Source organism: Stenotrophomonas sp. 169, from assembly GCF_014621775.1.
Classification (GTDB): Bacteria; Pseudomonadota; Gammaproteobacteria; order Xanthomonadales; family Xanthomonadaceae; genus Stenotrophomonas.
Genome location: NZ_CP061204.1, coordinates 392,501 through 507,843 on the forward strand (window position 1 = coordinate 392,501; position 115,343 = coordinate 507,843).

The 115,343-nt window shown below is 64.7% G+C and carries 94 protein-coding genes, 3 rRNA genes and 2 pseudogenes (1 of these 99 cut by a window edge); 54 read left to right on the plus strand and 45 right to left on the minus strand.

Annotated features, from left to right (window positions below; genetic code table 11):
* The 3 genes from ICJ04_RS01640 to rrf (ICJ04_RS01650) all read left to right on the plus strand — a co-directional run.
* Nucleotides 1-2,391 (plus strand): 23S ribosomal RNA (locus ICJ04_RS01640); it begins 493 nt to the left of the window's first position.
* 174 nt (nt 2,392-2,565) lie between these two features.
* Nucleotides 2,566-2,680 (plus strand): 5S ribosomal RNA (rrf, locus tag ICJ04_RS01645).
* 155 nt (nt 2,681-2,835) lie between these two features.
* A 5S ribosomal RNA gene (gene rrf, locus ICJ04_RS01650) occupies nt 2,836-2,950 on the plus strand.
* 232 nt (nt 2,951-3,182) lie between these two features.
* Here the strand turns inward: rrf (ICJ04_RS01650) and ICJ04_RS01655 are convergent.
* Together ICJ04_RS01655 and ICJ04_RS01660 are read right to left on the minus strand one after the other, a co-directional pair.
* Nucleotides 3,183-4,910, minus strand: a complete 1,728-nt coding sequence (locus ICJ04_RS01655; RefSeq protein ID WP_188327168.1) for a M28 family metallopeptidase — start codon at nt 4,908-4,910, stop codon at nt 3,183-3,185.
* 56 nt (nt 4,911-4,966) lie between these two features.
* Nucleotides 4,967-5,629, minus strand: a complete 663-nt coding sequence (locus tag ICJ04_RS01660; protein WP_188325833.1) for a hypothetical protein — start codon at nt 5,627-5,629, stop codon at nt 4,967-4,969.
* Nucleotides 5,630-5,819: 190 nt separating this feature from the next.
* Between ICJ04_RS01660 and ICJ04_RS01665 the strand changes: the two genes are divergently transcribed.
* Both ICJ04_RS01665 and ICJ04_RS01670 read left to right on the plus strand, forming a co-directional pair.
* Nucleotides 5,820-7,037 carry a peptidoglycan DD-metalloendopeptidase family protein gene (locus ICJ04_RS01665; RefSeq protein WP_275138278.1) on the plus strand — a complete coding sequence of 406 codons (1,218 nt, stop codon included), beginning with the start codon at nt 5,820-5,822 and terminating at the stop codon, nt 7,035-7,037.
* A 128-nt stretch (nt 7,038-7,165) separates the two neighbouring features.
* The gene (locus ICJ04_RS01670) at nt 7,166-8,587 is read left to right on the plus strand and encodes a S41 family peptidase (RefSeq protein ID WP_188325835.1); all 1,422 of its coding nucleotides are present in this window, start codon (nt 7,166-7,168) and stop codon (nt 8,585-8,587) included.
* Nucleotides 8,588-8,763: 176 nt separating this feature from the next.
* Here ICJ04_RS01670 and ICJ04_RS01675 read toward each other — a convergent pair whose 3' ends face one another.
* Nucleotides 8,764-9,456: a rhomboid family intramembrane serine protease gene (locus ICJ04_RS01675; RefSeq protein ID WP_188325836.1), complete on the minus strand. Its 693-nt coding sequence runs from the start codon at nt 9,454-9,456 to the stop codon at nt 8,764-8,766.
* 223 nt (nt 9,457-9,679) lie between these two features.
* On the opposite strand from ICJ04_RS01675, the gene ICJ04_RS01680 reads away from it, so the two are divergent.
* Together ICJ04_RS01680 and pnuC are read left to right on the plus strand one after the other, a co-directional pair.
* Nucleotides 9,680-11,023, plus strand: coding sequence for an outer membrane protein transport protein (locus tag ICJ04_RS01680; RefSeq protein WP_188325837.1), 1,344 nt, complete (start codon nt 9,680-9,682; stop codon nt 11,021-11,023).
* Between the two features lie 86 nt (nt 11,024-11,109).
* A complete protein-coding gene (gene pnuC / locus ICJ04_RS01685; RefSeq protein ID WP_188325838.1) occupies nt 11,110-11,688 on the plus strand; it encodes a nicotinamide riboside transporter PnuC in 579 nt (192 codons plus the stop codon).
* Between the two features lie 431 nt (nt 11,689-12,119).
* On the opposite strand, the gene putA is transcribed toward pnuC, so the two are convergent.
* Nucleotides 12,120-15,341, minus strand: a complete 3,222-nt coding sequence (putA, locus tag ICJ04_RS01690; protein ID WP_188325839.1) for a bifunctional proline dehydrogenase/L-glutamate gamma-semialdehyde dehydrogenase PutA — start codon at nt 15,339-15,341, stop codon at nt 12,120-12,122.
* Nucleotides 15,342-15,763: 422 nt separating this feature from the next.
* Between putA and coxB the strand changes: the two genes are divergently transcribed.
* The 5 genes from coxB (at nt 15,764) to ICJ04_RS01710 (ending at nt 20,039) form a co-directional block, all read left to right on the plus strand.
* Nucleotides 15,764-16,735: a cytochrome c oxidase subunit II gene (coxB, locus tag ICJ04_RS01695; protein WP_188325840.1), complete on the plus strand. Its 972-nt coding sequence runs from the start codon at nt 15,764-15,766 to the stop codon at nt 16,733-16,735.
* A gap of 61 nt (nt 16,736-16,796) precedes the next feature.
* Nucleotides 16,797-18,407 carry a cytochrome c oxidase subunit I gene (gene ctaD / locus ICJ04_RS01700; protein WP_188325841.1) on the plus strand — a complete coding sequence of 537 codons (1,611 nt, stop codon included), beginning with the start codon at nt 16,797-16,799 and terminating at the stop codon, nt 18,405-18,407.
* 8 nt (nt 18,408-18,415) lie between these two features.
* Nucleotides 18,416-18,547 (plus strand): hypothetical protein, encoded by a 132-nt coding sequence (locus tag ICJ04_RS18470; protein WP_274603073.1) that lies wholly within the window; start codon nt 18,416-18,418, stop codon nt 18,545-18,547.
* The gene (locus ICJ04_RS01705; RefSeq protein ID WP_188325842.1) at nt 18,544-19,140 is read left to right on the plus strand and encodes a cytochrome c oxidase assembly protein; all 597 of its coding nucleotides are present in this window, start codon (nt 18,544-18,546) and stop codon (nt 19,138-19,140) included. Before ICJ04_RS18470 ends, ICJ04_RS01705 begins: the two co-directional genes overlap by 4 nt.
* Before the next feature lie 23 nt (nt 19,141-19,163).
* The gene (locus tag ICJ04_RS01710; RefSeq protein ID WP_188325843.1) at nt 19,164-20,039 is read left to right on the plus strand and encodes a cytochrome c oxidase subunit 3; all 876 of its coding nucleotides are present in this window, start codon (nt 19,164-19,166) and stop codon (nt 20,037-20,039) included.
* 17 nt (nt 20,040-20,056) lie between these two features.
* Here the strand turns inward: ICJ04_RS01710 and ICJ04_RS01715 are convergent, their stop codons facing one another.
* Nucleotides 20,057-20,275, minus strand: coding sequence for a twin transmembrane helix small protein (locus ICJ04_RS01715; protein WP_188325844.1), 219 nt, complete (start codon nt 20,273-20,275; stop codon nt 20,057-20,059).
* 57 nt (nt 20,276-20,332) lie between these two features.
* Here ICJ04_RS01715 and ICJ04_RS01720 point away from each other — a divergent pair, with 57 nt between their 5' ends.
* The 6 genes from ICJ04_RS01720 to ICJ04_RS01745 all read left to right on the plus strand — a co-directional run bounded on the left by ICJ04_RS01720 (nt 20,333) and on the right by ICJ04_RS01745 (nt 25,937).
* Complete coding sequence (locus tag ICJ04_RS01720; RefSeq protein WP_188325845.1) at nt 20,333-21,046, plus strand: SURF1 family protein; 714 nt, start codon at nt 20,333-20,335, stop codon at nt 21,044-21,046.
* Between the two features lie 80 nt (nt 21,047-21,126).
* On the plus strand, nt 21,127-21,702 hold the full coding sequence (locus ICJ04_RS01725; RefSeq protein WP_188325846.1) for a hypothetical protein: 576 nt from the start codon (nt 21,127-21,129) through the stop codon (nt 21,700-21,702).
* A gap of 10 nt (nt 21,703-21,712) precedes the next feature.
* The gene (locus ICJ04_RS01730; protein ID WP_188325847.1) at nt 21,713-22,876 is read left to right on the plus strand and encodes a COX15/CtaA family protein; all 1,164 of its coding nucleotides are present in this window, start codon (nt 21,713-21,715) and stop codon (nt 22,874-22,876) included.
* A gap of 4 nt (nt 22,877-22,880) precedes the next feature.
* Nucleotides 22,881-23,771 (plus strand): heme o synthase, encoded by an 891-nt coding sequence (gene cyoE / locus ICJ04_RS01735; RefSeq protein WP_188325848.1) that lies wholly within the window; start codon nt 22,881-22,883, stop codon nt 23,769-23,771.
* Nucleotides 23,772-24,076: 305 nt separating this feature from the next.
* Complete coding sequence (locus ICJ04_RS01740) at nt 24,077-24,889, plus strand: calcium-binding protein (RefSeq protein WP_188325849.1); 813 nt, start codon at nt 24,077-24,079, stop codon at nt 24,887-24,889.
* A gap of 289 nt (nt 24,890-25,178) precedes the next feature.
* The gene (locus ICJ04_RS01745; RefSeq protein WP_188325850.1) at nt 25,179-25,937 is read left to right on the plus strand and encodes a hypothetical protein; all 759 of its coding nucleotides are present in this window, start codon (nt 25,179-25,181) and stop codon (nt 25,935-25,937) included.
* 394 nt (nt 25,938-26,331) lie between these two features.
* On the opposite strand, the gene ICJ04_RS01750 is transcribed toward ICJ04_RS01745, so the two are convergent.
* From ICJ04_RS01750 to rpsU, 5 genes are all read right to left on the minus strand, one after another.
* A complete protein-coding gene (locus ICJ04_RS01750) occupies nt 26,332-27,303 on the minus strand; it encodes a bile acid:sodium symporter family protein (protein WP_188325851.1) in 972 nt (323 codons plus the stop codon).
* Nucleotides 27,304-27,336: 33 nt separating this feature from the next.
* Entirely contained in the window at nt 27,337-29,073 is a 1,737-nt protein-coding gene (dnaG, locus tag ICJ04_RS01755) for a DNA primase (protein WP_188325852.1), read from the minus strand.
* A 60-nt stretch (nt 29,074-29,133) separates the two neighbouring features.
* Nucleotides 29,134-29,982 carry a YihY/virulence factor BrkB family protein gene (locus ICJ04_RS01760; protein ID WP_223203027.1) on the minus strand — a complete coding sequence of 283 codons (849 nt, stop codon included), beginning with the start codon at nt 29,980-29,982 and terminating at the stop codon, nt 29,134-29,136.
* 260 nt (nt 29,983-30,242) lie between these two features.
* Entirely contained in the window at nt 30,243-30,689 is a 447-nt protein-coding gene (locus ICJ04_RS01765) for a GatB/YqeY domain-containing protein (RefSeq protein WP_188325854.1), read from the minus strand.
* Nucleotides 30,690-30,830: 141 nt separating this feature from the next.
* Nucleotides 30,831-31,046 carry a 30S ribosomal protein S21 gene (rpsU, locus tag ICJ04_RS01770; protein WP_002808376.1) on the minus strand — a complete coding sequence of 72 codons (216 nt, stop codon included), beginning with the start codon at nt 31,044-31,046 and terminating at the stop codon, nt 30,831-30,833.
* 168 nt (nt 31,047-31,214) lie between these two features.
* On the opposite strand from rpsU, the pseudogene tsaD reads away from it, so the two are divergent.
* The 5 genes and pseudogenes from tsaD to ICJ04_RS01795 form a co-directional block, all read left to right on the plus strand.
* A pseudogene (gene tsaD / locus ICJ04_RS01775) lies at nt 31,215-32,237 on the plus strand (tRNA (adenosine(37)-N6)-threonylcarbamoyltransferase complex transferase subunit TsaD); the annotation flags it as partial.
* A gap of 223 nt (nt 32,238-32,460) precedes the next feature.
* On the plus strand, nt 32,461-32,817 hold the full coding sequence (gene folB, locus ICJ04_RS01780) for a dihydroneopterin aldolase (RefSeq protein ID WP_188325856.1): 357 nt from the start codon (nt 32,461-32,463) through the stop codon (nt 32,815-32,817).
* 105 nt (nt 32,818-32,922) lie between these two features.
* Nucleotides 32,923-34,185, plus strand: a complete 1,263-nt coding sequence (locus ICJ04_RS01785) for a mechanosensitive ion channel domain-containing protein (protein ID WP_188325857.1) — start codon at nt 32,923-32,925, stop codon at nt 34,183-34,185.
* 141 nt (nt 34,186-34,326) lie between these two features.
* Complete coding sequence (locus tag ICJ04_RS01790) at nt 34,327-36,501, plus strand: glycoside hydrolase family 3 N-terminal domain-containing protein (RefSeq protein WP_188325858.1); 2,175 nt, start codon at nt 34,327-34,329, stop codon at nt 36,499-36,501.
* A 133-nt stretch (nt 36,502-36,634) separates the two neighbouring features.
* Nucleotides 36,635-37,249, plus strand: coding sequence for a hypothetical protein (locus ICJ04_RS01795; RefSeq protein ID WP_188325859.1), 615 nt, complete (start codon nt 36,635-36,637; stop codon nt 37,247-37,249).
* A gap of 66 nt (nt 37,250-37,315) precedes the next feature.
* On the opposite strand, the gene ICJ04_RS01800 is transcribed toward ICJ04_RS01795, so the two are convergent.
* From ICJ04_RS01800 to ICJ04_RS01830, 7 genes are all read right to left on the minus strand, one after another.
* Nucleotides 37,316-38,470, minus strand: coding sequence for a PQQ-dependent sugar dehydrogenase (locus ICJ04_RS01800; RefSeq protein WP_188325860.1), 1,155 nt, complete (start codon nt 38,468-38,470; stop codon nt 37,316-37,318).
* Between the two features lie 134 nt (nt 38,471-38,604).
* The gene (locus ICJ04_RS01805) at nt 38,605-38,949 is read right to left on the minus strand and encodes a hypothetical protein (protein ID WP_188325861.1); all 345 of its coding nucleotides are present in this window, start codon (nt 38,947-38,949) and stop codon (nt 38,605-38,607) included.
* A 326-nt stretch (nt 38,950-39,275) separates the two neighbouring features.
* On the minus strand, nt 39,276-40,580 hold the full coding sequence (locus ICJ04_RS01810; protein WP_188325862.1) for an APC family permease: 1,305 nt from the start codon (nt 40,578-40,580) through the stop codon (nt 39,276-39,278).
* A complete protein-coding gene (locus ICJ04_RS01815) occupies nt 40,577-41,350 on the minus strand; it encodes a L,D-transpeptidase family protein (RefSeq protein WP_188325863.1) in 774 nt (257 codons plus the stop codon). The genes ICJ04_RS01810 and ICJ04_RS01815 overlap by 4 nt, the downstream gene beginning before the upstream one ends.
* Before the next feature lie 12 nt (nt 41,351-41,362).
* Nucleotides 41,363-42,211, minus strand: coding sequence for a MurR/RpiR family transcriptional regulator (locus ICJ04_RS01820; protein WP_188325864.1), 849 nt, complete (start codon nt 42,209-42,211; stop codon nt 41,363-41,365).
* A 106-nt stretch (nt 42,212-42,317) separates the two neighbouring features.
* A complete protein-coding gene (locus ICJ04_RS01825) occupies nt 42,318-43,412 on the minus strand; it encodes a dipeptide epimerase (RefSeq protein ID WP_188325865.1) in 1,095 nt (364 codons plus the stop codon).
* Nucleotides 43,412-44,869: an SH3 domain-containing protein gene (locus ICJ04_RS01830; RefSeq protein ID WP_188325866.1), complete on the minus strand. Its 1,458-nt coding sequence runs from the start codon at nt 44,867-44,869 to the stop codon at nt 43,412-43,414. The genes ICJ04_RS01825 and ICJ04_RS01830 overlap by 1 nt, the downstream gene beginning before the upstream one ends.
* Before the next feature lie 260 nt (nt 44,870-45,129).
* On the opposite strand from ICJ04_RS01830, the gene ICJ04_RS01835 reads away from it, so the two are divergent.
* The 9 genes from ICJ04_RS01835 to ICJ04_RS01875 all read left to right on the plus strand — a co-directional run bounded on the left by ICJ04_RS01835 (nt 45,130) and on the right by ICJ04_RS01875 (nt 56,024).
* Nucleotides 45,130-46,506, plus strand: coding sequence for a transglutaminase-like domain-containing protein (locus ICJ04_RS01835; RefSeq protein ID WP_223203028.1), 1,377 nt, complete (start codon nt 45,130-45,132; stop codon nt 46,504-46,506).
* 39 nt (nt 46,507-46,545) lie between these two features.
* Complete coding sequence (locus ICJ04_RS01840) at nt 46,546-49,572, plus strand: TonB-dependent receptor (RefSeq protein ID WP_188325867.1); 3,027 nt, start codon at nt 46,546-46,548, stop codon at nt 49,570-49,572.
* A 183-nt stretch (nt 49,573-49,755) separates the two neighbouring features.
* Nucleotides 49,756-51,237 carry a serine hydrolase gene (locus tag ICJ04_RS01845; protein WP_223203029.1) on the plus strand — a complete coding sequence of 494 codons (1,482 nt, stop codon included), beginning with the start codon at nt 49,756-49,758 and terminating at the stop codon, nt 51,235-51,237.
* Nucleotides 51,170-51,883 (plus strand): M15 family metallopeptidase, encoded by a 714-nt coding sequence (locus ICJ04_RS01850; RefSeq protein ID WP_188325869.1) that lies wholly within the window; start codon nt 51,170-51,172, stop codon nt 51,881-51,883. The genes ICJ04_RS01845 and ICJ04_RS01850 overlap by 68 nt, the downstream gene beginning before the upstream one ends.
* Before the next feature lie 58 nt (nt 51,884-51,941).
* On the plus strand, nt 51,942-52,319 hold the full coding sequence (locus ICJ04_RS01855; RefSeq protein ID WP_188325870.1) for a hypothetical protein: 378 nt from the start codon (nt 51,942-51,944) through the stop codon (nt 52,317-52,319).
* A gap of 217 nt (nt 52,320-52,536) precedes the next feature.
* On the plus strand, nt 52,537-52,962 hold the full coding sequence (locus ICJ04_RS01860; protein ID WP_188325871.1) for an EF-hand domain-containing protein: 426 nt from the start codon (nt 52,537-52,539) through the stop codon (nt 52,960-52,962).
* 346 nt (nt 52,963-53,308) lie between these two features.
* Complete coding sequence (locus ICJ04_RS01865) at nt 53,309-54,061, plus strand: HAD family hydrolase (RefSeq protein WP_223202961.1); 753 nt, start codon at nt 53,309-53,311, stop codon at nt 54,059-54,061.
* A gap of 31 nt (nt 54,062-54,092) precedes the next feature.
* Nucleotides 54,093-54,584: a hypothetical protein gene (locus ICJ04_RS01870; protein ID WP_188325873.1), complete on the plus strand. Its 492-nt coding sequence runs from the start codon at nt 54,093-54,095 to the stop codon at nt 54,582-54,584.
* Between the two features lie 75 nt (nt 54,585-54,659).
* Nucleotides 54,660-56,024: a VOC family protein gene (locus tag ICJ04_RS01875; protein ID WP_188325874.1), complete on the plus strand. Its 1,365-nt coding sequence runs from the start codon at nt 54,660-54,662 to the stop codon at nt 56,022-56,024.
* A 114-nt stretch (nt 56,025-56,138) separates the two neighbouring features.
* On the opposite strand, the gene ICJ04_RS01880 is transcribed toward ICJ04_RS01875, so the two are convergent.
* Together ICJ04_RS01880 and ICJ04_RS01885 are read right to left on the minus strand one after the other, a co-directional pair.
* A complete protein-coding gene (locus ICJ04_RS01880; protein WP_188325875.1) occupies nt 56,139-56,864 on the minus strand; it encodes a hypothetical protein in 726 nt (241 codons plus the stop codon).
* Between the two features lie 120 nt (nt 56,865-56,984).
* Nucleotides 56,985-58,499: an acetyl-CoA hydrolase/transferase family protein gene (locus tag ICJ04_RS01885; RefSeq protein WP_188325876.1), complete on the minus strand. Its 1,515-nt coding sequence runs from the start codon at nt 58,497-58,499 to the stop codon at nt 56,985-56,987.
* Nucleotides 58,500-58,880: 381 nt separating this feature from the next.
* Between ICJ04_RS01885 and glnE the strand changes: the two genes are divergently transcribed.
* On the plus strand, nt 58,881-61,691 hold the full coding sequence (gene glnE, locus ICJ04_RS01890; RefSeq protein WP_188325877.1) for a bifunctional [glutamate--ammonia ligase]-adenylyl-L-tyrosine phosphorylase/[glutamate--ammonia-ligase] adenylyltransferase: 2,811 nt from the start codon (nt 58,881-58,883) through the stop codon (nt 61,689-61,691).
* Nucleotides 61,692-61,851: 160 nt separating this feature from the next.
* Here the strand turns inward: glnE and ICJ04_RS01895 are convergent, their stop codons facing one another.
* Entirely contained in the window at nt 61,852-62,403 is a 552-nt protein-coding gene (locus tag ICJ04_RS01895; protein WP_188325878.1) for a queuosine precursor transporter, read from the minus strand.
* A 412-nt stretch (nt 62,404-62,815) separates the two neighbouring features.
* Here ICJ04_RS01895 and ICJ04_RS01900 point away from each other — a divergent pair, with 412 nt between their 5' ends.
* Entirely contained in the window at nt 62,816-63,730 is a 915-nt protein-coding gene (locus tag ICJ04_RS01900) for a transposase (protein ID WP_188325879.1), read from the plus strand.
* Nucleotides 63,731-63,791: 61 nt separating this feature from the next.
* Here the strand turns inward: ICJ04_RS01900 and ICJ04_RS01905 are convergent, their stop codons facing one another.
* The 3 genes from ICJ04_RS01905 to ICJ04_RS01915 are packed head-to-tail and all read right to left on the minus strand — an operon-like array spanning nt 63,792 to nt 66,166.
* Nucleotides 63,792-64,301: a hypothetical protein gene (locus ICJ04_RS01905; RefSeq protein ID WP_188325880.1), complete on the minus strand. Its 510-nt coding sequence runs from the start codon at nt 64,299-64,301 to the stop codon at nt 63,792-63,794.
* Nucleotides 64,302-64,325: 24 nt separating this feature from the next.
* Nucleotides 64,326-65,165, minus strand: coding sequence for a DUF2145 domain-containing protein (locus ICJ04_RS01910; protein WP_188325881.1), 840 nt, complete (start codon nt 65,163-65,165; stop codon nt 64,326-64,328).
* Between the two features lie 20 nt (nt 65,166-65,185).
* Nucleotides 65,186-66,166 carry a mitochondrial fission ELM1 family protein gene (locus ICJ04_RS01915; protein ID WP_188325882.1) on the minus strand — a complete coding sequence of 327 codons (981 nt, stop codon included), beginning with the start codon at nt 66,164-66,166 and terminating at the stop codon, nt 65,186-65,188.
* A 142-nt stretch (nt 66,167-66,308) separates the two neighbouring features.
* Here ICJ04_RS01915 and ICJ04_RS01920 point away from each other — a divergent pair, with 142 nt between their 5' ends.
* Nucleotides 66,309-66,899: a malonic semialdehyde reductase gene (locus ICJ04_RS01920; protein ID WP_188325883.1), complete on the plus strand. Its 591-nt coding sequence runs from the start codon at nt 66,309-66,311 to the stop codon at nt 66,897-66,899.
* Nucleotides 66,900-66,989: 90 nt separating this feature from the next.
* Nucleotides 66,990-67,706, plus strand: coding sequence for a YceI family protein (locus ICJ04_RS01925; RefSeq protein WP_188325884.1), 717 nt, complete (start codon nt 66,990-66,992; stop codon nt 67,704-67,706).
* Nucleotides 67,707-68,010: 304 nt separating this feature from the next.
* Here the strand turns inward: ICJ04_RS01925 and ICJ04_RS01930 are convergent, their stop codons facing one another.
* The 5 genes from ICJ04_RS01930 to ICJ04_RS01950 form a co-directional block, all read right to left on the minus strand.
* Nucleotides 68,011-68,418, minus strand: coding sequence for a hypothetical protein (locus ICJ04_RS01930; RefSeq protein WP_188325885.1), 408 nt, complete (start codon nt 68,416-68,418; stop codon nt 68,011-68,013).
* A 209-nt stretch (nt 68,419-68,627) separates the two neighbouring features.
* Nucleotides 68,628-69,428: a siderophore-interacting protein gene (locus ICJ04_RS01935; protein WP_188325886.1), complete on the minus strand. Its 801-nt coding sequence runs from the start codon at nt 69,426-69,428 to the stop codon at nt 68,628-68,630.
* A 52-nt stretch (nt 69,429-69,480) separates the two neighbouring features.
* Nucleotides 69,481-69,999: a PadR family transcriptional regulator gene (locus ICJ04_RS01940; RefSeq protein WP_188325887.1), complete on the minus strand. Its 519-nt coding sequence runs from the start codon at nt 69,997-69,999 to the stop codon at nt 69,481-69,483.
* Between the two features lie 162 nt (nt 70,000-70,161).
* Entirely contained in the window at nt 70,162-70,542 is a 381-nt protein-coding gene (locus ICJ04_RS01945; RefSeq protein WP_188325888.1) for an STAS domain-containing protein, read from the minus strand.
* A 3-nt stretch (nt 70,543-70,545) separates the two neighbouring features.
* Nucleotides 70,546-72,915 (minus strand): SpoIIE family protein phosphatase, encoded by a 2,370-nt coding sequence (locus ICJ04_RS01950; protein ID WP_188325889.1) that lies wholly within the window; start codon nt 72,913-72,915, stop codon nt 70,546-70,548.
* A 249-nt stretch (nt 72,916-73,164) separates the two neighbouring features.
* Here ICJ04_RS01950 and aceE point away from each other — a divergent pair, with 249 nt between their 5' ends.
* Nucleotides 73,165-75,852, plus strand: coding sequence for a pyruvate dehydrogenase (acetyl-transferring), homodimeric type (gene aceE / locus ICJ04_RS01955; protein WP_188325890.1), 2,688 nt, complete (start codon nt 73,165-73,167; stop codon nt 75,850-75,852).
* Between the two features lie 352 nt (nt 75,853-76,204).
* Here aceE and ICJ04_RS01960 read toward each other — a convergent pair whose 3' ends face one another.
* The 3 genes from ICJ04_RS01960 to ICJ04_RS01970 form a co-directional block, all read right to left on the minus strand.
* Nucleotides 76,205-77,881, minus strand: a complete 1,677-nt coding sequence (locus ICJ04_RS01960) for a hypothetical protein (protein ID WP_188325891.1) — start codon at nt 77,879-77,881, stop codon at nt 76,205-76,207.
* Nucleotides 77,878-79,188 carry a DNA (cytosine-5-)-methyltransferase gene (gene dcm / locus ICJ04_RS01965; RefSeq protein ID WP_188325892.1) on the minus strand — a complete coding sequence of 437 codons (1,311 nt, stop codon included), beginning with the start codon at nt 79,186-79,188 and terminating at the stop codon, nt 77,878-77,880. The genes ICJ04_RS01960 and dcm overlap by 4 nt, the downstream gene beginning before the upstream one ends.
* Before the next feature lie 354 nt (nt 79,189-79,542).
* Nucleotides 79,543-80,705 (minus strand): IS3 family transposase gene (locus ICJ04_RS01970; RefSeq protein ID WP_188325893.1). Its coding sequence is split into 2 segments (ribosomal slippage): nt 79,543-80,435 and nt 80,435-80,705, totalling 1,164 coding nucleotides; the frame shifts between segments, so codons are not numbered across the junction.
* 247 nt (nt 80,706-80,952) lie between these two features.
* On the opposite strand from ICJ04_RS01970, the gene ICJ04_RS01975 reads away from it, so the two are divergent.
* The 3 genes from ICJ04_RS01975 (at nt 80,953) to ICJ04_RS01985 (ending at nt 85,788) form a co-directional block, all read left to right on the plus strand.
* The gene (locus tag ICJ04_RS01975; RefSeq protein WP_188325894.1) at nt 80,953-81,408 is read left to right on the plus strand and encodes a hypothetical protein; all 456 of its coding nucleotides are present in this window, start codon (nt 80,953-80,955) and stop codon (nt 81,406-81,408) included.
* Nucleotides 81,409-81,913: 505 nt separating this feature from the next.
* The gene (locus ICJ04_RS01980; RefSeq protein ID WP_188325895.1) at nt 81,914-82,261 is read left to right on the plus strand and encodes a hypothetical protein; all 348 of its coding nucleotides are present in this window, start codon (nt 81,914-81,916) and stop codon (nt 82,259-82,261) included.
* Nucleotides 82,258-85,788, plus strand: coding sequence for a zeta toxin family protein (locus tag ICJ04_RS01985; RefSeq protein ID WP_188325896.1), 3,531 nt, complete (start codon nt 82,258-82,260; stop codon nt 85,786-85,788). The genes ICJ04_RS01980 and ICJ04_RS01985 overlap by 4 nt, the downstream gene beginning before the upstream one ends.
* 103 nt (nt 85,789-85,891) lie before the next feature.
* On the opposite strand, the gene ICJ04_RS01990 is transcribed toward ICJ04_RS01985, so the two are convergent.
* Together ICJ04_RS01990 and ICJ04_RS01995 are read right to left on the minus strand one after the other, a co-directional pair.
* Nucleotides 85,892-86,680 carry a hypothetical protein gene (locus tag ICJ04_RS01990; RefSeq protein ID WP_223202962.1) on the minus strand — a complete coding sequence of 263 codons (789 nt, stop codon included), beginning with the start codon at nt 86,678-86,680 and terminating at the stop codon, nt 85,892-85,894.
* Between the two features lie 186 nt (nt 86,681-86,866).
* Nucleotides 86,867-87,151: a hypothetical protein gene (locus ICJ04_RS01995; RefSeq protein WP_188325898.1), complete on the minus strand. Its 285-nt coding sequence runs from the start codon at nt 87,149-87,151 to the stop codon at nt 86,867-86,869.
* A 253-nt stretch (nt 87,152-87,404) separates the two neighbouring features.
* Between ICJ04_RS01995 and ICJ04_RS02000 the strand changes: the two genes are divergently transcribed.
* The 4 genes from ICJ04_RS02000 to ICJ04_RS02015 all read left to right on the plus strand — a co-directional run bounded on the left by ICJ04_RS02000 (nt 87,405) and on the right by ICJ04_RS02015 (nt 92,635).
* Nucleotides 87,405-88,268, plus strand: coding sequence for a hypothetical protein (locus ICJ04_RS02000; protein ID WP_188325899.1), 864 nt, complete (start codon nt 87,405-87,407; stop codon nt 88,266-88,268).
* 24 nt (nt 88,269-88,292) lie between these two features.
* The gene (locus tag ICJ04_RS02005) at nt 88,293-89,624 is read left to right on the plus strand and encodes an XVIPCD domain-containing protein (RefSeq protein WP_188325900.1); all 1,332 of its coding nucleotides are present in this window, start codon (nt 88,293-88,295) and stop codon (nt 89,622-89,624) included.
* Nucleotides 89,625-90,225: 601 nt separating this feature from the next.
* The gene (locus ICJ04_RS02010) at nt 90,226-90,612 is read left to right on the plus strand and encodes a hypothetical protein (protein ID WP_188325901.1); all 387 of its coding nucleotides are present in this window, start codon (nt 90,226-90,228) and stop codon (nt 90,610-90,612) included.
* A gap of 1,075 nt (nt 90,613-91,687) precedes the next feature.
* Nucleotides 91,688-92,635 (plus strand): XVIPCD domain-containing protein, encoded by a 948-nt coding sequence (locus ICJ04_RS02015; protein WP_188325902.1) that lies wholly within the window; start codon nt 91,688-91,690, stop codon nt 92,633-92,635.
* Nucleotides 92,636-92,951: 316 nt separating this feature from the next.
* On the opposite strand, the gene ICJ04_RS02020 is transcribed toward ICJ04_RS02015, so the two are convergent.
* The 4 genes from ICJ04_RS02020 to ICJ04_RS02035 all read right to left on the minus strand — a co-directional run bounded on the left by ICJ04_RS02020 (nt 92,952) and on the right by ICJ04_RS02035 (nt 94,374).
* Nucleotides 92,952-93,227, minus strand: coding sequence for a hypothetical protein (locus ICJ04_RS02020; RefSeq protein ID WP_188325903.1), 276 nt, complete (start codon nt 93,225-93,227; stop codon nt 92,952-92,954).
* A gap of 76 nt (nt 93,228-93,303) precedes the next feature.
* On the minus strand, nt 93,304-93,534 hold the full coding sequence (locus ICJ04_RS02025; protein WP_188325904.1) for a hypothetical protein: 231 nt from the start codon (nt 93,532-93,534) through the stop codon (nt 93,304-93,306).
* 157 nt (nt 93,535-93,691) lie between these two features.
* On the minus strand, nt 93,692-93,901 hold the full coding sequence (locus tag ICJ04_RS02030) for a hypothetical protein (protein WP_188325905.1): 210 nt from the start codon (nt 93,899-93,901) through the stop codon (nt 93,692-93,694).
* A gap of 134 nt (nt 93,902-94,035) precedes the next feature.
* On the minus strand, nt 94,036-94,374 hold the full coding sequence (locus ICJ04_RS02035; RefSeq protein ID WP_188325906.1) for a hypothetical protein: 339 nt from the start codon (nt 94,372-94,374) through the stop codon (nt 94,036-94,038).
* 676 nt (nt 94,375-95,050) lie between these two features.
* On the opposite strand from ICJ04_RS02035, the gene ICJ04_RS02040 reads away from it, so the two are divergent.
* The 5 genes from ICJ04_RS02040 to ICJ04_RS02060 all read left to right on the plus strand — a co-directional run bounded on the left by ICJ04_RS02040 (nt 95,051) and on the right by ICJ04_RS02060 (nt 99,848).
* Nucleotides 95,051-95,680 carry a hypothetical protein gene (locus ICJ04_RS02040; protein WP_188325907.1) on the plus strand — a complete coding sequence of 210 codons (630 nt, stop codon included), beginning with the start codon at nt 95,051-95,053 and terminating at the stop codon, nt 95,678-95,680.
* Between the two features lie 112 nt (nt 95,681-95,792).
* Entirely contained in the window at nt 95,793-96,632 is an 840-nt protein-coding gene (locus ICJ04_RS02045) for an XVIPCD domain-containing protein (protein WP_188325908.1), read from the plus strand.
* Between the two features lie 206 nt (nt 96,633-96,838).
* Entirely contained in the window at nt 96,839-97,486 is a 648-nt protein-coding gene (locus ICJ04_RS02050) for a hypothetical protein (protein WP_188325909.1), read from the plus strand.
* Nucleotides 97,487-97,488: 2 nt separating this feature from the next.
* On the plus strand, nt 97,489-98,442 hold the full coding sequence (locus ICJ04_RS02055; protein WP_188325910.1) for an XVIPCD domain-containing protein: 954 nt from the start codon (nt 97,489-97,491) through the stop codon (nt 98,440-98,442).
* 257 nt (nt 98,443-98,699) lie between these two features.
* The gene (locus ICJ04_RS02060; protein WP_188327170.1) at nt 98,700-99,848 is read left to right on the plus strand and encodes a YncE family protein; all 1,149 of its coding nucleotides are present in this window, start codon (nt 98,700-98,702) and stop codon (nt 99,846-99,848) included.
* 190 nt (nt 99,849-100,038) lie between these two features.
* Here the strand turns inward: ICJ04_RS02060 and ICJ04_RS02065 are convergent, their stop codons facing one another.
* Nucleotides 100,039-102,747: a UvrD-helicase domain-containing protein gene (locus ICJ04_RS02065; RefSeq protein WP_188325911.1), complete on the minus strand. Its 2,709-nt coding sequence runs from the start codon at nt 102,745-102,747 to the stop codon at nt 100,039-100,041.
* A gap of 458 nt (nt 102,748-103,205) precedes the next feature.
* On the opposite strand from ICJ04_RS02065, the gene ICJ04_RS02070 reads away from it, so the two are divergent.
* The 3 genes from ICJ04_RS02070 (at nt 103,206) to ICJ04_RS02080 (ending at nt 105,275) form a co-directional block, all read left to right on the plus strand.
* Nucleotides 103,206-104,018: an alpha/beta hydrolase gene (locus ICJ04_RS02070; RefSeq protein ID WP_188325912.1), complete on the plus strand. Its 813-nt coding sequence runs from the start codon at nt 103,206-103,208 to the stop codon at nt 104,016-104,018.
* An 80-nt stretch (nt 104,019-104,098) separates the two neighbouring features.
* Nucleotides 104,099-104,263, plus strand: coding sequence for a hypothetical protein (locus tag ICJ04_RS02075; protein WP_188325913.1), 165 nt, complete (start codon nt 104,099-104,101; stop codon nt 104,261-104,263).
* A 43-nt stretch (nt 104,264-104,306) separates the two neighbouring features.
* Nucleotides 104,307-105,275: a polysaccharide deacetylase family protein gene (locus ICJ04_RS02080; protein WP_188325914.1), complete on the plus strand. Its 969-nt coding sequence runs from the start codon at nt 104,307-104,309 to the stop codon at nt 105,273-105,275.
* A 101-nt stretch (nt 105,276-105,376) separates the two neighbouring features.
* Here ICJ04_RS02080 and ICJ04_RS02085 read toward each other — a convergent pair whose 3' ends face one another.
* From ICJ04_RS02085 to ICJ04_RS02110, 6 genes and pseudogenes are all read right to left on the minus strand, one after another.
* Nucleotides 105,377-106,318: a GAF domain-containing protein gene (locus ICJ04_RS02085; RefSeq protein WP_188325915.1), complete on the minus strand. Its 942-nt coding sequence runs from the start codon at nt 106,316-106,318 to the stop codon at nt 105,377-105,379.
* A gap of 163 nt (nt 106,319-106,481) precedes the next feature.
* Nucleotides 106,482-107,327, minus strand: coding sequence for an MnmC family methyltransferase (locus tag ICJ04_RS02090; protein ID WP_188325916.1), 846 nt, complete (start codon nt 107,325-107,327; stop codon nt 106,482-106,484).
* A 77-nt stretch (nt 107,328-107,404) separates the two neighbouring features.
* On the minus strand, nt 107,405-107,692 hold the full coding sequence (locus ICJ04_RS02095) for a hypothetical protein (RefSeq protein WP_188327396.1): 288 nt from the start codon (nt 107,690-107,692) through the stop codon (nt 107,405-107,407).
* 93 nt (nt 107,693-107,785) lie between these two features.
* Nucleotides 107,786-108,160, minus strand: coding sequence for a MerC domain-containing protein (locus ICJ04_RS02100; protein ID WP_188325917.1), 375 nt, complete (start codon nt 108,158-108,160; stop codon nt 107,786-107,788).
* 28 nt (nt 108,161-108,188) lie between these two features.
* Nucleotides 108,189-109,832: pseudogene (locus tag ICJ04_RS02105) on the minus strand (ATP-binding cassette domain-containing protein).
* A gap of 191 nt (nt 109,833-110,023) precedes the next feature.
* Nucleotides 110,024-111,613, minus strand: coding sequence for an EAL domain-containing protein (locus ICJ04_RS02110; RefSeq protein WP_188325918.1), 1,590 nt, complete (start codon nt 111,611-111,613; stop codon nt 110,024-110,026).
* A gap of 239 nt (nt 111,614-111,852) precedes the next feature.
* Between ICJ04_RS02110 and ICJ04_RS02115 the strand changes: the two genes are divergently transcribed.
* Together ICJ04_RS02115 and ICJ04_RS02120 are read left to right on the plus strand one after the other, a co-directional pair.
* Nucleotides 111,853-112,623 (plus strand): lytic transglycosylase domain-containing protein, encoded by a 771-nt coding sequence (locus ICJ04_RS02115; RefSeq protein ID WP_188325919.1) that lies wholly within the window; start codon nt 111,853-111,855, stop codon nt 112,621-112,623.
* Nucleotides 112,624-112,695: 72 nt separating this feature from the next.
* On the plus strand, nt 112,696-114,768 hold the full coding sequence (locus ICJ04_RS02120; RefSeq protein ID WP_188325920.1) for a gluconolaconase: 2,073 nt from the start codon (nt 112,696-112,698) through the stop codon (nt 114,766-114,768).
* A gap of 105 nt (nt 114,769-114,873) precedes the next feature.
* Here ICJ04_RS02120 and ICJ04_RS02125 read toward each other — a convergent pair whose 3' ends face one another.
* Complete coding sequence (locus tag ICJ04_RS02125) at nt 114,874-115,254, minus strand: YciI family protein (protein ID WP_188325921.1); 381 nt, start codon at nt 115,252-115,254, stop codon at nt 114,874-114,876.
* Between the last annotated feature and the right edge of the window lie 89 nt (nt 115,255-115,343).

A 115,343-nucleotide genomic window follows, 5' to 3' on the forward strand; every position in this document is an offset into this window, starting at 1 on the left:
TCCTGAAACCGTGTGCGTACAAGCAGTAGGAGCCTCGCAAGGGGTGACTGCGTACCTTTTGTATAATGGGTCAGCGACTTACTGTTCGTGGCAAGCTTAACCGTATAGGGGAGGCGAAGGGAAACCGAGTCTGATAAGGGCGCATAGTCGCGGGCAGTAGACCCGAAACCGGGTGATCTAGTCATGGCCAGGGTGAAGGTGCCGTAACAGGTACTGGAGGCCCGAACCCACGTCTGTTGCAAAAGACGGGGATGAGCTGTGATTAGGAGTGAAAAGCTAATCGAACCCGGAGATAGCTGGTTCTCCTCGAAAGCTATTTAGGTAGCGCCTCATATGTATCCTCTCGGGGGTAGAGCACTGTTATGGCTAGGGGGTCATCGCGACTTACCAAACCATTGCAAACTCCGAATACCGAGACGGACTGTATGGGAGACACACGGCGGGTGCTAACGTCCGTCGTGAAAAGGGAAACAACCCAGACCCACAGCTAAGGTCCCAAATTCACTGCTAAGTGGAAAACCATGTGGAAAGGCACAGACAGCCAGGAGGTTGGCTTAGAAGCAGCCACCCTTTAAAGAAAGCGTAATAGCTCACTGGTCGAGTCGGTCTGCGGGGAAGATTTAACGGGGCTAAGCAGTGAACCGAAGCTTGGGGTGTGCAACCTTCAGGGTTGTACGCGGTAGAGGAGCGTTCCGTAAGCCGTTGAAGGTGGATTGAGAAGTCCGCTGGAGGTATCGGAAGTGCGAATGCTGACATGAGTAACGATAATGCGGGTGAAAAACCCGCACGCCGAAAGCCCAAGGTTTCCTTGCGCAACGTTAATCGGCGCAGGGTGAGTCGGCCCCTAAGGCGAGGACGAAAGTCGTAGTCGATGGGAAGCAGGTTAATATTCCTGCACCTCGCGTAAGTGCGATGGAGGGACGGAGAAGGTTAGGCGTACCAGGCGTTGGTTGTCCTGGGGAAAGGCGGTAGGTTTGGATCTTTGGCAAATCCGGGATCCTTTAAGACCGAGCACCGAGACGAGTCTTTAAGACGAAGTCGCTGATACCACGCTTCCAGGAAAAGCTCCTAAGCTTCAGCTTACGCAGACCGTACCGTAAACCGACACAGGTGGGTAGGATGAGAATTCTCAGGCGCTTGAGAGAACTCGGGTGAAGGAACTAGGCAACATGGCACCGTAACTTCGGGAGAAGGTGCACCCTTTTTGGTGGCTCATGCGAGCTATAGCTGAAGAGGGTCGCAGTAACCAGGCCGCTGCGACTGTTTATCAAAAACACAGCACTCTGCAAACACGAAAGTGGACGTATAGGGTGTGACGCCTGCCCGGTGCTGGAAGGTTAATTGATGGGGTCAGCCGCAAGGCGAAGCTCTTGATCGAAGCCCCAGTAAACGGCGGCCGTAACTATAACGGTCCTAAGGTAGCGAAATTCCTTGTCGGGTAAGTTCCGACCTGCACGAATGGCGTAACGACAGCGGCGCTGTCTCCACCCGAGACTCAGTGAAATTGAAATCGCTGTGAAGATGCAGCGTTCCCGTGGCAAGACGGAAAGACCCCGTGAACCTTTACTATAGCTTTACACTGAACGTTGAGTTCGTCTGTGTAGGATAGGTGGGAGGCTATGAAACTGTGGCGCTAGCTGCAGTGGAGCCAACCTTGAAATACCACCCTGTCGTGCTTGACGTTCTAACCTAGGTCCGTAATCCGGATCAGGGACCGTGTATGGTGGGTAGTTTGACTGGGGCGGTCTCCTCCTAAAGAGTAACGGAGGAGCTCGAAGGTACGCTCAGCGCGGTCGGACATCGCGCACTGTGTGCAAAGGCATAAGCGTGCTTGACTGCAAGATCGACGGATCAAGCAGGTAGGAAACTAGGACTTAGTGATCCGGTGGTTCTGTATGGAAGGGCCATCGCTCAACGGATAAAAGGTACTCCGGGGATAACAGGCTGATACCGCCCAAGAGTTCATATCGACGGCGGTGTTTGGCACCTCGATGTCGGCTCATCACATCCTGGGGCTGTAGTCGGTCCCAAGGGTATGGCTGTTCGCCATTTAAAGTGGTACGCGAGCTGGGTTCAGAACGTCGTGAGACAGTTCGGTCCCTATCTGCCATGGGCGTTGGAGATTTGAGAGGGGCTGCTCCTAGTACGAGAGGACCGGAGTGGACGAACCTCTGGTGTTCCGGTTGTCACGCCAGTGGCATTGCCGGGTAGCTATGTTCGGAAGCGATAACCGCTGAAAGCATCTAAGCGGGAAGCGCGCCTCAAGATGAGATCTCCCGGGGCACAAGCCCCCTGAAGGAACCATATAGACTATGTGGTTGATAGGTCAGGTGTGTAAGTACAGCAATGTATTGAGCTAACTGATACTAATGATCCGTGAGGCTTGACCATATAACCTCAAGTTGCCTTGGCCGACATGACATGTCGATAGATCCAAGTGCACGCTACGTCACAAGACCAAACGAGAGGCAGGCGCTGTAGGCGCGTCTCTTTGTAAAGCAGGGCACTAACGTGCCCCGCTCCCTGCAAAGATACGACGACCCGCGGCGACACTCCAAACGCCTCCCTGGTGAAATTAGCGCTATGGAACCACCCGATCCCATCCCGAACTCGGAAGTGAAACGTAGCTGCGCCGATGGTAGTGTGGCTCAAGCCATGCGAGAGTAGGTCATCGCCAGGGTTTATACCCCGAAAACCCCGTTGCTCATGCAACGGGGTTTTCTTTTTATGTAGGTACATGCTTTTTCGTACCTGCCGCCCAAGGGCAAGAACGTGAGCTGCGCTTATGCGCGTCCCCCGCAAGGGCACGCCGCAACGCGACGCTCCAACCGTCTCCCTGGTGAAATTAGCGCTATGGAACCACCCGATCCCATCCCGAACTCGGAAGTGAAACGTAGCTGCGCCGATGGTAGTGTGGCTCAAGCCATGCGAGAGTAGGTCATCGCCAGGGTTTAAAACCGAAAACCCCGCTGCTCACGCAGCGGGGTTTTTTTTATGCGCGGCGCGGTAGTGACGGCCGCTGGCCGTCAACTGCCTGCCGCTGCGCTCGCCGAGCGTGGCTCGGCGCTACCGGTGTGCGTTGGCACCGCAGGCATGGCGATGTAGGGCGATCCCACGGGCGTCAGGCATCAAAAAAGCGGCGGCCTGCAGGCCGCCGCTTCTTCTGTGCATCACGCCAGACGTTACTTGGCAGCGGCTGCCGGCTTGCCCTTCATCATCTCGTCGCGGGCCGCCTTGAACGGGTTGCCCTCGTACCAGTTCGGCCAGCGGTCGCCCGCAGCAAGCTCCTTGCCGACACCATGCAGCAACTGCAGGTCTTCCACGGTGCCGTCCAGCTTCCACGTCGCCGGATCGAACTCATCCTTCGGGCCGTGGTAGCGGTTGCGCCCGTAGTCCTCGGCCACCTTGCGGCCGGCCTCGACACCGCCCTCGCGCAGGTCTTCGCCCCCGTCGGCATACAACGCAGGCACGCCGGCCTTGGCGAAGTTGAAATGATCCGAACGGAAGTAGAAACCGCTCTGCACCGCGCTCTCGCCATGCAGCGTACGGCCCTGCGCGGCAGCCAGCGGCTTCAGGATGTCTTCCAGCTCCGAGCTGCCGAAGCCGGTCACGGTCATGTCCTTCGCGCGGCCGGCCACCGACATCGCATCGATGTTGATCACACCGGCAATCTTGTCCAGCGGGAACGTCGGGTGGGCCACGTAGTACTTCGAACCGAGCAGGCCGGACTCTTCCAGCGTCACCGCCAGGAACACCGCCGAACGCGCCGGCTTCGGGTCCTGATGCACCATCGCGTCGGCGACTTCCAGGATGCCGGCCACGCCGGTCGCGTTGTCCACCGCGCCGTTGTAGATGTTGTCGTCGGCCTCGCCTTCATGCTTGCCCAGGTGATCCCAATGCGCCATGTACAGCACCGCTTCGTCGGCGCGGCTGCTGCCCGGCAACACCCCCACCACGTTGCGCGAGGTTTTCTCCGCGGTCGTGCTCTTCAGGTCCACCGACAGCTTGGCCTTCAGCGGCACCGGTTTGAAGCCACGCTTGTTGGCATCCTTGTAGGCTTGCGCCAGATCCAGGCCGGCACCGGCGAACAAGGCTTTCGCCGCGTCCGCACTCAGCCAGCCCTGGACCGGCAGGCGCGCGTCCGGATCGTCCTTGGCCGGCAGGTCGTACTGCGGACCCGCCCAGGAATTCTTCACCACGTCCCAGCCATACGACGCGCCGGCCGTGTCATGCACGATCAAGGCGGCAGCCGCACCCTTGCGGGCGGCTTCTTCGAACTTGTAGGTCCAGCGACCGTAGTAGGTCATGCGCTTGCCGTCGAACAGCTTGGCATCGTCGACATGGAACCCGGGATCGTTGACGAACATCACCACCGTCTTGCCTTTCCAGTCCTGGCCGGCGTAGTCGTTCCATTCCCGCTCCGGCGCATCCACGCCGTAGCCGACGAACACGATGTCACTGCCGTCGACCTTGACCTCGGTCTGACCGGTGCGGGTACCCACTACCATGTCGGTCCCGAACTTCAGCTCGCTGGACTTGCCGGCCTGGTCGATCTTCAACGAGGTCGATTCGTCGGCCGTGGTCTCGGTCATCGCCACGTCCTGGAACCAGCTGTCGCCGTTGCCGGGCTGCAGGCCGATGCGCTGCATCTGGTCACGGATATAGTTGACCGTGAGCTCTTCACCCTTGCTGCCAGGGGCACGTCCTTCGAACGCGTCGGAAGAAAGCGTCTTGACCAGTTCGGCGAAGTCGGCCGCATTGATCTCCGGCGAGAACGTGTGGGTGCTGGCAGCCGGGGCGGTGGTCGCAGTGGGCGCGGCCGGCGCCGCTGCGGCGGGCGCGGTGTCGTCGCCCTTGCAGGCGGTCAATGCCGCGGTGATGGCAAGGCAGAGCAGTAGGTTGCGGGGCATCATCTAGGATCCTGCAGGGTAGGGGCGGGTCCCGCTCAGGCAGGCCCGGCATGGAATCAATTTTCAGGCGCGGTATCGGTATCGAACGATACCGGCGTCGCGCCACTGACCGGACCGGTCGTCGCGCTGCGATGTACGTACAACAGCACGTCACGCTCGAACTGCAGCGGGCCCTTCACCACGGCATTCGGGCCGATGATGACGCGGGGCTTCCGGTTCGGGGTGAATGAAATGCTGAAGCTCGGCTTCTTGATCTGGATGCCGCCGTTGACCACCGACCCGACGCCCACCGTGACATCCCCGTTGACGGTTTCAATGTCGCCCGCCAGCTGCGTTTCAACCAGGCCGATGCCACCGTTCACGGTTTCCACGCGGCCTTCGATCCGGCTGCGGCGGTCGGCGAAGATGCTTCCGTTGACGGTGGTGACGTTGCCGCGTGCGATCACGCCGCCGGCCAGGCGAACGCCGCCGTTGACGGTCGCGATGCCGCCGGTGCGCGCTCCTTCGCCGACCTTGATGGTGCCGTTCACGGTCTCGATGTCGCCGGTTTCCACGCCATCGTCTACGCGGATGCTGCCGTTGACCGTGTCCAGATCACCGTAGCGCTGACCGGAGGTGGCAGTGATGCTGCCGTTGACCTTGCTGATGTCTTCCTGCGCGAGCGCCGGTGTGGCAGCCGCCGCGAGGGCAAGCAGCAAGGCGAGGGATCGTGCGTTCATGGCGGTTCCTTGTGTGGCACATGCGGCTGGCAGGCCGCCCGGCAAAGATGTCACCATGCTGCACCAGAAACCGCATCTGCCTGAAGTCACTGGAACGCTCTTGCGCGACAACGCCTTTCACTCACGCATCGCTAACACCCGCGCCTGCCTGCTGGCGTGCGGCGCGCTGCTGGCCCTGTCTGCCGGGCTGATGCCGGTGGCGCCGGTCCATGCGCAGTCCACCCGAGAGGCCGAACGCAAGCTGCAGAAACTGCGTACCGAACTGAAGGGCGTTGCGCAGGAGCGGCAGCAGCTGGACAGCCAGCGCGACCAGGCCAGCCGCCAACTGCGCGAAATGGACGAGAAGGTGGCGCGTACCGGGCGCACGTTGGCGCAGACCGAAGCCGCGCTGCAGGAGCAGAACACGGCGCTGGCCGGTCTGGAGAAGCGGCGTGGGGATCTGCAGGGCAGCCTGCAGCAGCAGCGCAAGGAACTGGCCGGCTTGCTGCGTGGGGCGTATCGCTTGGGCAACCATGCACCGCTGAAGCTGTTGCTCTCGCAGGACACCGTGGCCGATGGCAACCGCTCGCTCGCGTATCACCGGTACCTGCAGCGCGAACGCAGCCAGCGGATCCATGACATCACCGCCGACCTGAAGGAGCTGGACACCCTGCAGGGACAGATCAGCGCGCGGCAGGCAGAGCTGCAGGGCACGCGCCAGCAGCAGAAACAGCAGGCCACGGCGTTGGTCAACGATCGCCGTGATCGCGAGCGCGCGGTTGCCGCGCTCGACGAGCGCTTCAAGGACCGCAGCGAACGCGAGAAAGCCCTCGGCAAGGATGCCAAGGCGCTGGAAACCCTGCTTGCGAACCTGCGTGCGGCCGCCGCGCGTGCGGAGGCGGAGCGCCGTGCCGCCGCCCGTCGGGTCGCAGCGGAAAAAGCGGCCGAAAAAGCCGCCGCCGATCGTGCCGTCGCCGAAGGTCGCCCCGCACCGCCACCGCGCGCGACCAAGGTTCCGCCGGCCGTGGCCTCGGCCCCCGCGCCGAAGGTCGGTGGCCTGGGCTGGCCGCTCTCCGGCAATCTGCTGGCGCGCTATGGCGGCAAGCTGCCCGACGGACGCACCAGCAGCGGTGTACTGATCGGCGCTGCTGCCGGCACCACGGTCACCGCCGTGGCCGATGGCACGGTCGTGTTTTCCGACTGGATGACCGGCTACGGCATGATCCTGATCGTCGATCACGGCAATGGCTACATGAGCCTGTACGCACACAACGACACGTTGCTGAAGGACGCCGGTGCGGCGGTCAAGCGCGGCGACGCGCTGGCCAAGGTCGGCAATTCCGGCGGTCAGGGCGTATCGGCGCTGTACTTCGAACTGCGGCGCGGTGGGCAGCCGGTGAACCCGGACAGCTGGTTGCAGCGACGCTGAACCGTAGTCGTTCGCAGCGGTAGGCATGTCAACGGGAATTTACCGGCGGGTAACGCATAATCGGGCGCTGCAACGGTCGTGCACGCATTCCAGCGGCGCATCCGTCACCGATCCCCCAGGAGTGCTTCATGCGTGTAGCCCGAACCGCCACCCTGCTGCTGGCCCTGCTGCCTTCGCTTGCGTTGGCGCAGCAACCGGCAGCCGTCCCCGCCAGTGACGCCAGTGCGGCCAACAACGAGGAAGCCGCGACGTCGAAGGTGCCGCTGGAGGAAATCCGGCGTTTCGTGGCGGTGTACAACGCGGTACGTGCAGCGTACGTGGATCCGGTGGATGACAAGAAGCTCATGCAGGACGCGGTACGTGGCCTGTTGCTGGACCTGGACCCGCACAGCACCTACTTCGGCAAGGAAGACGCCGAAGCCTTCGACGAGCAGGCCAATGGCGCTTACGAAGGCATTGGGGTGGAGCTGCAGCAGCAGCCGGACAACAGCAGCCTGAAGATCATTTCGCCGATCGACGACACGCCGGCCGCCCGCGCAGGCATCCTCGCCGGCGACCTCATCATCGCCATCGACGGCAAGCCGATCAGTGCCATCAAGGCCAGCGAACCGCTGCGTGGCGTCGCCGGCAGCAAGGTCGTGCTGACCATCGTGCGCGACGGCAAGCCCAAGCCCTTCGATGTCACCTTGGCGCGCGAAACGATCCGGGTCACCAGCGTGCGCAGCCGCATGCTCGAGCCGGGCTACGGCTACATCCGCCTGAGCACCTTCCAGGCCGACACCGGTGCGGATTTCCAGAAGCACGTGCGCCAGTTGTCCAAGCAGGCCGGTGGCCAGCTGAAGGGCCTGGTATTGGATCTGCGCAGCAATCCTGGCGGCCTGTTGACCGCCGCGGTGCAGGTCGCCGATGACTTGCTGGAGAAGGGCAACATCGTCAGCACGCGTGGCCGCATCAGCATCAGCGATGCGCGTTTCGATGCCACCCCGGGCGACCTGTTGAAGGGCGCGCCGGTGATGGTGCTGGTGGATGCGGGTTCGGCCAGTGCTTCCGAAGTGCTGGCGGGCGCGCTGCGCGACAACCAGCGGGCCCGGGTGATCGGCAGCCGCACGTTCGGCAAGGGGTCGGTGCAGACCGTGCTGCCGCTGGACAATGGCGATTCAGTGAAGCTGACCACCGCGCGTTACTTCACGCCGAGCGGCAAGTCGATCCAGGCCACCGGCATCGTGCCCGAAGTGGAACTGAAGCCCGCACCGGTGGAAGGCGAAGAGGCCCTGCCCGCCAGCCTGACCGACTTCAGTGAAGCCACGCTGCCGGGTCACCTGCATGGTGATGCCGAAGGCGAAGAAGGCTACCAGGCAGGCGACGTACTGCCCGGCGACGGCCCGATCAACGACGCACTGGCCGAGCTCAAGCAGCCCGGCTCGGTCGCCGCGCGGCTGAAGGCCGAAGCCGCGAAGGCCCCGCCCAAGCCAGCCGCCGAAGCCAAGTCGGAAGCGAAGCCGGAAGCAAAGCCGGATGCAAAGCCCACGGAGCCGCCGGTCAAACCCTGATCACGGCGACGCCGCCCCCGGTAGCGCCGAAGGCAGCGGCAGGAGCCGCTGCCAACGTCGCTTGCGACGGCCCGCAGGGTGCCGGTCAGGACGACCGGCATAGCCATGCTCGGCGAGCGCAGCGGACGGAGCAGATCCGGCGGCCAGCGGCCGCCACACCCACCCGCCGCGACGCGTCAGAATCCCTGACGCTTGCGCAGCCTGCGCGCGATCGCCGCGCGTACGTACACCCCGTACAACACCCCGAACCCGAAGCCGGCGATGTGCGCCCACCACGCCACCATGCCGAAGCTCGGCCCGATGTGTGCGAACACCACCTGCAGCACCGCCCACACGCCGATCAGCAGATACGCCGGGGCCCGCACGAACTCCAGGAACAGCCCCAGCGGGATCACCACGCCCAGGCGCGCGCCGGGGAACAGCGCCAGGTAGGTGCCGATCAACGCCGACACCGCGCCGCTGGCGCCGATGATGATCTGGTCCGGCGTGCCCATCGTGTAGACCGCGGTCAGGTTGGCGAAGGCCCCACCGAACAGGAACAGCAGGATCAAGCGCCACGGTCCCAGCACCCGCTCGGCAGGCAGGCCGAAGATCAGCAGGAACACCAGGTTGCCCAGCAGGTGGGACCAGTCCGCGTGCAGGAACAGCGCGGTGAACAGGCGCAGCACGCTGCCGTCCTTGAACGTGGCCCACCAGTCCAGCGGCCGCACCAGACCCGCCGATAGGGCGCCCCAGTCCATCCACAGGCTGCTGCGCGCCTCGTGCGGGCGCGAGATCGACCACAGGAACGCGATCCAGAGGGCGGCGAACAGCAGGGGGGTAGCCCAGCGGACGGCAGCTTTCCGGCGCGAGGGGAGCGAAAGGAACATGGCGGCAAGCGTATCCCGTCGGCGCCCTCATCGCGCGCCTCGTATTCAGATTTCAGGGTGGAAAAAGCACCCTATCTGTTATTGTTTCATTAACTCGTCTGGGTGATACTCGCATACGGCGTCGTATGTCGGGAGGGGAATCCGGCGCGTCCTGGAGGGCCTTGGCCTAAGGGGGACGCAGGCGCATGCAGAGCAAACAACCGCTTTCCGGAGAGATAAAACGATGCAAACCGCTTCTACTTTTGCCCGCATTTCGATGCTGGCCGTCGGCATTGCCGGCGTACTGGCTGCCACCGATGCGAACGCTGCGGCGTTCCAGCTGGCGGAAAAGAGTGCCAAGGGCCTGGGCCGTGCCTTCGCCGGTTCGGGCAGCGCCGAGGGTGATGCCTCGATCATCGCCGCCAACCCGGCCGGCATGCGCCAGCTGGATGGCCGCGTGGTCCAGGGCGACCTGAGCGCGATCAGCTTCAAGGCCGAGTTCGAAGGCTCCGGCCGCAAGCCGACCGGCGCCCCGCAGACCGGTGGTGATGGCGGCGACGCCGGCATGATCGCGCCGGTCCCGGCCGCGTACTTCCACATGCCGGTCGGCGAAAAGGCCCACTTCGGCGTCTCCCTGACCGCACCGTTCGGCTTCAAGACCGACTACGACGCAGGCTGGGTGGGTCGCTACAGCGGCCTGAAGACCGACCTGAAGGCGATCGACCTCGGCTTCGCGATGTCCTACGACGTCAACCCGTATGTGTCGTTCGGCGCATCGGTGTTCGTTGAGCACCTGACCATCGAACTGAGCAACAACATCGACTTCGGCACCGCGCTGGCCCAGTCCCGCGTTCCGGGCTTCGCGCCGGGCAGCGCCGATGGCAAGCTGACCGTGGAAGGCGACAACAACGCGGTCGGTTGGACCGTCGGCGGTCTGTTCAGCCTCGATGAGAACACTCACATCGGCCTGAGCTACCGTTCCAAGGTCGAGCACAAGATCACCGGCGGCGACGCCACCTTCGATGTGCCGCCCAATGCAGCGGCCGTGCTGGCCGTGGCCCAGCCGGGTCGTTTCACCGACACCAGCGGCCGCGCGACGGTGACCCTGCCGGCGTCGGCCACGCTGAGCGTGACCCACAACATCAACGATCGCTGGACCGTGATGGGTGACGTCACCCGTACCGCGTGGTCCACCGCGTTCGACCAGGTGACCATCGACTACGCGTCGGCGCAGCCGGATTCGGTGCTGGACTTCGGCTACCGCGACACCACCTTCGTGTCGCTGGGTACCGACTTCAAGCTCAGCGATACCATCACCCTGCGCGGTGGTGTGGCACTGGACCAGACCCCGACCACCGACGCGCACCGCGATGTCCGCGTGCCGGATACCAGCCGCAAGTGGCTGTCGGTCGGTCTGGGCTGGAACCCGTCGGAAAACGTCGAGTACAACTTCGGCTACACCCACCTGTTGACCAGCGATCCGAACGTGTTCGTGTCGCCGACCACCAACAACCAGGGCAACTCGCTGACCGGCAAGTACAAGGTCCGTGGCGACGTGCTGGCCGCTTCGATGCAGTACAAGTTCTGATTTCACGCCGCAACGCGTGAGCGCAGTACGAAGGAGCCCCGCGCAAGCGGGGCTTTTTCGTTTCCGCGATGCCACTAGACTGGGCCATGGACTTTTCAGACCCCGCGTTCAAGCTTGAAATCGCCGCCAACGTCGCCGCTGCTGCATCGATCCTGCTGGCCGGGCGCAACAGCGTGCACGGCTGGTGGATCAGCATCATCGCCGGGGTGCTGTTCGCCCTCGTGTTCCTGCAGGCGCGGTTGTACGGCCAGGTGGCGCTGCAGGGCTTTTTCATCGCCGTGGGCGCGCTGGGCTGGTGGCAGTGGCTGCGCGGTGACCGCGGTGCGCCGCTGCGCATCACCCGCCTGAAGGCCGCTGCATGGCCGTGGCTGGCGTTGCTGGTGGTGGCGGGCACGTGGGGCTACGGCGCGATGCTGGTGCGCCATACGGACGGCCATGCGCCCTACGTGGACGCGGCGATCCTGCTGCTGAGCATGGTCGGTCAGTTGCTGATGATGCGGCGCAAGCTGGAGTGCTGGTGGGTGTGGCTGCTGGTGAACACCCTGGCGGTTCCGCTGTACTACAGCGGTGGCCTGCAGCTGACTGCGCTGCTGTACGTGGGGTATTGGATCAACGCGCTGGTCGCACTGCGGCACTGGCGGCGGGAGATGGACGTTGCGCGCTGACGCGCGTACGGTCAGAAGCGCAGGCAACGTCAACATCAAAAGCCCTGCGGGGCCGTGGGTTGGCGGGGCGGGGTGGATTGGCGGGGGACGGCAGAAACTGCATCCATGCGGGCCTCGTTTCGCGCCATCCATGGCGCTCAACGCCCCCGCCAACCCACCCCGCCCCACCTTCGACAGGTCCATGGTGGCCATGGACAAACATCGGGTTGGACGGGGGGAAATGAAAAGGGATCGGGGGCTCTCGCCACCCGACGGGTCAACAATGCCAGTGGTAGCGCCGAGCCGTGCTCGGCGGACTGTTTCCGCCAATGGCCCGCTGCGCTCGCCGAGCATGGCTCGGCGCTACCAACCCACACCTGCTGGCAGCCGCGGGAACCCATCCCGCTCTACCCACCCACAGAAAACCCACACCCGCGGCACAGCAGGAAAAATCAGTCGCCCAGCGTCAGCAGCGAGGCGTTGCCACCGGCGGCGGTGGTGTTCACCGTCACCGTCTTTTCCGTTGCAAAGCGCAGCAGGTAGTGCGGGCCGCCCGCCTTCGGGCCGGTGCCGGACAGGCCCTGGCCACCGAACGGCTGCACACCGACCACGGCACCGATCTGGTTGCGGTTGACGTACACGTTGCCCACCTGGATGCCGGTGGTGATGCGGTCTACGGTCTCATCGATGCGCGAATGCACGCCCAGTGTCAGGCCATAGCCGGTAGCGTTGATCTGGTCGATCACGGATTGCAGCTGATCACCCTTCCAACGGATCACGTGCAGCACGGGTCCGAAGATCTCCCTGTGCAGCTGGCCCAGGTCCTTCAGTTCATACGCGCGCGGGGCGAAGAAGCTGCCATGTGCGGCTTCGTCGGTCAGGGTTGCCGCGGCGATCAGGCGCGCTTCGGTGTCCATGCGTGCGGCATGGTCGTGCAGGATCTTCAACGCGTCCGCATCGATCACCGGGCCCACGTCGGTGGACAGCAGGCCCGGGTCGCCGATCTTCAGTTCCTTCATCGCGCCGGCCAGCATGGTCATCACCTTGTCGGCGATGTCGTCCTGCACGAACAGCACGCGCGCGGCCGAGCAACGCTGCCCTGCCGAGGTGAACGCCGAACCGATGGCATCCTTGACCAGTTGTTCCGGCAGCGCCGACGAATCCGCAATGAACGCGTTCTGGCCGCCGGTTTCGGCAATCAGCACGCCGATCGCGGCATCACGCGCGGCCATCGCGCGGTTGATCGCGCGTGCGGTATCGGTGGACCCGGTAAAGGCCACGCCGGCCACGCGCGGATCGGCGGTCAGTGCCGCGCCCACGGTGGCGCCATCACCGGGCAGGAACTGCAGCACGCCTTCCGGCACGCCCGCGTCCAGCATCAGCTTCACCGCGTAGTAGCCGATCAGATTGGTCTGCTCAGCCGGCTTGGCGATCACGCTGTTGCCCGCCGCCAACGCAGCGGCCACCTGGCCGAGGAAGATCGCCAGCGGGAAGTTCCACGGACTGATGCAGACGAACACGCCGCGGCCATGCAGCTGCAGTTCGTTCGATTCACCGGTCGGGCTGGGCAGCTTCTCGGCATGGCCGAACTGTTCGCGCGCCTGCTTGGCGTAGTAACGCAGGAAGTCGACCGCTTCGCGCACTTCGGCCACACCATCGGGCAGGCTCTTGCCGGCTTCCTTCACGCACAGCGCCATGAACTCGGCGATGCGGGCTTCCAGCTGGTCCGCGGCGTGTTCCAGGATCGCCGCGCGGCTGGCGGCCGGCGTGCGGTTCCAAGCCGGCTGCGCCGCCACTGCGTTGGTCAACGCCTTCTGCACGGTCACATCGTCGGCCGCCTGCCACTGGCCGATCACCTGGCGGTTATCGGCCGGGTTGGTCACCGGCAGCGTCGCACCGGTCAGCGTCGCACCCGGCACCAGCGGGGCGGCGTGCCATGCCTTGACGGCGCCGTTGAGCTGCTCGGCAAGGTCGCGCAGCGCGTTGTCGTTGGCCAGATTGATGCCCATGGAATTGTTCCTGTCGTGGTTCTGGCTGCGCAGCAGGTCAACCGGCAGCGGGATCTTGGGGTGTGGAATGGATGCGAACGAAGCCACCATCTCAACCGGGTCGCGTACCAGCTCGGCGATCGCGACGCGGTCATCGGTGATGCGGTTGACGAAGCTGGAGTTGGCGCCGTTTTCCAACAGGCGGCGCACCAGGTACGGCAGCAGGTCTTCGTGCGAACCGACCGGCGCGTACACGCGGCACGGCAGGCCCAGGCGATCGGCCGGCACCACTTCGGCATACAGATCGTCGCCCATGCCATGCAGCTTCTGGTGCTCGTACACGCCGCCCTTGGCGAGGGTGCGGATCGCCGCGATGGTGTGCGCGTTGTGGGTCGCGAACATCGGATAGATCGCATCGGCATGGCCGAACAGGCGCTTGGCGCATGCCAGGTAGGACACGTCGGTGTTCTGCTTGCGGGTGAACACCGGGTAGCCCGGGTAGCCTTCGATCTGCGCACGCTTGATCTCGGCATCCCAGTACGCGCCCTTGACCAGGCGTACCTGCAGGCGGCGACCGTTGCGGCGGGCCATGTCGGCGAGGAAATCGATCGTGTACGGGGTGCGCTTCTGGTACGCCTGCACCACGACGCCGAAGCCATCCCAGCCGGCCAGCGAGGCGTCGGAGAACACGCGGTCGATGATGTCCAGCGACAGTTCCAGGCGGTCCGCTTCCTCGGCGTCGACCGTGCAGCCGATGCCGTAGCTTTTCGCCAGCTGCGCCAGCTCCAGCACGCCGGGCACCAGATCGTGCAGCACGCGTTCGCGCTTGGCGTGTTCGTAGCGCGGGTACAGCGCGGACAGCTTGATTGAAATGCCCGGGGCGTTGTTGACATCGCCATCCGGACGGCCACCGCGGGCCTTGTGGTCGCCGCCGATGGCATGGATCGCGCGGCGGTAGTCTTCCAGGTAACGCAGCGCGTCCTTCATGGTCAGCGCGCCTTCGCCCAGCATGTCGAACGAGTAGCGGTAGCTGGCGTTGTCGCCCTTGTGCGAACGGTCCAGCGCTTCGCCGATGGTGCGGCCCATGACGAACTGGTGGCCCATGATCTTCATCGCCTGGCGCACCGCGAGGCGGATCACCGGCTCGCCCACGCGGCCCATCAGACGCTGGAAGGCGCCCGGGACATCGGCGCGGGTCGCATCGTTGATCTGCACCAGGCGGCCGGTCAGCATCAGGCCCCAGGTCGAGGCGTTGACCAGCACCGAATCACTGCCGCCCATGTGCTTTTTCCAGTCCGCATCGGCCAGCTTGTCGCGGATCAGCTTGTCGGCGGTGGCCTGGTCGGGAATGCGCAGCAGCGCTTCGGCCACGCACATCAGCAGCACGCCCTCCTCGCTGCCTAGGTCGTACTGGCGCATGAAGGCTTCAATGGCGCCCTGGTCCTTGGCACGCACCCGCACACGGGCGACCAGGTCGGCGGCAAGCGCCTGCACCTGGGCCTGTTCGTCGGCCGGCAGGCGGGCCTGGGCCAGCAGTTCGGTGACGTGCGCGGTTTCGTCTTTCAGCCAGGCGTCGGTGATTGCCTGGCGGAACGGGGAGGGGGAGGCCGGCAGTTCCGGCGACAGCAGCGCGTCGGCCTGCGGCACGAGGCCGGGGGCAGCGGGCGAAAGAGTGGGTGCGTTCATGCCGGTCCGGCCAGTGGAAAACTTGGCGATTTTAATCATTTTTCGCTCGCCGGATAGCCCCCTTACTGACCATTGCGACATTCCTGATAGTCCCGCCCCGTAAAGGATTCAGCTATCTCGGGGAGGTGGAGGTAAATTGTGCCGAAATCGGCAAATCGGCTGACGGCGTATTGCTGTGCTGCAGCATGCTAAAAACCGTGAATGGACCTTGTAAGTGTCGAGAGGGCAGGGCTACCATCCAGACGTATCCCGCGGCAACAACGCGGTTGCGACAGGATCAGGGCGCACGGTGCGCCGCAGGGGATCTGAATACGCAACGGCGCGGGCGTCCCCCCCACGGACGTTCGATGCCCCGGCAGCCAGTTTGAAAGCTTGCTCTCCGCCAGCGATGGCGGTCACCGATGACGTCAAGGGTCTAGGCAATGAAGCAAAGCAGCGCGTGGGGCGGCAGGTGCGTTTCCGGATTGGCCGCGTTGGCGGCAGGCGTAGGTGTTCCTGCTCTCGGCTGGGCCCAGTCCGCCGATCCGAAGCCGTGGCAGTTGAACATGGGCCGGGGGGTCACCCAGACCTCGCGCCTGGCGTGGGAGTCGAACATGCTGTCGCTGATCGTGGTCACGGTCATCGGCGTGATCGTCTTCGGTGCGATGGCCTACGCCATCTTCAAGTTCCGCAAATCCAAGGGCGCGGTCGCCGCGACCTTCAGCCACAACACCAAGGCCGAGGTCATCTGGACGGTGATCCCGGTGATCATCCTCGTGGTGATGGCGTGGCCGGCGACGGCCAACCTGATCAAGATGTACGACACCCGCGATGCCGAGATGACCGTCAAGGTCACGGGCTACCAGTGGATGTGGCGCTATGAATACCTGGGCGAAGGCGTGGACTTCACCAGCCGCCTGGACCGCGAATCCGATCGCATGCGCCAGAGTGGCAAGGTGCCCACCCGCGAGAGCAACCCGCACTACCTGCTCGATGTGGACAACCGGCTGGTGCTGCCGGTGGATACCAAGGTGCGCTTCGTCATCACGTCCGACGACGTGATCCATGCCTGGTGGGTACCGGCGCTGGGCTGGAAACAGGATGCGATCCCGGGCTTCATCAACGAAGCCTGGACCAGCATCGACACCCCCGGCGTATACCGCGGCCAGTGCGCCGAACTGTGCGGCAAGGACCACGGCTTCATGCCGATCGTGGTGGAGGCCGTGTCCAAGGACGAATTCAAGCGCTGGCTGGCCCAGAAGAAGCCGGCGCCTGCCGCGGCTCCCGCTGCGCCCGCCACGCCGACGTCACCGGAGCCCACGACCCCGGCTGGCGACGGCAGCGCACCACGGCAACCGGTGACCCCGGCCGAGCCCGCTTCCGCACCGGCCCCGGCGCCCACCACCGACGCCTGACCCAACCGCCCGTGGCCGCACCGCGGCCACCGTGACAAATCGATCTGAGAGGTGTTTTGCAATGGCGCACTCGGCAGTTGGGCACGACGACCACCACGGCCCTACGCAGGGGTTCTTCGCACGTTGGTTCTTCAGCACCAACCACAAGGACATCGGCACGCTGTACCTGCTTTTCAGCTTCGTCATGTTCATCATCGGCGCGGCGATGAGCGTGGTCATCCGCACCGAACTGGCGCAACCCGGCCTGCAGTTCGTCAAGCCGGAATTCTTCAACCAGATGACCACCATGCACGCGCTGGTGATGATCTTCGGCGGGGTGATGCCGGCCTTCGTCGGCCTGGCCAACTGGATGATCCCGTTGCAGATCGGTGCACCGGACATGGCGCTGCCGCGCATGAACAACTGGTCGTTCTGGCTGTTGCCGGTGGCCTTCAGCCTGTTGCTGGTCACCCTGTTCCTGCCCGGTGGCGCACCGGCCGGTGGCTGGACGCTGTACCCGCCGCTGTCGCTGCAGGGCGGCTACAACGTGGCGTTCACCGTGTTCGCCATCCACGTAGCCGGTATCAGTTCCATCATGGGCGCGATCAACATCATCGCCACCGTGCTGAACATGCGCGCACCCGGCATCGATCTGCTGAAGATGCCGATCTTCTGCTGGGCCTGGCTGATCACCGCCTTCCTGCTGATCGCGGTGATGCCCGTGCTGGCCGGTGCGGTGACCATGCTGCTGACCGACAAGTTCTTCGGCACCAGCTTCTTCAATGCGGCCGGCGGCGGCGACCCGGTGATGTTCCAGCACATCTTCTGGTTCTTCGGTCATCCGGAGGTGTACATCATGATCCTGCCCGCCTTCGGCGTGGTCAGCGAGATCATCCCCACCTTCAGCCGCAAGCCGTTGTTCGGCTACCAGGCGATGGTCTACGCGACCGCCGCCATCGCCTTCCTGTCCTTCATCGTCTGGGCCCACCACATGTTCACCGTGGGCATGCCCCTGGGCGGTGAGATCTACTTCATGTTCGCCACCATGCTGATCTCCATTCCCACCGGGGTGAAGGTGTTCAATTGGGTCAGTACGATGTGGCGCGGTTCGTTGACCTTCGAAGCCCCGATGCTGTGGTCGGTGGCCTTCGTCATCCTGTTCACGATCGGCGGTTTCTCCGGCCTGATGCTGGCCATCGTGGCGGCCGATTTCCAGTACCACGACACCTACTTCGTGGTCGCGCATTTCCATTACGTCCTGGTCACCGGCGCGGTGTTCGGGCTGATCGCCGCGGTGTACTACTGGTGGCCGAAGTGGACCGGGCGCATGTACAGCGAGAGGTGGGCCCGCGTGCACTTCTGGTGGTCCATCGTCTTCGTCAACCTGCTGTTCTTCCCGCAGCACTTCCTCGGCCTGGCCGGCATGCCGCGGCGCATCCCCGATTACAGCGTCGCCTTCGCCGACTGGAACCTGATCAGTTCCATCGGTGCCTTCGGCATGTTCGTCACCCCCTTCATGATGGCGGCCATCCTGCTGTGGTCACTGCGCCATGGTGAAAGGGCTGCCGCACGCAGCTGGGAAGGCGCGCGCGGACTGGAGTGGACGGTGCCGTCACCGGCGCCGGCGCATACCTTCACCACGCCACCGGTCATCCGCCCGGGTGACCTGGCCCACGACGACATCAGTCACTGAGGTGCGTGATGCATGACACCGACACGTCCACCGCCATGGCCCTGCAGCGCAGGCGCGCACGCCGCACCGCGCTTTGGGTGGGCGCGATCGCGGTGCTGGTGTACGCCGGCTTCATCCTCAGCGGAGTGATCGGGCGATGAACACGCCGCACGACACGGCGCCCGCACCGTCCCGGCATGCCGGCCTGCCGCGCCTGATCGGCGTGGCGGTAGCCGTGTTCCTGCTGACGTTTTCGCTGGTACCGCTGTACCGAATCGCCTGCGAAAAGGTCTTTGGCGTGCGCCTTGAACGCGGCCCGGGGGCGCAGGCCAGCCTGGGCGCGGCGGGCGGCAAGCGCACCGTGCGCGTGGAATTCGACGGCGGGGTGAACTCCCAGTTGCCGTGGGCCTTCCATCCCGAACAACTGACCATGGACGTGGTGCCCGGCGAGCTCAACGAAGCGCTGTATTTCGCCCGCAACGAAAGCAGTATCGCCATCGTCGGCAGTGCGGTGCCCTCTGTCGCACCGGCACGCGCATCGGGGTATTTCAGCAAGACCGAGTGCTTCTGCTTCACCGCACAGACCCTGCAGGCCGGTGAGAAACGCGACATGCCGGTGCGCTTCATCGTCGATCCCGACCTGCCGCCGGAAATCCGCACCATCACCCTGTCCTATACCTTCTACAAGAACGACGCGCTCTCCGCGCGCCTGGCACCGGCGACCGTGCCGGCCACCGCGCACGCCGCGCCCTGAGCGCAACGAACCGGACACCGACCATGGCCCAGCTTCCCTCCGACGCCAACGTGTACTACGTCCCCACCCATAGCCGCTGGCCGTTCATAGGGTCCATCGCGATGATGGTGACCATGGTGGGCGTCGCCAGCTGGCTCAACGATGCCGCGTGGGGCCGCTGGACCTTCTTCGCAGGCCTGGCGATGCTGGTGCTCACCTTGTTCTGGTGGTTCAGCGACGTGGTGCGCGAATCGCAGGCCGGCCGCTACAACGTGCAGGTGGATGGCTCGTTCCGGATGGGGATGGTGTGGTTCATCTTCTCCGAAGTCATGTTCTTCGGTGCCTTCTTCGGCGCGCTGTTCTATACCCGCGCGCTGGGCCTGCCATGGCTGGGCGGCGAGGGCGACGGGGTGATGACCAACGAATTGCTGTGGCAGGGCTACTCGGCGGGCTGGCCAACCAACGGGCCGGCGGCGATCGGCGGGCAGTTCCAGACCATTCCGGCGTGGGGCCTACCGCTGATCAACACGCTGATCCTGCTGACCTCCGGCGTCACCCTGACCATCGCCCACCACGCACTGAAGGCCGGCCATCGCCGCCAGCTGCTGACCTGGCTGGGCATTACCGTGGTGCTGGGGCTGGTGTTCCTGACCCTGCAGGCAGAGGAGTACATCCACGCGTACACCGAGCTCAACCTCACGATGGGGTCGGGCATCTACGGCTCCACGTTCTTCATGCTGACCGGCTTCCATGGAGCGCACGTGCTGCTCGGCACGATCATGCTGGCGGTGATGTGGCTGCGCGCAGCGAAGGGGCACTTCACCCGCGACAATCATTTCGGCTTCGAAGCCGCCGCGTGGTACTGGCACTTCGTCGACGTGGTGTGGCTGATGCTGTTCCTGTTCGTCTACGTGCTTTGACCGCGGCGTCGATGCACTCAGCGGCCAACGCCGTGCGGCTGGATCCAGCCGCCCAGGATGCCGATGACCACCAGCAGGATCAGCGCCACCGATACCGCGATGCGACGGGTCAGGGCGTTGACGGTGCGCTTGGTCTGCCCCCGATCCACCAGCAGGTAGTACAGGCCCGCGCCCAGGTTCCAGACGATGACGATGAGGAACGCGATCACCAGCAGGGTCTTCAGCGAATCGTTCATGCGCAGCTCGATGGCGGGGCGGATGGCCCTATCTGACCGCGTTTCCGGTCGTTTGTCATGACGCGTCGGCACACACGCCCGCTGGGGTGGGCACTGGCGGTGGGGGCGATGGTGGTTTTCTGCCTGCTGGGTCGCTGGCAGTTGCAGCGCATGCACGAAAAGCAGCACCTGCTGGATGCGCAGGTGGCCGCATCCGCGCAGCCTCCGATGCCGCTGGACCGCGCACTGGCGGCGCCGGGTGTCGTGCACGGGGTCATCGATGACGGACGCTTCCTGCCCGGTCTGGTGCTGCTGGACAACCAGATGCGCCACGGTCGTGCCGGGGTGAAGCTGTATCGCCCGTTCCGCAGCGAGCGGGGAGCCGTGGTGCTGGTCGACCTTGGCTGGCGGCCGCTGCCTGCAGACCGCGCCCTGCCCGAGGTGCCATCGCCGCCGTCGCCGGTCGCCGTGCGTGGACTGCTGGCCCCTGCGCCTGCGCCGGGATTGGCCCTGGGGCCGGTATTCAACGCAGCGGGTCCACAGCGCTGGCTGGCCAGTCGCCTGCAGACCGATGCGCTGGCACCGGTGCTGGGCCTGCCGACGCTGCCTGCGCGCGTGCTGCGGCTGGATCCGGCGCTGCCCTTCGGCGACGAGCGCGACCTCGACCTGCTGCCCAACACCCTGCCGCCGCAGCGCCATCTGGGCTACGCCGTGCAGTGGTTTGCCCTGGCGCTGACCGTGCTGCTGGTGGCGCTGGTTCTGGAATGGCGCCGCCGCCGTTTTCCCCGGTAGCGCCGAGCCATGCTCGGCGAGCGCTGCGGCAACGTCCCACCCACCGGCACACCTCCTCCCGACATGAGAAAATACCGCCCATGAACGCTGCTTCGTCACCGCAGGAAACCGCGCGCGGCCACGGTCGCCGCACGTTGCTGCTGCTGTTCGCCGTGTTCTTCGGCGCCATGGCATTGGCCGGCGTGCTGCGCTTCACGGGCTGGCAGCCTGCCGCCCATAAAAACGTGGGCCAGCTGCTGCAGCCGCCAGTGGACCTGCGCGGGCAACCACCGCAGTTGGCCAGCGGCGCCCTGTATCCGTGGAAAGGCGAAAAAAAGATCTGGCGCATCCTCGTCGCGCCGCCTGCCACCTGCGCCGAACAGTGCGTCACTTTGTCGCAGGGACTGGGCAAGGTGTGGCAGCTGTTCGGCCATAACGCCGATAATGTCGACATCCTCTGGCTGGGAACGCCGCCGGCGCCCCTCGCTGGAACCCCCGCACTGCGCGCGCTGGCTCCTTCGCCGGCACTGCGCGCTGCTTTGCCCGGTGTCGATGACCCGTCCGGCGTGCCGGTCTATGTCGTCGACCCGAACGGCTTCGTGATCCTGCGCCATGCGCCCGGCACCGACCTCGGTGGCCTGCGCAAGGACCTGTCCACGTTGCTGAAACTGAAGTGAGTCCTGTTAGATGAGTCTTTCCACGCGTCCGGCGCTGCACCGCAATTTCCACCGCCTGGCGTGGTTCGCGATGATCATGACCGCGAGCACCATTCTGTTCGGTGCCTTCGTGCGCCTGTCCGATGCCGGACTGAGCTGCCCGGACTGGCCGACCTGTTATGGGCAGGCCACGTGGCCGCAGCACGTGGAAGAAACCATCGGACACCCGGCGGCGGAGATCCGTCCGCTGGAGACGCACAAAGCCTGGCGCGAGCAGGTACATCGCTTCCTCGCCGGCGCGCTGGGCATCGAGATCCTTACCCTGGCCCTGCTGGCCACGCGTCGCCGTCGCCTCGGCAGCACGGCGGTCGTCACCGCCTGCGCACTGGTGGCGGCGGGCATACCGCTGTGCATGACCGGCTGGCATGCAACGGCCAGCGTGCTGGCCCTCACCGGTGAGGTGATCCTGCTGATCGCCGCGTTCCGCTGGAGCAACAGCGACCTGGCGCGCGCGGCGGTGCTGACCCTGGCGGTGGTGATCTTCCAGGCGCTGCTCGGCATGTGGACGGTCACCTGGCTGCTCAAGCCGATCGTGGTGATGGGCCACCTGCTGGGGGGCATGCTGATGTTCGCGATGCTGGCCTGGATGGCGTGGCGCGCCACCCACCTGCCCATCACCCTGGCCGAAGCGCCGAAGCTGAAATGGCTGCTGCGCATCGGCATCACCGTGCTGACCGCGCAGATTGCGCTGGGTGGCTGGGTCAGTGCGAACTACGCCGCGCTCGCCTGCGGCGGTGGCAGCCTGTCGCTGGACAATTTCCCGCGCTGTGCCAACCAGTGGTGGCCACAGCAGAACTTCGCCGAAGGCTTCACCCTGTGGCGTGGCATCGGCGTGGATTACGAAGGCGGCATCCTCGACGGAGCATCGCGCATTGCCATCCAGATGGGCCACCGCATGTTCGCCATCGTGGTGGCGCTCTACCTGGTGTGGCTGGGCATCCGCTTGTTCCGCACGCCGAGCATGCGCGGCTGGGCCGTGACGCTGGTCGTGGCACTGGTCGCGCAGATCAGCCTGGGCATCGCCAACGTCAAGATGGCGCTGCCGTTGCCGGTGGCCGTGCTGCACAACGGCGGTGCCGTGGTGCTGTTGTTCGTGATGGTCAGCCTGCTGGCCCGACTGCGGGCACCGGACTGACGCCATGGCCAATTATCGTCAGTACTGGGACCTGACCAAGCCGAAGGTCGTCGCCCTCATCGTATTCACCGCGCTGGTCGGCATGGTGCTCGCCATCCCCGGTGTGCCCAGCTGGGAGCAGGTCCGCCTCGGTGCCTTGGGCTTCTTCGGCATCTGGTTGGCGGCGTCGGCAGCGGCGGCCATCAACCAACTGCTGGATGCCAAGATCGACGCACAGATGGCGCGTACGTCATGGCGCCCGCTGGTGGTCGGCAAGGTCAAGCCGTGGCAGGTGCTCGCTTTCGCGGGTGCGCTGATCGTGCTGTCGATGACCATCCTGGTGGTGTGGGTGAATGTCATCACCGCGATCCTCACCTTCGCCTCGCTGATCGGCTATGCGGTGATCTACACCGTGTACCTGAAGCGCGCGACCTCGCAGAACATCGTCATCGGTGGACTGGCCGGCGCGATGCCGCCGATGCTCGGCTGGGCCGCCGTGACTGGCATGCAGACCTCCGCCGACTGGTGGTACTCCGCGCTGCTGGTGCTGATCATCTTCATCTGGACGCCGCCGCATTTCTGGGCGCTGGCGATCTTCCGCCGCGAAGACTACGCCAAGGCGAAGATCCCGATGTTGCCGGTCACCCACGGCGTGGTGCATACCCGCAGGCAGATCCTGGCGTACTCGATCGTGCTCGCCCTCATCTGCGTGCTGCCGTATGTGGTTGGCATGAGCGGTCCGTTCTACCTGGGCGGCGCGATCGTGCTCAACGCCGTGTTCCTCTGGTACGCCTGGCGCATGCAGAACCCGCCGGACGAACTGTTCTCGATGAAGATGTTCAACTGGTCGGTGGTCTACCTGATGGCGCTGTTCGCGTTCCTGCTGGTGGACCACTGGATCCTGCCCTGGCTGTAACGCGCTGATCCCGGCGAGGTGTGCTGACGGCCAGCGGCCGTCACTACCGGGAGCCTGCGCGTCGGCCCGGCGCGCGCTGCTCCGGCCATGCACGCGACGCTCCGGCAACGTGATGCTGATGCGTCGGCCTTGGCGCGATGCCGATGCTTCGGCTCTGGTAGCGCCGAGCCACGCTCGGCGGAATGTGTCAGACGTCCGTGCAGACAGCCGCCGAGCATGGCTCGGCGCTACCGCCTCGATCTTGAAACACGCACACAACGTCGCCACTCCTTGCATCACGACCCGAAGGAAGCGAGGTGGCGCGGATGTCCCGATGGATGCGATTTGGCTGCACTTTGCTGATCAGCTTGCTGCTTGCAAACCGCGCGCTGGCTGACGAATCGATCGCCGCGCAGATCCGGGAGCACGCTGGCGCTCATCGTCTACTGGTGCTCGGGGAAATGCATGGCACACGCGAAATACCGCGGTTGGTGCAGCAGATCGTAGAGTCCTACGCCCGACAGGGAATTCCCTCTCAGTTGGCATTGGAGTTGCCCACCAGCGAGAACGACGCCCTGCGAACCTATCTGCAGTCCACGGGCGACACGGCTGCGCGCAGTGCCCTGCGGGGTACGAAGTACTGGACGGTGGAGTCGCACCTCCATGACGGACGCCGCAGCCACGACATGCTGGACATGATTGAAGCGCTGCGCGTATTGCGCGAGAGTGGAAACGATATCCAGGTCTACGGCATTGACCACGTGCCGTTGCCTGCCGAGAGCGCACCGCCCGGCACGCGCGATGCCGCCATGGCCAGTGAATTGCGCGAACGGTATAACGCCTTGCCTGCAAACGCGCGTTTGCTGGTACTGATTGGGAATGTGCACGGCATGCGCAGTCAGCCCAGCATGATTACCTACCCGCCCATGGCCTCACTGCTTGTCGACCTGGATCAGTACAACGTCCGCATCGAGGCGCGCACCGGCGAGTTCTGGGGCTGTCGCGGCTACCGCCGATGCGGAAGCCAACCGATCCCACCCTTTCTTGGCGCATCGCCACGCACCGATAAGGGCTCCGACCGCAGCTACGACCTGTGGGTCTGGCTGCCGCGCTTCACCGTCGCCCGCCTGCTCGACTGACGGCCAGCGGTTGTCACTACCGGAAGCAGGTTCTGGTAGCGCCGAGCCATGCTCGGCGGAATGTGTCAGGCGTCCCTGCAGTCAATCCCGAGCGGAGGCTCTCGGTGTCCATGACGCTTTGAACTTGGTTTCCTTCCAACCGCCTGTCGGTGAACTCCGAACGAGCTGCCTGTACTTAGCGCATCTTGTTGTGCAGCGCGCAACGGTGGTCACCGTTTGAAACACTACGCGTTCAAAGAGGCCTGACTCGCAGTAATGCTTGCCGCTTGTGTATCGACACGGTGGTGACATGAGAACGCTGCTGCTCTATTTGCTGCCGCTCGCCTTCTTCCTCCAGAGCAGCCCTGCGCACGCAGAAGGACCCGAGGGTTCACAGGGGGCGCTCGGCGCATGGCTGACCGAGATCACCATGAAGTGGGCGACCACCGCGAACCACGATCTCACTCCTGACCTGAGGCCCGGGGGCGGTCCTCTGGTAACGACACCCATCGAAGCGCTCAACGCACCCGCTGAAGTCAAAGCCCTTCTCCGTGCGCGGGTAGCTCGACAGCGCGGCGACGATGTCAGCGCCGCTGCACGCCCCATTCCTGCTGTCGCCTTGTTGTTGTCTCAACTGCCCCGGAAGGTCTTTCCAGACGAGGCACTTCGCCAGCGGCTTGCGCTGCCGCCGGCAGATGTCAGCGGCACCGCACTCGCCAAAGCGAAACTGCTCGATACCTCATGGGCGGGAACGCGCATTGGAATCAATGCGACCGGGTTGAGTCGCAGCTTTCTGCTGGATGGGACAAGCTTCATCGAACTCAATGAGGAAGACTATCGACAAAGGAATGGGCAGATCATCCAGTTCGAGGAAGCTCTCAATACCCGGGTCAATTCGTCCCCGGCGGCGGCGAGCACGAGGCGTGGCGTGAACGGAGGTGGCATGGCAACGCTCATCTGGGCAACGGATGCAAAGTTCTACAGTCTGACCTTGGTGACCGACCACGGTGACGCTATCGTGCAGGGCGCCGCGCTATTGAAGCGCATCGCCGAGGGCATTGAGGGCTAGGTCAGCGTTGGGCGTAGCAGCGCCTTGTGTATCCAGATGCTACTGCAATGATGTTGCTCCGGCTCTGGTAGCGCCGAGCCATGCTCGGCGAAAGTGTCAGAACCTTCATGCAAACAGCCACCGGGCATGGCTCGGCGCTACCGGGTTACCGGGCTTTTTTGGCGTAGCGCTGGGCGATGATCCTTCGGCTCTGGTAGCGCCGAGCCACGCTCGGCGGAATGTGTCAGACGTCTGTGCGAACAGCCGCCGAGCATGGCTCGGCGCTACCGGGCTATCGGGCTTTTCTGGCGCGCTGGGCGATGATGCTCCGACTCTGGTGGCGCCGAGCCATGCTCGGCGAAAGTGTCAGAACCTTCATGCAAACAGCCGCCGAGCATGGCTCGGCGCTACCGGGTTATCGGGTTTCTCTGGCGTAGCGCTGGGCGATGATGCCGCACACGATCAACTGGATCTGGTGGTAGATCATCACCGGCAGCACGATCGCGCCGAGGCTGCCGCCGGCAAACAGCACCTTGGCGATCGGAATGCCGGTGGCCAGGCTTTTCTTCGAGCCGCAGAACACGATCGCGATCTCGTCTTCGCGACTGAATTTCAGGCGGCGCGCGATGAAGGTGATCAGCGGCATCGCGATGCCCAGGATCACCGCCGCCACCACGGCCACGGTGAACAGTGAAAGCAGCGGGGTCTTCGACCACAGGCCCTCGGTCACCGCCGCACCGAAGGCGGAATACACCACCAGCAGGATGGTGGCCTGGTCGGTGTAGCGCAGCAGCGCGCGCTGGCGTTCCACCCAGCCGGCGATCCACGGTCGCAGCAGATGGCCGGCCACGAACGGCACCAGCAACTGCAGCATGATGCCGCCGATGGCCTCCAGCGGATTGTGGATGCCGCCCTGCGTACCGGCCAGTGCGGTCAGCAGCAGCGGCGTCAGGAACACGCCAAGGATGGACGACAGCGACGCGCTGCACACGGCTGCCGGCACGTTGCCGCGCGCCATCGAAGTGAACGCGATCGACGACTGCACGGTGGAGGGCAGGGTGCACAGGAACAACACGCCCAGGTAAAGCTCAGGCGTCAGCAGCCACCCGGACAGCGGATGGAACAGCAGCCCGATCAACGGGAACAGCACGAACGTGCAGGCCAGGATCAGCAGGTGCAGTCGCCAGTGCAGCAGGCCGCCGATCACCGCTTCGCGCGGCAGTCGCGCGCCGTGCAGGAAGAACAGCAGGCCGATCGCTACATTGGTGACATCATCCAGGACCATCGCCGCGGCCCCGGTCATCGGCAGCAGTGAGGCCAGCAGTACGGTGCCGAGCAGGGCGAGGGTGAAGTTGTCCGGTCGCAGTCGCGACCACCAGCGTGTCATGTCGGGCAGGCTCCTTGGCGGGTGCCCACGCGATCAGATGCGCAGGCTGGCGCGGGCCTTGAGCAGCTCGCGCATTTCGAATTTGTCAGTATCGTCCAAGCCGTGTTGTCGCTGCTTGGCGTTAAGGTCTTCGATGCGCTGGAACAACAGCTGCTTCTCCAGCTGACCTACCGCGTCGTGCAGCTCTTCGGTCCACAGGGTTTCATCGCCCGCCATGCTCTGCGCGGCCAGCGTATGCAGCGATGCCTGCTCCTCGCGGCCGTCGAAGTGCTCCAGCAAGGCGCCGGTGCTGATGTCCGGACGCTGCTCGACCAGCGACAGCAACTCCAGCAGCAGCTCCACGCCGGGCAGTCGCAGGCCATGGAAATGGTGGCGACCGCCGAGGGACATCGCCAGCGAGGGTTGCTGCAGCAGGATCGCGATCGCGGCGCGCACCAGGCTGCGTTTGGCTACCGGGGCGATCGGGCGACCAGCCAGTCGCGGCTGCGGCACCGCGCGCTGGGCAGCGTTGGCACCCAGCCCGGTCACCACCGACAGCTGCTGTTTCATCAGGTCACCGAAGGCGCCATCCGGGATCTGCGCCAGCATCGGCTTGGCCCGCTCAGCCAGACGTGCCTTGCCGTCCAGCGTGCCCAGGTTGATCTCGCGCGACAGCTCGTCGAAGAAGAACTGCGACAGCGGCGTGGCCGCCTTCAGCCGTGCATCAAAGGCCTCGGCGCCTTCCTTGCGCACGATGGTGTCCGGATCTTCGCCGTCGGGCAGGAACAGGAAAAACGCCTGTCGGCCATCTTTCATGCGCGGCAACACCGATTCCAGCGCCTTCCAGCCCGCGCGGCGTCCAGCGGCATCGCCATCGAAGCAGAAGAACACATCCGGCGCGTTGCGGAACAGCAGCTCGGCGTGGTCCGGCGTGGTCGCCGTGCCCAGCGTCGCCACCGCCTGGGTGACGCCGAACTGGAACAGCGAGACCACGTCCATGTAGCCCTCGACCACGATCAACCGTTCGATCTTCTGGTTGGCCTGGCGCACCTGCCACAACCCGTACAGCTCGCGCCCCTTGTGGAACAGCGCGGTTTCCGGCGAGTTGAGGTACTTCGGGCCATCGTCCTTTTCGAACACGCGGCCACCAAAGGCGATCACCCGGCCACGGCGGTCGAAGATCGGGAACATCACCCGGTCGCGGAACTTGTCGTAGACATGGCCGCGGTCGTTCTTGGAAAACAGGCCGGCGCGGTCCAGCAGCTTCATCCGCCGCTCGTCTTTGCCCAGTGCATCGCGCAGCCCGCTGTAGCCATCCGGCGCATATCCGATCTGGAAGCGCGCGCGGTTCTCTTCGTCCACGCCACGGCCGTCCAGATAGCTGCGTGCCTTCTCGCTGTCCTCCAGATTCTTCTGGAAGAAGCGCGCGGCAGCGTCCAGGGCCGAATACAGTTCGCGCCCCTCATCCTGTTGCTGCGCGTTGCGCGGGTTCTCGTTGCGCGGCACTTCCATGCCGACCCGCTTGGCCAGCTCGTCCACCGCGTCGAGGAACTCGAGGCGGTCGTAATTCATCAGGAAGCTGATCGCGGTGCCATGCGCGCCGCAGCCGAAGCAGTGATAGAACTGCTTGGTCGGGGACACCGTGAACGAGGCCGAGCGTTCGTCATGGAACGGGCAGCGTGCCGCGTATTCCTTGCCTTGGCGCTTCAGGGGAACGCGACTGCCCACCACTTCGACGATGTCGGAGCGGGCAAGCAGGTCGTCGATGAACGCGTCGGGGATGCGGGCCATGGCCACCAGCAGGTGCACGGCCAGGGCGGCCGCGCGGGGCAGAAAGATCAGGCCCCTAGTTTACCTGTTGGCGACGGTCTCGCCCGGCTCTGGCGGTGTGATGCCGGCGGCGGCCAGATGGGTGCGCGCGCGCAGGCGCTCGTCGATCACCGAGGTCATCACCGCACCCACGAAGAACACCACCATCGCGTAGTAGATCCAGACCAGCGAGATCACCAGCGCGCCCATTGATCCATACGCACTGCCCGGCGCAACCTGGGCGATGTATACGCCGATGCCGTAGCGACCCAAGGCGAACAGCGCCGAGGTGATGGCGCCGCCGATGAAGGCCTGTCGCCACGCCACGCGCCGGTCGGGCAGGTAGTGGTACATGAAGGCGAAGGCCACGGTGTACAGCAGCAGGGTGCTGAGGTAACCCAGTGCCGGCAGCAGCGAGGGCAGCTGGGCAAACGCCACCTGCAGCATCGTGGTGGCGGTCATGGAGACGACCAGCAGGAAGCCCAGCGCCAGCACCACGCCGAAGGAGAAAACACGCTTGCGCAGCCACGCCGCCAAGCCATCCAGGCGCTCGCCACTGGTGCGGAAGATCAGGTTCAGTGCGTTCTGCAACTGCGCGAAGACCGCGGTGGCACCGATGAACAACAACAACGTGCTCCAGATGCCGGCCAGCGATCCGATGTTGGGCTGGTTGTCGGCGTTCTTCAGCACGGTCTCGGCGACCGTCGCCACGCTGCTGCCGGCCGCCGTTGCGATCTGATCAACCAGCGCCTGCTGTGCGGGCGGATACAGCGAGGCGGTCAGCCACAGCAGCAGCACCAGCAGCGGGGCCATCGACAGCAAGGCATAGAAAGAGACTGCGGCGGCCTGGCTCAGCACGTCGACTTCGATGAAGCGGTTGATCACCGCCATCGGGAAGCTGCGCTGCAGCCGGTCGACATATTTGCGCAGCGGCGCGGGCACAGGGCTGTGCGCGGTGGCGGCGGGGGCCGCGGGGGTGTGGGTCGGATCGGACATGCGGGCTGTTTTACCAGCCGCAGGTCGAAGAAAGGGTGAAGCGCGAAGCGAAGGTAGCGCCGAGCCCTGCTCGGCGGCTTTCCCTTGAAGCGTTCTGACCCTGTCCGCCGAGGGTGGCGCGGCGCCACCAGGGCAGAAGTGCGCAGGCGTTTACGTCAGCCCGCGAGCTGCTGCTTGACCAGCTTGGACACCAGGCCCATATCGGCTTGGCCGGCAAGCTTCGGCTTCAGCGCGCCCATCAGCTTGCCGATGTCGGCCGGGCTGGCAGCGCCGGTTTCGGCAACGGCCGCCTGGATCGCCGCGATGATATCCGCTTCGCCCATCTTGGCCGGCAGGTAGCGCTCGATCACCACCATTTCCTCGCGCTCGATCTGTGCCAGATCTTCGCGGTTGGCGGCTTCGTACTGGCTGATCGAGTCCTTGCGCTGCTTGACCATCTTGTCCAGCACGGCAATGACGGCCACGTCGTCCAGTTCGATACGCTCGTCCACTTCCTTCTGCTGGACGGCGGCCTTGATCAGGCGGACCACACCCAGGGTGTGCTTGTCGCCGCTCTTCATGGCGGCCTTCATGTCGTCGTTGAGCTGCAGCTTCATGCTCATGGGGCACCTCGTGTGTCGATGGTCGGGCAGATAGGGGCATCGGGAACGGATTCCCGGGAACGCAAAAAGCCGGCGACGCTTGCGCGTGCCGGCTTCAACCTCACCGCGACAGGCAGGACCTGTCGCCATGAGTGCGTCCGATCAGTACAGGCGCTGACGCTTGGTAACGTCGCGCGACGAACGGCGCAGCTGACGCTTTACTGCAGCAGCAGCCTTGCGCTTACGTTCCTGGGTCGGCTTTTCGTAGAACTCGCGCTTACGGGTTTCGGCCAGCACACCGGCCTTTTCGCAAGTGCGCTTGAAGCGGCGAAGAGCAAACTCAAAAGGTTCGTTCTCGCGGACTTTGACGCTGGGCATGGAATCTCCGGACACTGTGTAGAACCGGGTCTATACCCGGCGAGCCGCACATTATAGCGGCGGTTCGATAAACTGCAAGCGCCCCTGCCTGAATACGGGCCGGTTTTCTTGCATCTCAAGGGACTGCATCGCCCCTGAGGAGCACGCAGGGGGCGCATAATACACCACATGAGAGTCCTGGGTATTGAATCTTCGTGCGATGAGACCGGCGTGGCGGTGTATGACACCGACCTGACCGGCATCGAGGCCCTGCGCGCCCACGCGGTGTACAGCCAGATCGCGTTGCACGCCGAGTACGGCGGCGTGGTGCCTGAACTGGCCAGCCGTGACCATGTGCGCAAGTTGCTGCCGCTGATCCGGCAGACGCTGGACGAGGCCGGGATGGGCGTCAACGACATCGACGGGGTGGCCTACACGGCTGGCCCCGGGCTGGTCGGCGCGTTGCTGGTCGGCGCCGGCGTGGCCCGTTCGCTGGCATGGGCATTGGACGTGCCGGCGGTGGGTGTACACCATATGGAAGGCCATCTGCTGGCTCCGCTGATGGAAGACGACCCGCCGCAGGCCCCGTTCGTGGCGCTGCTGGTATCCGGTGGCCATACCCAGCTGGTGGCGGTGGACGCCATCGGCCGGTATCGCTTGCTGGGCGAGACCCTGGACGATGCCGCCGGCGAAGCCTTCGACAAGACCGCCAAGATGATGGGGCTGCCGTATCCGGGCGGTCCGCAGTTGGCCGCGCTGGCCGAACAGGGGCGTCCGGGTGCGTTCCGCTTCTCGCGGCCGATGACCGACCGGCCCGGGCTGGATTTCAGTTTTTCCGGATTGAAGACCCAGGTGCTGCTGGCATGGCGCGACAGTGACCAGACCGAGCAGACCCGTGCCGACATCGCCCGCGGCTTTGAAGACGCGGTGGTGGAAACACTGGTGATCAAATGCGGCCGCGCGCTGGAGGCGGCAGGCACCAATGTCATCGTCGTGGCCGGTGGCGTGGGGGCGAACAAACGCCTGCGCGTGCGCCTGCAGGAGATGGCGTCCAAGCTGGGCGGCCGTGCCTGTTTTCCGCGTCCGGCGCTGTGCACCGACAACGGCGCGATGATCGCCTTCGCCGGCGCGCTGCGGCTGCAGGCCGGCCAGCACACTCCGCCGCGCGTGGACGTCACTCCTCGTTGGGACATGGCGACGCTGCCGGCTGTGTAAGGAAACGCGGTTGTTGATCAGCGCATGTCGCATACGCCTTGTACAAACGTGACAAGTTGAAGTTCATCGATCAACCGGTTTCCGACGCTTGGCCGTGATGGCCCGGCAGCGCCTGAAATGATCGAATGAGCCGTCGCAGCGGGCTACCCGTTCACGCCCCGTCCCTGCACCCCACGCCCGGTCCCGTTACCATGGCCGCCTCATTCGCTGGGCATCGGGCATGGACAAGGTATTCATCGAAGGGCTGGAAATCGACGCCCTGATCGGCATTTACGATTGGGAGCGCCGTATCCGCCAGACGCTGGTGTTCGACCTGGAAATGGGCTTCGACAATCGCCGCCCGGCTGCCAGCGACAACATCGAGCACACGCTGAACTACAAGGCGGTGAGCAAGCGGCTGGAAGAGTACGTGCGTGCTTCTGACTTCGGCCTCGTGGAAACCCTGGCCGAGCGCTGTGCCGAGATCGTCCTGCAGGAGTTCGATGTGCACTGGCTGCGGCTGAAACTCAGCAAGCCCGGTGCCGTACGCGGCGCCCGTGCCGTCGGCGTGATCATCGAGCGCGAACGCGCGCCCTGACGGCCAGTAGTGCCGACCGGTAGTGCCGACTTCAGTCGGCACGCGATCTCCCGGCACACACCCCCGACAACCCGAAACACAACTGAACAGCAGGAGACACAACTGATGGTGGATGCGGTAGTAATCGTGAACTGGCTGGACAAGCTGCAGGATTCCCTGGCGCCCTACCCGGGTGCGTATCTCGGCCTGATGCTGTCGGCGCTGGTGATCGCCGCGTTCGTCGCCAACTGGGTCACCAAGCGCATCCTGCTGCGCGGCCTGCGTCGCCTGATCGCCCGCTTGCCCGGTGCCGATTCCGGCCGTGGCAGCAACGTCATGCGGGTGATCGCACGCCTGTCCAACGTCGTACCCAGCCAGGTCATCGCCTCCGGTATCACCTATGTACCGGACCTGCCGGCGGGCTTGGTCGCCTTCATCGTCGCCGCCTGCCAGGCATGGGCGATCCTGACCGTCTCGCTGGCGATATCGCATGCGCTCGACGCCGCCAACGATCTGTACGAGCGTCGGCCGGACGCGCGCAACAAGCCGATCAAGGGCTACCTGCAGGTGGCGAAGATCGTCATCTTCGCCATCGCCGGCCTGGCGATCGTGGCCACCCTCGCCGGTGTCGAGCTGCGCTACCTGGTGACCGGCCTGGGTGCCGCCACCGCGGTCCTCATGCTGGTCTTCCAGGACACCATCCTGTCGTTGGTCGCCAGCGTGCAGATCAGCGGCGACGGCCGGATCCGCCTGGGCGACTGGATCGAAATGCCCAGCCAGAATGCCGATGGCGATGTCATCGATATCGCCCTGCATACGGTCACTGTGCAGAACTGGGACAAGACCATCACCACCATCCCGACCAAGAAGCTGGTGACCGAGTCCTTCAAGAACTGGCGCGGCATGCAGGAGTCCGGTGGACGGCGGATCAAACGCTCGCTGTACCTGGACCAGCACAGTGTCGGCTTCATGGCGCCGGAAGTCCGCACCCGCATCGGCCACTTCGCGCTGCTGGGCGACTACCTGAAGACCAAGGAAGAGGAATTGGCAGCCTGGAATGCCGAGCTTCGCGAACGCGGCGCCGACGAGATCAACAGCCGCCGGGTCACCAACCTGGGCACGTTCCGGGCGTACGTGGACCGCTACCTGCGCAGCCACCCCGGTATCAATACGGACATGACCCTGATGGTGCGCCAGCTGGAGCCGACCACCGAGGGCCTGCCGCTGGAGCTGTACTGCTTCACCCGCAGCACGGCATGGGTGGAATATGAGGGCGTGCAGTCCGACATCTTCGACCATTTGCTGGCGGTACTGCCGGCCTTCGGCCTGCGCGTATTCCAGTCATCCAGCGACGCCATGCTGATGACCGCCCGCGACGCTGCCCGCTGATAGGCCGGGTGCTTTAATCTGACCCCCTGGCCCTGCGGCCAAACGCACAGACCGGGTCCACATGAACGCAGAAGATGCGCACATATGGACCCGATACCGATAGAATGTCGGCACTGAAAACGTTTACATCAAGGACACCCGGTGGCTTCCGAACGTATCGAATCCCTCATTGCACAGATGACCCTGGAAGAAAAAGTGGGTCAGCTGGGCGTGTTCGCCGACATGGTTCGCCCCTTTGCACCGGATGTGAACCCGGAAGCCAACGTGAGCAACGCCGACCAGGTGCTGCAGCAGGTCCGTGAAGGCAAGGTCGGCTCGCTGTTCAACGGCGTGGGCGCCGAACTGGGCCGCCGCATCCAGCAGGTTGCGCTGGAAGAAAGCCGCCTGGGCATTCCGGTGATCCTGGCGGCCGATGTCATCCACGGCATGCGCACCGTGTTCCCGATTCCGCTGGGTGAAGCAGCCAGCTTCGAGCCCGACCTGGCCCGCCGCACCGCGCGTGCCACGGCGGTGGAAGCGACGGCCGCCGGCCTGCACTGGACCTATGCGCCGGCGGTGGACATCGCACGCGACCAGCGCTGGGGCCGTGGTGCGGAAGGCGCGGGCGAAGACGTGGTGCTGGGCTGTGCGTTCGCCGCTGCCCGCGTGCGCGGTTTCCAGGGCGATGACCTGCGTGCCGACGACGCACTGCTGGCCACGCCGAAGCATTTCGCTGCCTACGGTGCAGTGATGGCGGGCATGGAATACAACATGGTGGACATCTCGCCGCAGACCCTGCGCGACGTGCACCTGCCGCCGTTCAAGGCCGCCTTCGATGCCGGTGCAGTCACCGTGATGTCCTCGTTCAACGACATCAACGGCGTGCCCGCCAGTGCCAATGCGGAGCTGCTGACCGACATCCTGCGTGGTGAGTGGAACTTCCCCGGCGTGGTGATCTCCGATTACACCGCCGACATGGAACTGGTGGCACACGGTTATGCCGCCGACGACCGCGACGCCACGGCCAAGGCATTCACCGCCGGGCTGGACCTGAGCATGCAGAGCGGCTTCTATGCCGAACACCTGCCGGGCCTGGTGGAAAGTGGTGAAGTGCCGATGTCGGTGCTGGACGAAGGGGTGCGTCGCATCCTGTGGTTGAAGGAAACCATCGGCCTGTTCGACAACCCGTACCGTTCGCTGGATCCGGCACGCGAAGCCGATGACGCGCACATCGTGGCCCATGACGCGCTCTCGCGTGATGCGGCGCGCCGCTCCATCGTGCTGCTGAAGAACGAACACGCCGCCTTGCCGCTGCGCAAGACCGGCCAGAAGATCGCGCTGATCGGCCCGTTCGTGCAGGACCGCGAGAACATCGAAGGCTGCTGGACGCTGTTCGGTGACAAGGAACGCTATGTCGACCTGGAAACCGGCGTGCGCGCGGCCATCGCCGACGACGCGCAGCTGGAAGTGGTGCCGGGTTGTGACCTCGAAGCGGCCGTCAGCGGTGGCATCGAAGCAGCGGTAGCGGCTGCCCTGCGCGCCGACGTGGTGGTGCTGGCACTGGGCGAACCGCAGCGGTACAGCGGCGAAGCGCAGTCGCGCGTGGAGATCACCCTGCCGCCCGCGCAGCAGGCGCTGGCCGAAGCGGTGGCGATGACCGGCAAGCCGCTGGTGGTGCTGCTGCGCAATGGTCGCGCGCTGGCCCTGCAGGGCGCGGTGCGCAATGCGCAGGCCGTGGCCATCACGTGGTATCTGGGCACGCAGACTGGCCACGCCGTGGCCGATGTGCTGTTCGGTGACTACAATCCGTCCGCACGTCTGCCGGTGAGCTTCCCGCAGGTGTCCGGCCAGCAGCCCTATTTCTACAACCATCCGCGTACTGGCCGCCCGGAACTGCCGACCATGTCGGAGTTCAAGGCACGCTGGCGCGAGATCCCGAACGAGCCGCTGTACCCGTTCGGTCATGGCATCAGCTACACCAGCTTCGCCTATGGCGTACCGCAGTTGAGTGCAGCCCGCCTGGGCTGGGATGACACGCTGACCGTCACCACCACGCTGACCAACACCGGCAGCGTGGCCGGCGAAGAAGTGGTGCAGCTGTACGTGCATGACCGCGTTGCCAGCCGTGTGCGCCCGGTGCGTGAGCTGAAGGATTTCCGCAAGGTCATGCTGCAGCCGGGCGAGTCGGTCGAGGTGGCGTTCACCGTGCACCGTTCGCAGCTGGAGTTCACCGGTCGCGACAACGTGCTGCGCGCGGAGCCGGGGCTGTTCGACCTGTGGGTGTGTGCCTCGGCGATCAGTGGTTCACCGGTGCAGTTCGAGCTGCTCGCGGGCTGACGCGATCAACGCGCCTGCGGGCGCGTTGCACGGGTCTGCCAACACGGCGCGCACGCGTCTGCGGCCCCTCATGCATGCCCGGCTCACGTTGGCCGGGCTAGGCTGGTGGCGACCGATTCTGACGGAGTCACCGATGCGCCTGACACGACGTTTCTCATTGCCGTTGCTGCTTGCCAGCCCCTTGCTGCTGGCCGCCTGCAGCCCGTCCACCGCGCCACCGGCTGTTGACGAAGCCGCGCCGCCGCCGATGACGGGCGCAGCGCCTGCACGGCCTGACACGCCGACGCCCCCGCCGATGACGGCTGCACCCGACGACCGCACTGCGTCTGCCGTGGAGTCCGGGCCCAACGCACCGGCGGACGCCGCAGCGCAGGATGCCGGCCAAGCGCGTACCCGCATCGAGCGGGTGCTTGGGGATGCGGACAGCTATGAACGCGTATTCAAGGCGCTGCAGCAGGGCGTTGCCAGCGAAGACCGTGCCGCGGTCGCCACGCTGATGCGCTATCCCTTGCGTGTCGAAACCGCAGCCGGCAAGCGCGAAATCGCCGATGCTGCAGCGTTCCAGCGCGACTACGCACAGATCATCACCACGCCGGTAGCGCAGGCGATCGCCGCGCAGTCCTTCGACACCGTGTTCGCGAACCAGCAGGGCGTGATGATCGGCAGCGGCCAGGTCTGGTTGAACGGCACGTGCGTCGATCAGGCATGCAGCCGCAGCGACGTGAAGGTCGTGACCATCCAGGAGTAACGCGCGTCCCGCGAGGGGCGGGGTCGGATCGTCTTCGCGCTGCGAAAGGGATCCGACCCCGGTTGCTCAGCCCTTGGGGGTCAGCTTCAGCAGCTTGCCGGCCTTGCCATCTTCCAGGATCCACACCGCACCGTCAGGGCCCTGCTCGACTTCGCGGATGCGAGCGCCCATGTCAAAGCGCTCCGCTTCACGCGCGTTCTCGCCGTCGAACGTCACGCGCACCAGCGCCTGCGACGACAGGCCGCCGATGAAGCCGCTGCCCTTCCACTGGGGGAACAGGTCGCCGCTGTAGATCATGAAGCCGGCAGGCGAAATCACCGGATTCCAGGTGATCTTCGGCGCCGCGAATTCCGGGCGCGTGCTGTGGTCCGGGATCGGCCGCCCATCGTAGTGGTCGCCATTGGAGACGATCGGATACCCGTAGTTCTCGCCGCGGGTGATCAGGTTCAACTCGTCGCCGCCAGCCGGGCCCATCTCGTGCACCCACAGCTTGCCGCTGCCGTCGAACGCGATGCCGAGCATGTTGCGATGGCCCAGCGACCACACCTGCGCGGCGACGCCACCCTGCGAAACGAACGGGTTGTCTGCCGGCACACTGCCGTCGTCGTTCAACCGGATCAGCTTGCCGAGATTGCTCTTCATATCCTGTGCGGGATCGAAATTCTGCCGCTCGCTGGAGGTGATCCAGAGCTTGCCATCCGGGCCGAACGCAATGCGGTGGCCGTAGTGGCCGTTGCCGCTGACCTTCGCATCCTGCCGCCAGATCACCGACAGGTCCTGCAGCGTGCCGCCGCCCTTGCCATCAAGTACCAGCTTGGCACGCGCCACGGCCGCACCGCGGGTATCGTTGCTGCCCTGTTCGGCGTAGCTCAGATAAACCAGCTGGTTACTGGCAAACGCGGGATGCAGCACGACATCGCCGAAGCCGCCCTGGCCGCCGTAGGCTACTTTCGGCCCGCCGCTGATTTCGTGCTTCTGTTTGGTGCCGATATCGAAGTGCTGCAGTCGGCCACCTTTCTCGGTCACCAGCAGGCTGCCGTCGGGCAGGAAGGCCATGGCCCACGGCTCATCGAAGCGGGCGAACTCCGTGCTGTTGAACGCGGCCTGTGTCTTCGGTGTCGCAGGGGGGGCCGGTGCATCGGGTGCCGCCGCACTGCAGGCGGTAGTGACGAACACCGGCGTCAAGCCGATGGCGAGGGTGAGAAGCAACTTACGGGTCATGGGTATCTCCAGACGGGGACGCGGATGGCCAACCCCTTCTGTATACCATCCCCGTCGTGCACACCGTGCGCGGCGCGGAAACGACGATGCGCCCACTGAGGGGCGCATCGGGGACCATCATGTCGCAGTCGTGATCAGAGGCCGCGCTTCGGATCCTTGCCCAGCCGCGGATCGGCCAGCAATGCATCTTCCCAGCCACGCTTCACGGCATGCTGCGCCTGCAGCCACTCCAGGCGGCTCTCTCCGCGCTCGGCGGCCCAGCGCGTTTCCAGCTCACGCTCAACCTCTTCGTAGGCACGGATGACATCCTGTGCCCGCGACTGATGGCCGAGGCGGTAGGCGGGCTCGTACTCATCAAAGGCCGAGTTGGCATCGAAGTACGGCTCGCTCGGATAGCGCTCACGCCAGTAAGTGGAGAACGTATCGCGCTGCACACCGTCGTCCGGCACGCGGCCGGGGATCTGATAATCGGGGCTCATTGGGTGGGCTCCGTCTTGGTCATGAGTGAGGCTGCATCATGGCGGAGCGGCGGTTAACGCCCCGGGCCCACGGCGTGAGCGCAACGTGCAGCCGGCAGGTGGTGGCTTGCGCCCGTGCTGCTCATGCCACCCCCGCCGCTGCCACCGCTTTGGTAGAGCCGACTTCAGTCGGCTGCTTTTGCTCCTGCTCTGGTAGAGCCGACTTCAGTCGGCTGATCTTGCGCGAAATGCAGCCGACTGAAGTCGGCTCTACCGAGCTGGTGCAGCCGACTGAAGTCGGCTCTACCAAGCGGATGCAGCCGGGCGCGTCATGGATACCGCGTGGGTTACTGCTCCGCTTTGCGGGGGAACAGATAGATCACCGCGCCCACCGCGAACGCGGCCAGCGCCGCCAAGATGTTCGCCCAGCTCGCGCTGGCGAACAGCGCCAGGCACAGCACCAGCGCCAGCACCGGGATCACCGGGCCGCCCGGCAGCTTCAACGCACCGGGACGGTCGGCAAAGCGCTTCGCCAGGACCAGCACGGCGGCAGCGGTCCCGATGTAGGCAAACAGACGCGTCGTCATCGACAGCAGCGCCAACTGCACGAACGAACCACTCAACGCCAACGCCAACGAAATCAGACCCTGGCACAGGATCGCCGCCGCAGGCGTGCGGAAGCGTGGATGCACCTGCGCCAGCACCTTGGGGCCATAGCCATCGGCCGCCAACGCATACAGGAAGCGCGGCCCCATCATCATCGTGTTGCTGTTCGTACCCAGGATCGAGATCGTCGCCCCCACGGTCAGGATCAGGGCCAGTGCCTCGCCACCGAAGCCGGCCGCCGCATCGGCAAGCGGCGTCGCAGACCCCGCCAGGCCCACCAGCGTGCCCTGCGCCACGATCTGTACCGCTGCATAGATGACGGTGACGGTGATGATCATGGTGATCAGAGCGAACGGGATGTCACGCCGCGGGTTGCGATACTCACCCGCGGCGGCCGGAATGTTCTCGAATCCGGCGTACGCGTACAGCAGCAACAGCGCCGCTTCGCCCATCCGCTGCAGGTCATGCGGGTCCGGGCGCTGACCGGAGAAGGCGAGCTGCGGATCGATGTAAAACGCGCCGATGGCCACGAACAACACCAGCGGCACCAGCTTGCCGATCACCAGCACCACGCCGGTACGCGCGGCAGAACGCACGCCGACGATGTTGATCCCGGTCAGGAAGGCCAGCGACAGCACGATCACCGCGACGCGTCCGCCACCACTGCCGGCCATGGGCCAGAAGCGGGCCACGGCATCGGCCAGCGCGTTGCTCAGGGCCGCGGCCGAGCTGATGCGGGTCAGCCAGATCATCCAGCCGATCTCGAAGCCAGCGAACCGGCCGAAGGCCTCGCGTGCGTACAGATAGCTGCCGCCGGGTTCGTCAAAGTAACTCGCGGCCTGCGCATAGCACAGCACCAGCAGGGCGACGACCACGCCTGCCGCGAGTACGCCCCACAGGCTGAACGGGCCGAGCAGCAGCACCGTCGCAGCGGGCAGCAGGTAGATGCCGCTGCCGATGACATCGTTGATGGACAGGCCAACGATCTGCCAGCGACTGACCGCGCGCTGCAGGCTCGGGGTGGGCTCGGTATCGGCCGCGCTCACGGTTGGGCCTTGGCGATGGGCGGCAACGCAGGCAGCTGCCACGCGTCCTGCAGTCGCGCATATGCGGCCCGTGGCAACAGCACGAAGCGCGGCGACTGCCGTGGGTCCAGCCAGGCCAGCAGCGCCTGCATGTGTGCCGCCGTCATGGCCGTGCAGCCGGCCGTCGCCTCACCGGGCGTGCGCCACAGGTGGGCGAAGATGCAGCTGCCCTGGCCGGGCACGTTGCGCGGGTTATGCGCGATCACGAAGCCCTGCTGATAGCGGATGTCGCCGTTCTTGTGCAGGTCCAGTCGCATCGGCTCGGTGGAGCCTTCCACCGCATCTGCGCCCACGGTGTCTGCATCGACGATGCGGTTGTAGTACGGCGAGTCGGGCACGTCCATGCAGTAGCTGCTCTCGCGCATCGGTTGCCACGGCCACCTCGTATCGGCCTGCGCGGCGTAGCCGAAGGCGGTACCCAGCGCGAACACACCGGCAGGACTGCGACCATCGCCTTCGCGCTTCTGGGGGGCCGTCGTGTCGATGTCCGCGTCATGCAGGCCGAGGCCCCACGCGCTGCCACTGCGGCCCAACGCGACGTCGAACGGTGCACCCTCTGCCTTCCATCCGCTGCGGGTGCGCGCGTACGCCTGCAGGCGCCCCTGTGTGCTGTCCCACCCCTCGCTGGTCACCACCACAAGCTGATCGGCGCCGTGCAAGGGCGTGCCGGCGACAACGGGACCGGCCAGCGACAGCGCCGCGATGGTCAGGCAACGCAACAGCGACTTCATGGGCAGCTCCGGTCAGGTATCCAGCAGGTGTTCGATGCGTTCCAGGTTGACCGCCAACTGGCGGTTGCGGTCCGGATTGGCCTCGCACAACAGCACGAAAACAAAATCCAGCAGCGACTGCAAGGAAGAACGGTACAGCACCTGCGCCACGTGCGCCGCGCGATCTTCCGCGCAGACGGCAAGTGACGCATCGGCATGGGCGCGCAGGGGGTTGGCGGTATGCCGGGTGATCGATACCACCTTGCCGCCGACATCCTGGAACTGGCGCGACAGCATCGACAACTGGGGCAGCTTGCCGAACTCGGAGAACACCAGCATCACATCGCCCGGACGGGCCGCGGAGAGGTTGGCAAGCATCAGGATGGGATCGGCATGGTGCACCACCAACATGCCCAGCAGCGACAGGCGCATCGCGAACTCGCGGGCATACAGGCCGTCATCGCCCAGCCCGTAGACAAACAGCTTCGGCGCCGCGTCGATCAGGGCGACGATGCGCTCGACATCGGACTGCGGGTTGGCCGCGCGCGTTTCGTCTTCGGCGGCGGCCTTGCTGGCCTGCAGCGCCTGCGCGATGCGGGTGTAGCCGTCCACGCCGCTGGCCACGGCAGGCGCTAGTGAGGCCGGCGCACCGCTGCGCGCGATGTCCTGGCCGATGGAGTACTTGAGGTCCGGATACCCCTTGAAGCCGAGCTTCTGCGCGAACTTCACCACACTGGACTGGCTGATGCCCAGCGCGCTGGCCAGCTGCTGCGAGGAGTAGTCGCGCAGCAGGTGGGCGTTGTCGAGGATGAAATCCGCGATGCGCCGCTCGATCGCCGACATCTGCCCACGTTCGGCGCGGATTTTCAGCAGCGGTGGCATGCAGCGTCCAACGCGTCGCGTAGCGCCGAGCCACGCTCGGCGGCGATTCGGTCAGGCAGCGCGGTGGTTCCCGCCGCGCGCGGTGTTTCGCATTGCGCGTGCGTGTTCACGCCAGCATCTCCAGCCCGCGCACTTCGGTGATCCCCAATCCCGGGGCATCACTGATGCTGATCTCCGACTCATTGAACGTGACGCCGCCGCTGACCGGATTGAACTGCCCCAGGGAGGGGCCGTCCAGGTCGACCTTGGTGATCACATCGCTCTTGGCAACCGCCAGGTGGACCGCTGCGGCGACGCTGATGCTGGATTCGATCATGCAGCCGATCATGCACGGCACGCCGTGGATGGCGGCGATGTCGGCGATGCGGATGGCGTTGGACAGCCCGCCGGTCTTCATCAGTTTGATGTTGACGATGTCGGCGGCGCGCTGCTGGATCAGGTCGATCACCTGCGCCGGGCTGAACACACTCTCATCGGCCATCACCGGCGTGTTCACGCGGTCCGTTACGTACTTCAGCCCGGCGATGTCGGCGGCCTTGACCGGCTGTTCCAGCAGCTCCAGCACCACGCCGGCGTCTTCCAGCGTGCGCATGGCGTGCACCGCCTGCTTGGCGGTCCAGCCCTGGTTCGCATCCAGCCGCAGCAGGGCACGGCCCTGCACAGCCGCGTGGATCGCCTTCACCCGCTCGATATCCAGCCCGATGTCCTTGCCGACCTTGATCTTCAGCGACTCGAATCCGCGATCCAGGGCAGACACGGAATCGGCCACCATCTTGTCGATGTAGTCCACGCTGATGGTGATGTCGGTGGTGATCACCGGATCGCCGCCGCCCAGCATCTGGTACAGCGGGGCGCCATGCAGCTGCGCCCACAGGTCGTACAGCGCGATCTCCACCGCCGCCTTTGCGCTGCTGTTGCGCTCCATCGAGGTCTGCACCAGCGCGCACAGGCGGTTGAGGTTGGCCACCTCCTGGCCCATCAGGCGCGGCTTGATGAAATGGCGGATGGCTTCGATGATCGACCCGTGCGTATCGCCGGTGATCACCGCGGTCGCCGCCGCCTCGCCGTAGCCGGTGTGGCCGCTGTCGGTGCGCACCATCACCACCACGTCCTCGATGGTCTCCACGGTGCGCAGGGCGGTCTTGAACGGGGTCTTCAAGGGCACGCGCAGCATGCCCAGTTCGATATCGGTGATCTTCATCAAGGACTCTGCGGCGAGGTAGGCGGCCGGAGCCGCTGGATGTTGGTGATGCGGTCGATGTAGCGCAGGGTGTCGCTGGCCATCATCGGCTCCAGCGGCGTCACCGACACACCGTTCAGATGCGCCTGCACCCGCACGCCATCCGGTCCCTTCCAGCTGCCACCGGCGGTGTCATGGATCACCCAGGTGCGGCCGTCGACGTGGCCGATGGCCATCATCACGTGACCCGGGATGTACACCAGGTCGCCGACCCGCAAGGCGGCGACGGCGCGATCCCGCGTGGCGGCGTCGTCCTTCGCGGTGAAGGCGGTGCGGTCCAGGGCCGGGCTTATCCCCTGCGCGCTGGTATTGCGTGGCAGCAGCACGCCGAAGCTGCGATAGATCTCCGATACGAAGCCGCTGCAGTCGCGTGTGTCGTAGTCGTGACCCCAGCCATAGCGCTCACCCAGGAACTTGTAGGCCTGCGCAAGCAACAGGCGCGGGGTCAGTGGCAGATAGTCGGCGCTGCTGTCCTGCGAGCGCGGCAGCAGTGCCGGCACCAACTGCAACGTGCCGTCTTCCTCGCGCACCGGCAGTTGCACTACCCAGCTGGCATGCGCCTGCTGGCCGTTCACGGGCTGCGCAGGTGACCAGTCGGCCAGCACCGGCAGGCGCACGCCCATGTCCAGCTGCAGGCGGGACACGCGCGGTTCTTCGGGAGTGAACGCGGTATGCGCCACCGCGCCGGTGATGACCCGATACGGGCCCTTCGCGCCGTAGCCCAGCACGGTGTCCTTGCGACCGGTCGCCACGTGGCGGGCTTCGATCCACGCGCTGTAGCGTTCGCTGTGCACGAACAACCACGCGCCATCGGCGCTGCGATGGACCACTGCGACCTTGTCGCCCGGGAACAGCGCGGACTCCTGGAAGCGGTCGATGTCGGTGCCTTCGCTGCTGCTGAAGACACGCTGGCGGGTCGGGAACGTGCGCAGCGCCGCGCGGTGCACCACCAGGCCGTACTGCGGTGCGGTGCTGGCGGGCAGCGCGTCCAGCGCCAGGTTGGCCTCGATGTCCTGGCGCAGCGCCGACGACACCAGCGTGCCGTGGCTATCGTGCAGGGGCCGCGCCGGCCAGCTGGACAGCGCGACGATCGATGCCCGCAGCTGCGCCGCGCTGATCGCTGCAGGCAACCGGGCGATGTCCTGGATATGGTCATCTTCGCGGCGCATGCGCGCGTTCTGTGCGTCGACCTGTGCACGGTCCAGCATCGGCACATCCGCATCGGGCAGCCGTGCCGCCCAGTACTGGGGCGTCAGGTAGGCCTCATGCAGCCCCACGATGTAGGGCAGGGCGGGGCCCGGATCGGGGGCTGGCAGCGGCGCGGCGGTGCCTGCCAGCGCGGGCAGGCTGCCAAGGCACAACACCAGCGCAAGCGCTGGCGCCTGCCAGCGGCACGTGAGACGGGAAGCCAGGACCATGCGGCGGTCACCCTCGTTGATAGCCTATGGAATAGTTATTCCTTTTCGCAGGGAACGCAAGAATAAATTATTGACCCGATGCCCCGTGCGTGTTACACAGCGATGACCACCTGCGCTGGGGAAGTGTCGCTGTGGATACCGTCGTTCGCAAACTGCTGCCGTCCGCCATGGCCTGCCTGTGCGCGGTGATCGTGTGCGCACCGGTAGCCGGCAGCGTGCCCCAGGCGCCTGCGGCCGATGTGACCGGCGATGTGGTGACGATGATCGACAACGGCCGTTTCCGCGAAGCGCAGCAGGCAGTGCAGTCTCGGCTTGCGCTCACGCCCGCGACCGACGTGGCCGGGGCGGAGGCGCTGCGGTTCCAGCAGGAGCGCATGCGCCGCATCCGTCTGGATTTCAGCCTGGACGATCGTGCGGCGAAAGAGAAACTGCGGCATTGGATTCCGGACCTGCGCGACGAGGAGTTCGCGCGCTGGGACGCGCAGGGGCGGCTGGAGCACCTGGATATCGATGGCCAGCGCTGGTACTTCAATCGCGCGCCGTCCAACCTGTTCCGCCTGAGCGAAGAGGCACGTGCCCGTCGCCGTGCGGACGCCCCGATGCCGGTGGATGGTCCGTTCGAATCGATCAGCTCGTACCACGCGCAGGTGATCGCGGCAGCACGCGGCAACCCCACGGCGTTCGTATTGCCACAGCGGGTGGCGGTCACCCAATCGCTGGTGGTCAAGGCCGACGCCGTGCCGGCGGGTGAAACGGTGCGTGCATGGATTCCGTATCCGCGCGAGATCCTGGGACAGCAGGAGCATCTGCAGTGGATCGGCAGCCGTCCTGCCGGGGCGCGCATCGCGCCTGCGGACACGCAACAGCGCACGGCGTATCTGGAAGCCAAGGCGGTTGCCGGCCAGCCGACGCAGTTCGAAATCCGCTATGCCCTGACCGTGAGCGCACGGCACACCGCCATCGATCCCTCCACGGTGCAGCCCACGCCGCACGATGCTGCCCTGGCGCCTTACCTCGCCGAGCACGCACCGCATGTGCGCTTCACCCCCGCGCTGCGCGCGTACTCGCAGCGGGTGCTGCAGGGCGAGACCCGCCCGTATGAAGTGGCGCGCCTGCTGTTCAACGCGGTCGACCAGATCCCGTGGGCCGGTGCGCGCGAATACTCAACGCTGAGCAACATCAGCGAGCATGCGTTGCAGGCCGGCCACGCCGACTGCGGCCAGCAGACCCTGCTGCTGATCACCCTGCTGCGCATGAACGGCATCCCGGCGCGGTGGCAGTCCGGCATGGTGTTCTCCGACAACGCGACCGGCTACAGCAACCTGCACGACTGGGGCGCGGTCTATCTGGCGCCGTATGGCTGGCTGCCGATGGATGTCACCACCGGTGCGCTGGACAGCACGGATCCGGTGCTGCGCGACTTCTACTTTGGTGGCCTGGATGGCTACCGCATCGCGTTCAACGATGATTTCGGCCAGCCCTTCGTGCCGGCCAAACAGCACTTCCGCTCGGAAACGGTGGACTCGCAGCGCGGCGAGGCCGAGTGGGCAGGCGGCAACCTGTACTTCGACCAATGGGACTACCGGTTCCAGTGGCAGGTACTGCCTGCAGGCGGCATACCCAGCGCGACACCCTAGGCACCTACACCGTTCAATTTCTGCAGGAGAGAGCAGGGGATGAAGGCAATCAGCATGAAGCGTGCGGCGCTCTGCGTCGCACTTGGGACCTGCCTGGGCATGATGATGCCCAGCGTGGTATCGGCACAGAACGTATCCGGCGCGGTTGCCGGCCGGGCGACGGCGGGCGACCAGGTGACCGTGGTCAGCCGCGGCACCGGCCTGACCCGCACCGCCACGGCAGCACGCGATGGCAGCTACCGCCTTGGCCAGCTGCCCGTGGGTGACTACACGCTGCAACTCAGCCGCGACGGCGCGGCAGTAGGCGAACCGGTCAGCGTCAGCGTGGCCGTGGGCGGCACCACCACGGTGAACCTGGCCAGCGGTGGCGGCGTGGTCAATCTCGATGCCCTGCAGGTGGTCGGGTCGCGGGTCATCAACCGGGTGGACGTGTATTCCACCGAGACCTCGTTCAACGTCAACCGGCAGGAGATTTCGCGGCTGCCGGTGGCCCAGGACCTGTCCGCCGTGGCGCTGCTGGCGCCGGGTGTGGTCGGCGGCAACTCATCGTTCGGTGGGCTGTCCTTTGCGGGTTCGTCAGTGGCGGAAAACGCGGTCTACATCAACGGCCTCAACGTCACCGACATGTACACCCGTCGCGGCTTCTCCAGCGCGCCGTTCGGTTTCTTCCAGGAATTCCAGGTCAAGACCGGCGGCTACTCCGTGGAGTTCGGCCGCTCCACCGGTGGCGTGATCAATGCCGTGACCCGTTCCGGCAGCAACGAGTTCGAGGGAGGCGCCGAAGTCACCTTCGAGCCCAGCGCGTGGCGCTCGTCGGCACGCGACCATTTCCATCGCGACGGTTCGCCGCACGCCTATGCCAGCACCGATGCCACCTCGTTCACCAAGACCAACGTGTGGGGTTCCGGTGCGCTGGTGAAAGACCGGCTGTTCCTGTTCGCGATGTATGAAAAGCGCGATACCCACGGCAACAACACGGCATCCGACGGGCGCACCTGGTTCGACAACAAGGGCGACGACGACTTCTGGGGGGCCAAGCTGGATTGGAACATCACCGACAACCACACCCTGGAACTGCTGGCGTTCTCCGACGAAACCGAAACCACGCAGGCGTCGTCCGGCTACAACTGGGAGACGCAGACGCTCGGGCAATGGGGCGGTGACACGCTGACCGACGGCGGTGGCAAGAACTGGTCGGCCACGTATACCGGCCGCTTCGGCGAGAACTTCACCGCCAAGGCGATGGTCGGCCAGAACAACCAGCGCGCCTTCTCCAACTCGACGCTGGATCTGTACTGCGATGCGGTGTTCACCGATGCCACGTACGCACCTTACCTGGGCCAGTTGAATGGACTGCGTGCCGGCTGCCACCCCACCGGTACCGCCATCGCCGAGCGCGACGATACCCGCGATGCCGCGCGCCTGGATTTCGAATGGGCCCTGGGTACCCACCTGCTGCGCTTCGGCATCGACCGCGAGCTGATGACCACCGAGCAGTCCACCCGCTATCCCGGCCCCAGCCAGATGACCTACACCGCTTATGCAGCGCGCGCCGGTGACGAGGTGTGGGACGGCGCCGGTGCCTTCGTGCCGCCGGGTGTGATGCAGATGCTGCGTGCCCGCAACCGCGTATCCGGCGGCACCTTCGAAACCGAAGCCAATGCGCTGTATGTCGAAGACATCTGGAACGTCACCCCGACCCTGATGCTCACCCTGGGCGTGCGCTGGGATCGGTTCGAGAACCGCACCGCCGATGGCGATGCCTTCATCAAGATGGACGATCTGATCGCGCCGCGCGTCGGCTTCTCGTGGGACGTGAAGGGCGACGGCAGCACGAAGATCTTCGGCAACGCGGGACGCTATTACCTGCCGGTGACCAACAACATCAACGTCAACTTCGCCGGTGGGCTCACCGACGAATACAGTTACTACGTGCTCAACGGCTGGCAGCAGCAGAGCAACCCGGTGACCGGCGCACCCTACATGGCGCCGATCATCGGCCAACAGGTGGGGCCGACCGATACCCGCATGAACACCGGTGCGGCCGATCTGCGGCAGAGCGTGGACAAAGACCTGAAGGCGGTCTACCAGGACGAATACATCCTTGGCTTCCAGACCATGATCGACCAGGCGTGGTCGTGGGGCGTCAACGCCACCTATCGCAGGATGACGCGTGCACTGGACGATATGCGCCTGAACTACACGCCGTGCGGGCCGACCGGCAGCACGCTGTGGCCGATCGCCAACCCCGGCGAAAGCCTGACCATCTGGGGGGATTCCAGCATAGGGTGCGCCCAAGAGGGCTGGATCACCATCGATACGGCCAACAGCGGCTACCGCAAGGGCGGCAGTGGCGAGGTGGTGGGGTATTCCAAGCCCAAGCGCACCTACAAGGCGCTGGAGTTCCAGCTGGACCGCGCATGGGACGAGAAGTGGATGTTCAACGCGTCCTACCTGTGGGCCAAGAGCGAAGGCAACTTCGAAGGGCCGGTCAACTCGGACACCAACTACGGTGACACCGGCATGGTCCAGCATTGGGACCACCCGTCGAACAACGAACGCTATGGCGTGCTGTTCAACGACTTCCGCCATCAGTTCAAGTTCCGCGCCGCCTATGCCTTGAACGAGCAGTGGTCGTTCGGTACCACGCTGCAGGTGCAGTCCGGTGGCCCCATCACCGCCTTCGGCGTGATGTGGCCGGGTGACACCGTGGCCGGGGGCAGCACCTCCAGCGAAGGCAGCGGCGGCGGCACCGGCTGGCTGTGCGTGGCCAACTGTGCCGGCCCCGTCGACCAGCGCGTGTTCGAACCCACCGCGCGCGGCGCCTTCGGTCGCCTGCCGTGGACCTGGACCATGGGGGCCAACGTGACCTGGCGGTTGCCGGTGGACGGCATCGACCTGAGCGCGCGCCTGTCGGTGTACAACCTGTTCAACAACCAGACCGTGATCAACGTGCACCAGCGCTACGAGAGCCAGCCCGGCGTGTACCGCGAAGCGACGTTCAACACGGGCACGCGTTGGCAGGCACCGCGCTATGCGCAGCTGGTGGTGGCCTGGAACTTCTAGGAAGGTAGTGACGGCCGCTGGCCGTCAGGTATCCGGTAATGACGGCCGCTGGCCGTCAATCGGTTGCCCCGGCCGCTGCGCTCGCCGAGCATGGCTCGGCGCTACGGATCCATTCTTGAAGGGTTGCCCGCCATGTTCCAACCGCTGCTGCTGCTCGCGCTCGCATCATCGCCGTTTGACGCCATGTTCGAGCGCACGGTGCAGCGCGAGCAGTTGCCCGGTCTCGCCATGGGCGTGGTGGAAAATGGCGACGTCGTCTACCGCCGCGCGGAAGGGCGGCGCGGCGACGCCACGGGTGCGCGCATCGACGACGACACGTTGTTCAAGATCGCCTCCAACAGCAAGGCCATGACCGCCGCGTTGCTGGCACGGCTGGTGCAGCAGGGACGCCTGCGCTGGGACGATCCTGTGCGTCGTCACCTGCCGTCCTTCACCCTGTTCGATCCTTGGGTGGGCGAACAGATGCAGGTGCGTGACCTGCTGATCCACAACAGCGGGCTGGGTCTCGGCGCAGGCGACCTGATGCTGTGGCCGGAGCCCAACCAGTTCACACGGCAGAACATCATCGCCGGCCTGGCCCACCTGAAGCCGGTCACCAGTTTCCGCAGCGGGTATGCCTATGACAACCTGATGTATGTCGTAGCCGGTGAAGTCGCCGCGGCTGCGGGCGGCAAGCCCTATGACCAGCTGATGCGCGAGCAGGTGTTCCAGCCCCTGGGCCTGACCCGCTGTCAGGTGGGTGCCTGGTCTACGACGGCAGTGGGCAACGTCGCCCAGCCCCACGTGCGCCGCGCGGGACGCAACGTGGTCGTCGCGCCGGACATGGAAACCAACCCGGACGCACCGTCGATGGCGGCCGGCGGCATCCGTTGTTCGTTGAATGACATGCTGCGCTGGATGCAGGTGCTGCTCGATCCGGACGCCGTCCCGGGCTGGCTGGACGCCACCCAGCGCAATGCGTTGTGGACGCTGCACATGCCGATGCCGCTGGGTGAGCGGCAGCGGCGCTGGGACAACGCGCACGTTGCAGGCTATGGATATGGCTGGCGGCTGTCCGACCTGGACGGGCAATGGAAAGTCGCCCACACCGGCACCCTGTCCGGCATGTATTCTTCGCTCGCCCTGCTGCCGGACCGCAAGGTGGGCGTGGTGCTGCTGATCAACGGCGAAGGCGAGAATGCACGTACTGCCTTGATGCAGGCGGCGCTGAAACACTACACCGCGCCCGCTGACACGCAGGGCGTGGAGGGATGGCTGGACAAACTGGGACAGGCGCACCCTTCGCCCGCTGCGGCGGACGATCCGCTGGCGGCCACCCGCGCGGCACCGCGCGCGTCCGCAACCGCGTTGCACGCCGTACAGGGCCGCTATCGTGATCCTTGGCTGGGCGACGCATCGCTCTGCCCGGTGCAGGGTCGGCTGCGTTTCAGCGTGGATAAGTCCCCGCGGCTGCAGGCCGATGTGCTGCAGGCCGGATCACGCTGGGTGCTGCGCTGGGATACGCTGGAGCCCACCGCGCAGGCATGGCTGCAGCCCACTGCCGGCCCGGTGCCCACCCTGGACCTGCGCGCCATCGATCCGGATATCGACTTCAGCTATGACTACCAGGACCTGCATTTCACTCGTACTGGCGCTTGCCCTGACCGCGAGCGTCCACGCCGCTGAGCCGCCGGCGGTATCGCCTGCGCGGACGACGGCCGAAGCCGGCCTGGTGGAGATCCGTACGCGGGCGCCCGGCATCGCGCTGGATATCCGCTATGCCACGGCCAACAACTTCACCGGCCAGCGCGTGCCCGGCTACGCGCGTCCGGCCTGTTATCTCCTGCCTGCCGTTGCCGACGCGTTGGCCAAGGTAGAGCACCAGCTGCGCCGCCAAGGCCATGCGCTGCAGGTGTACGACTGCTACCGTCCCGTGCGTTCGGTGCAGGCCTTCGTGGCCTGGGCACAGGACCCCCGGGAGACATCACGCAAGGCGGTGCAATACCCCGACCTGCAGAAATCGCAGCTGTTTGCGGACGGCTACATCGCCGAGCGTTCCGGCCACAGTCGTGCCGCCACCGTGGATGTGGGGCTGATGCGTTGCGACGCCGCACGCTGCACGCCGCTGGACCTGGGCACCGACTTCGACTTCTTCGGCGCCCGCGCACATACCGACGCTACCGGGCTCAACGACGTGCAGCGGGCCAACCGGCGACGCCTGCAGCAGGCGATGGCCGCTGAGGGCTTCGTCAATTATCCGAAGGAATGGTGGCACTTCACGTTCCAGCCCGAGCCGGATCCGCAGACGGCGTACGACGTGCCCGTGGAGTGATCGCGGGTTCCACGCCACCGCGCGGTCTGACGCCCTGCGGCCCCCTTACACTGTCGCTATGAACCTTCCCCTTCATTTCGGTCTGCTGGGCACGCTGGAAGCGGCGGGCATCGCCCTGCTGGTCGGCCTGCTCGTGTACTTCCTTTTCCACCACATCGCGCGCGCGCTGCGCTGGGCCCACGGTCCCGCATTGGGCTGGGCCAGCGGTATCTCGGTGGTCATCGCGGCCGGCATCGACATGTGGAAGCTGTTCTACATGGGCATCGTGCGGATGGAGTCGCCGTTCTACGCGCGTCTTTTCCTGTCCACCATCCACGATCCGAACGAACTGGGCAGTCGGGTCATGCTGGAAATCATCGGTGCCCTGTCCGGTGTTGCCCTGGGATGGCTGTTGTTCAGTTCGCGGTCAGTCGATGAAACGCCCGATGCCGGCTGATTTATGTTCGCTGCAGGTTAAAAATCATCCCGCTGAATGCGCACCTTACTTTCCGCTCACCGCTGGCTAACCAAGCAGGTAGCGGATGCCCTCCGGGGAGTGGTTAACACGCCGTGTTCGTGCTGATTGCGACCCAATTTGCATTCATCGACGCGCTGCCAACGTAGGCCCCGTACGGAATACATGGCCGTGCAACATTCCCTCAGGAGACCACCCAATGACGATTCGTACCCGTAAGCCGCTGATCGCCCTCCTTGTCGCCGCTGGCAGTGTGTTCGCCCTCCCGGCCATGGCGCAGAGCGCCGCACAGGATCGCGCAGCGGATGCACAGGCACAGGCCGTGCAGGCCCAGCAGGCCGCTGCAGCGGCGGGCAACCAGGCCGCCGAAGCAGGCAATGCCGCCGACCAGGCAACCCACGCCGCCGGGCAGGCCGCGGCACAGGCCAGTGGCGGTGGCCAGACGTGGGCCAGCATCGATACCGACGGCAACGGCACCCTCAGCAAGAGCGAAGCGCAGGTGAACGCCGGACTCGCCCAGGTCTTTGACCAGGCGGACACCAACAAGGACGGCGAGCTGTCGGCCGATGAGTACAAGGCCTTCGTGCAGTCGCAGCAGGCAGCGGGCGCGGCACAGGGCAACTGATCCCAGCCTATTCTGCGGTGTCGGCTCCGGCCGGCACCGCGGGATGCTGGCCGGCTGACCGGCGCCGGTAGTTCAGATTTCGCTCGCGGTCTTGGTTGTCGCGGTTTTTGATTTTGCTTTTGCTTTTCCTTTGGCTTTGCTTTGCTTTGCTTTTGGCAGAGCCGACTTCAGTCGGCTGCTCTGCCGCCGCGCCGCCTGACGACAGCCGACTGAAGTCGGCTCTACCAGAACCAGAGCCAGAGCCAGATCCGCATCCGCATCCCCCAGTGGGCATTCGCAGCCCCGTCCAGAGGCAAATCCGGAGCCCCGCCCACCCCCCTGTTATTCTTCACCGATGACTACCCCCATGACTGCGCGCGACCGCGCCATCGGCCTGGTTGGTTTTGACGGTGACGACACGCTGTGGAAGAGCGAGGATTTCTACCGTCAGGCCGAGCAGGATTACCTCGAGCTGCTGTCCCACTACATCGATGTGCACGACACCGACACCGCGCGGCACTTGCTGGAGGTGCAACGTCGGAACCTGACCGTGTTCGGCTATGGGGTGAAGGCGATGACGCTCTCGATGATCGAGGCGGCGATCGAGATCACCGACAGCCGCGTCAGTGCGGCGCATATCCAACGCATGCTGGACATCGGCCATGCCACGCTGCGTCATCCTGTCGAGCTGATCGCGGGTGTGCGCGAGTCGGTCGCCAGGATCGCGGAGCAGTACCCCGTGGTGCTGATCACCAAAGGCGACCTGTTTCATCAGGAAGCGAAGATCAAGGTCGCGCAATTGCACGATCTCTTCCCGCGCATCGAGATCGTGTCCGAGAAAGACCCGGAAACCTACGCCCGCGTGCTGGCCGAGTTCGACCTGCCGATCGCGCAGTTCGTGATGGTCGGCAACTCGCTGCGCTCGGATATCGAGCCAGTGGTGACCCTCGGGGGCTGGGGCGTGCATACCCCCTACGCTGTCACCTGGGCCCATGAAACCGAGCACGGCGTGGCCGATGACGAGCCGCGCATGGTCACCGCCGATACCGCGTGGGACTGGCCGGCTGCACTGGACACGATCGAGGCCAAGGCCACCGCAGCCCGCGGCGGGGAGGCCTGACAGGCGCGGCGCGCTGGGTCACAATCAGGGCATGAGCCGCCTGCTGACCCTGCTGCTGTTGCTGTCCGCGCTGCTGGTGCCGACGATCACGTTGGCCCAGCAGACCGCGGAGAAATCCGCCACCTACACCGTGCAGACCGGCGACGCTTGGGTGGACACCTGGCTGAGCGACATCAACCATTACGCCGAGCGCTACCCGGACAGCTTCCTGGACGAGGTGTCGCGCTACAGCGGCGTGGATCGCGGTTACGCCGCCGCCCTGGTCAACAACCACGGCTGGCACGCCGCCGACGTGTACTTCGCCTGTTTCTGGGCCAAGGCAATCAAGCACAGTTGCCGCGACACGGTGCGGGCTTTCAGTGCGAACCCGGAAGGGGGCTGGGAAGCCGTGGTCGAGCGCTTGCCGATAGCACCGGACAACCTGCACTGGCGCGCGGTGCGCCACGACATCGTGGCCAGCTTCCGCCATTGGGACCGCCCGATCACCCTGGACGCCACCCTGCGCCGCCAGCTGGGCAACTGACGGCGCTACCCAAGCGACGGTGGCCCAGCGACAATGCAGCTCAACGCCTGTTCCGAGTTCCTTGCCGGATACCCCATGAGCACTTCTGAATTCCTGTCAACCGATGCCATCCGCCGCTTGTTCGCGCAGGCGATGTCCCGCATGTACCGCGCCGAAGTGCCGCTCTACGGCGACCTGGTCGATCTGGTGGCGCAGATCAATGCACAGGTGCTGGACACCGATGCCGAACTTGCCTCGCAGCTGCAGCGCAACGATGGCCGCGGTCGGCTGGATGAAGAGCGCCACGGCGCCATCCGCGTTGGCACGGCCGAAGAGCTTTCCACCCTGCGTCGGTTGTTCGCGGTGATGGGCATGCAGCCGGTGGGCTACTACGATCTCAGCGTGGCCGGCGTGCCGGTGCACTCCACGGCATTCCGTCCCACCGACGCCGCTGCGCTGGCGGCCAATCCGTTCCGTGTTTTCACATCGCTGCTGCGCCTGGAGCTGATCGAAGACGACGCGCTGCGCGCGCAGGCTGCCGCGATCCTCGCACGTCGCCGCATCTTCACCGATGACGCGCTCGCGCTGATCGAACAGGCCGAGCACGACGGTGGACTGTCGGCCGCCGATGCCGAACGCTTCGTCGCGCAGGCGCTGGAAACGTTCCGCTGGCACGGCGACGCCACCGTGGCGCTGGACACCTACCACGCCCTGCAGGAGGCACATCGCCTGATCGCCGACGTGGTCAGCTTCCGCGGCCCGCACATCAACCACCTCACGCCGCGTACGCTGGATATCGACGCAGCGCAGGCGGCGATGATCGAACGCGGCATGGCCGCCAAGGCGGTGATCGAAGGGCCCCCGCCGCGCGCCTGTCCGATCCTGCTGCGGCAGACCAGCTTCAAGGCGCTGGAGGAACCGGTGCACTTCCCGGATGGCGAAGGCGGTCGCGCTGGCAGCCACACCGCGCGTTTCGGCGAGATCGAGCAGCGCGGGCTGGCCCTCACCCACAAGGGCCGCGCGCTGTATGACCAGCTGCTCACGCAGGCCCGCGAAGCCGATGCGGCAGGCAGCACGGGCGCTGACTACGGCCAGCGCCTGCAGGCCGTGTTTGTCGGCTTCCCGGACGACCATGCCACGTTGCGTGCCGAGGGTCTGGGCTTCTATCGGTACCAGCTCACCGACGCCGGCCGCGCGGCGCCGGGACGTGTCGCCGACCTGCCGGCCGAGCGGCTGATCGCCGAAGGCCTGGCCACCGCCGATCCGATCATCTATGAGGACTTCCTGCCGGTCAGCGCAGCGGGCATCTTCCAGTCCAACCTGGGCGGCGGCGAACAACGCGCCTATGCCGCACACGCGAACCGCAGCGCATTTGAAGAAGCGCTGGGCGCGCGCGTGCATGACGAATTCGCGTTGTACCAGCAGCTGCAGGACGACTCGCTCGCGTCATTGCGGGCGTGACCGTCTCAACGCGATGGGTGCCGGATCACAGGGTAGGCATGGCGTTCGTCAGCTGACAGGGAATTGCGCATTGCCCGCACAGCGCACGGCACGCGCTTCCAGGTAACGCGCGCGTCAGGCGCTGCGGGGCACAAACGGCAGGGACCATGTATGAAACTGGCGCAGCTCTCGCAGCACAGGCTCCGCATCACGGGTCCGTTCGTGCAGGGCAAACGCAACGCCTACCGGCCCCAACGGGTCTTTGCCGCAGACCGCCCACATCCGCGCGTCGGGACCGCTGATCGCCTGACGTGCCCCCCGCTGCCAGTGCAGGCACTCATCCACCACGGTGGCGGCGACATAGTGCTTTTCCGCCGTGTGGATGCGCTCCAGGCAGTACTTGGAAAATGTAGTGAAGCCGTAGGTCCCGTCCATCACCATCCCGTTGTCGGCCATCGCGCGCCGCAGCCCGTTGAGTGAGTCCACGTATTCCTGCAGCAGCGGTGTCAGCGGGTGGGCAGGCGCATCCGGACGGCGCGCACTGGCCTGTCCGCGCTCCGCTGCCAGCGCAGCGCCCAGCCGCGTGTCGTCGGCGAGTGCAAGGCTGGTCGCGCGCAGGAAGACCGCGGTTTCCTTCTGATCCAGGCTACGGATAAAGGTCAGGCCGGCGTCGATCAACTGCGGTGCACCGGCTTTCGCGCAGCGCCGACGCAGGCTGGCGACCAGGTCATTGCCGATCTCGCTCGGTGCCAGCCTCAGCAAGCGTGGCACCAAGGCAACGTGTGAGGTTGCATCCGCGTTGGTCACTGTCGCCGGCACGGTGACCACGGGAAGTGCATCAGCGGTTGCAGGAGCTGACACGGTAGCGAACGCGGAGTGCGCGGAGGGAATGCAGGGAAAGGGAATGTCCATGACTGCAGCACATCCCATCCTGCGCTGCTCTGCTTTCAGCCTGCGCTCACCGTGTCGGCGCTCAGCGCATCACGCCTTCATCGTGCCGGTATCCAGCCAGCGCTGGTGCCAGCTGAGTGCTTCCGGCAACAGGTGCGGGGTGTGCTTGCCGTAGCTGTCCCGGTTGGCACGGTCGACGTAATCCTGCAGCTGCGCACGGAAATCCGGATGCGCACAGCGGTCGATTACCACCTGCGCGCGCTTGCGCGGCGGCAGGCCACGCAGGTCGGCCAGGCCCTGTTCGGTCACGATCACCGATACATCGTGCTCGGTGTGGTCGACATGGCTGACCATCGGGACGATGGCCGAAATGGTGCCGTTCTTCGCCGTGGACGGGCTGAGGAACGCCGACAGGAAGCCGTTGCGCGCGAAGTCACCGGAGCCGCCGATGCCGTTCATGATGCGCGAGCCCATTACGTGGGTGGAGTTGACGTTGCCGTACAGGTCGGCCTCGATCATGCCGTTCATGCCGATGCAGCCCAGCCGTCGTACCAGTTCGGGATGGTTGGATATTTCCTGCGTGCGCATGATGATGCGCTCGCGGTAGAAATCGATGTGCTCTTTGAACGTTTCGTTGGCCTGCGGGCTCAGCGCGAAACCGGTGCACGATGCATGGCTCAGCACGCCATCGCGCAGCAGGTCGAGCATGCCGTCCTGGATGACTTCGGTGAACGCGGTGAGGTCACGGAAACCACTCTTGGCCAGGCCCGCCAGCACCGCATTGGGGATGTTGCCCACACCGCTCTGCAGCGGCAGCAGGTTGGGCGGCAGGCGGCCCTTGCTGATCTCGTGCTTCAGGAAGTCGATCAGGTAGGCGGCGATCTGTTCGCTGGCCGCATCGATCGGACTGAACGGACTGTTGCGGTCCGGTCCGTTGGTACGCACCACGGCGACGATCTTGTCCGGGTCGCAGCGCAACGCGGTTTCGCCGATGCGGTCGTTGGCGTGCACCAGTGGAATCGGTTTGCGATGCGGCGGCAGCGCGGTGCCGTAGTAGATGTCATGCATGCCATCCACGCCCGCCGGCTGCCATTCGTTGACCTCGACGATCACCTTCTTCGCCAGGTCCAGCCAGGTCTTGTTGTTGCCGACCGACGTGGAGGGCACCAGCGATCCGTCCTCGCGGATGGCCGACACTTCGATCACGGCCGTGTCGATGTCACCGTAGAAACCGAACCACACGTGCTGGGCCACATGGCTGAGATGGATGTCGATGTAATCCAGCTTGCCTTCATTGATCTGGTTGCGCGCGTACGGGTCACTCTGGAATGGCATGCGCATGGCGATGCCATCGGCCTTGGCCAGTGCGCCGTCCAGCTCCGGGGCGGTGGAGGCACCGGTCATAAGGCTGATCTGGAACGGCAGGCCCTGGGCGTGTACCGCTTCGATGCGGCGGGCCAGCTCGACGGGGACGGCCTTGGGATAGCCGGAGCCGGTGAAGCCGCTCATGGCCACGGTTTCACCGGGTTGGATAAGCGCGGCTGCGGCCTCGGCAGAGACCACGCGGTCACGGAGACGCGCGTTGGCGATGCGATCTACAGACATGACGACGATGTTTCGTGGGGGAAAGTCCGATTATCGGCCAAACCCACCCGTATGGGGCCTGCGACCTTGGTGGGATGGCGCTGCGGCACCTGAACGCTTCTGTACCTGCCAGTATTGTTTTGCAGTGCAGCGTGCAAGTTGCTTTTGCAACCGGCACGATGGACCTGCATCCCGACGTGGGGGAGGGAGCAGAGCCCGCTGGCAGTTCGCTGCAAGCGGGCTTTTTTACGTCTGCAGGTTACACCTGAATAGGCGCCGGCGCTTCGGCTGCGGTAAGCGACCAGCCGGCTGAAGCCGGCTCTACCCGACGCGCCGTACGCGACAAGCCGATTGACGCTCCGCACGCGACCAGCCGACTGAAGTCGGCTCTACAATCATGCGATGACCCAGATCGTCGCGCCGCTCCCCGATGCCCTTCTGCCCCTGGTTGATCGCGCCATGGCGCGGCTGGTAACCGCACAGGGCGCCCCGATTCCCGCAGACCTGGCCCCGTTCCTGCGCCAGCTCGCTGTTACCAGCGATTTCGCCATCGACACGCTGTGCCGTCAGCCCACGCTGCTCGCCCACCTGGCGCAGCCCGATTGCCCGCCGCTGCCGCTGCCTGTCCTGGATCCGGCGCAGCCGGGCGAGTGGCCCGGCCTGCTGCGGCGTTACCGTGCAGCGATGTCCACGCGTCTGGTGTGGCGGGACCTCGCCGGGCTGGATACGGTCGAGCAGACGCTCGCCGGCGCCACCCTGCTGGCCGAGCACTGCCTGCAACGGGCGCTGGAGGCGCTGGAACAGGAGTTCGCCACCCGCCACGGCATAGTGCGCGATGAAGACGGCCAGGCCCAACGCCTGGTGGTCTTCGGCTTGGGCAAACTCGGCGGCGGCGAGCTCAACTTCAGCTCCGACGTCGATCTGGTCTACGCCTTCACGCAGCGGGGCGAATCCGACGGCGCGCGCCCCTTGGCAGCAGAAGAGTATTTCGCGCGGCTCGGCCAACGCCTGGCCAAGCTGTTGGACGACACCACCGCCGATGGCTTCAGCCACCGCGTGGACCTGCGCCTGCGACCGTTCGGCCGGGCCGGGCGGGTGGCGCTGTCCTTCCCCGCGATGGACCAGTACTTCCAACGCGAGGGCCGCGACTGGGAGCGGTACGCCTGGCTGAAGGCGCGCGCGGTGGCCGGTGACATCGCCGCCGGCGAAGACTGGCTGACGTCGCTGCGGCCCTTCGTCTACCGCCGTTACCTGGATTTCACCGCACTGGACGGCCTGCGTGACATGAAGGCGGCGATCACCGCCGAAGTGGCGCGCCGTGACATGCACGACGACATCAAGCGCGGCGCAGGCGGTATCCGCGAGATCGAGTTCCTGTGTCAGGCGCTGCAGTTGATCCGCGCCGGCCGCGAGCCGGTGCTGCGCGAGCGTCGGCTGCTGCATGCACTCGCTGCCCTGATCGATGCCGGGCAGATCGCCGCCGATGATGGCGCGGCCTTGCGCGAGGCCTATCTGTTCCTGCGTCGCCTGGAGAACCGCCTGCAGATGCTGCGCGACGCGCAGACGCATGTGCTGCCGGCCGATCCGTTGGAGCGGCTGCGCATCGCCGTTGGACTGGGCTACCCGGACTTCGACAGCCTGCGCGATGCGCTGGCCGTGCAGCAGGCACGCGTCAGCACCGAATTCGCGGCGTTGTTGGCACCGCGCAAAGGCAAGGCGGCCCCGGACGCCGTCGCCAGCTACTGGCGGGGATTGCCTGAGCACGGCGACGCGCAACTGCTGGTCGATGCGGGCTTCGTCGATGCCAACGGGGCAGACCAGATGCTGCGCGACTTCGCGCAATCATCCGGTGTGAAATCGCTGTCCGACGGCGCCCGTACGCGTTTGGATCGCGTGCTGCCCGCCTTGCTGCATTCCGCGACACGTTCACCGCAACCCGACGCGGCGTTGAAGCGCGTGCTTGGGCTGCTGCAGGCGATCCTGCGGCGCACCAGTTACCTGGCGCTGCTGGATGAGCAGCCCAGTTCGATGGCGCGGCTGGTGGACGTGCTGTCACGCAGCGCATTGTTGGCCGAGCGGCTGGAAGCGTACCCCCTGCTGCTGGATGAGCTGCTGGATGTACGCGTGTCCGGACCGTTGCCGACCTTTGAAGAGATACAGGCCGAGTGCGCGCAGGTGCGCAAGGTGGAAGATCCCGAATCGGCGCTGCGTTGGCTCAACGAGCTTCGTCTGGCGCTGAGTTTCCGCATGGCCATGGCCAGCCTGGATGGTCGCCAGGGGGCAGTGGATACCACGCGGCAACTGGCCGAACTGGCGCAGGTCGTGGTCGATACCGTGCTGCAGCTCGCGCAGGCGGACATGCGGGCGGCGCACGGCGAAATTGCCGGTGGCCGCTTCGCGATCATCGGCTACGGCAGCCTGGGCGGTCTGGAACTCGGCTTCGGTTCGGACCTGGACCTGGTGTTCCTGCATGACCATCCGGCTGATGTGGAAACCAGCGACGGCGCCCGCCCGCTGGAACCCGGTCGCTGGTATGCACGGCTGGCGCAGAAAGTGATGGCGCTGCTGGGTGCAGTGACGGCCGCAGGACGCCTGTACGACATCGACGTGCGGCTGCGTCCGGACGGCGGCAAGGGCGCGCTGGTGTCTTCGCTGGCGAGTTACCGCGAGTACCAGCGTGAGCGCGCGTGGACCTGGGAACATCAGGCCTTGGTGCGTGCACGCGGCGTGGCCGGCGATGCCGAGCTGCTGGCTGCGTTTGAAGCGGTGCGCGCTCAGACCGTGGGTCGCCCACGTGATCGTGCGGCCTTGCACGCCGATATCGTGAAGATGCGCCAGCGCATGCGCGCCGAACTGGATCGTAGCGACGCCGCGCGCATGGACCTGAAGCAGGGGGCCGGTGGCGTGGTCGATCTGGAGTTCCTGCTGCAGGCGGGCGTGCTGGGTCAGGCAGCCGACCATCCCACGCTGCTGCAGCCACGCGATACCCGCGGACTGATCGATGCACTGGCCGCCACCGGATGGTTGCCGGCAGACCGCGCCGCCGGCCTGCAGACCGCGCATGCCACGCTGCTGGAGCTGGGCTTGGCCTGCACCCTTGATCGCCGCCCCCGCACCGCACCGCCCAGCGACGCACTGGACGAAGCCCGCGCCCTCATCCGCCACGCCTGCGACGCAGCAGGCCTGCCATTCGACGCGCCCACAGGGCGGTAACCCGTCAGGAAAACCGGTTAGGGTAGAGCCGACTTCAGTCGGCTTCGCTTCTGCCTTCGCTCTGGTAGAGCCGACTTCAGTCGGCTTCGCTCACAGCAGCCGACTAAAGTCGGCTCTACCAGACCCAACAGCCCGCCACAGCATGGCTGCGGCACGCACATCACCGCGCCGGGGCCATCTTCCACAGCAGCGCGCGGAACGGGGCCAGCAGGCAGATGCCGATCGCCAGCTTTACCGCCAGATCGCCCAGCGCCCAGCTCACCCACGGCAGCGTGGAACCGGCGAAGGCGATGCTCCAGAAAATCGTGGTATCCACCGTCGCACTGCAGGTGGTGGCCACCATCGGGGCCCGCCACCAGCTGCCGCGGCGCAATCGGTCGAAGACGGTGATGTCCAGCAACTGCGCCACGATGAAGGCGGAGCACGAGGCCACGGCGATGCGCGGCGTCGCCACCCAGAACGACAGCACCACCGCCAGCGCGAAACCGGCCCACGCCACCCGGCGGGCAGGGCCTGGGCCGAAGCGGCGGTTGATCAGGTTGCTCACCAGGAACGCGACCGGATAGCTGAACGCACCCCAGGTCAGCCAGTCGTTGATCGGGTACTGCACCAGCACGTTCGAGCCCAGCACCACCGCGCCCATGGCCAACACCGCCAGCAGCAGCGCGCGGACGGTCATCGGAGCAAAAGCGGGGGCGGGACGCGCGGACATGGCGAGCCAGGAGGCAGAAAGGAAGGCGCGCATTATCCGCCCCCGGGCAGCGCGCTGCCAGCAGCGCCTGAACAGCATAGTCAGGGCGCCGGTAACGCGTCGCGGTCGGCTGCTTGGGGTAGAGCCGACTTCAGTCGGCTGCGGTGGGAAGCCGGCTGAAGCCGGCTCTACCGCTGGTTTGGGAAGCCGACTGAAGTCGGCTCTTATCTCTTCGAGATCTGGCACTTTAGGTGCCGAGAGCCCGGCGCGGGCGACCGTTCGGCTCTAGGTCTTCGCGATCGCTTGGTAGCAAGGATCCCCGCGCCGGTCTTCTCCCTGATCCGCCCGAACAGTTGATCGAGTTGGCGCTCGTAATGATAAGACTGGGCAAGCGGGGGGAGCTCTCGACCCTGTCAGCGTACCGGAGATTGCCATGTTTGGGATCGGGATCGACGTAAGTAAGGACCGTCTGGACGTTGCCGTGCACGAGCAGCAGTTCCGCCACTTCAGCAACAGCAAGCGCGGCTTTGAAGCATTGGTTCGCTGGCTGCAGAAGTGGCCGGCCAAGCAGGTCGTGCTTGAAGCGAGCGGAGGTTACGAGCAGGCAGCCCTGGATGCGCTTCATGAGGCCGGCCTGCCAATGGTGCGGATCAATCCAGGCAGGGCGCGTAGCTTCGCCAAAGCCACTGGGCAGCTGGCTAAAACGGACCGGATCGATGCGATGGTGCTGGCCCAGATGGCACACCTGTTGAAGCACACTCGATATACACCAGTAGCGCCTTGGCAGCGAAAACTAGCTGAATTTTCACTGCGCCGGCGTCATCTGGTGCAGATGCGTAGCAGTGAAAAGCAGCGCATGCGTGCATTCAGCGAGCCAGTTCTCCAGGTGATGATGAACAGCCAACTGGAGTACTTGGACGAGCAGATCCGCGTGCTGGACAAGGCAATCGCCGAACAGCTCAGGAATCAGCCCAGTTGGAACAGCTTGGTGGAGATGAAAGGCGTGAGCACCGTTGTGATGACCACGCTTGCTTGTGAACTGCCAGAGCTGGGAAAGCTGAGTGGCAAGGCGATATCCGCCTTGGTCGGCGTAGCCCCCATGAACCGCGAGAGCGGCTCCTGGCAGGGGCATCGACGCATCACGGGCGGCCGCGCGGTCGTACGACAAGCGCTCTACATGGCCGCCTTGTCAGCCTGCCGATATGAGCCGCAATTACGTAACTTCTTTAAATCCCTGAAAGCAAAAGGCAAGCCGGGGAAAGTTGCCCTGGTTGCCGTCATGCGCAAAATGCTGGTCATCCTGAATGCCCGCAAACGCGACGCGGAGGCCATGATGGCCTCCGCCTGACAACACAGTTGCTACCGTGGGCTCTGGGAAGCCGACCGAGGCCGGCTCTACCGCCCTTGCGTCACCACGTGCCGGTGAGGTTGTCCGCGGCGGCGTACTCGGTGGGGACGTAAGCCAGCGTCTTCCCGGCCCCATCGGTCACGTTCCAGCCCGCTCCGGCGGGTGTCGGCACGAAGGCCACGGTCTCGCCGACGGCGAAGGCTGCACCGGGGTTGTCCTGCCGCGCCGGCCATTGCAGCGTGGCGGTCTGCTCTGCATTGCCCGGCACCTGCAGTTGCACTTTGCAGCCCTGCGCGTCAGTGGTGACTTCTTTGACTTCCATCGGCGGCAGCGGCTTGGCCGGCACGCGTTTGCGGGCGCTGCGTTGCTCGCTGGCCTTGAACGGCGCCTTCGACAATTCCACCAACCCCACCGACGCGGCCAGCGGGATCGACAGCGTCAGCACCATCGACACCAGCACGCCGGCCTCGCTGCTGTTGAGGTCCCCGCCGCCGGCGTGGGCGCGTGGAGTGAATACGGTGGTGGCCGCAAGCAGCAAGGCCAGGGCGGGTGTGGCGAAGGTACGGGACATGCGTGTCTCCAGGTACGGAAAGGGTCAGGGCGCGACCGGGGCAGCGCCTGCCACGGCGACATGCGGTATCGAAAGGTCCTGTTGCAGCTGGCGTCGCACGCGCAGGAAGTCGAACACGGATTCCACCGTCACCACCGAGTAATTGCCCGACACCCGCTCACCGGCGGGATGGTCGGTCGTGGTGGCATTGGCCACGAACAGGCGCGCGCCCAACCGCTTGCCCAAGCCGATGTGCAGCACGCTGGGCCGGTAGTCGTGGGTCTTCAGCCAGTCCTGCGCCTGCGTGCGATCCTGCAGCGGCGCGGTACCGTCGGCGCTTGCCATCGCCACCGCCAGCACCTCCAGCACCCAGCCATTGGAATTCTGGAACTCGGTACGGAACGGATAGGCCACCGCGTTGTAGCGCGGCTCGTGCAGCGCATGCGCGGTGCGGGCGGGCGGCTGCAGCAGCGCTTTCAACCGCGCGCGCAGGGGCGCATCAGGGATGCCGATGCGCAGGTCGGTGTGGCCACCGGTTTCGCCGATGAAGTTGGCCAGCCCTTCGCGGTACAGCTGCGAACGGTCGGTCTTGCAACGGTTGAGCAGGTGCACCGCGCGCCAGCGTCCATCGGCTTCGCGCAGCAGGAAGGCCAGATGGCTGTGGCGCAGGCCGTAGCGGCTCAGGTCCTGGCCACCGCGTGCGGCGACCACGATGTCGACGTCCGGCAGCGCTTCCAGTTGCTCGGCCGTGGTCCATGCCATGTCGAACATCGCCGCTTCGGCGGCCGGGCTGGGGTAGCGCTCGCGGCAGGTGCCGCTGTCGGCCCAGGCAGACGCCGGGGCAAGGAGCAGCAGCAGGGCGAGGTAAAAAGCGAGACGTTCCATGTGCCGCCGATGATAGACGGTCACCGGGGCAGCGGGGCGCCCACGCCCAGTCGCCGTTTCACCTCCGCGGCCACGCGCGTGGTCTCGCGCAGCGGCGCGATAGGGCCGTGTGACCAGTCCAGCCAGCGCGGCTGCAGCCGGCCACGTTCCTGCAAGGCACGGTGGAAGCGGGCCAGGCGAACCTGCACTACATCACCCAGCGCCACCATCACCGGCAGCCGCGTGGCGCAGGCTTCAGACAACAGATTCACCGAATCCGGCGATGCCACCACCCGGTCGGCCCAGCCCAGCAGGCCGGCGTACGGGTTCACGCCATCGCCGCCATCGCCCCAGATCACGTGGGGCACATCGGCGAAGGTCGCGCGCAGCGCATCGGACAGTGCCGGCGGCGTGCGGCGCGACGTCGTGGCCAGCAGGCTGCCGCCCTCGCTGCGCAGCTGCGACGCTACCTGCTCGAACACCGTGCGCATGGCGTCCTCGGTCCATGCCGCATGCGCCGTCGGCCCCCCCACCAGCAAGGCCGTACGTGGCCCGGGCAGGCTGCCGAAGTCAGCGAACGCTGCCCGCCCCAACGACAGCCAGTCGTCGTCGACCGGGTTGAGGCTGCCGAGCAGGGTCAGCACATTGCTGCCGCGCAGGGCGTCATGCTCGGGCACGACCACCAGGTCCCAATGGCGTGCATTGATGCGCGGGTCCAGGATCTGCACGACCTGGCTGCCGCGTGCGCGCAGCACCCGCAGGGCACCGGCGGCTTGGCGTCCACAGCCGATCGCCAACGCAGGAGGTGTCGCAGCCAGCGCTGCGAAGGCCGTTCCATAGCCCTGCGCGTCACCGGGCAGGCGGCGTGGCGACAGCCAGCGCCACGGTGCGCGTGGCGCGAGTGTCAGCGGCTGATGGGTGCCCAGACGCAAGGCACCGGCCAGTGCCACGGCCTGGCGGACATTGCCGGCGCGGCCATCGGTAATCGTCGAGGGCGCACTCGATCGTTGCACGATTGGCATTAATTCGTTTCAACCCTGCTGGGTGTTGCAACAGACGCGACACTCTACACTGCCTCGCATGGACCCGGCCGTTGCGGCATTGCCACCGCAGCCCGGCCCGCGATCCGCTGCGGCGGATCTCCCACCACTCCCAGGAGGATGCATGTCGCACGAACTCGACGCCGTCGCACTCGATCAGTTGTTCCGCACTGCCCGCACCGCCAACAGCTTCCACGACACGCCGGTGGACGAAGCCACGCTGCGTGCGCTGTACGACCTGGTGAAGTTCGGGCCGACCTCGGCCAACTCCAGCCCGGCGCGGTTCGTGTTCGTCACCTCCAAGGAAGGCAAGTCCAAGCTGGCGCCCGCGCTGTCCGAGGGCAACCTCGCCAAGACGATGGCCGCGCCGGTCACGGTGATCATCGCGCATGACCTCGACTTCCACGAGAAGCTGCCTTATCTGTTCCCGCATGCCGATGCGAAGAGCTGGTTCGACGGCCCGCAGGAAAACCGCCAGAAGCCCGCACTGCTCAATGGCAGCCTGCAGGGCGCCTACCTGATCCTGGCCGCACGCGCGCTGGGTCTGGATGCCGGCCCGATGACCGGCTTCGATCCGGCCAAGGTGGACGATGCGTTCTTCGCGGGCACCTCGCTGCGCAGCAACTTCCTGGTCAACCTGGGCCATGGCGATGACGCGGCCCTGTTCCCGCGTTCGCCACGCTTGTCCTTCGACGAAGCCGCTCGCATCGTCTGAACCGCCTTTGTGTTTGAATCGGCCCGTCCCGCGCGGTCGGGTCGATGTTTGCAGTCCATTCCCTTACCGAAATCGAGAGAGAGTCCGAACATGACCAAGACCCATAAGCTGCTGCTGCCGCTCGCCCTGACCCTGGCGATCGCGGCCTGCTCCAAGCCGGCTGAAGAAGCGGCTGCGCCGGCTGCTCCGGCCGCCGATGCCACCGCACCGGCCGCTGCTGCGCCGACCACCACCCCGGCCACCGACGCCGCTGCCGCTGCCCCGGCCGAAGCCGTGCAGATCGCATCGGGCACCTACAAGCTCGACCCGACCCACACCGACGTGCTGGCGCAGTGGAGCCACTTCGGCTTCTCCCACCCGACCGCCCACTTCGGCAATGCCGAAGGCACGCTGGTGTATGACGCGGCCGACGTGACCAAGTCCACCGTGGAAGTGAAGCTGCCGCTGACCGGCCTGAACAGCTTCACCGCGAAGTTCGACGAGCACCTGAAGAGCGCCGATTTCTTCGACGCCGGCAAGTTCCCGGCCGCCACCTTCAAGAGCACCAAGGTGGAAGCCGCGGGCACCAACAAGCTGACCGTCACCGGTGACCTGACCATCAAGGACCAGACCAAGCCGGTCACCCTGGACGTCACCATCAATGGCGGCGGTGAGCACCCGATGGCCAAGGTGCCGGCGGCTGGTTTCGATGCCACCACCACCATCAAGCGCAGCGATTTCGGCGTCGGCGCATATGCCCCGAACGTCAGCGACGAGGTCAAGATCCGCATCACGACCGAAGCCACCGGCGAAAAGCCGGCTGCCTGATCCACGGCAGGCTGCATGAAAAAACCCGCCGGTGACGGCGGGTTTTTTTTTGCGGCGTCGTCGATACGTACTTGAAGACGTTGCGCGCTGCTTGGCGTCGACGCGCACCTGGAAACCCTTGCGTACTGCTCGGCGTCGACACGTACTTGGGAAAAATTGGCGCGCTGCTTGGTAGCGCCGAGCCACGCTCGGCGGAAACCTTGGCGGCGCGCGAACCGCGAACCGCGCCGCTGCGCTCGCCGAGCATGGCTCGGCGCTACCGCGATGGCGCGTCGTCCGTCGCGATGGTGCGTCGTCCGAGGTGTCAGGTCAGGCGCGTTTGCAGCCAGCGGTCGGTCACCGCGATCGGCGTCAGGCGCGGGGTGATCTTCAAGTCGAGCGCGCGCACGAAATCCTGCGCGGCGCGGCCGTACGCCTGGCGGGCCATCAGTGCGGCCTGCTTGGTGCTGGCCTGCTGCGTGCGCAACTTCACCAGATGCACCGAAGGGCGTCCGGGCGGCGAGAACTTCTGGTCGCGGCGCAGGATGTCCGCCACCAGGTTCATATCCGTATCGGCTTTCAGCGCCGCGTGCTTGGTCTGCAGCAGGGACAGCAACAACTGGCGCAGACTGGCGGACTCGCCGTGGGGGGCCAGCAGGGAATCAAAGGCAGCATCGTCGGCCTGCAGGCGCTCGAGCGCCGCGGCGAGGGTAGGAACAGAGAGGTCGGTCATGACGCGATTATCGCGCCAATCGGGGTGGCGTGGCGGGGGAACAGCGTGGCCGGTCGCCGGTGTTGTTGGTGGTGGTGCTGTTGCTGCTCTGGCTCTCGCTCTCGCTCTTGCTCCGGTAGAGCCGACTTCAGTCGGCTGGCACCGTCATCGTCCGCGATGGGGCAGCCGACTGAAGTCGGCTCTACCGTCGGCTGTACCCTCGGGAGGGTTCAATCGCCGTCGGTGTCATCCGGGTGGGCTTTCCAATAGCCGGTGGAGCGGATCCAGTCGCGGGGCCCGGCGTGGTGGCCTTCGAAGAACTTGCGCATCATGCGGGCGCGGCGGGATTCGGTGGCGATCCAATAGAACACGTCGCCTTCCGGGGCCTCGAAGTCCACCAGCGCATCTTCCAGCAATGAACTGCTGGCCGCCGGAAAGCCATTGCGCTCCAGCCACTGGATGCGCACGTTGTCCCCCTGCGGCAGGTCCTGGCGCTCCTCTTCGTCGGCCACTTCGATCAGCACCTGTACCTCGGCCGTTTCAGGCAGCACCTCCAACCAGCGTGCAATCGCCGGCAGCGCCGTTTCGTCGCCGATCAGTACATAGCCGTCGTAGTCATCGGCCACCTGGAACGAACCGCGCGGACCGCCCACGGCCAGCGTGTCGCCCGGCTGTGCGCGGGCAGCCCATGGGCCGGCGACACCGTGGTCGCCGTGCAGCACGAAGTCGATGGCCAGCTCGCCGGCTTCGTGATCCCAGCCGCGTGGCGTGTAGTCGCGGGCCGGCGAATGCTCCTTGCCTTCCGGGTAACGCGGGCCCTCGGCGGTCATGGTCGGCAGCACCATCTCACCGCTGCTGTTGGGGAAGAACAGCTTGATGTGGTCGTCGGCGCCGGGCGAATCGAAGCCGGCCAGATCGGTACCGCCCAGGATCACGCGACGCATGTGGGGGGTGATGTCTTCGGTGCGCAGCACGGTCAGTTCGCGGAAGCGGACATCCAGGCGCAGGCGCTTGTTTTCGTGGTGGGACATGGGGGATTCCTGCAGAGAGTAGGGCGCAGACGCGCAGGTCGACCGGGCTGGCTCAGGCGGGCGGGGTCGAAGAATCGGGGGGTGTGGCAGGTTGGCCGTTCAACAGCGCGGTGGCACGCAACAGGTAATTGGCCACCTGCTCGGCTTCGCCGTCCACCCAGCGGCCGTGGTGACGGACAAGCGCGCCTTTGAACTGGCGCAGCGCATCGCGCAATGCGGGCGGCATGTCGGCCTTGGCGATATCGCGTGCGCGGTGCCAGGCGCGGTGCTGGGCCGCTTTCACTTCATCGCGGCGCGCCAGCAGTTCGGCGCGACCGGCATCGGTGATATGGAAACGCCGGCGGCCGGCATCGTCCTCGCCGAGTACCCAGCCGGCCTGTTCGAAGCTGGCCAGCAGCGGATACATGGTGCCAGCGCTGGGGGTGTAGGCCCGGGCGAAGAGCTCGCTGACGTGCTGGATGAGCTCGTAACCGTGGCGCGGCTGCTCACCCAACAGGGCCAGCGCCAAGAGGCGCAAGTCGCCCCGGCTGAGCAGGCGGGTAGGGGAGGGAGCGGGACGCGGGGGAGTCATTTCGATATATCGGTATCGGGTGTCGAAACGATATATCGATAAGGAGTGGGAAGCAAGCAGACGGTAGTGACGGCCGCTGGCCGTCATTCACGGAAGAGGGGGGTTTCCCGGGACTGGCGGAGTTCGGTGCCGACTGAAGTCGGCACTACCGGGCCGGCGGGGTTACAGCTCGCCGCGGGCGACCTTGTCCTGGATCGCGGTCAGGTAGCCGTCCAGTTCGGTCTGCGAGGCGAAGATCTCTTCTACCGGGACGGCCTTCACCAGTTCGAATACCTTGCGCACGCCGGGCTGCGGTTGCATCACCAGTACGCGGCCGGCGTGGGCGTGCAGGGCCTTGCGGGCGCGGAAGATCGAACGTAGGCCGGCACTGGAGATGTATTCCAGCCCCGCCAGGTTGAACTCCAGGATGTGGGTGCCGTCGTGCAGCAGGGGCGCCATCGCCTCATCCAGCTGCGGATGCGTGCTGCCGTCCAGCCAGCCGGACAGGAAAATCCGCTGGTAGGGGCCATCACCGGGCTCGATTCGCAGGCTCAGACGGGGCATGGCTTACTCCTGACGCGGCGCTGCCAACGGCAGCAGCAGATGGACACGGTTGCTGCCATCGCGGCGGCAGTAGATAAAACGGGTGCACAGCGAGCGGACCAGATGCAGGCCCCAGCCGCCGACTACGCGATCCTGCAAGGGCGCATCCAGGTCTGGCGCGGGCACGGCGGCGGGGTCAAACGGCCGGCCGGTATCGCGCAGCTGCAGTGCCAATCCATCGTCATCCAGCGTTGCAGTGACGTCGAGAGTCACTTGCGACAGCTCGCGCTGATGCACCAGCACATTGCCGAACAACTCATCCACCACCAGCCGCGCGCGCTGGCGCGGTTCCTCCTGCAGGCCCATCGCCAGCAGCCCGCGCTCCAGCCGCGAAAGCAACGAGTACAGCCCATCGCGATCAGCGGGCGCGCGCAGATGCAGCGGCGGCCACGACAGCTGCCGGCCCACGCTGAGCAGGGCCAGGTCATCCAGATTGCCGGCCCCTACGCAGAACGCCTGCAGCGCCGCCACCACCGCATCACAGACGCGGCGATCGTCGGCGACATCGGCCACCACCGCCAGCACGCGCTCCATGCCGAACCAGCGGTGCTTCGGGCACTGCGCTTCGCTGATGCCATCGGTATACGCCAGCAGGTATTCGCCAGGGCCCAGCAGCCCGCGCGCGCAGGGAAACACCGATCGCGCATTGATACCCAGCGCCGGCCCGCTGCGCATCGGCACCACCGTCGCCTGCCCATCCGCGCGTCGCAGCAAGGGCGATTCGTGCCCCGCGCTGGCCAGCTCGAACTGGCCGGTGGCCACGTCCACCACCCCGCACAGCACGGTGGCGAACATGCATGCCTCGTTGCGCTGGGCCACGTGGCGTGCGGCCTCGGTAAGGATGTGCCCCGGCTGGCGGTGCAACTGCATGGCGGCCTCCAACAACGTCAGCACCCGCGCCATGAACAATGCCGCCGGCACGCCGCTACCGGATACATCGCCGATCACGAAGCACAGCGTGGTGCTGTCCAAGGGCGCGATGTGGTGGAAATCCCCGCCGACTTCGCGCGCCGGCACCAGTACCGTGGAACTGCGCAGCACGAAGCCATCGGCCTGCAGCTGCGGCGGTGGCGCCAGCATGCCCTGCTGGATGCCACGGGCGATGCGCAGCTCGCTTTCACTGCGCTCGCGGGCGCTGGCCATGTGCTCGATGGTGTGCATCTGCTGCAGGATGGATTGTCGCGCCCGTTCGAACGCCCGGCTCATCTCGCCCACTTCGTCGTGCTGGCGCGGGTAGGGCAGCGGTTGGTTGAAGTGGCCCACACTGAAGCGACGCGCGGCGGCGGTCAGCGTTTCCATCGGCAGCAGCAGCCGCTGCGCATGGCGTCGCACCAGCAGCAACCAGACCAGCACGCCCAGCACCCCCAGACCCACCGCCCACCAGGTCACCCGATGCAGATCGCCCAGCAGCAGATCGTGGTCGGCCGACAGCACCACCTGCCAGCCGGCCTGCTCCAGCGGTGCGATGCGGCTGAGGAAACGAGTGCCATCGCGGCCCTGGTGGTCGAAGCCTTCGTCGTCGGGCAGCGGGGGCTGCTTGGGATCGAACAGCGGCGCCAAGTCCGGCCGGTGCTGCAGGTAGCGCCGTAGCGACATGCCCGGTTCAATCTCCGGCGCGGAGCTCAGCACCACGCGGTGGTCCGGCGCCAGCAACGTGGCGCGCAGGCGCGAGGTGTGCGGCAGTTGGCCCAGGTCGTGGCGCAGGCGCGCCAGCGGTACGTCCACGCTGACCAGCCCGGCCGGCAGCAGTTCGCCGGGCAGCCGCAGCGGCACGCTGTAGGTAATGAACAACCGGCCCTCTTCGCTGGGATTGGCATACGGTTCGGACCACCACGGGCCCGTGGCATGCAGGGCTTTGCGGTACCACCTGCGCTGCCGGCCGTTGAGGTCCAGGTCGGCGCCGCAGCGCTGTTGCACGGCCCCATCCAGGAGTACGTCGTGGCAGGCGTAGCCATCGGGCATGCCCGGCACGCGGTCAGGTTCGATGATCACCGTGGCGCCGTCCACGTTGGGGTCGGCCACCACCGCCGCATGCAGCAGCCCGTGCATCTGGTTGGTATCAAAGGCGTTGCCGGCCAGCGGGGCCAGCAGCATGTCGCCGGTGATCTGCGCCGAACGCAGCGAGTTGCCCAGGCTGCGCGCGGTCTGCTCGGCCAGGTGGTTCAGCTGCGCAATGGCCTGCTGATGCACCAGCGCACGGCCCCCCAGATAGAACAGTGTCACCAGCAGCAGCAACAATGCCGCCTGGACCAGGCACGACCACAGCATCAGCTGGGTACGCAGACTGCGTCCGCGCGGGGGCACAGGGGGTGCAGACGGGGGACGGCTGCGCATGACCTCATCCTTGGTTTTCCGTCCCGGATCAATGGCATGGCGGGGGCCGGCGGGGCAAGGAACGGGTTCCGCTGCGCACGTAACGTCTTGGAAACATTGGCCGGGACAGCTTCGGACAGTCCGCAGACAAACAAGCCATTTACGACCATACGCACGCGTAGCCAAGTGACGGAAGCCCCCGGTGCGCTACACTTTGCGGTCTAGAAATCAATAACAGTCGCGCGCGTGCGTGCGGTAATGGGAGCGCTAATGAACTGGTTGAACGAGCTGCTGAACAACGACCCGAACCCGGTGGAAAGCCAGGAGTGGATCGAGTCGTTGAAGGCCGTGATTGATGTCGAGGGCCCCGAGCGCGCGCATCAACTGTTGGAAGGCATGGTGGAGCTGACCCGTCGTTCGGGCGCGTACCTGCCGTTCTCTCCCACCACCGAATACGTGAACACCATCGCGCCGAACCTGGAGGCCAAGAGCCCGGGCGACGCCGATCTGGAATGGCGCATCCGCTCGATCATCCGCTGGAATGCGATGGCCACGGTGGTGCGTGCCAACCGCAAGCCGGGCGACCTGGGCGGCCACATCGCCAGCTTCGCCTCCGGCGCGACGCTGTATGACGTCGGCTTCAACCACTTCTGGCGCGCCCCGAGCGACAACCATCCGGGCGACCTGCTGTTCATCCAGGGCCACAGCGCCCCGGGCATCTACGCGCGTTCTTATCTGGAAGGCCGCATCGACGAAGCGCAGCTGGACAAGTTCCGCATGGAAGTGGACGGCGGTGGCTTGTCGAGCTATCCGCATCCGTGGCTGATGCCCGATTACTGGCAGACCCCGACCGTGTCGATGGGCCTGGGCCCGCTCGCCGCGATCTATCAGGCGCAGTTCCTGCGTTACCTGGAAAACCGTGGCCTGATCGAGAAGTCCGACCGCAAGGTGTGGTGCTTCATCGGCGACGGCGAGAGCGATGAGCCGGAAACCCTGGGCGCGATCGCGCTGGCCGGCCGCGAAGGCCTGGACAACCTGATCTTCGTGGTGAACTGCAACCTGCAGCGCCTGGACGGCCCGGTGCGCGGCAACGGCAAGATCATCCAGGAACTGGAAGGCGTGTTCCGTGGCGGTGGCTGGAATGTCATCAAGCTGCTGTGGGGCGGTTACTGGGATGCCCTGCTGGCCAAGGACACCGATGGCGTCCTGAAGAAGCTGATGATGGAAACCGTCGACGGCGAGTACCAGAACTGCAAGGCCTTCGGTGGCGCGTATACCCGCGAGCATTTCTTCGGCAAGTACCCGGAAACCGCTGCGATGGTGTCCGGCCTGTCCGACGATGACATCTGGCGCTTGAACCGTGGTGGTCACGACCCGCACAAGGTGTTTGCCGCCTACCACCAGGCCGTGAACACCAAGGGCATGCCGACCGTGATCCTGGCCAAGACGGTCAAGGGCTACGGCATGGGCAGCGCCGGCGAGGCACTGAACCCGACCCACCAGACCAAGAAGCTGGACGACGAAGCGGTGCGCCACTTCCGCGACCGTTTCAACATTCCGGTGACCGACGAGCAGCTGAAGGACGGCCAGGTGCCGTTCTATCACCCTGGCCCGGATTCGCCGGAAGTGAAGTACCTGCAGGAACGTCGTTCCGCGCTGGGCGGTTACCTGCCGCAGCGTCGCCGCAAGGCCAGCAAGAGCTTCAACGCACCGAAACTGGAAACCTACGAGCGCCTGCTGAAGAGCAGTGGCGAACGTTCGTACTCCACCACGATGGCCTTCGTGCAGAGCTTGAACATCACCCTGCGCGACAAGGAACTGGGCCCGCACATCGTGCCGATCGTGGCCGACGAAGCCCGTACGTTCGGTATGGAAGGCCTGTTCCGCCAGATCGGCATCTATGCCCCGTTCGGCCAGAAGTACAAGCCGGTGGATGCGGACCAGCTGATGTTCTACCGCGAAGACCAGAGTGGCCAGGTGCTGCAGCAGGGCATCAGCGAGCCGGGTGCGATCGCCTCGTGGATGGCCGCCGGTACCAGCTATTCGGTCAGCAACGTGCCGATGCTGCCGTTCTACATCTATTACTCGATGTTCGGCTTCCAGCGCGTGGGCGACATTGCGTGGCAGGCAGCGGACATGCGGACGCGTGGCTTCCTGCTGGGCGGCACCGCCGGCCGCACCACGCTGAACGGTGAAGGCCTGCAGCACGAAGATGGCCACAGCCATCTGGCTGCCGGTGGCATCCCGAACGTGCGCAGCTATGACCCGACCTTCGGTTATGAAGTGACGGTGATCCTGCAGCACGGCACCAAGGCGATGATGGAAGATCAGATTGATGAGTACTACTACATCACCCTGATGAACGAAAACTACACCCATCCGGAAATGCCGGAAGGTGCGGCCGAAGGCATCGTCAAGGGCATGTACCTGCTGACCGACGCCGGCAAGCCGAAGAAGAACGAGCTGCGCGTGCAACTTCTGGGTTCGGGCACGATCCTGCGCGAAGCGATTGCCGCGGCCGAGCTGCTGGACAAGGACTTCGGCGTGACCGCCGATATCTGGAGCTGCCCGAGCTTCAACGAACTGCGTCGCGACGGTTTCGATGCGGAGCGTTACAACCGCATGCACCCGGAAGGCGAACAGCGCAAGGCGTACGTGACCGAGCTGCTGGAAGGCCGCCAGGGTCCGGTGGTTGCCGCGACCGACTATGTGCGTGCGTACGCGGACCAGATCCGTGCGTTCATCCCGGGGCACTACACCGTGCTGGGTACGGATGGGTTTGGTCGTTCGGATACGCGTGCGAACCTGCGTCGTTTCTTCGAGGTTGACCGGTACTACATCGCGCATGCTGCGATTGCGGCGCTGGCCAAGGAAGGGAAGATGACGGGGAAGGATGTGGCCCGGGCGATCAAGCAGTACAAGATTGATGTGGAGAAGTCGAACCCTGTTGGGGTTTGACTTGAACGTAACGGGGTGGTTTGAACCGCTCCGTTACTTTCTTCGCATTGATTTATCACAAATATCTAACTAACAGGAAATTGGGGGCGCCTCTCCTCTGAAGATTGCCGGCGTGCCAAAGAACAAGCTATGTCTCTCGCCTACTACAACAGGTTGCCAACTCGTCCTGAGTACGTCTCGAAAGTCCTCTCCGCTTTGAAGGAGGAGAGGGGCTATCAATTAATGGAAATAACTCGGTTAAGTCGGCTGACGCGGACTCAGGTCCTTTGCGCGCTCAGCGAGCTTGTCGCTGGCGAAGTTGTATCCATAGTTCGAGAGTCTGGTGTAGTTAGATACGTCCGAAAATCAAGCTCTATCGAATCATGACCTCGCCAGACTTTGCTAAGTCACTAACTAACACTGCGGTTTCCACCGTTGTTGGACCATCACTAATTTGAGGGAGCTCCTGCAGGAATTCTCCGATATCCACCCCGAAATATGGTCCAAAGCCTGGGATAAGTATGGATCCGGTACACTTGCTGGCGGATTCGAAAGCTTTCCCCTTCTTGGCTATCTGATCGAGCAGATAATACTTGGCCGCTATAGCGAAGAAGGTGCTAGCGATTCCTAGATTCTCGTTGCGTGCCTCTACCGCGCCCACCTCAATGGCATGTTCGATACCCCTGCAAATTTCCTTGTCGCGATACCCGTCTGCGCGCAGTAGCTCCCCAAGGCCGGCGTAGCCTCCGTCCGTTTGGATGATGGCATGACAAACTTCAAGAGGGGTAAGGAAGCCTATACCTTGAATTACTCTTCGGAGACGAATTGCAGCACTTCGGATTTGGAAGAAATCGTGAGTATCATTGAGGCTCAGGAGTTTCTTTAAGTCCCCATTGAGCGAGGCGCAGTATCCCGCGCCGTCCAGGTATTCCACAAAAAGCGGAGTTGGCGCTCCCTGCCAGTTCTCAAAAAAATTGCTCGTAGAGCGGCGTGTGGCAGACGTTTGGTCTACGTTCTTGTGTGACACCGAGCCAGAATCACCCGCGTAAAACTGCGACTGGATGAAAATGCGAGGGTGCCAGCACGAGTTTCGAAAAGGTATGACGAAATCGTAGGCGCGCGTCTTAGCGCGCAGAGTTTCTCCGTTCGGTCCTGCACTCTCGACCGAGTCAGCGTGGCCCGACTCTAAAGCAGCAGCCGGGAGAACTCGTAGCTTGTCATCGACAATTACGTCTGTCGTGTTGAAATCAATTCTCGGACGTAGCCCCCATTCTGACATCTTCTCCCTCAGTATCTCCTCAGGCTCATGCCCGCCACTTGCTGAAACTGATCCCCTCACTTGGAATAGTGCTAGTGGCACGAGTATTGAGGAAGGATCCCTGCCTTCACTTCGGCACTGCAAGAAGTATCTAATAAACTCCTTGAGCTGAGATGCACTCTCCTCATCATTAAGTAGAGAATTAATGAAGCTGTGCGTGAGAGATATCGCGGACTTTCGAAGTGAGTCTGCAACGTCAATGCTAACAAAACGAGCGCTGTAGCTGAGCGAGTACAAATTGCTCACGCGGCCGGCAATGTTCTTCGAATCAAGAATCCTAGGGATTTTTTCGTTTCCAATAGACGGTGCGCCGCCCCTGAGTAGCTTTGCTTTAGGGATGGTTTGCCAGTTTAGTTTATTTCTTAGGTATATTGGAAGCTGGCATTTATGGTTGTTGTCCGACTTTCCCGTGACAAGGAATACAAGTGATGCGCATGCGTAAAATACTTCTGCTACAGCGTTTTGTAGTTTCTGCAAGTCTATAATTTTCTCTTCATCTCCCAGGGAAGCCAGTTCGTCGAAGCATTCGAACATTCGGAAAGTGACCGCTTCCGCTACATTGTTCGATGGTGCTAAAGATTTCATTGAGACAATCTCGAGTGCGGAGATGACCTTTTTCATCTCCTCCCTGAATTTTCTTGTCGATTTTATCTCGACAATGGACGGAGTAACCCAAATGTCAAATTCAGTAATCTTTGATTCCAGCGAAAGTGTCGTTGGATTAATTTTCATCTGGTGTCCTTACTCAGAGTTCTTATCGTGGAAATGGCAAATGCATGGGCGAGTGGGGGGGGGACGGCGTTTCCGATAAGCCGATATCCGGCAGTTAACTCCTCAGGCGAATCACTTGTTGTGATGGCGAATGAGTCGGGAAACCCTTGAAGTCGCGCGCATTCGCGAAGCGAAAGGGGCCTGTTTTCGGCGGGGTGGAGAAAGAAGCGAGGGTTGTAGAAGTTGGTTAGGACGGTCGGAGAAGCCAGATCCCACGGAAGCCTCTTGAATAGCCCAGAACAGAACATTGCGCCCTTTAGGTCGTAACTGTCTCCGATCTTCTTTAGATATCCTTTCGATACAAGATCAGCGAGATCATTCTGCGGTATCTCCTTGTCGCCGGTTAGTCGAGCAATCTCATCTGAAGGAATTGGGTTTCCATTTGGTATGCTTCCATATATCTTCTTCCGGCGATTCTTTCCAATTTTCTCAAGTATTACTCTCTGTTTCTTGCTAACGTCGCCAAACGCCTTCGGAATATCCCAGGTGTATACTGATGTTTCGGAGAAGCGCACGTTACATAACTTTTGCCCAGGTCCAATCATCTCCATGATTTCATCATGCTTCTTGGGCCAATTCCTTACTATTTGGTGATCTGGAAAGTGTCCAAGCGGCGGCATACCGGCAATAGCGTCGCGGACAGACCGGGTAGGCTCAAGCTCGGCGTTCCCTTTCGAGGATTCAAAGAGAAATCCTGCATCGAGAGGCGCGTCTCCATTACGCCTCGGAAGCTTGTGTGTTGGAAGAGGCCATTCGAAGTCGGTGCAGTCTCTTGTTCCAACGAAGAAAATACGTCTACGGTGCTGGGGGAGTCCAAAGGCGGCGGCGTCAAGAACCCGATATTCAACCTGGTAGCCGATTCTCGAGAAATCATTGATGATTTCTTTCAGATACTTCCCGCCAAAGTTCTGTCGCAATCCATCCACATTTTCGGCAATAAAGATCCTGGGTTGCAATTTCTCTACAGTTGACAACATTTGGAGGTACAGTGAGTTCCTGGTGTCGTCAATTTTCTTTGGCCCAGCCTTCGAGAATCCTTGACAGGGAAAGCCTCCAAGAACGACATCGATGTCACCTAATTCTGAAATCGCCTTGTGGAAATCTTGATGCGTAACGTCCAGGACGTAGGCGCGCTCATCGACATTGCGGCGGTAGACTTCGACTGCATATTGGTCGTGATCGGTAGCAAAAGAAAGTTCGAAACCGGCTTTCTTAAAGCCCAGGTCGAGGCCCCCGCAGCCTGAAAAAAGGCTGACGACTTTATACATAGTGTCTATCCGAGGGGGTGGGGGCTAGCATTGAATTCCGGATCATGTCTTTAGATGCTGCAATCTTATCGCCGTGTCTGCCGGCAGTCACGCGCCAGACGTGCAACGAACCGATCCATGCTGAACAGTGCAAGAATTCGTCTGTCCTGGCCCGGTCTTGGGATGCCCTGAACGAGGAGGTTTGAGTCCCGGATTGTCTGGAAAACAGCGATCTACGACCGCCTGCCCCCTTAGACGGGAAATGATTTTTCTGTTTTTGAGGTGTTAGCGGGCGCCTACACGCGGATTTACCCCTGGACCGGCATCAGCTGCCGGCGTGTCATCTGATCTAGCCCCCCAATCATGGACACGGGGTTAAGCTATATTTTCAAGCTCGAACTGATCCGGGCTGACGTAGCCCAAGGTCGAGTGCAGGCGTGATCGATTGTAGTAGACCTCGATGTAGTCAAACACCTCGGCTTTGGCTTGCTCGCGTGTGGCGAAGCGCTCGCCGTGGATGGCCTCAACTTTCAGGCTGTGGTTCCAGCTCTCCATCGCGGCGTTGTCATAGCAGTTGCCCTTGGCGCTCATGCTGGGCACCAAGCCGTAGGTCTCCAGCAAGCTCCGATGCTCTTTCGAGCAGTACTGCGAGCCGCGGTCGCTATGTACGATCACACCACGTGGGAACTTGCGCCGGAAAAGAGCCATCAGCAGGGCGTCGCACACCAGCGTCGCGGTCATGCGACTGTCCATCGCCCAACCTACGACTTTGCGGGAGTAAAGGTCCAGCACCACAGCCAAGTACATCCAGCCCTCGTCGGTCTGAATATAGGTGATGTCGCTGACCCAGGCCTGGTTTGGCCGCTCGGTGCGGAAGTTCTGATTGAGCAGGTTTTCAGCCACCGGAAGATTGTGCCGAGAGTTGGTCGTTGCCTTGTATCGACGTGCTGCCTTGGCGCGCAGACCTTGCCGGTGCAGACTTTCGGCGACCTGACGGCGCCCTCGGCGGAGCCTTCGACTCAACCGCTGCGCGCCTTCACGGCGTCTGGCTGTCACGAATGCATCCTGCACTTGGACATCCAGTTCTGACTGCCGCTGTGCTCTGGCCGAGGGCTTGCGGCGATGCCATGCGTGGAAGCCGGTTCGGGAAATCGCAAGCACACGACACATCAGAGCTACCGGGTGCTCACCAACGTGCTCAGCGATCACGGCGCACTTCACTTGGAACCCTTGGCGAAGTGCGCCGCCACTTTTTTTAGGAAGTCGTTCTCTTCGGACAACCGCGCCACTTCGCGCTTGAGCTTGGCCAGGTCCGCCTGGGCCGTGCGTTGCTCCTCGCTGAGCGAATCCCTCTCCTGTGCGCGGGCTCGCCACGTGTAGAGCTGCTGAGCCTGCAGGCCGAGGTCCTGCGCAGCCTGGGCTACACCATCGCGCCGAGCACGCTCCAGCGCCTGCACCTTGAACTCCTCGCCATAGCGTTTACGGGTCGGCGGCGGCGCGGGCTTCTGAGCACTCTTCTTGGTCGTCTTCTTGATCATCTGGGCACCTTCAAGTTGTGATATCAAATCACTTAACCGGGTGTCCATGAAACAGGGGCTGGATCAAGTGCATGGTTTTTCTTAGGCCACGTAAGGGTGGTCCCGGCTCATGGGCGGCCGAGGCTCACTGCAATGGCCTATTGCGAACGTAGCAGCGGCCCGTCGCGGCACGCGGCCTCACATTATTTTTGCAACTCATCCCCCGGCCGTTGCTAAGTTCGCCCCATAGCCACCCAAGGAACCTGCGATGACCCGGACGTCCCCCCTGGCCCTGCTTGCCCTCTGCCTCAGCCCCGCTTTGGCCTTCGCCCAGTCCGATCGCGAAGTCGCCGAGAACATGGTCACCCGCGCCGCCAACGTATGCCCCGGCCACAGCGCCGAGCGCACCGCGCCGACAGTGAAGAGGGTGCCGGTTGGCGCACTGCGCGTCATGATCGACCGCGGCCTGGTGATGTGCCCGGACCGGCGCCTGGATGCCTCCGCTCCGGCCGTGTTCTATGGCCGCGTGGGCGTGTTCGCCTGGAATCCGGACGCCGCTGACGCAGCGGCGGTGATCGTCAGCAAGATCGGTGAGATGACACGTAAGGACGACTACCCGGTCGGGACGCTGGTCTGGGACGCCAAGGGAAAGGCGTTGACCCAGCAGACCGTGCCGGCGTTCGAGGCGCGCCCGGGCGCGGCGGTGCTTTACAAGCTGCGTTGAGGTGGGGAAGGTTGGGGCGCCGCGATGGGCGGCATAGCTCAACGCGTTTAACTCTATTCAAGGAGGAAGCATGCCACTCGATTTCCAGTCACGCGTGGGCGCTGCCTACGATGCAACCAGTGGCATCACCATTCCGGAACCGCGCACTCTTCCCATGACGATGCCGGATGGTAGCCCGGGAACGGAGTACCAGTACGCGTTCTATCAGAACGGTCGACGGATTGGCGGCTTGGGAGTGTGGGGTCACAACACGACGATCAACCTTGGAGGGCGGGACGTGAGCCTGCTCGGTCCAACTTGGCCCCTGTAGTGTTTGAACGGCGCTACGCGCAAAGCGGCTCATGAATGTCTACGGAAGTCTGGCCGGTCCAGATCCCGTAATTTCTAGGCTGGGCATAGCCCTGAGCTCATGACGCCTGACGCCTGACGCGAGTGGCCATCCTCAGGAAATGGTCGCCATGCAATACTGAGATATGCACAAACATCGATGATAAGGAGACGCATCATGTCCGTCCTGCCCCCGCCAGTCCCCTCACGTCTCGTTGAGATGCTCAGCGGATATCCGGAGCACGTCGAGCGGCTCCGAGAAGTGCTTAGTGGAGTGCTTGAGTATCCGCCATCAGTTACGCCGCGGGCTGAGCGTGCGGTTCTCGCGCTGGAAGGGCGGTTGGAAGCATTTTCCTCGGAGGCGAGAAGAGAGCTTGAGGCCGCCATTGCCAGTGGAGACGCAAGCGCGGTAGTTCAGGCCGAGGCGAAGTACAAGGTGATGTCTCGGTTGTTGTGGAGGGAGGCGTGGGCCTACGATGACGATCTCTGGAGCTACTTCGAAATGCGCGCGGATGCACCCGAATGAGCAGCGCGTCAGACTTGCTGAGTAAGGAAGATCATGAGCGAATCTTCCGTGAGCGGATCATGCCAGAGGAGCGGCTTGCCGCGGCCACCTCTCTCGATAGCCCGAAGGCAATCATCCTTGGTGGGCAGCCCGGTGCTGGCAAGGGAGGCCTAGCGAGAGCGGCAAGTAGCGAGCTGCGCGGCGATGTCATTGCTATCGATCCTGACGCGTTGCGTGAGTTCCACCCAGATGTCGATAGGTTCCGTGAGCAGAACCCGTATCAGTGGTCCGGTCGAACTCATATGGATGCAAGTGGATGGGCAGATGAGGCCCTTGGTGCGGCATCTGATGCAAAGAAAAATCTCATCTTCGATACAACTCTCAGCAACGGAGAATGGGCTTCGGACTCCCTGATCAAGGGTCTGCAAGAGAAGGGCTATCAGGTCGAGGTAAGAGTAGTTGCTTCGCCTAAGCTGGAGAGCGAGCTTGGGGTTGACCAGCGATTCACGGACAGCTTGGATAGGAATGGCTTCGGCCGACACGTCCCGCAAGCAGCGCGTGATGCCATCTACGAGAAGACACCCGCTAGCCTGGATTTCATCCACACTCGTACGCACGTACCTATTCGCATATTCAACCGCGAGGGAGAGCAACTATACGACAGCCGCACAGACTCGGAACTACGATCACCCGGACAGGCGTTGACTCAGGAGCGAGACGCTCGCCTTCACGACCCGCGAGTATCCCAGCAGTTGCGGGAAGACTGGCATCGCCAAGCGGAATGGCATCGAGGTCTACCCGAGCATGCGAAGGATATCCCTCGCATGGATGCCACCAAGCAGAGTGCGCTTCTTGGAGAGCAGGCTCAGGCTAACAGCGTTGAGTTCGCGGCAATTCGCGCTGAAGGCAGCGCTACTGTCGACGCACTTGTGCGACCAGGATCGCCTGTTGCACAAGTACCTAACCCGGAATCTGCGATGCCAGCGCTCCGTCGCGGCGGCTCAGCGGTTGGGCTAGCTGGGCTTGGGCTTGCTGCGAGCGCTTACGACGCACGTGAAACCGGCCACCGTGTAAGCGAGCTCTTGCAGCACCACAACCCCACCGCGGCTCAGTCTGAGCTCAGCCATTTTGCCGCTCGCGGCATAGGCGGCTGGGTAGGCGGCACGCTGGCTGTCGGATTGGTTGGAAGCTCTGGTGCAGCGCCCTTGGCATTGGTGGCCGCCGACAGTTATCTATTCTCCAAAGCGCTAGAGAACGCGGCCGCACTTCACGACAGCCATGCTATCTACCGCCAGCGAGACGGGTCAGGTATTGAATGGCAGTACGACGGGCGCAACTGGGTTCGAGAGGCGTCCTTAGACCGCACACCTGACGGAGTCGACAACCCGCAGAATCAGAGCGTTGCTGCAGATTACCAGAAGGCGCGGGAGCTAAGTGCGCGGGCCAGCGTAGTTGCAGCCGAGTTGGCGCTGGGCAAGCTACCCGCACCACAGGACCCCTTCAATATCCCCGCTCAGGCTGGTGACCAACGGGGATTGGATAATCAGAACTGGCAACTAGACGATCAGACCGATCAGTGGATTCGCCAGATGAAGACCGGGGTGACGGGCGCCAATGATCGTGGAACGTACGCCACGGAGGTCGCGTCTCAGGCCCGCTCCGGGGAGCTGGATCAGGAAGCACGCGAGCGCATTGCGAGAAACATCACCCATGGACGCGAGTCTGTGGCAGCAGCCTATCTAGAGACGCACGCCGCCCTTCGGTCAGAGGATTTCATCAAGGATGTGCCGGCAGCCGTACAGTATGCGAGGGCAACCCCCGATGTCGTGCAAGGTTCCGACGGATTGCTGTACCGGCGTAACGTCGACGGAGCTTGGCTGCACAATGGGACAGCAGCGCAAGGCAATCTGGCTGTTGAGCTAGAGCTCACACAAAAAATAAGGGAGCCATGGCTCGATCAGTCGAATGCTTACTTGGATGAGCTGCAGTCACGGCCTGCGCCGACTCCGGCTGATGTTGAGAGGAGCGAGCTGCTTCATCGCTATCAGACGTATGGTGTACGTGTGCCAGATGATTGGCTGCCCGCCATCGAACAGGCGACTCAACGTACTCGTGATGCGGCCGGCATAACTGGACGCACCATGCAGGAGCTTCAACGGGGTGAGTCAGGTTTCTTCGGCGCGGACAGTTCAATAGTCCATTACCAGACAGGTTCCGATGGCATCGGTCGGCAAGTCGCGACTACCAGCACTGAAGAAATTCGAGGCGCCTATGCCTGGCTACAAGACCAGCAGGCAGTCCAAGCGCCCGTCCCGGACTCACCGGAACTACGCATCGCCGCGCTGTCGCCCGATGAGCGCGAGGCCTACCAGCAGGCGCTGCGCGAGGCCAACCGCCAAGGCGTCTCTACGCAGGAGGCGCAGCAGGTCGCCAGCTTCGCCGCAGTCAGCGTGCACGCCCCGCTGCAGGGCGAAGCCCACGCGCCGCAGGCGGCCCTTGATTTGGAGCAGCAGCGCGATGCGGTGCCGGCACCTTCCATACAACCGCAGACGAGTCAGCCTGTTGCCGCGGCGGCCATGGCTGCAGCGCCCGGTACCGCTCCGCCGACAGAACCCGAGCGCCTTCAGCAGGCTTCGCCACGCGTGCAGCGCGAGGAGCCGCGCACCGGAACCGATCCCCGTGAGAGCGCCAAAGCGACGGACGAGGCGAGTCAACGCGTATCGCAAAGGTCGCAGCAGGCAGAAGCCTCGCCTGCATCCACCGTTACAGCGCATCAAGCCGCTGAGGTTCAACCCCCTGCCGCGCATCCGCAGCAGGCTCCGCAGGAACGGGAGGACAGCGTGCAGCAGGGGCCACCGCTTGCCCCTGAGCCCAGCCCCGATGCATCGATCATCGCGGCCTCCGCGCAGCAGGCGCCGCCGTTGCAGCAGCCCCCCGCTGAGGGTCCAGTAACTGAGCCCGCTTCGCATCCACTGCCTGCCGCGAGTGCCCAGCAACTGCCTCGGGTGCCGACGCAGCATGAGAGTGAGACCGAACAGCAGCCGGTGTACTCCGCGGCGACGTCGACAGCAGCCACTGCCGTTGCCGATGAGGCGCAGACGCTACCTCGCCACTCAGCACAGCTCCAGCCTGATCACCCAGACCACGCGCTCTACCAGCAGGTGCGCGACGGCGTGGCTGCCTTGGATGCCAAGCACGGGCGCGAGTTCGACGAAACGAGCGAGCGGATGAGTGCCAGCCTGCTTGTTCTGGCAAAGGACAGCGGGCTTGATCGGGTGGACCACGTACTGCTGAGCCAGGCGACGCCTGAATCACACGCGGGGAAGAACCTCTTTGTGGTGCAAGGTGAGCCGGATAATCCAGCGCACCTGCGTGCCTCGATCCCTACCGAAAAGGCAGCGCAGACGCCGGTAGGACAGTCTCTGGAGCAGTTCGAAGTAGTAAGCCAGAAGCATGCGCAGGCTACTTTGGAGCGGCAGCAGGAGCACGCGCAGCTTGACCAAGTTCAGCAACAAGACGCGCAGGCGCGTTCAATGGGAATGCGCTGAATCAGCAGAGGCTTACGTCGCCCGGGGAAGCGGAGCGACTGGTTGTCGTAGCACCCGACGCCTGTCGGCACCACCACATGGCCGTCTCTGCTGTCTTGCTGAGTCAGATAGTGCCATTAGAGTTCACGGTGGCCACGGTCCGAATTCTGTAGCGAGCCATCGTCGCTCGCACCGCATCCTCGATAGCCCTCCAGTCGTTGAGCAGCACACGCGGGTAGCGGATCGTCATGGAAAGACTGTCAGGAATGTCGACCACATCGTGCGTACAGCTGGCGACCTCGGGTGCATCGTCGGGAACCAGCAGGGAGCCCTCAATGACCAGCCCGTTCAAACCGTTCAGTGGCTGGTCGCACCGAATGAACGTAGTGAGCTCATCATCCCCGGAGCGGGCGACATACCACTCCTTCTCCGTCCGCGGATTCCGCACTGGCGCCTCGCCACGTTGCTTCGAGTACGCTTGGGCATAGGCGTCCATTCTCGTTTCATCAATGGTGTACGGGACGAGGCCGAACTGCGGAGTGCCGGGAGTTAGTAGATCCAGCCGCCGTCGCGGATCTGTACGCTCGATCGCGCCGTCTTCGGTAGTCGCCTCGGTACTGGCCATGCGCTGCAGCAGCCCAGATACCGGGACCTTGTCCACGTAGTCGATCGAGACGCTGATAGCGCGGTAGTGATCCGCCATGGAGCGGGTAGGGCGCGTGCCCGGTGGGGCCGCCTTCAGGCCTGGCCACATGAGGGTTAGTCCAACGCCGCCGCCGATGGCAGGGCCGATCTGGTCATCGTAGTAGTTCGCAGGAAAAGCGAACCGGTGTGGGCCGATGCGTGCCTCCACGGGCTCGGTCGTATACGTATAACCATTCAAGGCGCGGCTTTCGGCAGTGCTCTCTGACATGGCAGCTTCCCTTTCACCCCTCTCAGTGGTGGGGGCCTTGGCGCAGGCCGTAGTGCTGAGGGCTGCGGCCACTGTTAGGGCGAGGCATCGGCTTGGTGCCTTGACACTCATGAAGCCATTCCCATGCTCTTTATCGCTCGAACTATAAAAGCAGCTCCGTCAACATTCCGGTAAGCGGTCACGCTTCTATGCCAAGCGAGCGACCACTGAGCTCCTGCAAGCCTCGACATGCGAATCTGCCATCGCCCGATGCTTGCCCACGTGGTATCCACCCCACGCGGCTGCCATGCCAAGGGACGCGAGGATGATTCCCACTTGCCAGCGCGTATCACGCAGGCCGGATGCGCCCAAAAGAATCAGTGCGAAGCCAATGAAACTCACGTGGTAGGCGATGGCCAGCACCAGGAAAAGCAGGCCGAGAAGTAGCAGGGCAAGGCTTAGTTTGCTACGACGGTCTGACGTATCCAGCATGATGTTCCTCCTTGAAATCACTGACGCTGTAGAACCGGTGCGATCGGTTGGCAGCAGACGCAGCGGCAACGATGCGACATTGCGTTGGCCTGCCTCTGCCTCTGCCTCTGCCTCTGTCTCTTATCCGACATTACCGCGTGCGGGCCCGGTGTGCACCCTTCTGCCAGCTCCGCCCCCTGACCCTTCGGTGTCACGCGCGCCCCACGGCAATTGATTATAGTCACCCACAATCCCGCAATGGATCGGCCCAAGAATGCACCTGATGTCTTCCTGCCGCCTGCTGGCATGTTCTCTCGCCATCGCATTGAGCGCGGGTGCCTGTGCCAAGTCGCCGTCCACCGAAAACAGTAGGAATCCCGCCATGTCGGACGCTCCGCAGATCGGTCGCACCATCAACGGCCACACCTACACTGATGCTCCCGTGGACGTGAAGCTGGGCCCGAATACCTTCCGTATTCCGGCCAACTACCTCGACAGCCAGATCGCCCCTTGGCCGGGCGAAGGCGTGTCGCTGGTGATCGAGTGGCCGGACATGAAGCCGACGGCTCCAGGTGCGCGGGCGAATCCGCGGGCCAATGATTTCCGGAAGGAGATTTCGGTGCTCATCAACTACGTCGATCGGGCGCCCATTGAGCGCATGCTGGAGCGATATTCCTCCAACGATTCCATCACCGAAGACGGCTCCGTAGAAGAAGGAGACCCCCGGGATCGCCTCGATCTGCGCAGGGCGGAACCTGAGGTGATGGGACTCATCCCCTACGCCATCGACGAATCAAAGATGGCCGCCTATGCCAAGACGTACGAGACCGCCTACGGTAAGGCGCCGGTTCGCAACCCGGCCTTTGAGGGCGACTGGTACGTGTCGCGCGGCACTGATGGCGAACTGACCAGTTTCATCAAATGCGACAGCAAGGCGTTCCGTGAGGATGGCGTTCGCTTGGTTGGCAACGAGTTGGTCAACGAGCCCGGCGATACCGCCGCAAGCTGCATCCACTACTTCGTCGATGTGGAAAGCAAGCTCTCGATCAGCATGGATTACAAACGCGCCTTTCTTAAGGATTGGAAACGCATCGAGGACGCTGTCCGTGAGCTGCTCAAGCGCAGCCGGTCAGTTTGATCGAAGCAACCAGAGGGGCAGGACATGGGTGGCTTGACTGATCGTGATCTCAGGATTCTTAGCAGCTATGCACGCGAGGGTAATCGCGAGCTGTACTGGAACTATATTTCCCAGCTCCCTGGCGCGGACGGGTACGGGACACTTGCACTCGGCGTCGTCCGCAACGACAGCCTGCCGGGGCGAGTTGCAAACAGCTACGCCCAGGACTACGCCCGCACCCAGAATGACGATGGGTCTCCATTCCCCAATGCGCGACTCAGCGAACGGCAATGGGAGGCGTTTGGCCAGACACTGCTCATGAAGGATCTTGAGCTGCGACGCACCCATGTTGACGAAGGTCGTCCCGACCTGGCGCTCAACCTGCCGGGCGTTGATGTCATGCGGGCCCATGACCGCGCCTTCGTCGACCATCGGCTTGATCCCAACTGCTGGACGCCGCGCGTCCTGCTTCAGGCGGCGCTTGAAAAAAGTGGCCCCCAGCAGCTTGAGCAGACTTGGACCAGCATGCTCAACAACGATCACCTTGGCGGACAGCGCATCAAAGACACTAGCCGGGATGCAATCAGCCAGATGGGCTTGGTCCAGGGCGGGCAGTACCTCGCGACGCTCACCGGGCACGAGATCGGGCAAGCGCTGGAGGGACGCGCTTCGGTGGACCCGAATGTGATCGGCGGCTTGAGCTCCTATGCTTTGTACTTTCCCGGTGAGGGGAAGTGGGCCAGTGTCACCTCTGGTGGTGGCCACAGCTCCCTGCGCGAGATCAACGATCCCGCCCGCATCGCCGAGCTCAATGACGCCCGCGAGGTGCGCCTGGAGCGCCAGCAGAAGGCAACCCAGTTCCATCCAGAGGATCCGTACCGCACCATCACTCGCAGCCCGGTTACTGCAGCGGTGGACGGCCTGCCAGACCCTCAGCGCGGCGCCACGCGGCTTGCCGACATCGGCCCCGGACATGCCGACTACGGATTGCTGCAGCAGGTCAGCGGCCATGTCGCCGCGATCGACGCGCGGGCGGGGCGCAGTACGGATGAGGACAGCCATCGTCTGACCGCCAGCGCGATGGTGCTGGCACGGCAGAACAACCTGGAACGTGTCGACCATATGGTGTTGAGTGCGCAGACCGCCGACAGTGGCGCCGGCCGCACTGTATTCGTCGTGCAGGGCAGCCTGAACGACCCGGCCCACCTGCGGGCGTCGATGCCCACCGATGTCGCCGTGCAGACCCCGGTGGAGCAGTCACTGCAACAGCTGGCGCTCGCCAGCACCGAGCGTTCGCAGAGCCAGGCGCAGGTACAGAGCCAGCAACAGGACGCCGACGCCCAGATGCGTGAAAGTCCAGCAATGCGGATGGCGTGACAGATCAGTATGTACGGTATGGCTGGGCCGCGCTCAGCGTAGAGCGTCAGCGCTCACCAGCGAATCCAGCATGGCGCTCTTTCTTGAGCCCCTGCCCTTCAGACCCATCCCCACGACTACCAGTCCAGCCGCTCCAGATCGTAGTCGTGCGCAAACGCTATCGCCGCTTGGTCTCCCGGCAGATCCGCATACTGCCGAGCTCCCGCGTCCGCTCCTGCTGCCACGTGATCAATGGCGAAGTAGCGCAGGGGCCACGACAGATGCGCTGGCGGACCTCTCCATCCCACACGACCCCAAGCAGGGCTTAACTACTCGCCACTGCGCTCCCGCGACCCACGCACCCGCTTGTACAACGGTTTCACTCACACGGCGGAGTACAGACCTGCGGGCTGGGCTTCGGCGCGTTACCCAGTAGACTCCTCGGTATCCACTGGCTAATAGAGACGCATGAGGAGCCGGAAAATGGTCCATGGCCGCTTCTGAGGAGTCGAGCGTGATTCGACGCTGTTCCGATTCGGAGCGTGACCCGATTGCCTATTGGAAAGGACTTGGGCTAAAACAAGCGCAGACTCGTTGTGAGTGGCGACAGGAAAGGACATCCATGAATGACATTGATGAAACCGAAGCGCTGTTCGATTCCCAGCTGATCATCGGTCCGACCATACTTGCTGGGAGTCCGCTGCTTCGCCATCTGCATGCGGTGGGTGAGTTTGACATCGACGCTCAAGAAAATTGGCTCTACCTCCCCATCGACCAGGCCTTTGCAGACAAACTGGGCTGCTCACGCTATGCGAAAGAACCGATTGATCCTTATACGCAGGGCATGCTCCAGCAATTGTCCGTACTAGAGGCCTCTCCAGACGGGCGAGGAGCGCTTGAAGGGGACTTGGGTTCTACCGTTCGGACCGTGCATGCCATAAGGCGGCTGCAGGATACGGTGAAAGTGGCGTTGATCAATGGAGATCTGGTCGTGGCCTACAGCCACTGAGGCCGATTAGCGTCCATTTGACGATAGCCAGCCGCGTCGTAAATGGCGCTCTGTTGATCCCTCCGCGGATCATCCTGCTGGGGCTCCCCTGATCAAGATCTCGGCCAGTATCGGCTTGTCGCCGCTGGGCGATATGGCTTGTTCGCATAACTCCTTCAGATGGTCCTTGAAGTACGTAACCACCTTCTTTTCATCAACGACATAGACGTCTGTTACGAATTGAGGAGGCGTCGGAACACTTAGTTCAGGGGCTGGATCAGGCCTACGGGGGGAGCAGCGCTCCCTTCTCACGCGAGGATCAAAACTACTTGCTAAAGTAGGTTGTAACGCCAGCAGATAGACGGTCTAGGAAGGAACCGAAGGTGATATTTCCGATGCGGTGCAAGATTATGTCCATGCGCAGGTTGAATGCTGTACCGCTGTGGCTCCGGGGGATGGCGGCGCTGTGCGCAATTCTGGCACTGGCGGCATGCAATGGGACGGCTCAGGATGCAGCGGGGAGACCGGGTTATACCGATGGACAAGCCGTTGCGCCGCCTTCTGATGAAAGTACCGTCCCCATTGTCCGGCCGCTCCCGCTCGTAGAAATGAGTCTGCCGCTTGTCGTCGAGTTCAACCTGCCTCCACCGGGGCCTGATGCCACCAGCACGTTGTTTCTCGGTATCCGCGTGAATGCAGAGAGCGCGGCGCAGTCGGCCTTGGCGTCTGATGGAGTCATCGCGGCTGGATTGGACGTCGATGTGAGCCTCTTACGGGTTCAGGACTCGATCACGCAGGCCGTACCACTGGTACGCGTCGAGTCTAGCGGACAGGCGCCTGCGGTACTTGTTCCGGTAGGGCCCCAAGGGCGCGTGGTCGGAGTGAGGCGAGATGATGTGGACGACATATCCATCGCTCAGAAAGGGCATACCAGCACCGCCGGCCACTCGAGATACCTTTCATTCGCATTGGCACAGAACCCCGCGCCAGGCAGATACAGACTCAGCGTACGCATTGGCAAGGCATCTGCCGAGCTTTCCGGCGTAAGGTCAGAGCTGCTGGTGGCTTACAGGCACAGGTCGAAGTAGGAGCGCATATGGACGGCAAGTACACCCTCTCTGTTTACGTGGCGGCTCCCGGTACACCGCTCTTGGATGGCGGAACCTCAGCTGCTGGCCATGTCTACTACGACATAGCACACGAGTCAGATCGCAAGAGCTTTGGCTTTGCGCCCATAAAGCATGGCGTCATCGCCGGACCCGGCAAGATCTATGACACCGATGCAGAGCAGTATCAGAAGCCGTTTTACAAGCGCACGATGGAGATCAGCAGGGAGCAGTACGACAAGCTGAATGAGTTCGGGAGCAGCCCTGACTCGCATGGTTTCAGCATGCAGTACAACGGCGCGTCCAACAGCTGCATAGACTTCACGTGGGGTGCTCTGAACCACGCTGGGCTTCATCGCACAAACGTGATCTTCATGCAGGACAGAGACTATGAGGGTTCGCTCAAGCCATTGAGTAATGAGTCATTCATTCGTAGCATCCGCGCACCCTTCCCGGGCAGTGAGTTGAACAAGGAAGATCACAATCTGATGCCTGATCGAACGCTTTTGCAGCGATTCATCAGCGAAGAAGATCTCCCTCCCAATGATCGCCAGATCCTCGAATCAGTTCGTATCAAGGTCTCCGAAATCGATCGTCAGCACGGGCGATCTTTCGATCAAACCAGTGAACGCATCTCAACGAGCCTTATGACCTTGGCCAAAGAGAATGGGATGCAGCGGGTGGACCACGTTGTACTCAGCGCCGCTACTGCCGAAGCTGCAGCAGGTCATCGCATGTTCGTCGTGGAAGGTGCACTTGACGACCCTTCTCACTCAAGAGCTTCCATGTTGACCACGTCAGCCGCAGAAAGGTCATCGGAGGATAATTACGCGAAGCTGGAACAGATCTCGAACGATGTCCGGCAGCGTGAGGTGGCCCAGCAAGCAGATCAGCAGGAACAGGTGACACGGGATGCAGCGACAATGCGAATGAGCTGAGCACGATCGCCTACCTCCCGTTCGTCCTTACACCCGCTTGCGCATGACCTGGCTCCATGGGGCCGATTTATGGAAGATCTTCGAAAGAACGCGGGCCGGAGTTAGGATTTCCAAGTCACGACACAGGGCCTGCGGCAGCGATCAAGTGAGCCAGGCAAAGTGTCCGCATGTACACCACCTCTTTCACTTTCTGTTGGGTGCATTCGGTGTTGGTGACGCCATGACCGGCTACTGGATGGTCTGGGCAATGACGAACATGCCCTGAGCAGTGCGGAGGATTGGGTGGAGGTAAGAGCGATGCCGCAGCGAGCAGTGCTTACGGTCTCACTGACGGGCCTTCAACAGTGACCTTTGAATCAGCCAGTGCCCGTTCCTTCCCAATCTGATAACCGCCCCAAACGCCCCCCATCACGATGCATGCCAGGACGACACCCATCTGCCACCGAGCATCCTGCACGCTGGCCGCGCCGAACAACATCAGCGCTAACGGCAGATAGACGGCAGAAACGCTGATGCCGAGCAGTGCGAAAACTGCAGCGACAATCAGCAACAGATAGCTCAGCTGGCTACGGGACTTAGATGCGTTTCGCATTTCACTTGCTCCTTGAAATTTGGCATCGCAATGGGCACTGGTCGCTTCAGCGGAGTGCAGGGAAAACCGCGCCTGCCTAGCTCTCCAGATACTTCCACGCAATGCCGGCCAGCAACATGACCGCGCCTACCGCGGATACCAGTGAGATTCTTCTCCACATACCGTAGGCCGAAACGGACAGCCCGATGGCAGTCATGAGGTCATGTGGAAGCATGCCGTAGAAGAAGTAATCAACTGTGTTCGTCACCGCAAAGATCAGCAGGACGAGGAGCAGCAGTTTGTCGCTGGTGGGAGTGGCTGGGGTCATCTATCAGTCCTTGACGGAATATCGAGCGCGCGTTTTGCAGAAGCCGATGTTATGGGTTTGTCGCGCACGCAACAATGGACGGAACGACCAAGGCGGTGGCCGAACGGCCACGTCCGCATTCCAATACGCAGCTGATATCCGATCACCGCCCGCACGGTCACCGCATGACGCGCCCCACACTCCACCAGTCCAGCCGATCCAGGTCGTAGTCCTCCGCGAATGCCATCGCGGCCTGATCCGCCGGCAGATCAGCGTATCGCTGCAGCACAGTGCCGTCCGCCCCGGCGTCTTCGCAGGTGATCGCGTAGTAGCGTTGAAGCGTCTGGTCAAATTCGGCCAGCCATGCATTGCCGGTCAGGCGGCTCATCGGATCGTTGCCTCTGATCATGGGGGGAGGGAGCTCCGGCAAGCAGTGGCTGGCTGCAGCGGACTGCATACCGGTCAATGGGTCAGCGCGCCTTAGTCCCTGAGAGCGGCAGCGGGTCGGTTATAGGCGTGCGCTCAGCGGGCATCGAGCTGCCGGCCTGCGGATGCCTTGATCAGCTCCCGTCCGGCCACCAGCAGTCCATCCACCAGATGCTCACCCAGCAGCGTTGCGGTATCGCCATCGCGTCGCGCGATGTGCTCGGCGTGCAGGATCTCCAGCGCCGCATCCAATGCCTGCATCACACGGATCGGCACGGCGACTTTGCCTACGCGCTCCAGCTCTGCGGCGGGGTCTGCATCCGGTGCGGGTAGGGACGGCACCAAGGTCAGGTGGGTCAGTCGCGCACTGGCGGGATGCTCGGTGGCGTACTGCTGCAGACGGCGTTCCAGCGTCTCGATGAACTTCTGCGGCACGTCGTGAATATGCTCGCCTAGCAGGGAGGCAAGACGCGCGGAGCTGAGGGGATGATCGGTAGTCAACGGCAGGACCTCGCGGTGAGGCCACCTGCGCCGAGGTGGCAACAGGTGGCGGGCGATGCGGGTTGCCATACCGGGTGGAACTATCATTAACCGGCGGATCAGGGATCCCCCGCATCGCCTGCCATGGAACCGGTAGGCGATGCAGTGCATTCTCCGCCGTGCCCCGCAGGGCAGAACAGAGTCAACGATAGATCCACTAGCAGGATGGCAATCCCGGCTGCAGCCCCGTGGCTCCAGCGTGGCCATCGTGCGCAGCCGTAAGTAACTGCGTCCATGAGGAAAACTGCGAAGTGCAGTGTCAGGTATGCGGTCGCCGCCAGTTCACCAGCGACACGCCAACGCCCGCAATGCACCGCCAAGCAGCCCACCTGCCCGCGACGCTCGCGACAGCATGACGGGCAAGGTGCGACGCACACCCGTTTACCCCATGGGTAGAGCGACTTCAGTCGGCTAAAACCAACCACCACCCCCATACCCCGCACCCACCTTTCCTCACCCGGCGCTGAGCCCGATCCCCTATGCTCACATTGGTAACGAAACCGACGGTGTCGCCTACAGGCGGCAGCCCGCCTTCTGACAGGGATTCAGTGCGATGAGCCGGACAAGAAGATTGCTGCAATTCAGTGCGCTGACTGTCGCGTTTGCAGGCCTGTTGGGTTGCGGAGACCGCGCGTCGGCGCCTGATGTCGCGGCTGTGCCCGTGCTGACCGAAGCGGAAGCCAATGCGCGCACCACGGTACCGCTCACGCGCGCGGTGCCGCTGGATAAGCCCGGGGTAATTGCGGACCTGGATTTCGATCTGCCTCCGCCCGGCGAGCTCGCCTGGTCGTCGCTGATCATCGGTATCCGTATCGAGGCGCCAGACACGAAATCGATCATCGCTTTGTCTGACGTGATCATCCAGGGTGGTCTGCCTGCCAAGGTGGAGCTGCAGCGGATAGACGGCGCGGGCCCGGTGCACATACCGCTGATCCGGATCGGTCCGGACTTGAAGCAGCGTGTTCCAGTCGCAGCGGACGGGGTCACTCCCGGGGTGCGGGCGGCAGGGCTGGACGGCACGATGTTGGCTGAGGCGGGTCTGGAACGCGACGGCGCCCTGTCCGACGTGCTCGCGTTCGCCCATGCTGCCGAGCCGCCTCCCGGGCGCTATCACCTGCGTGTGGAACTCATGGAGGCGCGCCCACAGCTGCAGGGGAAGGCGGCGCAACTGATTGTTGGCTACAACGCACGAGCAAAATGAAATGGACCCCTCTGATCGCTACACCGTAACGATATACGCTGCCGCACCTGGCACTCCGTTGATCGACCCGCGGAGCCCCGACGCATCTCACAAGACGTCGCTTACAGGCCATATGTACCTCAAAGTCGCCCATGGCGATGATGAGCAGAGCATGGGTTGGCAGCCCGACAAGCATGTCAATGATGTCTTGATGGGGCGCGTATCCCCGGACGATGTAGGAACTTATAAGGACCCGCACTACGCCCGGACAATCGAGATCACGCAAGAGCAGTACGACAAGCTTCGTGAGTTCAGTAAGGCTCCAGCTGCCTACGGTTTTGATCCGAGTTATAACGCCTTCTGGAATGGATGTACGGACTTCACCTGGGGTGCGTTGAATCACGCAGGCCTCCACGCCAAGTCATTAGGCGTGGAGTTCAATAGCTTCGAAGGCATCATCCAGCCAACCAAGAACATACCTGCGATCCAGAGCATCGAAGCGCCCTTCCCGGACAGTCCGCTGAACAAGGAAGACCACAATCCGATGCCAAAACAAACGTTCGAGCAGTGGCTCTACACCAGCAACGATCGCGCGCTGGGTGACCAGGTGTCGAAGGGCGTTGCCACGCTGGACGCAGCGCACGGCCGCACGCCCGATGAAGCCAGCGAACGCATGTGCGGCAGCCTGTTCTGCCTGGCCAAGGAGAACGGCCTGTCCCGCGTGGACCACGTGCTGCTGAGCGGCCCGAACGCGGAAGGCCATACCGGCACCAATGTCTTCGTTGTGCAGGGTGAACCCTCAGACCCGGCCCACCTGCGTGCGAGCATGCCGACCGCCACGGCCGCACAGACGCCCGTGCACGAATCCATGGCGCAGGCCGAACGGCTGACGCAGACACAGCAGCAGGCCGCCCAGCAGCAGGATCACGCGCAGGTGCAGGAACAGCAGGCCGCCGCCGTGCGCATGGGCTGACCTGCCGGGGGAGGGTATAGCTGACTTCAGTCGGCTGCCCCCAATCCAATCCGTATCCACGCCCCACCGCGCGTCCAGCCCGCGACCAGGCACTCCCTCCGGACCCTCATCCATCGCTGACTCACTTCCCTTATCCTCTTAGCGATCGGGAAACCGATCTTGCTGCCACCGGGCGGCACCCCGCCTTCTGACAGGGATTCAGTGCGATGAGCCGGATGATTGGAAAGCTTCGAATGGGTGCGATGACTGTCGCGATTGCAGCATTGGCGGGCTGCGGCGACAACACGCCGGCGACGGACGTTGCCCCGGTGCCTGTGCTGACCGAAGCGGAAGCCAATGCGCGCACCACGGTACCGCTGACGCGGACAGTGTCGATTGAACATCCGGGCGTGATCGCAGACTTCGAGTTTGACCTGCCGCCGCCTGCAGCGTTTGCTGGGTCCACGTTGGTCATTGGCATTCGCATCAGGGAGGCGACACCGAAGGCGATCGTTGCCCGGTCAAGTCTGATCTGGCGTGAGGGGTTGCCTGCTCGCGTTCGATTGCAGCGCGTGGATGGCGTAACGGCAGCGAACGTACTTCTTCGCCGCATTGGAACCGATCTGCGCACTCAGATAGAACTTGACCCAGATGGCTTCACGCCTGGCGTAAAGGCGGAGACGGTGAGCCCCGGATTGTTGAGACGCGTGGGACTGGTGAAGTCGGACGTGATCTATGACTCACTCGCTTTTGCCCATGCCGGAGCGCCAGCGCCCGGGCGATACCACGTGCGCGTCGAGCTGCTGGAGGAACGCCCACAGCTCAAGGGAACGCAGGCCGAACTTATCCTTGGATACGGCGGGAGATCGAAGTAATCGTGGAACGCTCCGACAGGTATACGTTGACCATCTATGTCGCCGCACGGGGCACGCCGATGGTGGATCCTGATCAGCCGACGCGCTCGCGGGGGACGTCGCGTACTGGTCACATGTATCTTGAAACGGCCCACGGCGATGACCGGCGAAGTGCCGGTTGGCAGCCGGAAGACCCCATCCCGGGTGGTGGCTATCTTGGTGGAACCAGCGATGACGACGTGAGGTCTTACGTATCGCCCTATTACGCCCGAACGATGGAGATCACTCAGGATCAGTTCGAGAAGATCCGTGAGTACTCGGAAGCACCGGTGGAGCACGGCATGGGCGCCCGATACAATTCCTTCTATAACAGTTGTACTGACTATGCTTGGGGCGCATTGAACCACTCGGGCCTCCACGCCAAGACATTAGGCGTGGAGTTCGATAACTTCGAAGGCATCATCCAGCCGACCAAGAACATACCTGCGATCCAGAGCATTGAGGCGCCCTTCCCGGACAGTCCGCTGAACAAGGAAGACCACAATCCAATGCCAAAACAAACGTTCGAGCAGTGGCTCTACACGAGCAACGATCGCGCGCTGGGTGAGCAGGTGTCGAAGGGCGTTGCCACACTGGACGCGAAACACGGCCGCACGCCCGATGAAGCCAGCGAGCGCATGTGCGGCAGCCTGTTCTGCCTGGCCAAGGAGAACGGCCTGTCCCGCGTGGACCACGTGCTGCTGAGCGGCCCGAACGCGGAAGGCCATACCGGTACCAATGTCTTCGTCGTGCAGGGTGAGCCTTCAGACCCGGCCCACCTGCGTGCGAGCATGCCGACCGCTACGGCCGCACAGACACCCGTGCACGAATCCATGGCGCAGGCCGAGCGGCTGACGCAGACGCAGCAGCAGGTCGCCCAGCAGCAGGATCACGCGCAGGTGCAGGAACAGCAGGACGCCGCCGTGCGCATGGGCTGACCGGCCGGAGGAGGGTAGAGCCGACTTCAGTCGGCTGCGGTAGCAGAGGCAGCCGACTGAAGTCGGCTCTACCATTTGAGCATCTCCTCCCGTTGGGCCCCTGTTACCATGGGCCTACCCAGCCAGCCTGACCACGCTACTGATGTGTGGGCGGTCGCTCCAGTGCCATTGCACTGCATACGCGGCCGTGCGAGCCAAGGATTTCTTTTCCTGACTCCCACAAGGACGCTTCCGTGAACTTCTTTACCCCCCAGCCGCTGCGTGCGACGTCGCTCTGTAAGAGCGCTGCCTTTGCCATTGCCATTGCATTGGGCGTCGCCGTGCCGTCTGCATACGCCGCCAGCCTAGATGCGCCCGCATCCACTGCGGCGCAGTCCGCCGTGCAGCGCAGCGCTGTCGCCCAGGGTCTGTACGAGCTGGCTTACAGCGCCAAGCAGAACGCCCTGTATGTCGCGTCGTCCGGTGGGTTCGGCGATGACGCCGGCCCGGCCCAGGTGCTGAAGCTGGACCCGACCACACTGGCCGTGCAGGCCACCATCCCGCTGGAGCGCAAGGGCTTCGGCGTGGTGTTGGACGATGCCAATGACCGCCTGTACGTGGGCAACACCGTGGACACGTCGGTGACCGTGGTCGACACCGCGCAGGCCAAGGCGATCGGCATCTTGCAGTTGATGGAGAAGAAGGTCGGCAAGGACGGCAAGGCCAGCTACACCCACGACCTGCGCGAGCTGGTGGTGGACGGTGCCAACAGCCGCCTGTACGTCACCGGTCACTCGGGCGAGGGCAGCGTGCTGTTCGTCGTGGATACGCAGTCCCTGAAGCTGCTCAACACCATTCCCGGCCTGGGCAACGCGAAGGCGCCCGGCCTGGCATTGGATGCCGCTAACAAGCGCGTGTACACCAGCAACCTGCTGGGCGAAGTGGTGGTGGTCGGTACCGATACCGGCAAGGTGGAGCAGCGCTACAAGGTCACCGCCGAGCAGCCGATGAACATCGCGCTGGACCCGGCCAGCCCGCGGCTGTTCATCACCGATCAGGGATCGGAGATGATCCGCAAGTATCAGGGCAGCAGCATTGAAGGCTTCGCATCGAAGCATCCGGGCATGCGCGTGCTGGTGCTGGACCGTACTACGGGCAAGGAGCTGGCGAGCATCCCGGCCGGTGCCGGCACGCTTGGCATTCTGCTGGACGCACCGCGCAAGCGCCTGTACGTGACCAACCGCGAGGCGGGATCGGTGACCGGCTACGACAGCGACACCTACCAGCAGATCGGCACGTGGTCGGTGCCGACGCACCCGAACAGCCTGGCGCTGGATGCGAAGAACCACGTGCTGTACGTGACCATCAAGAACGGCGACGACGAAGCGAAGGGCGCGAAGGAAAGCGTAGCGCGCGTCGCGCTGTAGCCCGGGGGACGTACGGCATCCGCTGAGCACGGGAACCAATCCCTCGGTGTAGATTGACGGCGGAGGAGTCAGTGACGTCCGTAGACCGTCAGGCCCCGTAGGTGCGGACTTCGGTCCGCACGGTCCCAAGCGAAGGAGTCTCCGTGCAAACCCCCAGCCGACTGAAGTCGGCTCTACCCGGCCTTCGCTTCTATGCGGTCAGCCGCGGCTTGTGCTCGCACCGCGGGTAGCCCGAGCACGAGTGGAAGTCCCCGTACTTGCCGGTCTTCTTCACGATCACGCCCGTGCCACACGCAGGGCATCGCTGTTCCTTGATCGGCAGGCCATCCACCGTGGTCACGCTGACGGCCCCATCGCGTTCCAGCTCATCCAGGAAGGGGGAGCGGCGGCCACTGACGGTGAACATCGCCACTGATCGACGTGCGCGGGTGAGCGCGACGTAGAACAGGCGCCGTTCTTCGCCCAGCGGGAAGGTATCGCCGCTCGGCATGGCCAGTGACAGCACCGGGTCGTCCGCACGCAGGTTGGGGAAGGCCCGGTCCAGCAGGGCAGGCAGGATCACGTAGTCCGCTTCCATGCCCTTGCTGCGGTGGGCGGTCAGAAAGCTGACCTCCATCGTGGTGCCGAAGCGTGCCTGCCAGTTGCTCGGCACAAAGGCCCGGTCGGCGTTGTAGCGGCCCAGCACGAACACCCGCAGCTTGCCGTCGCGGCCGGCGGGTAGCGCACCCGTGTGGCACTGCGTGTGCAGGTGCTGCAGGTACTGGGCGATGGCATCGTTCAACTGTTCGCGCGTGGCGACCTGGAACGCCTGCATGACGGGCCCATACGAAGGCGTGGTGGAGCGCACGCGCTTGCGGATCTGCACCGGGTTGGCGCTGACGAAGTGGCTGGACGCATCGCACAGCGCCTGCGGGCAGCGGAACGTCTGTTCCAGCCGCAGCACCTGGCCATGGCCGAACCATGCACGGAACTGGGTCATCACCGATACGTCCGCACCGGCGAACCGGTTGATCGACTGCCAGTCGTCGCCGACGGCGAAAAAGTACGTACCCGGTTCCTGCACCAGGGCACGGCATAGCCGGGCGCGGGCGCGCGAGGCGTCCTGGAATTCATCGGCCATCACCAGGGTATACGGTGATGCGAATCGGCCTTGTTCCAGATGCTCGGCCGCTTGGTTGAGCATGTCTTCGAAGTCGATGGCGCGCGCGTCGTCCAGTGCGTCGTCCCACGCCTGCAGCACGGGCCCGGCAATCTGCAGGAAGCGTCGGTGGCGTTCCTTGTACTGGTCATCGGGCATGTCGCGCAGGCGCGCGGCCATATCATCCAGGCTGAGTGCGTTGCTCTTGGCGTGGCTGATGAAGCTGCGCATCAGGCCGACCAGTTCGGTATCCGGCATGGGCTTCTGGCCCTCGTCCGGGATGTCGCGGTCCGGGTTGGGGTCCGGCACCACGCCGCCCGCGCTCAGTGCTTCAGCCAGGTCGTCGAAGGCCCAGCCCATGCGCAGGTCGTGCGAGGTCGTTTCGATCATCCGGGCACCGTCGGGCTGCGACGTGGCGCGTCGGGGAGTAGGGGCTTCGTCGTCGGCCAGATGCTCGTGGTCCAGGTCAGCATCGGGGTAGTGGAAGTCCGGTTGCTGCGCCTTGAAGACCTCGGTTTCGGCATCGAAGGATCGCGCGCGGCCAAGCACGTAGTCCACGCCGTTGTAGAACGACCAATCGGCCAGCACGCACTCTTCCACGCTCCGCGCGCGCTCGCCTCGCAGGGTGCGCACGTAACCGCTGCCATCCTTTTCCCAGCCATCGGCCGCCATCGCGCCACCCTGCAAGGGCAGGTCACGCCCGAACACCAGCCGGAACATGTCCCACTGGGTGCGGAACGCATGCGAGCGGTCCTTCAACTGGTCTACCAGTTCGGCCAGCTTGTTGAAGCCCAGCGTGGCATCGACGGCCCAGTCGGGCACGTCCGGCCGGCGTCCGGTGGCGCTGGCGATGACATGCAGGCCGAGTGCGTGGAAGGTGCGGGCCTCGACGCCGTGGTCTTCCAGGCCGATGCGCGCGAACGACCGATCGGCACGCTGCTGCAACTCCTTTGCGGCGTCCTTGTTGAAGGCCAGCATGACGATCTGTCGCGGTTCGGCGTAGCCGCGGTGGATGGCATACGCGGCCTTGGCCACCATGGTGGAGGTTTTGCCGGACCCGGCTGCGGCGACGACCTGCACGCGGTTGTCGAAGCAGATGACCGCATGCGCCTGCTCGTCGGTGAGCGGGCGGCTTTCGACGTGGTCGAGCAGGGGCCGCGCGTCATTGCGCTCGATCGCCAGGATCTGTGCATTCACTGCCTCGCAGGCGCCGGTCCAGTCCTGTTCCCACAGGTCCAGTTCGATCAGCGCCGCTTCGTGTTCGTCTTCATCGGCATGTGCGGCCGGGTCGTTGAAGAGTGTGTGCAGCGTTGCGGTGTCCACGTCCAGCGACGGGCGGCTGTCCTGCAAGGCCTGTTGGTCGTCGTGGCTGATCCAGCGACGCTGCGCACGGTGCTGTGCCAGCAGATCTTCGGCATCCCCGTTCCACTGCCGCATGGTGTCCAGGATGCGTTGCAAGGCAGGGCCATGCGCAGCGCGATCCTGTGTGTCGTCATGGGGGGTCAGTGCGTTCGACAGCGCCTTGGCGTCCGCGTTGGACAGGCCTTCCAGCAGCAGCGGAGGGCCCTCGCGACGTTGGATGTTGACGCTGGCCCACAGCATGCCGGGCTTCACGTGGACGCGTGCCTCCATACCGAGTTGGAGCCGTTGCGTGGTGTCGCCGATCGTGATGACCAGGACGTCGCCTTGCAGCTGCAGCGACCACGGTTGCGTGCGGGGCAGGGACATCGCCAGGCGTGAGGGTTTCCAGTGTTGCGTCATGCGTGCTGCTGTCCTGCGGAATCTGTGTCATACCGCGGGCGGCAAGCGCGATTGCGGGTGTTGTCATGATAGCGGGGGATGCGCCGGGCGTGGATACCGACCGCGTCAGTTCCGCAAGGTGGTGGAGTGGTAGCGCCGAGCCATGCTCGGCGAGCGCGCCGCGCGGTGCTTCATGCATTCCGCCGAGCGCGGCTCGGCGCTACCGAGATCTCTGCGCCCTGTGCCCCGTGCAGGCGGTATCGCGGTCGGCCGGGCGAGGCCGTGGTAGCGCCGAGCCATGCTCGGCGAGCGCGCCGCGCGGTGCTTCATGCATTCCGCCGAGCGTGGCTCGGCGCTACCGATATTCCTGTGTCCCTCACCTCCGTGCAGGCGGTGTCACGGCCTGCGCGGAATCTTTCACGGCCCACATAGCCCATCCCGCTTAGCGTGGGCGCTCCAATCCCTTCCATGGAGTGTCCATGACTGCTTCCCGCGTTCGCCTTCACGTTGAAGATTCCGGTGGCACCGGTCGTCCGGTGGTGCTGATCCATGGCTGGCCGCTGTCGGCCGATTCCTGGAAGGCGCAGGTGCCGATCCTGCGCGATGCCGGTTACCGCGTCATTGCCTACGACCGCCGTGGCTTCGGCCGGTCGGATAAGCCCTCGGATGGCTATGAGTACGACACGCTGTCGGCAGATTTGGCAGGCGTGATCGACGATCTGGACCTGAAAGATGTCTCTCTGGTCGGTTTCTCGATGGGCGGCGGTGAAGTAGCACGCTATACCGCCAACCACGGCGAAGGCCGGCTGCACAGCGTGGTGTTCGCCGCGGCGGTGCCACCGTACCTGCTGAAGACCAGCGACAATCCCGATGGCCCGCTTACCCAGGAGGCGGCCGACGGCATGGCGGCGGAGCTGGGCAAGGACCGCGAAGCCTTCTTCGACAACTTCACCAAGGACTTCTTCAGCGCCAACGGCAAGCTGAAGGTCACCGAGGCGCAGCGTCAGGAAGCCATCGCATTGGCCCACCAGTCCGACCAGACTGCGGCGCTGGGCTGCATGAAGGCCTTCGCCACCACGGATTTCCGCGACGACATCAAGAAGATCACTGTGCCGACGCTGGTCATTCATGGCGACAGTGATGGCACGGTGCCCTTCGAGGGCTCCGGTAAGCGCACCCACGAGGCCATCGCAGGCAGCGAGCTGGTCGTGCTGAAGGATGCACCCCATGGCTGCAACGTCAGTCACGCCGATGATTTCAACCTGGCCCTGCTGAACTTTCTGAAGAAGTAAGTTGCCAGTAATGTGCTGCGAGTCGCCCGGTCGGATGGCCGGGCGATTCTGTTTCTTTCCTTCGCTGGAGCCGCCTGGCCATGCGCAAATCCACGACGCCGCCCTGGAAGAAGCCCAATCCCAAGGGCCAGAAGTCCACGCCGCTTACCGCCGCGCAGAAAGAAGCGGCGAAACAGCGCGCTGAAGAGAACGGTCGGCCGTATCCGAACCTGGTGGACAACATGTGGGCCACCAAACAGCGGTAAATTCAGGCCTGCTCTTCATGCCCGTGCCGGGCAGGACCGTGGGATGAACTATCGCTCGTGTGTGTGGATATTGCTGGCTGTCTGTGGCATCGCGCAGGCCGCCGAGGTCGACCGCCGCATCGCCGTCACCATCGATGACTTGCCTTGGGCGCGACTGGATGAGATCCGTCCGCCGGACCTGCAGGCGCGGCACCAAGCGCTGATGGCGCAGCTGCGTCAGGCCGACGTGCCGGTCGTGGGCTTCGTCAACGAGAACAAGCTGGAAGTGGACGGCACGGTGCAGCCGGCGCGCGTGCAGATGTTGCGGGACTGGTTGGATGCCGGCTATGCGCTGGGCAACCACACGTATTCGCACATGGATCTGAATGCCGAAGGCGTGCAGGCATTCCAGCGTGACTTCCTGCGTGGGGAACAGGTGCTGCGGCCGCTGCTGGCCGAGCGGGGCCTGACGCCGACGTGGATGCGCCACCCGTATCTGCGTGTGGGCCGCACGGCGGAGGACCGCCGGCAGATGGACGTGTTCTTCAGCGAGCACGGCTACCGCGTCGCGCCGGTGACCGTGGATAACGGTGAGTGGGTGTGGGCGTTCGCGTACGCCAACGTGATCAACGAGCAGCCTGATTCGCCTGCGCGCGAGGCGACCCTGCGTCAGCTGCGCCGCGGCTATGTGCCGTACATGCTCAACAAGCTGGATTACTACGAGGCGCAGTCGCAGTCGCTGCTGGGATATGCGCTGCCGCAGGTGTGGCTGATGCATGCGAACGAGCTCAACGCGGCGACGTTTGCCGAGCTGGTTGCGGCGACGAAGCGGCGTGGGTATCGCTTCATCAGCCTTGAAGAGGCAGTGCGCGACCCGGCGTATGCGCATGGGGCGGAGGGGTATGACGGACGGTACGGACCGAGCTGGCTGCATCGCTGGGCGATGGCGGAGAAGAAGCCGAAGGAGTTTTATGCCGGGGAGCCGGAAGTGCCGGCGTGGGTGAAGGTGTTGGCGAAGGTGGATTACGAGTGACGGGTTGAGGGGCTGAGGGGATGTGGGGTGGGGGTAGAGCCGACTTCAGTCGGCTGCTGGAAGATGCCCCAGCCGACTGAAGTCGGCTCTACCCATCGGCTCTACCGCTCGGTGGGGTGGGCGTCTTTTGCGGCGCTGAGGGCCTGGTCGGCGCGCAGGAACACGGCGGAGGTGGGTTCGCCGGTGCGGGTGCCGGCGCTGCCCATCAGCAGCGGGGTGCCGAGGGTGTGGCGGATCTCTTCGGCTACTTCGTGCAGGGCGGCGAGCGTGTCGGCGGCTTGTTCGGTGCCGAGCACCGCGATGAACTCGCCGCTGCCGGTGACCCGGTTGATGCTGTCGCCCCGGGCGGGCTGCAGGCACTGCTCCAGCCGCAGGTCCAGCGCCTGCAGCTGCTTGGCCAGCCCGCGTTCGCCCAGTCGCGCGGACAACGCGTCGAGGTCCTGCAGTTCCAGGATCACCACGCTGTACTCGCCCGCACTTCCGGGTGCGTTGGAGGCTTCCAGCTCCAGACCCTGGTTGAGGATTTCCGCCACCGCCTGCTCGCGTTCGCGGCTGCGTGCTTCCATCAGCGCCATGGTCAGGCGGGCGAGGGCCTTCAGGGCGTCGCGCTGGGTGTCGCTGAGTTCGCGTGGATTGAGGTCCACCACGCAGACGCTGCCGACGGCGGCGCCGTCACCGGTCACCAGCGGCATGCCGGCGTAGAAGCGCGCGCCCATTTCTTTCAACACCGGGTTCTCCGCGAAGCGGCTGTCCAGCTGCAGGTCGCCGATCTCCATCAGGTCTTCAGGCTGGCGGATGGCGTGGTCGCAGACGGCGACGTTGCGATCGGTCTGGCTGCCCTCCACGCCGGTACGGGCCTTGAACCACTGCCGGTCGCGATCGATCAGCGTCACCAGCGCCATCGGCGTACCGCACACCGCAGCGGCGACCCGCACGATGTCTTCGTACGCCGGCTCCGGCAGGCTGCCGACGATGTGCAGTGCATCCAGCGCACGTTGCCGCTCGGCTTCATCGCCAGGAAGATGAGAATGGGGATCGGCCATGTCGTCCTCTGATTCGGTGATTGCCTGTCCAGATTACGGCAGCTTGCGTCGGCCAGGTTGACTGCTGCGTGAGCAGTGCCTGTCGCGCGTCGCTGTGGAAACGGCGCACACCCGGATCGCCTGTCGGCAGGCGCGGGCCGTGGGTCGGCGCCTGCTTCGTGGCTCAGTGCTTCTTCACCGCCAGCACGCCATCCAGAGCCAGTTCGACCTTGAAACCGGCTTTGTCCAACCGCTTGGACACCTCGCGTGGCACGTCGCGGCCACTGGTGAGCTTGTTCGGCGCACCGGTGTAATGGAACAGGCGCCCGCCGCTGCGGATCACGCGCGCCAGATGATCGTAGAACACCTGTGAATACAGTTCGCCGGCGATGCCGAACCGCGGCGGGTCGTGCAGGATCGCATCCACGGTGCCGCTGGGAATGGACTCGATTTCTTTCGACACGTCGCCCCGCGCAAGGTGCAGCCGGCCGCCGGCACTGGCGGAATCCGGGTCCGGCGACCAGGAGTTGAGCGTGCGCAGCCACAGCACGTCCGGGTTCTTTTCGAACGAACGGATCTGGCTGACGCCTGCTTCCAGGCAGCAGGCCGCGAAGTATCCCAGGCCGCCGCAGGTATCGAGCACGACCTTGCCGGCCGGTGCCACCAGTTCCACCTTGCGGCGCGCGTCGTCGAAGGGCGATACCTTGGCCGTCGGCAGCATCTTGATGCCGTCGATCTCGAAGGTGGGCGCGCCCCAGTCGGTGGGTACCAGCTTGATCAGGCCCGTGCTGAAACGCGAGATGGGCATGAACGCATCGTCGTCCCAGTAGTACAGCGTGCGGTCTTTGAGCTTGCCCGGCCACGCATACCGTTGCCCGCGGAAGGTGAAGCCATCAGCCGCCAGAGCGACATCTTCTTCGCTGCGCCCGAGATCCAACGAGCCGTGCCACGTGGCGGCACCGCCATCGGCAGCGCGTTGCAGCAGGGCGGCGGAATCACGGGTAAGCAGGGGGCCGGTGTAATGGGGCACGGGATCGGTCAGGCGACAGGCAGGCCGCCTAGTGTAGGCCGGGAGTCAGCGCTGCGCCCTGCGATATCGCGCGTGGTTCAGAACATCAGCATGGAGGCGAGGAACAGTACCAGCGGCGCCGATGACAGCGCGGCACCGGCCAGGCCGAGCCACGGCCAGCGCTCTTCGCGCACGCGCGAGGCCAGCATCAGGCCGAAGCCGCACATGGCAGCCGCCAGCACGCCCACCGCCATCGGGCTGTTGCCGGTTGCGCCGACCAGGCGGGCCGCATGCTCCACCAGCACGCCGACCAGCAGCCCCAGGCAGCTGCACAGGCCCATCCACGGCGCCACGCTACGCCGTAGGGCGCTTCCCCTTGCTGCCATCGCACGCTCTCCTTTGCTTGTCTGGCCGGGCTGGCCGGTCCCTACAGTAACCGGTGTCGGGTATTTGACGCGCGTGCCGATGATCCGGCGCGGTCAGCACTGGCGGTGGCGACGCCGGGCATTCCACACGTGGGTGGCGGCCAGCATCAGGCTGCCGGTGACGGTGACGGCGGTTTCACTGTCATGGCTGGGGAATTCGAGGGCACCGGCCAGCAGCAGGGCCAGCCCCAGCCCGGCCCCCAGCCACGCCATGGCCGGCAGGGCGTGCTGGCGGTGCGCGCGCCACAACGCAAACGCCGTGAGCGGCAACGCCATGCTGATGAACACCCAGTGCACCCACTCGGCTTCAGCCCAGGCGCCGAACAAGGGCAGGGCCGCGGCCAGCAGGGGCAGGGCGAGGCAGTGCAACAGGCACAGGCTGGACAGGGCGACGGCACCGGCGTCGAGCAGGGCAGCGTTGGTTTTCATGGGGGAAGGGCTTGGAGATGACGTGGTGTTACATAGTAACATTTGCCTCATGGTCCGCCGCGCCATCCGGCCACGGGTTCAGGGTCCATCCACGCGGGGTCACCTGCAGCACATGGGTGGGCCGCATGGCAGCCAGCAGGCGGGCATCGTGGCTGGCCATCACCAAGGTGCCGGTGTACTGCTGCAGCAGGTCTTCCAGTACCTGCAGCGCCTGCAGGTCCAGCGCATTGCCGGGCTCGTCCAGCAGCAACAGGCCGGGAGCCGGATCGGCATACAGCGCGCACGCCATCGCGGCCTTCAGGCGTTCGCCTGCGCTGAGGGTGTCTGTCGTGCGTTCGATCCGCTGGGCATCCAGGCCCAGCAAGGCAAGGCGTGTGCGCAGGTCGTGCAGGGCCGCGCCTGGATTGGCCTGCTGCAGGGCATCCAGCGCGCTGCCTGATGACGGCAGCGCACGCAGGTGCTGGTCCAGCAGGGCGGACGGTACCGCGACCTCCACGGCACCGCTGCGTGGCGACAGCTGGCCGGCCAGCACGCGCAGCAGGGTCGACTTGCCACTGCCGTTGTCACCGACCAAGGCGACGCGCTGGCCGCGCTGCAGGACAAGATCCAACGGTTCGGCGCAGCCGTTTGGCAGCACCAGCGCGTCCAACCGGGCGACGCGTTGGGTGCCGTGGCCCGCATCCGGCGCGAAGGCCATCAGCTCGGCCGCGCGTCCCACGCTGGCCGCTGCCGTGCGCAGGCGCTCCGCACTGCCGGCCAGACGCTGCTGCTGCAGCTGCGCGTTGCGCCCGGCGCTGGCCTGCGCGCGTTGTTTCTGCAGGCCCAGCAGGAGGGGAGCCTGGTTGGCATCGCGCGCGCTGCGCTCGCCCCGCGAATGCCGCTGCTGCGCGCGTTCGTGTTGCTCGCGTGCCTGTCGTTGCTGTTGGCGATGCGCGTTGCGGGCATGGTCCAGCTGGGCCATGCCCGCCGCCGCTTGGGTGGCCTTGGCCTGCACGAAGTCCGCATAGCCGCCACCGAACCGATGCAGGCCACCGCCATCCAGTTCGACGATGCATTCCATGTGGTCCAGCAGTGCGCGGTCGTGGCTGATGACGATCAGGCCACCCCGCCAGCGCGACAGCTGGGTCTCCAGTTCGCTGCGCCGGCGCGCATCCAGATGATTGCTGGGCTCGTCCAGGATCAACCAGTCGGCACCGCTGGCCTAGGCGCCGGACAGCGCGACCTGCATTGCTTGGCCGCCGCTGAGACGGGCTGCCGGTTGCTCCGGATCCAGGTCATCCGGCAGGCCCTGTTGGCGCCACTGCTGCTGCAGTCGCTCGCGCAGGTCCCAGCGATCATCGACGGTGGCGAAGTCCGCCGGGTCGACGCTGCCGGCGCTGATGCGTGCCAGGGCCGCCAGCACCTCTGCCACGCCGGCCAGTTCGCCCACGCTGCCCTGCAACGTGCCACTCAGCGCCGGCAGCAGGGTCACCCTGCCCTCGCTGTGGCAGTGCCCGCTGCTGGGTTGAAGCTGCCCGGCGAGGATGCGTGCGAGCACGGATTTGCCCACGCCATTGGCGCCCACCAGGCCGGTCCGGACAGGGTCGAACGTAAAGGACAGTTCGGAAAACACTGTGCGCCCATCCGACAGGCGACAGGTCACGCGATCAAGCGTGAGCGGATACGTGGTCATGCAGACCTCCAGCAGATGCCATCGACTCCCCCTGCGCGCAGGGGCGGGAAGATTCAGGCCGTCAGAAAGACGGGGGCATCAGTGGCGCATCGGCGTGGGTCTCCAGAGTGAGGCTGGAATTATAAAGGCTCGGGCTGAATGGAACCGGCAACGGCGTGGCGCGTACGGGATGGCTGACCCCGATCGCGGTATCACCGCTGCGCGTTCTGCATGTTTTCGCGGGCTGCGCCGTACAACGCGCGGCGGTGTTCGTGGAAGGCGATGAAATCATCGCGTTTGAGCGCCTTGGAGAACAGCCAACCCTGCCCGAACTCCACCTTGCGGCTGTGCAGGTAGGCCAGTTGCGCTTCGGTTTCCACGCCCTCGGCCACCACGAACAGGCCGAGCGTTTTGGCCATGTCGATGATGTGGCCGGTGACCGGACTGGTCGCGCTCTCGGTGCCGATCGCATCGATGAACGACTTGTCGATCTTCAACGCATCCAGCGGCAACTGCTGCAGGTACTGCAGGTTGGAATAGCCCACCCCGAAATCATCGATGGCCACCGCATGGCCGGCATGGCGGGCGGCGGTGATCACTGCACGTGCGCGCTCGATGTCCATGAAGCCGCGCTCGGTGGCTTCCAGCCAGATCTGCTGGTTGGCGATACCGGTGCCGGCCAGCTTGCTGGCGATCACCTTCAAGGCGCGCCCGCTGATCATGTCCTCCGGTGCGAGGTTGATGGCGATGTGCGCGCTGCGATCGCCCACCAGCAAGTGCTGCATGTCCGCGATCACGCGTTCGATCACCATGTCGGTGATCGCTTCGACCAGTCCGCTTTCTTCGGCCAGCGGGATGAACAGATCCGGGCGCACCTCGGTGCCGTCGGCACGGCGCCAGCGGATCAGGGCTTCGGCGCCCACGCAGATGCCGGTCTCCAGTTCGATGATCGGTTGATACACCACGTAGAGTTCGTTGCGGCGCAGCCCCTGCACCAGCCCGCCATGCAGCGAAAGACGGCGGCGAGACAGCCACAAGGCGCCCCCGGCACACCCCGCCGCGAGCAGGATCCCCAGCGGGAAGAAACGCCAGAACTGGCCGACGAAAATGTCGCGCAGGCGGCTGCGTGGCGCCACGACGATCGCCAGCCATTCTTCGCTGCGTGCGGTGGCGAACAGATCACGGTCGTCCATGCCGTCGCGGGGATCGCGCAGCAGCGACTCCAGCAGGTCGTGGCGGGCCAGTGACTGCTGCGCGATCAAGCGCCCATCCGGGGTGGCGATGGCCAGGCGCATGTCGTGTGCGGCGACGAGGTCGACGAAGTGACCCGGATCCATCAGGGCGTCGTACTGGCCCAGCCGCAGTGACAGCATCCGGCGTCCGTAGGCGGCACGCGGCTGCACGTCCAGCTGCAGCGCGGCGCCATCGGCGGTGGTGTGGTCCGGCGTGCCCCAGGCGATGCTGCCGTCAGATGGCCCCCAGGAGGTGCAGCGCATGCGCCCGTCGACGAAGTAGCCGATCTGGTCCACCGATGAAGTGGTTACCACCTTGGATTGCATGCGATGGATGTGTGCAGGGCTGCACGGGACCAGGTCATCGGCCTGCATCGACTGCAATGCCGACAACGCCTGCGCATACGAGCGCTCGGCGCGCAGCAGCGTGCGCTGTGCGGTTTCCTGCAGGTCATCCTGCGCCAGCGTCACCGCCTGCTGCCAGCTCAACCAGGTCATCAGGGCCATGGGCACGACGGCGGCCAGGGCGGCCACCGCGGTCATGATGAGCAGGGTGCGGGTGCGGGTCATGGGAGGCCGGTGACGGAGGTCGAAGAACTCGGCCGGGCCCGCGCGCAGGCCGCCTTGTCGGCAAGCGTAACGGAATGAACGGGCCACCGGTGATCTGCGCAGACCGAGGTCCGTTTCCCTGCAGGCGGCGCGTCCGCCCCCGCAGCAGCAAGGGGTTGAAGGCGACATGCGCCACTTTCACTGCCGGTTCGCGGTGGCAGGCTGACCATCGCGGCCCGCCCCCCACCTCGTGACCCGCGATGCCCTTGCCCTTCCTGCTGTGCATCGTGCTGCTCTGCCTGGCCAGTGGGTCGGTGCAGGCCCGCACCGTGTACCGCTGCGTGCAGGGCAACACGGTCAGCATGGCCACCGCGCCCGAACCGGGATCGCGCTGCACGCCCAAAGAGATCGATGACAGCGCCGTCCAGGCACCGAACCTGTGGGGCAACATGGGGGTGTTCAGTGGCACGTTGTACGAGCGCGAGCAGGACGGGCGTCTGGTGTATTCCACCCGCAACCTGCCCGGATCGACGGTGTATCTGAAATTCACCGTGGCCACGCCGCCGGGCGAGCCGGCGCACGAGGGACTGGGGCGCGTGGGTGCCGCGCAGTTGGCCCCGCATGCGCGCCAATTCAAGGCCGCGGCGAAGGCGACCGGCGTGGACGATGCGTGGTTGCGCGCCATCGCCCACGCGGAGAGCAATTTCGATGCAGCGGCGGTGTCGCCGAAGGGCGCACAAGGGGTGATGCAGCTGATGCCCGAGACGGCGCGCGACTACGGCGTGGTGGATCCGCTGTCGGCGGCGCAGTCCATCGACGGCGGTGCCCGCCACATGCGCGAGCTGCTGCGCCGTTACAACGGTGACCGGGTGCTGGCCGCGGCGGCCTACAACGCGGGCATCGGGGCGGTGACGCGCTACAAGGGTGTGCCGCCGTACGCCGAGACGTTGGCCTACGTGGACAAGGTGATGGCGTTGTACGCGCGCTATCGCGAGGCGATGGGCATCCGGACCGAGGTGCCCGCGCGCTGATACTGCGCGGTCGTCTTGGCGTGTGCGTGGGCAGCCGGTATCGTCGCCCGTTGCACATGACGAAGGACGCCGATGGCACGGATGCGATGGATGTTGGGCACGGCCGCGTTGACGGCCGTCGCCGTGGCCGCGACCTTCCTGCCGCGCGAGTCTGCGGTGCCCGTGCCGGTCGGGCCGGCCGCCACCCCGCTGGGCTGGACTGCGCAGATAGAAGCGCTGGCCGGTGAGGGGGTGCCGGGTGACCGCGATGGCGCGGCGACGCAGGCGCGGTTCTCCGACCCGTACGCGCTGCTGGCGCTGGATGACGGCAGCGTGCTGGTGGCCGATGCCGGTGACAGCGACCGCATCCGGCGGCTGCGTACCGACGGCATCGTCGAAACCGTGGCAGGCAGCAGCGAGGGCTTCGTCGACGGGCCCGCACACCAGGCCCGCTTCCATACCCCGTCGGCGCTGGCACGCGATGCGGCCGGCGTGGTCTATGTGGCCGACACCGGCAACCATGCGGTCCGCAGGATCGGTCTGGACGGCCAGGTCAGCACGTTGGCTGGCGGTGTCCGGGGCTTTGCCGATGGCCCGGCCGCACAGGCGCGCTTCGATGCGCCGATGGGCGTGGCCGTGGACGCCGCCGGCAATGTCTATGTCGCCGATACCTGGAACGACCGCATCCGGGTCATCGGTGTCGACGGCAACGTGCGCACGCTGGCCGGTGATGCCGGCCCCGCGCACGTGGACGGTTTTGCAGGGGCGGCCCGCTTCGACACGCCGGTGGCGCTTGAATGGGACGGGCACGGTGCCTTGCTGGTGGCTGATTTTTATAACAACGCGATCCGTCGGGTCCGCATGGACGGGCAGGTCGACACCGTTGTGGGCGCCGGCAGCGTCATCAACGGCCCGCTCGGCCTGGCACGCACGCATGACGATGTGCTGTATGTCGGCGACCGTGCCGGCCGCATCGTCCAGGTATCGCCTGCGGGCCACCAGATCGCGTTGGTGGGGACCGGGGCGGTAACGCGGCTGGCCCGTCCCAGTGGCGTGGCGGTCGCCGCCGATGGCAGCCTGCGCGTGGCCGATGCGGCTGCCGGGCGGCTGCACCGCATCGTGCCGCTGGCCCCCGGTGAAGCGCTTGCGCCGGCGTTGGTCGGCCCAGCGGTGGATGCGCCGCTTCCGCGCAGCGAAGGGCGCTGGCCGCTGGCGCCGCAGGACGGCTGGCATGAAGTGGTGGGCACGCTGGGCGAGGTACGCGGCAACTTCCGCGGTGAGAGCCGGCACCACCTGCATGATGGATTCGACGTGCGCGGTGACGTGGGCCAGACCGTGTTGGCGATCGCCGATGGCAAGATCGATACGCCGCTGGCGAGCTGGTCGGTGGGTGGGCAGGCGGAAGGATTATCCGTGGGCACGCTGCGTTACCTGCACATGCGGGTGGGGCGCGATCCGCGCGGCCAGCCGTTCGACGAGCGCTGGCAGCAGCTGTTCGACAGCGAGGGCACGCTGGAGCGGATACGGCTGCGGCGTGGCACGCGCATCCACGCCGGTGACCCGCTGGGCAGCATCAACAGCCACGCCCACGTGCACCTGAGCGTCGGCAGCAGTGGCTTCGAGCGCAACGCCGCCCTGTTGGGTTTCACCGGCTTCGTGGATCGCGTGCCGCCTCGCATCACCGATGTAGCGCTGCTGGATGATGCGGACCAGCCGCTGCAGCGCGACGCGCAGGGACGCGTGCCGGTACCGCGCGGTGGTCGTGGGGTGCAGATCGTGGTGGAGGCCTGGGACCAGGTGGATGGCAACCTGCCTCGCCGTCGTCTGGGGTTGTATGCGGTGGGGTACCAGGTGTTGGATGCCGCGGGCGTAGCGCTGGCCGGGTATGAGCAACCGCGCTGGAACATCGTGTTCAATCGCATGCCGCCGCAGCAGGCGGCGGTACGCGTGGCGTATGCACCGGACAGCGGCGTCACCGTACACGGCAGCGCCGTCACCCGCTTCCGCTACCTGGCCAGCAACACCGTGCGCGACGGGCTGATGCAGCAGGGGCGCTGGCGGCCCGATGGCCTGCCGCCGGGCGAGTACGTGATCCGTGCGCACGCCCGCGACCACAGCGGCAACGCAGCAGTGGGCCCAAGCGACCTGCGCGTGGTGGTGTTGTAAGGAGCGAGTGGTAGAGCCGACTTCAGTCGGCTGCACCTCAAATGCAGTCGACTGAACTCTGCTCTACCTCGCTGCGCTCGATAATCCAGCCGACTGAAGTCGGCTCTACCCTGCGCCGACGCGCTCGCGCTCGACGTCCAGATCCTGCAGCGGGCGTACTTCGATGCTGCCGAACCGTGCCCACGGGAACCCCTGCGCGATGCGCATCGCGGCATCCGCGTCGGGGGCCTGGATCAGGTTGAAGCCCGCCAGCAATTCGTGAGTCTCGGCGAACGGGCCATCGACGATGCGCTGCTGCGTGCCGCGGATGCGCAGTGTTCTCGCTTCTTCCACCGGTTGCAGTTTCTGCGAGGCCAGCAAGGTCCCCTGTGCCTGCAGCGCGTCCGCGTGCTGCAGGCAGTCGCGCATCAATGCGTCGAACTCGGCGCTGGGCAGTGCCTGCAGCAGGGCAGGCTCGATGTAGATCAGAAGCGCGTACTGCGGCATGGGCAAGGTCCAGGGCGGCCAGGCGCCCATGATGGACCCGATCCGGGCCCTCCCATGTTGCGACGCCGCAGGGTGCCGGTGCGCTGGGT

Coding starts and splice junctions, on each gene's coding strand:
- ICJ04_RS01730 (WP_188325847.1), top strand. CDS start 21,713: ATGAGTCTTTCCACGCGTCCGGCGCTGCACCGCAATTTCCACCGCCTG.
- ICJ04_RS01910 (WP_188325881.1), bottom strand. CDS start 65,165: ATGGAACGTCTCGCTTTTTACCTCGCCCTGCTGCTGCTCCTTGCCCCG.
- ICJ04_RS01675 (WP_188325836.1), bottom strand. CDS start 9,456: ATGTTCCTTTCGCTCCCCTCGCGCCGGAAAGCTGCCGTCCGCTGGGCT.
- ICJ04_RS01805 (WP_188325861.1), bottom strand. CDS start 38,949: ATGAGCCCCGATTATCAGATCCCCGGCCGCGTGCCGGACGACGGTGTG.
- ICJ04_RS01715 (WP_188325844.1), bottom strand. CDS start 20,275: ATGAACGATTCGCTGAAGACCCTGCTGGTGATCGCGTTCCTCATCGTC.
- ICJ04_RS02125 (WP_188325921.1), bottom strand. CDS start 115,254: ATGCCGCAGTACGCGCTTCTGATCTACATCGAGCCTGCCCTGCTGCAG.
- ICJ04_RS01750 (WP_188325851.1), bottom strand. CDS start 27,303: ATGACACGCTGGTGGTCGCGACTGCGACCGGACAACTTCACCCTCGCC.
- ICJ04_RS01980 (WP_188325895.1), top strand. CDS start 81,914: ATGTCCGTCCTGCCCCCGCCAGTCCCCTCACGTCTCGTTGAGATGCTC.
- ICJ04_RS01815 (WP_188325863.1), bottom strand. CDS start 41,350: ATGAAGTCGCTGTTGCGTTGCCTGACCATCGCGGCGCTGTCGCTGGCC.
- ICJ04_RS02085 (WP_188325915.1), bottom strand. CDS start 106,318: ATGGCCGATCCCCATTCTCATCTTCCTGGCGATGAAGCCGAGCGGCAA.
- ICJ04_RS02015 (WP_188325902.1), top strand. CDS start 91,688: ATGGACGGCAAGTACACCCTCTCTGTTTACGTGGCGGCTCCCGGTACA.
- ICJ04_RS01855 (WP_188325870.1), top strand. CDS start 51,942: ATGAACCTTCCCCTTCATTTCGGTCTGCTGGGCACGCTGGAAGCGGCG.
- ICJ04_RS01940 (WP_188325887.1), bottom strand. CDS start 69,999: ATGACTCCCCCGCGTCCCGCTCCCTCCCCTACCCGCCTGCTCAGCCGG.
- ICJ04_RS01875 (WP_188325874.1), top strand. CDS start 54,660: ATGAGCACTTCTGAATTCCTGTCAACCGATGCCATCCGCCGCTTGTTC.
- ICJ04_RS01765 (WP_188325854.1), bottom strand. CDS start 30,689: ATGAGCATGAAGCTGCAGCTCAACGACGACATGAAGGCCGCCATGAAG.
- ICJ04_RS01670 (WP_188325835.1), top strand. CDS start 7,166: ATGCGTGTAGCCCGAACCGCCACCCTGCTGCTGGCCCTGCTGCCTTCG.
- ICJ04_RS01860 (WP_188325871.1), top strand. CDS start 52,537: ATGACGATTCGTACCCGTAAGCCGCTGATCGCCCTCCTTGTCGCCGCT.
- folB (WP_188325856.1), top strand. CDS start 32,461: ATGGACAAGGTATTCATCGAAGGGCTGGAAATCGACGCCCTGATCGGC.
- glnE (WP_188325877.1), top strand. CDS start 58,881: ATGACCCAGATCGTCGCGCCGCTCCCCGATGCCCTTCTGCCCCTGGTT.
- ICJ04_RS01925 (WP_188325884.1), top strand. CDS start 66,990: ATGACCAAGACCCATAAGCTGCTGCTGCCGCTCGCCCTGACCCTGGCG.
- ICJ04_RS18470 (WP_274603073.1), top strand. CDS start 18,416: ATGCATGACACCGACACGTCCACCGCCATGGCCCTGCAGCGCAGGCGC.
- ICJ04_RS02065 (WP_188325911.1), bottom strand. CDS start 102,747: ATGACGCAACACTGGAAACCCTCACGCCTGGCGATGTCCCTGCCCCGC.
- ICJ04_RS01740 (WP_188325849.1), top strand. CDS start 24,077: ATGTCCCGATGGATGCGATTTGGCTGCACTTTGCTGATCAGCTTGCTG.
- ICJ04_RS02120 (WP_188325920.1), top strand. CDS start 112,696: ATGGCACGGATGCGATGGATGTTGGGCACGGCCGCGTTGACGGCCGTC.
- ICJ04_RS01825 (WP_188325865.1), bottom strand. CDS start 43,412: ATGAAGATCACCGATATCGAACTGGGCATGCTGCGCGTGCCCTTGAAG.
- ICJ04_RS01680 (WP_188325837.1), top strand. CDS start 9,680: ATGCAAACCGCTTCTACTTTTGCCCGCATTTCGATGCTGGCCGTCGGC.
- ICJ04_RS01800 (WP_188325860.1), bottom strand. CDS start 38,470: ATGACCCGTAAGTTGCTTCTCACCCTCGCCATCGGCTTGACGCCGGTG.
- ICJ04_RS01985 (WP_188325896.1), top strand. CDS start 82,258: ATGAGCAGCGCGTCAGACTTGCTGAGTAAGGAAGATCATGAGCGAATC.
- ICJ04_RS02100 (WP_188325917.1), bottom strand. CDS start 108,160: ATGAAAACCAACGCTGCCCTGCTCGACGCCGGTGCCGTCGCCCTGTCC.
- ICJ04_RS01895 (WP_188325878.1), bottom strand. CDS start 62,403: ATGTCCGCGCGTCCCGCCCCCGCTTTTGCTCCGATGACCGTCCGCGCG.
- ICJ04_RS01885 (WP_188325876.1), bottom strand. CDS start 58,499: ATGTCTGTAGATCGCATCGCCAACGCGCGTCTCCGTGACCGCGTGGTC.
- ICJ04_RS02070 (WP_188325912.1), top strand. CDS start 103,206: ATGACTGCTTCCCGCGTTCGCCTTCACGTTGAAGATTCCGGTGGCACC.
- ICJ04_RS01760 (WP_223203027.1), bottom strand. CDS start 29,982: ATGGCGGTGATCAACCGCTTCATCGAAGTCGACGTGCTGAGCCAGGCC.
- rpsU (WP_002808376.1), bottom strand. CDS start 31,046: ATGCCCAGCGTCAAAGTCCGCGAGAACGAACCTTTTGAGTTTGCTCTT.
- ICJ04_RS02025 (WP_188325904.1), bottom strand. CDS start 93,534: ATGACCCCAGCCACTCCCACCAGCGACAAACTGCTGCTCCTCGTCCTG.
- ICJ04_RS01820 (WP_188325864.1), bottom strand. CDS start 42,211: ATGCCACCGCTGCTGAAAATCCGCGCCGAACGTGGGCAGATGTCGGCG.
- ICJ04_RS01935 (WP_188325886.1), bottom strand. CDS start 69,428: ATGTCCCACCACGAAAACAAGCGCCTGCGCCTGGATGTCCGCTTCCGC.
- ICJ04_RS01845 (WP_223203029.1), top strand. CDS start 49,756: ATGTTCGAGCGCACGGTGCAGCGCGAGCAGTTGCCCGGTCTCGCCATG.
- ICJ04_RS01710 (WP_188325843.1), top strand. CDS start 19,164: ATGGCCCAGCTTCCCTCCGACGCCAACGTGTACTACGTCCCCACCCAT.
- ICJ04_RS01975 (WP_188325894.1), top strand. CDS start 80,953: ATGACCCGGACGTCCCCCCTGGCCCTGCTTGCCCTCTGCCTCAGCCCC.
- ICJ04_RS02005 (WP_188325900.1), top strand. CDS start 88,293: ATGGGTGGCTTGACTGATCGTGATCTCAGGATTCTTAGCAGCTATGCA.
- ICJ04_RS01905 (WP_188325880.1), bottom strand. CDS start 64,301: ATGTCCCGTACCTTCGCCACACCCGCCCTGGCCTTGCTGCTTGCGGCC.
- ICJ04_RS01945 (WP_188325888.1), bottom strand. CDS start 70,542: ATGCCCCGTCTGAGCCTGCGAATCGAGCCCGGTGATGGCCCCTACCAG.
- ICJ04_RS02095 (WP_188327396.1), bottom strand. CDS start 107,692: ATGGCAGCAAGGGGAAGCGCCCTACGGCGTAGCGTGGCGCCGTGGATG.
- cyoE (WP_188325848.1), top strand. CDS start 22,881: ATGGCCAATTATCGTCAGTACTGGGACCTGACCAAGCCGAAGGTCGTC.
- putA (WP_188325839.1), bottom strand. CDS start 15,341: ATGAACGCACCCACTCTTTCGCCCGCTGCCCCCGGCCTCGTGCCGCAG.
- ctaD (WP_188325841.1), top strand. CDS start 16,797: ATGGCGCACTCGGCAGTTGGGCACGACGACCACCACGGCCCTACGCAG.
- ICJ04_RS01720 (WP_188325845.1), top strand. CDS start 20,333: ATGACGCGTCGGCACACACGCCCGCTGGGGTGGGCACTGGCGGTGGGG.
- ICJ04_RS01950 (WP_188325889.1), bottom strand. CDS start 72,915: ATGCGCAGCCGTCCCCCGTCTGCACCCCCTGTGCCCCCGCGCGGACGC.
- dnaG (WP_188325852.1), bottom strand. CDS start 29,073: ATGGCCCGCATCCCCGACGCGTTCATCGACGACCTGCTTGCCCGCTCC.
- ICJ04_RS02075 (WP_188325913.1), top strand. CDS start 104,099: ATGCGCAAATCCACGACGCCGCCCTGGAAGAAGCCCAATCCCAAGGGC.
- ICJ04_RS02010 (WP_188325901.1), top strand. CDS start 90,226: ATGAATGACATTGATGAAACCGAAGCGCTGTTCGATTCCCAGCTGATC.
- ICJ04_RS01930 (WP_188325885.1), bottom strand. CDS start 68,418: ATGACCGACCTCTCTGTTCCTACCCTCGCCGCGGCGCTCGAGCGCCTG.
- dcm (WP_188325892.1), bottom strand. CDS start 79,188: ATGTATAAAGTCGTCAGCCTTTTTTCAGGCTGCGGGGGCCTCGACCTG.
- ICJ04_RS01660 (WP_188325833.1), bottom strand. CDS start 5,629: ATGAACGCACGATCCCTCGCCTTGCTGCTTGCCCTCGCGGCGGCTGCC.
- ICJ04_RS01995 (WP_188325898.1), bottom strand. CDS start 87,151: ATGCTGGATACGTCAGACCGTCGTAGCAAACTAAGCCTTGCCCTGCTA.
- ICJ04_RS01795 (WP_188325859.1), top strand. CDS start 36,635: ATGCGCCTGACACGACGTTTCTCATTGCCGTTGCTGCTTGCCAGCCCC.
- ICJ04_RS02115 (WP_188325919.1), top strand. CDS start 111,853: ATGCCCTTGCCCTTCCTGCTGTGCATCGTGCTGCTCTGCCTGGCCAGT.
- coxB (WP_188325840.1), top strand. CDS start 15,764: ATGAAGCAAAGCAGCGCGTGGGGCGGCAGGTGCGTTTCCGGATTGGCC.
- ICJ04_RS01900 (WP_188325879.1), top strand. CDS start 62,816: ATGTTTGGGATCGGGATCGACGTAAGTAAGGACCGTCTGGACGTTGCC.
- ICJ04_RS02050 (WP_188325909.1), top strand. CDS start 96,839: ATGAGCCGGATGATTGGAAAGCTTCGAATGGGTGCGATGACTGTCGCG.
- ICJ04_RS01915 (WP_188325882.1), bottom strand. CDS start 66,166: ATGCCAATCGTGCAACGATCGAGTGCGCCCTCGACGATTACCGATGGC.
- ICJ04_RS01865 (WP_223202961.1), top strand. CDS start 53,309: ATGACTGCGCGCGACCGCGCCATCGGCCTGGTTGGTTTTGACGGTGAC.
- ICJ04_RS01705 (WP_188325842.1), top strand. CDS start 18,544: ATGAACACGCCGCACGACACGGCGCCCGCACCGTCCCGGCATGCCGGC.
- ICJ04_RS01840 (WP_188325867.1), top strand. CDS start 46,546: ATGAAGGCAATCAGCATGAAGCGTGCGGCGCTCTGCGTCGCACTTGGG.
- ICJ04_RS01920 (WP_188325883.1), top strand. CDS start 66,309: ATGTCGCACGAACTCGACGCCGTCGCACTCGATCAGTTGTTCCGCACT.
- ICJ04_RS02020 (WP_188325903.1), bottom strand. CDS start 93,227: ATGCGAAACGCATCTAAGTCCCGTAGCCAGCTGAGCTATCTGTTGCTG.
- ICJ04_RS01990 (WP_223202962.1), bottom strand. CDS start 86,680: ATGTCAGAGAGCACTGCCGAAAGCCGCGCCTTGAATGGTTATACGTAT.
- ICJ04_RS01785 (WP_188325857.1), top strand. CDS start 32,923: ATGGTGGATGCGGTAGTAATCGTGAACTGGCTGGACAAGCTGCAGGAT.
- ICJ04_RS01745 (WP_188325850.1), top strand. CDS start 25,179: ATGAGAACGCTGCTGCTCTATTTGCTGCCGCTCGCCTTCTTCCTCCAG.
- ICJ04_RS01870 (WP_188325873.1), top strand. CDS start 54,093: ATGAGCCGCCTGCTGACCCTGCTGCTGTTGCTGTCCGCGCTGCTGGTG.
- aceE (WP_188325890.1), top strand. CDS start 73,165: ATGAACTGGTTGAACGAGCTGCTGAACAACGACCCGAACCCGGTGGAA.
- ICJ04_RS02000 (WP_188325899.1), top strand. CDS start 87,405: ATGCACCTGATGTCTTCCTGCCGCCTGCTGGCATGTTCTCTCGCCATC.
- ICJ04_RS01725 (WP_188325846.1), top strand. CDS start 21,127: ATGAACGCTGCTTCGTCACCGCAGGAAACCGCGCGCGGCCACGGTCGC.
- ICJ04_RS02045 (WP_188325908.1), top strand. CDS start 95,793: ATGTACCTCAAAGTCGCCCATGGCGATGATGAGCAGAGCATGGGTTGG.
- pnuC (WP_188325838.1), top strand. CDS start 11,110: ATGGACTTTTCAGACCCCGCGTTCAAGCTTGAAATCGCCGCCAACGTC.
- ICJ04_RS01830 (WP_188325866.1), bottom strand. CDS start 44,869: ATGGTCCTGGCTTCCCGTCTCACGTGCCGCTGGCAGGCGCCAGCGCTT.
- ICJ04_RS02080 (WP_188325914.1), top strand. CDS start 104,307: ATGAACTATCGCTCGTGTGTGTGGATATTGCTGGCTGTCTGTGGCATC.
- ICJ04_RS01850 (WP_188325869.1), top strand. CDS start 51,170: ATGACTACCAGGACCTGCATTTCACTCGTACTGGCGCTTGCCCTGACC.
- ICJ04_RS02110 (WP_188325918.1), bottom strand. CDS start 111,613: ATGACCCGCACCCGCACCCTGCTCATCATGACCGCGGTGGCCGCCCTG.
- ICJ04_RS01835 (WP_223203028.1), top strand. CDS start 45,130: ATGATCGACAACGGCCGTTTCCGCGAAGCGCAGCAGGCAGTGCAGTCT.
- ICJ04_RS01960 (WP_188325891.1), bottom strand. CDS start 77,881: ATGAAAATTAATCCAACGACACTTTCGCTGGAATCAAAGATTACTGAA.
- ICJ04_RS01665 (WP_275138278.1), top strand. CDS start 5,820: ATGCCGGTGGCGCCGGTCCATGCGCAGTCCACCCGAGAGGCCGAACGC.
- ICJ04_RS01655 (WP_188327168.1), bottom strand. CDS start 4,910: ATGCCCCGCAACCTACTGCTCTGCCTTGCCATCACCGCGGCATTGACC.
- ICJ04_RS02030 (WP_188325905.1), bottom strand. CDS start 93,901: ATGAGCCGCCTGACCGGCAATGCATGGCTGGCCGAATTTGACCAGACG.